This window comes from Rahnella sp. JUb53 (assembly GCF_004346065.1).
GTDB lineage: Bacteria > Pseudomonadota > Gammaproteobacteria > Enterobacterales > Enterobacteriaceae > Rahnella > Rahnella variigena.
Genome location: NZ_SLYT01000003.1, coordinates 287,228 through 402,570, shown reverse-complemented (window position 1 = coordinate 402,570; position 115,343 = coordinate 287,228). Strand labels below are relative to the sequence as shown.

Below are 115,343 nucleotides of genomic sequence, written 5' to 3'. Positions count from 1 at the left end.
CGCGATTTTCTGCTCGGCAGACGTTTCGCCCGCGACAGCCTGATGACGCTGCTGCCGGAGAAAAAAGTGCTCGAGCTGTACGGACGCCGCATCCTGATCCTGCACGGCGACACGCTGTGTACCGACGATGTCGCGTATCAAAACTTCCGCAAAAAAGTCCACAATCCGTTTATCCAGAAACTTTTCCTGATGCTGCCACTGAAATGGCGACTGGGCATTGCTGCCAGAATGCGCGCTAACAGTAAGGCGTCGAATCAGGGTAAATCACTGGAGATTATGGATGTGAACTCGCAGGCGGTGGTCAGCGAAATGCAGATGGCTGGCGTCGAGTGGATGATCCACGGCCATACCCATCGGCCAGCCATTCACGATGTCCCGCTCGGAAACAAAACCGGCCATCGTGTGGTACTCGGCGCATGGCACGAAGAAGGTTCGATGGTGAAAGTCACCGCCGATAACGTCGAGCTGATCAGCTTCCCGTTTTAAGTCCGCAGACGGGTACACCGCTGTGGAAGCGGAACTGCTCGTCCGGGGTTAAGATCAGTTCCGCTTCAATCCTGCCAAACTCCTCTACCCGCTCACTAATATCCGTTCCGGCATATTGCTCTGCCAGCGCCAGATAATCGGCAAAATGCCGTGATTCAGAACGCAGCAGCGAAGTGTAAAAACGCGACAAGGTTTCATCGAGATGCGGCGCTATTTTGGCAAAACGCTCGCAAGAGCGCGCTTCGATGTATGCGCCGATGATCAGCCGGTCGACCAGAATATTCAGATCATCGTGATGGCGGGTATGTTTAATCATGCCGCTGGCGTAGCGCGATGGTGAAAGCTGGGTGTAGGTGATATTGCGTTTTTGCATGATTTCCACCACTTGTTCAAAGTGATGAAGTTCTTCACGCGCCAGACGCGCCGCACAAAATAGCAGTTCGGTGCGGTCCAGATATTTCGTCATCAGGCTCATCGCCGTCGCCGCCGCTTTCTTTTCACAGTTAGCGTGGTCAATCAGCATGACTGTCTGATTTTCCAGCGCCACATCCACCCACAGAGCGGGCGTTTCACAGTGAAGAAAATCATAAATCGGTGCCAGTAAAGCCTGCGTCATAAATCAGTTTCCACTCAAGTTTGTCTTTAATATATTGGTTTGGATTATACAAATCTGCCGCCAACTTCTCATCAAAAATGCGCCGTTTTCCGGCCACGCAACCGTTTTCCTCCCTCTCGGAGCGTGTTATCATTTGCGCCCTCGCAGTTTCTATTTCCGAATCACAGGAGCTTTAAAGACATGTCATCCAACGTTACCCCGGCAAAAATCGCCATCGTTATGGGGTCTAAAAGTGACTGGGCGACCATGCAGTTCGCCGCCGAAGTTCTCACAACGCTGAATATTCCTTTCCATGTCGATATCGTCTCCGCTCACCGCACACCGGATAAATTGTTCACTTTCGCTGAGCAGGCTTCTGCCAATGGCTTTGATGTGATCATCGCGGGTGCCGGTGGCGCAGCACATTTACCAGGCATGCTGGCGGCAAAAACGCTGGTGCCGGTACTCGGTGTTCCGGTTCAGAGTGCTGCCCTGAGTGGCATCGACAGTCTGTATTCCATCGTACAAATGCCACGTGGTATTCCGGTCGGTACGCTGGCGATCGGAAAAGCCGGTGCTGCTAACGCCGCTTTGCTGGCCGCACAAATTCTGGCGCTTCACGATGCTGAGATTGCTAAAAATCTGGCTGCATGGCGCACTGCACAAACTGACGAAGTGCTGAATAATCCCGATCCGCGGGAGGAAGCATGAAGCCGGTTTGCGTCCTTGGAAACGGTCAGTTAGGCCGGATGCTGCGTCAGGCTGGTGAACCGCTGGGCATCGCCGTATATCCCGTCGGACTTGATGCCGAACCGGAAGCCGTGCCATATCAGCAAAGCGTGATCACCGCTGAAATCGAACGCTGGCCGGAAACTGCACTGACCCGCGAACTGGCAACGCACAACGCGTTTGTTAACCGCGAGACTTTCCCACGTCTGGCTGACCGCCTGACGCAAAAACAGTTGCTCGACCAGCTCGGTCTGGCAACTGCGCCGTGGCAGTTGCTGGCTGATGCCGCCGAATGGCCGCAGGTTTTCTCTCAGCTTGGCGAACTGGCGATTGTTAAACGTCGCGTCGGCGGGTACGACGGCCGTGGTCAGTGGCGCTTACGTTCTGGCGAAGAAAAGACTCTGCCACAGGATTGCTACGGCGAATGCATCGTTGAGCAGGGCATCAATTTTTCCGGCGAAGTTTCGCTGGTGGGCGCACGCGGTCACGACGGCAACACTGTGTTTTATCCGCTGACCCACAACCTGCATCAGGACGGCATTTTGCGCACCAGCGTCGCATTGCCGCAGCCGGACACAGCCCTGCAACAGCAGGCAGAAAGCATGCTGTCAGCCATTCTCAACGAACTGAATTATGTCGGCGTGATGGCGATGGAATGTTTCGTGGTCAGCGAAGGTTTGCTGATCAATGAGCTGGCTCCGCGCGTTCACAACAGCGGTCACTGGACGCAAAACGGCGCGTCCTACAGCCAGTTTGAGATGCATTTGCGCGCCATCCTTGGTCTGCCGCTGCCGAAACCGGTCGTCAGTACGCCGTCGGTGATGGTGAATCTGATTGGCACGGATGTGTCAGAAGAGTGGCTGAGCCTGCCGCTGGTCAATCTGCACTGGTACGAGAAAGACGTGCGTCCGGGTCGTAAAGTCGGACACCTGAATCTCAACGACGCCAGCGCCAGCCTGCTGAAAGACACTCTCAACGCACTGCTCCCGATGCTGCCGTCAGAATACGCCAGCGGCATTGAATGGGCAGTTGAAAAGCTTTGATTTGAGCACCTCCTTATTAAAAGGAGATGCTCTGGTAACCTAAATAATTCGAGTTACAGGAAGGCGGCAAGTCAAGGAATCCCGATGAGCTTACTCAGGTAAGTGATTCGGGTGACTAAACGCAGCCAACGCACCTGTGGCTCGAAGTATGACGGTTACGAGTCGTATTGCCGGAATAATGCCCGCCCCCGCAACAACCGCACACCCAGCCAGCCACCGCAGACGGACAACAACACCGCGCTAACCACCGGCACCGCAATCCACATCAGGTAATTCGGTTCCCACGGGAAATCGAACACTTTGCGTTGCAGCAGCCACAGTGCGGCTTCCGCGCCAATCGCGGCAGCGATACCCGCCACCAGACCAAGTACGGCAAACTCACACCACAGCGTCCGGTGCAGCATTTTTTTGCTGGCCCCCAGAGTGCGGTAAACGATCAGCTCCTGACGGCGCTGACGCATGCCGACCTGAATCTGTGCGAGTAATAACAATCCACCGCACAGCATCACCAGCAGAACCATCACTTCCAGCGCCCTGCTTACCTGCTGTAAGACCTGACCGACCTGCCGCAGGATAGAACCAATATCCAGCAAACTCAGCGTCGGGAACTGGCGGTTTAGCTGTGTAATGGTGCTGACATCCCCGTGATAACGGAAACTGGTCAGCCAGCTTTGCGGCTGGGCGTCCAGCGCTCCCGGCGGGAAGATGAAGTAGAAATTCGGCTTCAGGCTGTCCCAGTCCACTTTCCGCAGGCTGGTGATTTTGGCACTGAATTCCTGCGTATCGCCGCTAAACGTCACGGTATCGCCAGGCTTCAGCCCCAGGCGCCCCGCCAGCCCTTCATCTATCGACACTTCACCGGCCTTCGGTGGCCCGTTGCCCGCGACCAGCGGATTATGATCCGGCAGCCCCTCCATCCAGGTCAGATTCAGCTCACGGTTCACCGCTTCGCCGCCCGCATCGTCCGGTTTGATGATATCCGTGGCAACCTTGTCGTTAATCTTCGTCAGACGCACGCGCACAATCGGATAGAAGGTTTCCGGCTCCGCTTTATGCTGATGCAGGAAGTCCTTCACCTGCGGAATTTGCTCTTTGGTGATATTAAGCAGGAAGTAATTCGGGCTGTCCGGCGGCAGCTGTTGTTCCCAGCGATCCAGTAAATCCCCGCGCATCACCAGCAGCAACGCCAGTAACATAAACGACATCGAGAACGCCGCCAGCTGGCTGAGCGTCACCCACGGCTGGCGCAGCAGGCGGTTTACCGCCAGACGCAGCGGTAACTGACGAAACGTCAGCTTGCGTAGCAACAACAGCGCCCCCCAGCCAATCACACCGAGCAGCAGCGAAAGTACCAGCACGCCCGCCAGCAGTGACCAGAGCAGCGAACTGCCGCCCATCAGTGCCGCCAGCAGACCGACGACCACCAGCACCATCACCGGCAGGAAATACCGCAGCGGCCAGACATTCGCCACCACGTCATTGCGCAGCACACGCAGCGGCTGGGTTGCCAGTAACTGGCGATACGGGCGGATACCGATCAGCAGCGAGATCACCACCATCGCGCCCATCGACCACACCCACGGCCAGCCACCGGCAGGCGGTAACGCGGCAGGCAGAACCGGCGCCAGCACTTTCATCAGCACGGCTTCGAACAGCAGGCCGACCACGCTGCCGCAAATTCCCGCCAGCACCAGCACCGCCAGCCACTGACCGATGATCAGTTTTTGCAGCGCCTTTTTCCCGGCTCCCAGCGTTTTCAGCACCGCAACCAGATCGTAACGGCTGCGGCAGTAATGCCCCATCGACACGGCAATGGCAGCAATCGACAGCATCAGCGTCAGCAGCGCCGACAATGTGAGGAACTGCTGAGAACGTTGTAATGATTTGCCCAGCGCGCCCTCGGAGTCTTCCATGCCGCTCCAGCGCTGATCGGGCTTGAGCAGGCTTTTTATCGCCTCGCCGTAAGTCTGAATAGCCTGCGGAGAACCGGCAAACATATAACGATAAGTCAGGCGACTGCCCGGCTGAATGGCTCCGGTTTTCGGTACGTCAGCCAGATTCATGATCACGCGGGGCGCGGTCTGAAACGGGTTAAACCCCGAATCCGGTTCCTGAACAATCACTCCGGCAATTTTCAGCGTGGTATCGCCGACGTCCAGATTGTCACCGACTTTCACGTTCAGCAGCGCCAGTAAACGCGGCGCGACCAGAACGGTTCCCGGCTGAGGTTTCAGCCCTGCCGGTTCGGTTTGTAACGCGCCATAAAGCGGATACGCCAGATCGGTGGCTTTGACGGCCGCCAGCTGCGGCGTTTCACCGGCAAAGGTCATGGTCATAAACGAGAGCTGACGGCTGACTTTGAGCCCCTGCGTCTGCGCATCTTGCAACCAGGCTTCGGTAATCGGATGCGCGGAACGCAACACGCGATCGCCTGCGATAAATTCGCGGCTTTGCTGACTCAGCCCTTTGTCCATGCGGTCGCTGATGCTGCCGAGCGCCAGCACACAGGCGACCGCCAGCGTCAGCGCCAGCCAGACAATCAGCAGCGAAGGCGATCGCCATTCCCGCCAGAACCAGCGCCAGATCATGCTTCCTCCCACAATTTCCCGTCGCGCAGACGTAAGCGCCGCTGGCAACGCGCCGCCAGCTGTTCATCATGCGTGACCAGGATCAGCGTGGTCGCCGCGTCGCGGTTCAGTGAGAACAACAAGTCGACGATACGTTCGCCGGTTGCGCGATCCAGATTGCCGGTCGGCTCATCGGCAAACAGCAGTTTAGGTTTACCGATAAATGCCCGCGCCAGCGCCACACGCTGCTGTTCGCCGCCGGAAAGCTGCGCCGGAAGATGATGCAGACGCCCGCCCAGCCCGAGACTTTCCAGCAACTGCACCGCCTGCTGACGGCTGCTGCTGTCGCTTTCGCCGCGCAACAGCGCAGGAAGTTGCACATTTTCCAGCGCGTTGAGCGTCGGCACCAGCATGAACGACTGGAACACAAAGCCGACATTTTTTGCCCGCAACGCTGCGCGCCCTTCCTCATTAAGTTCGCCAAGAGATTTGCCCAGCAACTTCACGTCGCCGCTGGTGCCATCATCCAGCCCGGCAAGAATGCCGAGCAGAGTGGATTTACCGGAACCGGATTCGCCAATCAGGGCAATTGTCTGGGCAGGTTTGACAACCAGCTCCACACCGGACAGGATGGTGAGCTGACCTTCACCCTGACCGACGTGCTTACTTAAATGATGAACTTCAAGAACATTTTCCGCTGGCATCTCCCCTTCCTTATGTTGTTAGGATTATTGAGTTTTCGCGCCGTTGCTGCTGATAACTTGCTGATTATTGGCGATAGTTTGAGTGCTGTCTATCGCCTTCCGGTAGCCGAATCGTGGCCGACATTACTGAATAACAAATGGCAAAAAGAAGGTGACAAGCCCACCATTATTAACGCCAGCATCAGCGGCGATACCGCTGAACAAGGGCTGGCGCGTTTGCAAACGTTGCTGGAACAACACCATCCGCGCTGGGTGCTGATTGAACTGGGCGCTAACGACGGATTGCGCGGTTTCCCGCCGCAAACCATTTCGCAAACGCTGACGCAGATAATCAGTCAGGTCAAACAGGCCAATGCCCAACCGCTGCTGATGCAAATCCGCCTGCCCCCTAATTATGGCCGTCGCTACGGGGATGCGTTCTACGCTATTTATCCGGCGCTGGCGAAGCAGGAAAATATCCCGCTGGTGCCGTTCTTTATGGAACAGGTCGCCGTTAAACCTGAATGGATGCAGGACGACGGTTTGCATCCGGCACTGGCAGCCCAGTCGTTTATTGCCGGCTGGATGTCAGAAAAACTCACACCGCTGCTGACGCATTAAGTTTAAAATACGACGAATAAAATAATACCGGGACGTGAGTAAAACCAAGACGTTACCTTTTCATCCGACTCCCTAGTAAATCACAGTCATAAAAAATAGGGACATCCCACAGGTAAAGTTATGCAAAAAGCTGTATTAATCACCGGTTGTTCAAGCGGTATCGGGCTGGTTGCCGCACAGGATTTACGCGCTCGTGGCTACCGGGTACTGGCGGCATGCCGCAAAACGCAAGATATCGACACGCTGCAACAAATGGGTTTTGAAACTGTTCAGCTCGATCTTGATAACAAACAGAGTGTGGAACGCGCCGCCGCCGAGGTCATCGCGCTGACGGGAAACCGTCTGTACGCCCTGTTTAATAACGCGGGTTACGGCGTTTACGGGCCGCTTAATACCATCAGCCGTGAACAGTTCGAGCAACAATTCTCTACCAATCTGTTTGGCACGCATCAGCTGACGCAGCTTTTGCTGCCGGCCATGTTGCCGCACGGCGAAGGACGTATCATCCAGACCAGTTCGGTGATGGGGCTGATTACCACGCCGCGTCGTGGCGTTTATGCCGCCAGTAAATTTGCGCTGGAAGCCTGGTCCGACACGCTGCGTATGGAGCTGCACGGCACGGGAATTCAGGTCAGCCTGATTGAACCCGGCCCGCTGAGCAGTAATTTCACCGCCAATGTCAGTCAGTCACAAGCCGATCAGCCGGTAGAAAATCCGGGTATTGCGCGACGTTTTACCCTCAAGCCGGAGGCAGTCTTACCCAAACTGCACCATGCTTTAGAAAACCCGCGCGCGCGTTTTCGTTATCCGGTCACGCTGGTCGCCCATGCACTGACGGTGCTTAAACGCCTGTTGCCAGCCCGTTTGCTGGACAAAATATTACGCGGAAACAGCTAAGTAAAAACGATAAGGGGTTGAAGCGGCACGAGTCGCCCCCATTTGTTCTTAAATACTTTACATTTCTATACCCTAAATAATTCGGGTTGCGGGAAGGCGGCCAGTTCACGAGATACCGGGAGCTTAGATAACTCAGTGACCGGGATGAGTGAGCGCAGCCAACGCATCAGCAGCTCGAAGTATGACGGGTAGCGGAGAGACAGAATTCATGCTTGCACAACCTACAGTAATCGATATCAACGAATCCAACCTGCACCAGACGCTGGAACAATCCATGTCTGTGCCGGTGATGTTCTATTTCTGGTCTGAACGCAGCCAGCATTGCCTGCAACTGGGGCCGATTCTCGACAAACTGGCTGTGGAATACGCCGGTCAGCTGATCCTGGCTAAAGTAGACTGCGATGCCGAGCAGATGATTGCTCAGCAGTTTGGTCTGCGTTCAATTCCTGCCGTGTACCTGTTTAAAGACGGTCAGCCTGTCGATGGTTTCCAGGGACCACAGCCGGAAGAAGTCATCCGCGAACTGCTGCAAAAAGTGTTGCCGAAAGAAGAAGAGCTGAAGCTGGCTCAGGCGCAGGAAATGTTGCAGGCGGGCAATGTGGCGGAAGCCCTGCCGCTGCTGAAAGATGCCTGGCAGCTGAGCAATTACCGCAGTGATATCGGCTTGCTGCTGGCGGAAACGCAAATTCATCTGAACCGCACCGATGATGCCGAAGCCGTGCTGGCGACCATTCCGTTACAGGATAAAGATTCCCGTTATCAGGGGCTGATCGCGCAAATCGAGTTGCTGAAACAGGCCGCCGACACGCCGGAAATTCAGCTATTGCAACAGGAACTCCAGCAGGATCCTGAGAACGCTGAACTCATCGTCAAACTCAGCCTGCAATTGCATCAGGTCGGGCGCAACGAAGAAGCGCTTGAACTGCTGATGGCGCCGCTGAAAAAAGATTTAGGCGCAGCGAACGGTGCAGCGCGTAAAACGCTGATGGATATCATGGCCGCTCTCGGTACCGGCGATGCGCTGGCTGCCAAATATCGCCGCCAGTTATATTCTCTGCTGTATTAATTCATACGGCCCGGCTGTAAAATATCAGACGCACGTCACTGAACAGGACGTGCGTTTTTTTTGAGCTTTCCCCCGCCTTTTATCCCCTGAACTATCCTTTATTAATACGATGTAACGGTTATTTGTGCGACAATTCATCACACACTTTGCCGGTCGGCAAATGTGCCAGGGACATGTTTTTACTCGACTATTTCATCCGGAATAGTCAGGACACAGTTTTACAGGAGTTTCACACTATGTTTGATCTGATTCCCATTCCTATCCTTATTCTGATCGTGCTGGCGCTGCTGGTGGTTTACGCCGGGATCAAAATTGTGCCTCAGGGTTATCAGTGGACTGTCGAGCGCTTCGGCCGTTACACCAAAACGCTGATGCCGGGGCTGAATCTGGTGGTGCCATTTGTTGACCGCATCGGCCGTAAAATCAATATGATGGAACAGGTGCTGGATATTCCTTCTCAGGAAGTGATTTCTCGCGATAACGCCAACGTTGCCATTGACGCCGTGTGCTTTATTCAGGTGATTGACCCGGCGCGTGCCGCGTATGAAGTCAGCAATCTGGAACAGGCGATCGTTAACCTGACCATGACCAACTTCCGTACGGTTCTGGGTTCGATGGAACTTGACGAAATGCTGTCACAACGTGACAACATCAACGCACGTTTGCTGCATATCGTCGACGAAGCCACCAATCCGTGGGGCGTCAAAATCACCCGTATCGAAATCCGCGATGTGCGTCCGCCTGCTGAACTGATCTCCGCCATGAACGCGCAGATGAAGGCCGAACGTACAAAACGTGCCGATATTCTCGAAGCTGAAGGCGTGCGTCAGTCTGCCATTTTGCGTGCTGAAGGTGAAAAGCAGTCACAGATCCTGAAAGCGGAAGGTGAGCGTCAGTCAGCGTTCCTGCAGGCCGAAGCGCGTGAACGTGCGGCGGAAGCCGAAGCCCAGGCAACCAAAATGGTGTCTGAAGCGATTGAAGCCGGTAGCGTGCAGGCGATTAACTACTTCGTGGCACAAAAATATACCGATGCACTGACCAAGATCGGTTCTGCTAATAACAGCAAAATCATCATGATGCCGCTGGATGCCACCAGTCTGATGGGCTCCATTGGCGGGATTGCTGAGCTGCTGAAAGAAACCAAAGGCGGCAAATAATGCTGCACGATTTCATGGCAAATCCGCACGTATTCTGGCTGTCTCTGGGCGGCATGTTGCTGGCGGCTGAGCTGGTGGGTGCGAGTGGTTACTTGCTGTGGAGCGGCGTGGCGGCGGCCTTAGTGGGCGCTGTCACGTGGATCCTGCCGTTGCCGTGGGAATGGTCAGGCACGGCGTTTGCGCTGCTGACCATTCTGGCGGCGTGGCTGTGGTGGAAGTGGCTGAATCAGCGTGTCGACAAAAGTGCAGGCAATTCAGCGCTGAACCAGCGCGGTCAGCAGTTAGTAGGCACTCACGCCACCGTGCTGGAACCGGTCACTAACCAGTTTACGCGGGTCCAGATCGGAGACAGCAGTTGGCGGGCAATTTGCGCGTCGCCGCTGAACGTCGGTGACAAAGTGGTGATCACCGGCGTAGAAGGCGCGACGCTGCGCGTGGAACCTGAGGCTCGCTAAAACAAAATCTCAGTGCTTATGACAGCATCCGCTGAGGTTATCAATGATCGGGCAGTCTGCCCCCTCGTCACCCGGACAGGCATCCGCCAGCGTCAGTAAGCGCTCACGCATCACTTTCAGTTCTTCAATGTGCCGTGCAATTTCGGCGGCCTTTTCTAATGTCCGCGCTTTCACGTCCGCACTGTGGCGATCCGGGTTGTGGAATAACGCCACCAGTTCCTGACACTCTTCCAGCGTGAATCCGACCTGCCGCGCCTGACGCAATAACGTCAGCTCTTCGATATGTTTTTGCGCATAACTGCGGTAGCCGTTCTCACTGCGAGCCGGTGCGGTAACCAGCCCCTTCTCTTCATAAAATCGTATCGCTTTACTGGTGAGACCGGTTTTTTTCGCTACATCACTGATGTTCATTTCGCCTCCACGACAAGCTGATTGTTGCGCATGATACGAACATCATACGCCATGAAATTAAAATAACAGAGACTGCGGCTTGACCTTCCCCTTGCTGGAAGGTTTATCCTCTGTCCTGAGTGAAGTTAACCCAAGGAAAATGATCATGACAACCACCGTATTATCTTTGCAAGGCCTGTCCTGCGGGCACTGCGTGGCTTCAACGCGTAAAGCGCTGGAAGCCGTGGAAGGCACGACTGCCGTTGAAGTTTCTCTGGATAAAGCCATCGTCAAAGGCGATGCCAGCAGCCAGAGTCTGGTCGATGCCGTGATTAACGCCGGTTATGAAGCACAGGTGGTGGAGGACGCATCCCCAAAATCTGAGCCGCTGACCGATAAGGCGAAAGTTTTGCCGGAACCCCTGTCAGCGGCGGCGTCACCTGTTCCGGCAGAAACTCATGCACCACAAACCGCCGACGACAGCGTGCAGCTGTTGCTCAGCGGGATGAGCTGCGCCAGTTGTGTCAGTAAAGTGCAGCGGGCGCTGGAAGGCGTAAATGGCGTCGAACGGGCACGCGTCAATCTGGCGGAACGCAGTGCGCTGGTCAGCGGTAATGCCGACCAGAATGCGCTGATTGCCGCCGTTGAACAGGCCGGTTACGGCGCCGAAATCATTATCGACGAAACTAAACGCCGTGAGCGCCAGCAACAAACCTCACGCAAAAGTATGATTCGCTTCAGCTGGCAGGCGGCTCTTGGCTTAGCTGCGGGTATCCCGATGATGTTATGGGGATTACTCGGCGGTGACATGATGGTGACCGCCGGCAACCAGACCGGCTGGTTGATTGTCGGCCTGCTGACGTTGCTGATCATGATTGTCGCGGGCGGCCATTTTTACCGCAGTGCCTGGAAAAGCCTGATGCACGGCAGCGCCAATATGGACACGCTGGTGTCGCTCGGTACCGGCGCGGCCTGGATATTTTCCTTCGCCGTCAGCCTGTGGCCGGAGGCGTTCCCGATGCAGGCACGTCATCTTTATTATGAAGCCAGCGTGATGATTATTGGTCTGATTAACCTCGGCCACGCGCTGGAACAACGCGGACGTCAGCGTTCGTCTCAGGCACTTGAACGTTTGCTGGATCTGACCCCGCCGACCGCACGCGTGGTTACCGAAGAAGGCGAGAAAACTCTGCCGCTGGCTGACGTTCAGCAAGGAATGATGCTGCGCCTGACGACCGGTGACCGTGTGCCGGTGGACGGCGAAATTCAACGTGGTGAAGCCTGGATGGATGAGGCGATGCTGACCGGTGAGCCGATCCCTCAGCAAAAATCGCAGGGTGAAAAAGTGCATGCCGGTACGCTGGTGAAAGACGGCAGCGTGCTGTTCCGTGCAGATGCCATCGGCAGCCAGACCACCCTTTCACGCATTATTAATCTGGTGCGTGAAGCCCAAAGCAGTAAACCTGAAATCGGTAAGCTGGCGGATAAAATCTCTGCTGTCTTCGTACCGGTTGTGGTGCTGATTGCGTTATTCAGCGGTGCCATCTGGTACTTCTTTGGTCCGCAACCGCAACTGATGTATACGCTGGTGATTGTCACAACGGTACTGATTATCGCCTGTCCTTGTGCGCTCGGTCTGGCAACGCCGATGTCGATTACCGCCGGTGTCGGACGCGCCGCTGAGTTTGGTGTGCTGGTGCGCGATGCCGATGCACTGCAAAAAGCCAGTACGCTTTCCACGCTGGTGTTTGATAAAACCGGCACGCTGACCGAAGGCCAGCCAAAAGTGACAGACATTCATACGTTCAGCGGTTTCAGTGAACAACAGGTTTTACGGTTTGCAGCCGCACTGGAAAAAGGTTCACACCATCCTCTTGCTCAGGCCATTGTCGAAAAAGCGCAAGGGCTGGAAATCCCTGATATCGCGAATTTCCGTACCCTTGGCGGGCTGGGTTTGCGCGGTGACGTGGAAGAACAATCCCTGCTGCTGGGCAATCAGGCGCTGATGCATGAAAACGGGGTGGATACTCAGGCGGCTGACACGTTGCTGGATACGTTAGCCAGCGAAGGTGCCACGCCGGTATTGCTGGCTGCTAACGGTAAGATTGCGGCGCTGTTTGCCCTGCGGGATCCGCTGCGTGAAGACAGCGTCAGTGCGTTGCAACGCCTGCATCAGCTGGGTTATCAGCTGGTGATGCTGACCGGCGACAACCCGCGAACTGCGCAAGCTATTGCGGCGCAGGCGGGAATTGACACGGTGATTGCCGGCGTGCGTCCGGAAGGGAAAGCCGACGCCATCAAAGCGTTGCAGGCCAAAGGGCAGCAGGTCGCGATGATTGGCGACGGCATTAACGATGCTCCGGCGCTGGCTCAGGCGGATGTCGGTATTGCGATGGGTAGCGGCAGCGACGTGGCAATTGAAACCGCGGCGATTACGCTGATGCGCCCGGGCCTGAACGGTGTCGCCGATGCGCTGGCAATGTCTCAGGCGACACTGCGAAATATGAAGCAAAACCTGCTGGGTGCTTTTGTTTACAACGTGATTGGTATTCCGGTTGCCGCCGGTGTGCTTTATCCGCTGACCGGAACTCTGCTCAGCCCGATAGTGGCGGGTGCTGCGATGGCGCTGTCTTCCATCACGGTGGTCGCCAACGCAAACCGTCTGTTGCGCTTTTCACCTAAAAAAGGACAGTCTTGAAAAACACGCCGAAAAAACAAGACGTTTCCCCTATTCGCTAAACCGCAGGCGCGTTAGCATGGTCTCTCATTTTTCGGGAGACCCTGCATTATGGCGCCGTTTTTAAACCAGGCATTCAGCTGGCTTCGCCGGCTTTTTCCCGCTGAGTATTCCTATCCCGCCCTGGATATCCGGCTTCCCGGCAATCGCTATCTGCATCTGGTCGGCAGCATTCATATGGGCACGCAGGATATGCAACCGCTGCCTGCGCAACTGTTGCGCCGCCTGAAAAAAGCCGATGCGCTGATAGTCGAGGCAGATATCAGCGGCACCGATTCCCCTTTCAGTATGACCGGCGAATATCCTCCGCTGGCTGAACGCCTTTCTGAATCGCAATATCTGCACGTCGAGCGTTTATGCGAAGAACTGGGTGTGTCGATGTGGACGCTTAATCCTTTGCCGTCATGGCAGGTCGCGCTGATGTTGCAGGCCACGCAGGCGCAGCGTCTCGGACTGCGCGGAAATTACGGCATCGATTATCAGCTGTTGCACAACGCTAAAGAGCAGAACACGCCGGTCATTGAACTGGAAGGGCCGGAGGAGCAGTTTGCGCTGTTGCAGCAACTTCCTGACGACGGGCTCGGACTGCTGGAAGATACCCTGACGCACTGGCACACCAACGCGCGCCTGTTGCAAACCATGATCAGCTGGTGGCTGGACAGCAAACCGGGGCTGGCGGTCGAGCAGCTTCCGAATACTTTTAGCAGTGATTTATACGATGTGCTGATGAATCAGCGAAATGTGCGCTGGAAAAAACAGCTGCTGGACTTACCTGCAGGAAACTATGTGGTCGCAGTCGGTGCGCTGCATTTGTACGGCGAAGGGAATTTGCCGGAGCTGCTGAAAGGATAAAAAAATGGCCGGTTTTTAAGGCCGGCCAGTCAAAGAGGAATTTCATTTTATTAGTTATAGCTTCAGTACCGGCCTTTTCAGGCACAGCACCGGCGCGCACAGGGTATCAATCTGCGACGGGTCTTGGCAATAACCATTCATTGCTCTACTATTTCATCCTCGCTCAGTAATCATACTTTATTGTTTGTTTTCATCAGATTGAGCTGATGACTATTTTCCGAACAAAAAAGTAAATAAAATAGGCGGTAATCATGACACCCGCGGTCATCCTCCTGGAAAAAAACAACGTCAGCTTTACCCTTCACCCGTACGAACACAGCAGCGATGAAACCAATTTTGGCGATGAAGCCGTGAAAAAACTCGGGCTTGATGCGCGCCAGGTTTATAAAACGCTGCTCGTTTCGCTCAACGGCGATGCCAAAAATCTGGCCGTTGCCGTCACGCCGGTGGCGTCGAAGCTGGATTTAAAAAAGGTCGCCAAAGCCCTGAAAGCGAAAAAAGCCGATATGGCAGATCCGGCTATCGCCCAGCGCATCACCGGTTATCTGGTCGGCGGCATCAGCCCGCTGGGACAGAAAAAACTGCTGCCGACGGTGATCGACAGTCCGGCGCAGACGTTTTCCACGATTTATGTTTCAGGCGGTAAACGCGGACTTGATATTGAACTGGCGGCAGGCGATCTTTGCCGTTTACTCAAAGGCCAGTTTGCCGATATCGCTAAAGTCGACTGACAGGCAGGTACTCTGCACCTCTACAATAAGAAGGCTTCCCCCGCTATGACAGACACGACGTCAACGCCAGTCAGCCCGCAGAAAGACGCAGTCAAAAAGACTGCGTTTTCTATTCTGGCGGCGATCAGCGTTTCTCATCTGCTCAATGACATGATTCAGTCGCTGATACTGGCGATTTATCCGTTACTGCAAAACCAGTTTTCCCTGAGCTTTACGCAAATCGGCCTGATTACCCTGACGTACCAGATAACCGCCTCGCTGTTGCAACCGCTTATCGGCTATTACACTGACAAGCATCCGCAACCCTATTCTCTGCCGATCGGCATGGGCTTTACGCTCTCCGGCCTGCTGTTGCTGGCGGTCGCGCAGAGTTTCCCGGTGGTGTTGCTGGCGGCGGCGCTGGTTGGCACAGGCTCTTCGGTGTTCCATCCTGAATCGTCGCGCGTGGCACGTATGGCTTCCGGCGGACGTCACGGACTGGCGCAGTCGCTGTTCCAGGTCGGTGGCAATCTGGGTTCTTCACTTGGCCCGTTACTCGCGGCGCTGATCATCGCGCCTTACGGTAAAGGCAACGTCGCATGGTTCTCGCTGGCGGCGCTGCTGGGGATTGTCGTGCTGCTGCAAATCAGTAAATGGTATCGCCAGCAAAATCAGATCGCCAAAAAGCGTGGCCCGGTGAACAGCAATATCACCCTGCTGCCACGTAAAACCGTGGCGATGTCGATGGGTATTCTGCTGGTGCTGATTTTCTCAAAGTATTTCTACCTGACCAGCCTGAGCAGTTATTACACCTTTTACCTGATCCATAAATTTGGCGTCTCGGTACAAAGCGCGCAAATCCATTTGTTCGTCTTCCTGTTTGCCGTCGCAGCAGGCACCATTATCGGCGGGCCGGTGGGCGATAGGATTGGGCGCAAATACGTCATATGGGTCTCAATTCTGGGTGTCGCGCCATTTACGCTACTTTTGCCTCATGCCAATCTGATGTGGACCAGCGTGCTGAGCGTGATTATCGGTGTGATCCTGGCCTCGGCATTCTCAGCCATTCTGGTGTTCGCGCAGGAGCTGATGCCGGGCAAAGTCGGCATGGTTTCCGGCCTGTTCTTCGGTCTGGCCTTTGGTATGGGCGGGCTGGGCGCTGCGGTTCTCGGCTATGTGGCGGATAAAACCAGCATCGAACTGGTGTATCAGATTTGTGCCTTCCTGCCGTTGCTTGGGATCCTGACAGCATTCCTGCCAAATATTGAACGCAAATAGCCCTTAACCTTTCCTTCCCGGCTGCCGATAGTTAAATATCGGCAGCGTCTGAACCCCTATTCCCTTGATATCTGCCTGATAAAACCCATTTAAATCCCGCGTTGGAATTTTTTTTATCGTCTGCTGATGATTTTTAATAAAAAAGGCCAAAATTCCCCAACGCGAAAACGATTTTTACCATAAACTTAGAAACAATCAGCAACATATTTGCTTTATGCATAACCAGAAGGAGTCTGAATGCATCATTCTACGCCTCTCATCACTACCATCGTTGGCGGTCTGGTCCTGGCTTTCCTGTTAGGAATGCTTGCCAACCGCCTGCGTATTTCTCCTCTGGTTGGCTATCTCGCCGCTGGCGTGCTGGCCGGCCCTTTTACACCGGGCTTCGTTGCAGACACCTCACTGGCACCGGAACTGGCTGAAATCGGCGTCATTCTGCTGATGTTTGGCGTCGGTCTGCATTTTTCCCTGAAAGATCTCCTCGCCGTAAAGTCGATAGCCATTCCCGGCGCTGTAGCGCAAATCGCGGTAGCGACGCTGCTTGGGATGGGGTTATCAAGTCTGATGGGCTGGGATCTGGCGACCGGGCTGGTGTTCGGGCTGTGTTTGTCCACCGCCAGTACCGTGGTGCTGTTGCGTGCTCTGGAAGAGCGGCAACTGATTGACAGCCAGCGCGGGCAAATCGCCATCGGCTGGCTGATTGTTGAAGATCTGGTGATGGTGCTGACGCTGGTTCTGCTGCCTGCGTTCAGCGGCATGCTGGAAAGCCATCATTCCAGCCCGGTCGAACTGCTGACCGGACTGGCAGTGACCATTGGTAAAGTGATTGCGTTCATGGTGCTGATGATGGTGGTCGGCCGCCGCGTGGTACCGTGGATCCTCGCCAAAACCGCCAGTACCGGTTCACGCGAACTGTTTACGCTGTCTGTTCTGGCGCTGGCGCTGGGCATCGCGTACGGCGCCGTCGAATTCTTTGACGTGTCGTTCGCGCTGGGTGCGTTCTTCGCCGGTATGGTGCTCAATGAATCCGAACTCAGCCAGCGTGCGGCGCACGACACGTTACCGCTGCGCGATGCGTTTGCGGTACTGTTCTTCGTCTCGGTTGGCATGTTATTCGACCCGATGATTCTGGTGCGTGAACCGCTGACCGTGATCGCCACGCTGGCGATCATCGTGTTCGGTAAATCCATTGCCGCGTTCCTGCTGGTGAAAATGTTCGGGCACTCCAAACGCACCGCGCTGACGATTTCCGTCAGTCTGGCGCAGATTGGTGAATTCGCCTTTATTCTCGCAGGCCTTGGGATTTCACTGGGTTTACTGTCTGAACATGGCCGCAATCTGGTACTGGCGGGGGCCATTCTGTCGATTATGTTTAACCCGCTGCTGTTCACGTTGCTTGAAAAATATCTGGCGAAAACAGAAACCATCGAAGACCAGAGCGTTGAAGAAGCCGTTGAAGACGAGAAGCAAATCCCGTTCGATTTATGCAATCACGCACTGCTGGTCGGTTATGGACGTGTCGGCAGCCTGCTCGGTGAGAAACTTCAGGCCGCCGGAATTCCGCTGGTGGTGATTGAAAATTCGCGTCCGCGTGTCGAAGCGCTGCGCGATCAGGGCATCAGCACGGTGCTGGGCAATGCTGCCAATCAGGAAGTGATGGATCTGGCGCGGCTCGACTGCGCCCGCTGGCTGCTGGTGACCATTCCCAATGGTTATGAAGCCGGTGAAATCGTCGCCTCCGCCCGCTCCAAGCGACCAAATATTGAGATTATCGCCCGTGCGCATTATGACGATGAAGTCACCTACATCATGGAGCGCGGTGCCGATCGCGTGGTGATGGGCGAGCGGGAAATCGCCAACAGCATGCTGGGTATGTTGCAAATCGACACCCTGACCGAAGACGAAAAAAGGCCGTTTTGCCCGATCTGATTTGTTCCTGACGCCGGGCGCAGTACTTTTGCTGCGCCTGCGCCCTTTCCCGCAAAAAATTCCCTTTAACTTTCGCGACATAAAAAACACCTAATCAGATCATTTCGCGGTATTCTCTTTTTATGTCAAAAATTGACCGGTACTGCGATGTTGCTATCCCATCTGGAAACATTGAACATTTTGAGCACGCCGGTCTGGGTTGTCTCAGTACATAACCAGCAAATTATTTTCGCTAATACGGCGGCCCGAAAACTTGCGGGTAACAGTTTGCTGGGCCCCCTGCGCAACGGTCAGTTTTCGGTCCAGTCTTTGCAATCCCTCGAGTCCTATCTGCCTCATCTGCAAAAAGGCGATCAGGTCATTGAAATCTGGACCATCCACAAAGAAGGCCGCGCCTTTCCCCTGAGCTGTCGTCTTTCTCTGGCACAGTTTGGCTTGCAGGAACCGGTCATCGTGTTCGAAGGAACGCACACCTCCGCGGCCAACGTTCCGGCACCCGGTTCGTTCCTGAGCGAAGCCCGACCTTACCGCCGTGATCAGAGCGGTTTCTATGAGCGATTTTTCCAGACTAATACGGCGCCAATGCTGCTGATTGACCCTGCTAATAACGGGCAGATTGTCGATGCGAATCTGGCGGCGACACGTTTCTATGGCTATACACGCGACGAAATGTGCATGAGACACACCTGGGAAATCAATGCAATGGGCCAGGACGTGCTGCCGGTGATGCATGAAATCGCCCGTCTGCCCGGCGGACATAAACCGCTGACCTTTGTGCACAAACTGGCGGACGGTAATCTGCGCCATGTGCAGACTTACGCCGGCCCGGTGGACGTGGATGGCGTGCGGCTGATGCTGTGCATCATTCACGATATTACCGAGCAAAAGCGCCTTGAGCAGGAGCTGGAACACGCCGCACTCCGTGATCCGCTGACCGGACTGGGCAACCGCCGCCAGTTTATGCAACTGGTAGAAAACGCGCGGACGCAAAATCCGCAACGCACGCACAATTTCAGTCTGATGCTGGTCGATGCCGATCATTTCAAAGCAATTAACGATCAGCACGGGCATAACAAAGGCGATGATGCACTGGTGATGCTGGCGAGAACGCTGGAAACGGGGATCCGCGAAAGCGATACCGTATTCCGCTGGGGTGGCGAGGAGTTTCTGATTTTGCTGCCGCTGACCGGTCTGGAAGGCGCATTACATGTCGCGGAAACACTGCGTACGGCCGTAGAACGGTTTGCCCGCCCTGATCTGCCGTCGGTCACGGTCAGCGTCGGAGTGGTGCAATACGAAACCGGTGAAGATTTTACCAGCCTGTTTAAACGGGTGGATGACGCGTTATATCGCGCAAAAACGTCAGGCAGGAATCAGGTTCAGGCGGGCTGAGGGCAAACATAAGGGCGCAGTTCATCACTGCGCCTGTTTAAGCCCCATGCTAAACCAAATGTTTTTCTCTTACTGCCCTTCTGATTACCTTCCCACAATCATCAAAATAACGGCTCGGCCAGATGACCTCTGGCGCAACTCCCACAGCGTCAGCAATCAATATTTCACCTTTTGGCCACGGGCGTGACAACGCGTTTGATAGTGTCGAAGAGGATAAACCTGCCGCGCGTGAAGTTGCCGCAAGCGTAGTGCCTCTTTTACGCAAGGCAGCAATGATGTCAGCAGGATGCCAGTCATATTGGTGTTTCATTTGTCACCTCCGCGAGTAAGCAGCAGAAGGAACGGCAGGAAAGTGGGAGGATGTGAAATTCTTTTCATTTGCATCTCCAGGATCGTTAATGACCGCTACCACGAGAGGTGCAATGCTCTTGGGTGGTAGCTCAGACAGGGATTGCACTACCGGGATCCTGGAAAACCGGCCTGACCGAAGTCAGCCCCACCTGAGCCACCATTGAACGTCTCAAAATCGCAGAGTGCGAACATTTTGACGGATGTGACAAGGCGTAGACAAGAAACTGAGTGTTTCTAATCTCCAGAATATCCGGGGTGCAATTCCCGACTGCGGATGTGCCGCAGCGCACGGATCATACCGTAATGATTTCAAGGCTGCCAATATGTAAATCAGTTACCTGAGAGGCTGATTCAGAGAAAATTTAAGCTTTTGCAGGGGATTACATCGTGCGACGGGTTTTGATTTAAGAAGCCTGAGGCCGGTTCCAAAATATCGCCGGAGGAGAGGTGGAAAACCGCGTGTCTTTTTACGCGGGTTGTAACCCGAACGGAGGGCACCGCGCAGCGGCGGGATTTTGCGGCTATCGCTTCGCTGGCTGAAACATAGCCTCCAGCGACAGCGCGCAGTGAAAGAGCCGGAGATTCTAAAGAGCCGGAGATTCTTAAGAGGCGCGGCGACAGGCGCCTCTTATGGCCAGTTTGGGTGGCAACCCAAGGTCTTGACGTTGGCAGCCACCTGACTATTTATCGTTCCCAGTAACTCTCTTCCAGACTGTCTTCACGCTCCGGCAGACCACGCGTCAGACGTGGTGAATGCTGGTTCAGCACCTGATAACTCACGCGGTTGGCGTATTTACACACCTGCGCCAGTGAGGAGTACGTCAGATACTCGCGGGTATGTTTGCTGGAATTCGGCACGGAAGTGCGGTGAAAACCGTTAGCCGCGATGTCATGCAGCAGCGCAGAGAGCGCGCCATCCCCCGCCCCATTGGTATTCATGATTTTTTCCGGCCCGCCCATGTACGGCGCAATGTGGGAATAAATCTTCAGCGGCTCCTGACAGCATTCACGGCGCATCGCCCGGCTGAATTCATACTGATTAAATTCAGCAATCGCGCCCGGAAGCAACGGATGCTGAGTCGTGCGTTTGAATTCGTCTTCGGTATAACTCGCCATAAACAGACCGTTCGGTCCGGCGGTACACAACACCAGATCCACCCATTCCAGCGCTTTATCCGCCGCCATCAGCGGATCTTTCATGCCGGTCAGTGCAAACCCTTCATCTTCGTTCATCGCCAGAATCGACACGTTATCACGGATGAAATCGCGCCATGCCTGCGGATCCTCCGCGATGACGTATTGCGTCCCCAGCGTTAACACTACCGGCACATGGTATTTTTTAGCGTATTCAATGGCCTGCATGGTGGCTTCTGGCATCGGTTCGCCCGGCTTGCTGCGCAGCAGGTACGAGGTGAGCAGCAGCGCGGACGCGCCGGCAATCACATCTTCCGGCACGCTGCAGGCATGCAGTTCATTCATTTTGCCCGGACTGATGGCAAAGGTGCGCTCGCCGGTGTCACTGATCAGCGTGAAACAGCGGCCAATTGCGCCGTCCACGCCTTGCAGGAAATTAAGATCCACACGGCTTGAGGTGTTACACAAATAGCGGTAAGCGTAATCACCGATTTTGACGTTGTTACACATCACACCCAGCAGCACCGAACGGTCATCAGCCAGCACGGAATAATTGTGCAGCGTATTGCCGACGGTGCCACCGGCAAACTGATGGCTGATAAGCGCGTGGCTCATCAGTTCCTGATACAGCGCTTCCGACATCTCATCGTCAAGAATATTGGATTCACCCGGCGTCAGGCCGTAACGGGCCACAAAATTTTCATCCACGCGCGCTTCAATATCGACCATTGTCTGGTCGATGCCGACAATGTACGAGGCCCCGGCTTCAGATTCCGGCTGCATGGCCTGCAGCATGGAATCACGCAATAAAGGGTCACGCGCGCTGACCGGAAAATAGTGTTTAGACTTACGCTTACCAGGAAATTTCATTCATTATTCTCGGGAAATTCAAAAAACTCAGGCTTCATTCAGAAGTGCTGAGTGACCAGTTGTTGCAGCAGATCGATATGCTCCGGCTGGTCGTTTAAGGCGTCAATATATTCGAAGCGCTCGCCGCCTGCATGAATAAAAATCTCACGGTTCTCGCCTTTGATCTCTTCCAGCGTCTCCAGACAGTCTGCCGCAAAGCCAGGGCACAGGATCTGAATATGCTTAACACCCTGAGCCGGAAGACCTTTCAGCGTTTCGTCCGTGTACGGCGTCAGCCACGGTTCGCGACCAAAGCGCGACTGGAAGGTCAGCATTATTTTGCCCGACGGCAGTTGCAGCGCATCGGTCAGCGCCTGCACGGTATCGCGGCAACGCTGTTCATAATCATCGCCTTCAGCGACAAAACGCTTAGGAATACCGTGGAAGGAGAGCACCAGACGATCCGGTTCGCCATGCTGAGCAAAGGAACGTTCGATGCTGGCTTTGAGCGCGGAAATATAGGCCGGATGGGTGGCGTAGTCACGGATAAAGCTCATTGAAGGCAGGCGACGCTGAGATTTCAGCACGCGCGCCACACCGTCAAAAACCGCGGCGCTGGTTGAGCAGGAGTATTGCGGATACAGCGGCAGTACCACCATTTTAGTCACGCCCTGCGCCAGCAGTTTTTCAATGGGTTCTTTCATGCCCGGCTTGCCGTAACTCATCGCCAGTTCAACCGGCGTGCCCGGCAGGCGTTCTGCCAGCGCTTTCTGCTGACGGCGGCTGTACACCATCAGCGGCGAACCTTCTTCCATCCAGACCGCTTTATACAGTTTGGACACGCGCGGGGAACGCAGCGGCAGGATCACCAAATTCAGGATCGGCCACCACAACAGACGGGGCGTATCCACGACGCGGATATCACTCAAAAACTCAGCCAGATATTTTTTAACGGCCTGCGGAGTCGGTGCTTCCGGTGTTCCAAGATTGACCAGGAGAACACCGAATTTAGTCTGCGTCATGCTGAATATCCTAAATTAAAGGCATTGAAGCCGTGTGAAAAATGATGGGCGCCGCCGTTTTTGGTGCTGCAATTTGCAATGCTGAAAAGAGGCGCAGGTCATTGTAACGAAAACAAAGACGATGGGAACAACGGCATAAGCTATCAATGCGAATTGTTATTAATACCCTTCATACTTCAAGCTACAGAGGCGTTGGCGCAGAAAAACAAACGGGGCGACCGAAGTCACCCCGTGGTAGCGCGCAGTGCAGACGATTAGCTCAGGATTGCAGCCAGTTCGTCACGCACAGCAGAAACCTGCTGTGTGCCGTCAATTTTGACGTATTGAGTGTTGCCCGCTTCTGCTTCTTTGCTGTAGTAAGATACCAGCGGCTCAGTCAGCTCATGGTATTCCACCAGACGTTTACGCACGGTTTCTTCCTGATCATCTTTACGGGTGATCAGTTCTTCGCCAGTCACATCATCTTTACCTTCCACTTTTGGCGGATTGTATTGGATGTGGTACACGCGGCCAGAGCCCGGGTGTACGCGACGGCCAACGATGCGATCAACGATCAGTTCATCAGGCACATCAAATTCCAGCACGTAATCCACTTTGATGCCCGCGTCTTTCATAGCATCAGCCTGCGGAATGGTGCGTGGGAAACCGTCTAACAGGAAACCGTTACGGCAATCTTCCTGCTGAATACGTTCTTTCACCAGTGCGATAACCAGTTCATCGGTCACCAGTTTACCAGCATCCATAATCTCTTTTGCTTTCTTGCCGAGCTCACTTCCGGCCTTCACAGCGGCGCGCAACATATCACCGGTAGAAATCTGAGGAATACCAAATTTCTCCATGATGAATTGAGCCTGAGTACCCTTACCTGCGCCCGGAGCGCCCAGCAGAATGATACGCATTGCGTAAATCCCCTTGCATGTAATTATTATGAATCACGAAAACCGGTCAACCATACCATTCTGAGCACTTTTGCTCAAGGAACACACCCCGCTGAAATTGGGGTTAAGCCTGCGCTATCCGGCGTTTTACCCACCAGGTTTGCGACACCACCGCCAGCACGATGATCACACCACCGGCAACCGCCGATGGCGCAGGATCCTCATTTAAAAACAGTGAGATCCAAAGCGGTGCCAGCGCGGTTTCGAGCAGCAAAAACAGCCCCGCATTGACCGGAGAAACCAGCCGTGTCGACATCGTAATCAGCCCCATCGCCAGCGGCATAATTACCGCGCCTTCAAGTGCTATCCATAGCCATTGTTCACCGGCTAAGGCGGGTAAACCATGCAAAACGCTGCCACCGGAAAAAATCACTACACAAAAAGAGGCCAGAATACCGCCCAGTGAAGGCAGCCCGACGGTGCCGCTTTCGACTTTCGAAGCGAAGATAAACGCCAGCGCCATCGACACCGCCGTGGCCAGTGCAAAATAGTTGGCGACAGGGTCGTGGCCCGCGCTGCGTCCGCTCATCACCACGCCGACGCCCGCCATTCCGGCCAGTGCCGCCAGCATCAGCGGTTTATCAATGCGAACGCGGAAGAAAATCCGCGAAATCAATGCCGAGACAAACGGTGTTGAAGAGATGATCACCAGCACCGTGGCGATACTGCCGCGGTTGAGCGCATTGACGAAACAGGCTGACGCAATACAGAAGAACAACGTTGATAGCGCATTTTTACGGGTGATCCACGGCACGCCCAGCGTGGAACGCGATGCCGGCCAGAACAGGTACAACATCGCCACCAGTGCCCACATAAACAGACCGCGCAGTAGCACGATCAGCCATGAGTCTTCGACCGACATCAGGCGGATAAAAACGGAATCGGTACTGAGGATAACCCCGCCGAGAATGCCGATAAGAGTACCCGTAAAAGTGCCGTTTACCGGCGAAGACTGACGCATGTTTACCTCCTGTGATTCAACATGCGACAAGGTTAATGCGCTTTCAGCGGCAAAAAAAATGATATAAACAGACACGGAAGATGAAAAAAACTCACAAGGTATAAAATGAATGATCTCCCTTCGCTACGTGCCCTGCATTATTTCAAACAGGCTGCGCAGTTTGAAAGTTTCAGTACAGCGGCGGAATCCCTGAACGTGACACACAGCGCGATCAGCCATCAGATGAAAAATCTCGAAGGCTGGCTGGGGACGGTGTTATTTAATCGCACAGCTGGGCGCGTGTTTCTCACCGCTGACGGAATTAAACTGAAAACCTGCTGCGATCGGGTATTTGATGAGATAGCAAAAACCTGTCACGAGATCCGAAATGGCAGCGAACAGCATCTGATCATTGCCTGCTCACCCAGTTTTCTGGCGCAGTGGCTGCTGCCGCGCATCAACCGGTTTTCACAACTTTATCCGCAGATAACGCTTTCTTTTCAAACGCAGACCGCGCCCGGACAGCTGGAAAACCAGCGCACCGATGTGCTGATAAAAAGCGGTCCGCACATTGAAAACCCAGACACTGACGCTATGCAAATTGCCTCTGATTTTATCGGGCCGGTTTGTGCGCCTGGCTTGTGTCATGACCTGATGCCGCCGCCGGATTTCAGCGCCCAGCCCTTACTGCACGCCGATACGAAGATCAATGCCTGGCAGGAATGGGCAAAAGCGACGGGTGCGCCGGGCGATGTCAGTAGCGGTAAACATTTCGATAATCTGATTCTGGCAATCCAGGCGGCGAAAAACGGGCTGGGGGTATGTATCGCACCGAAAATGCTGGTGGAGAAAGAGCTGGAGGAAGGTTCACTGATTGCGCCGGCGGGCTTTTGCGAAGTAGATCGCGCTACGACGGTGCTGGTGAGTTCTCAGCGCCGTGACGAGCCGGAGATCCGCGCATTCAGGGAATGGATCCGGGAAGAAGCGAGGCAATAAAAAAGGGTGTCGCTTTCACGACACCCTTTCATTTTACGCCCGGCGATTACGCCTGTAACAGCGTGTTCATACGGCGGATGAACAGGTTTGGATCTTCCAGCGTGCCGCGTTCTGCGAACAGCGCCTGATCCAGCAACAGCTCAATCCACTCGCTGAACTGGTCTTCATCAGCCACATCAGAAGCACGTTTCACCAGCGCGTGTTCCGGGTTCAGCTCAAAGATGTATTTCACTTCCGGCGCTTCCTGACCGGCAGCGGCAAAGAGTTTTGCCATCTGCGTGGTCATTTCGTCGGCGCCGGTAGTAACGATGGCCGGCGTATCGGTCAGACGGTGCGTCAGACGCACTTCTTTCACACGGTCACCCAGCAGCGTTTTCACGCGCTCAACGAACGGCTCCAGCGCTTTTTCAGCTTCTTTCTGCTCTTCGCTTTCGTCAGCCAGTTTGTCCAGTGTATCGTCGGCCTTGCTGACGGACTGGAAGACTTTGCCATCAAACTCAGTCAGATAGCTCATCATCCATTCGTCGATGCGGTCAGACAACAGCAGAACTTCAATGCCTTTTTTGCGGAACAGTTCCAGATGCGGGCTGCTCTTCGCCGCGGCATAGCTGTCAGCAGTGATGTAATAAATTTTGTCCTGACCTTCCACCATGTTCGCCACATACTCTTCCAGCGACAAAGTCTGCTCGCTGCTGTCGTTGCGGGTGCTGGCGAAACGCAGCAGTTTGGCGATCGCTTCTTTGTTTGCGCCGTCTTCTGCCGGACCTTCTTTCAATACCAGACCAAACTGTTTCCAGAATTGCAGGTATTTTTCGTTGTCGTCTTTCGCCAGTTTTTCCAGCATTTGCAGAACACGTTTGGTCAGCGCACTGCGCAGGTTCTGAGTAATGCGGCTGTCCTGAAGGATCTCACGTGACACGTTCAGAGGCAGATCGTTGGAATCTATCAGACCACGAACAAAACGCAGGTAGTTCGGCATGAACTGCTCGGCTTCATCCATGATAAACACGCGCTGAACATAGAGTTTCAGGCCGTGTTTGTGATCGCGGTTCCACATATCCCACGGTGCCTGTGAAGGGATATACAGCAGGCTGGTGTATTCCTGCTTACCTTCAACGCGGTTATGGCTCCAGCTGAGCGGATCGCTGAAATCATGAGAAATGTGTTTGTAGAATTCTTTATATTCTTCGTCGGTCACTTCGGCTTTACCGCGGGTCCACAGAGCTTGCGCCTTGTTGATTTGTTCCCAGGTGACGGTGCCGTCTTCTTCGTTGCGGGTTTCGACTTCAACCGGCAGCGCAATGTGATCAGAGTATTTGCTGATGATGGAGCGCACGCGCCAGTCATCCAGGAATTCGTCCTGATCTTCACGCAGATGCAGGGTAATTTCAGTGCCGCGATCTGCTTTCTCGATGTCCGCCAGGGTGTACTCGCCTTCACCGGCAGATTCCCAGAATACCCCTTCGTCAGCGCTGGCACCGGCTGCGCGGGTGCGCACGGTGACTTTATCCGCCACGATGAATGCAGAATAGAAACCGACACCGAACTGACCAATCAGCTGGCTGTCTTTCGCCTGCTCAGAACCCACAGATTGCAGGAACGCTTTGGTGCCGGATTTGGCAATAGTCCCGAGGTTGTCGATCACTTCATCACGGCTCATACCGATGCCGTTATCGCTCAGTGTCAGGGTGCGTTTTTCTTTATCAAACGACAGACGGACATGCAGCTCACCATCACCTTCATAAAGCTCAGGTGCGGACAGTGCGCGGAAACGCAGTTTGTCGGCGGCATCCGAGGCGTTGGAGATCAGCTCGCGCAGGAAAATTTCTTTGTTTGAATACAGAGAATGGATCATCAGATGAAGCAGTTGTTTTACTTCAGACTGGAAGCCACGTGTCTCTTGTCCTTTCATACTCATCAAATTACCTCAATCCAGATACTGTTATTGACCAAATCAGACGTTGAGGAATAAGTGGGGTTATATGTCAGGCTTTTCAAGCGCAGGAGGAAATTTTTAAGAAGAAATGCAGAGGCATAGCAGAATAATACGAGGCGCAGAAGGCTGCGCCCGTATAACAGTCAGAACCGGAAGGGGTTACGCCCGGCGAGGGAATGTGACAGCGTGGTGCCATCGACCATATCCAGTTCGCCACCAACCGGCACACCGTGCGCGATACGGCTCGCCAGCACGCCAAACTGGCCGCACATTTCAGCGATATAGTTGGCGGTCGCTTCGCCCTCGACAGTCGGGTTGGTCGCCAGAATCACTTCCTGGATGTTTTCACTCTCCAGACGCTCTTCCAGACGGCCCAAACCAATGTCGTCAGGCCCGATGCCATCAAGGGGTGACAGGTGCCCCATCAGCACAAAATAGCGACCAGAAAACTGACCGGTTTGTTCTATCGCATGGATGTCCGCCGGACTTTCAACCACGCAAATCTGACCGTTTTCTTTACGCCGTGGATTGGCGCAAATGGTGCAGATTTCCTGTTCGGTAAAGGTACGGCAATCGGCACAGTGGCCGATCTCAGACATAGCACGCGTTAAAGACTGCGCCAGCCGCATTCCGCCGCTGCGATCACGTTGCAGCAGCTGGAATGCCATACGTTGCGCGGACTTCGGGCCAACGCCCGGCAGGCAACGCAACGCCTCCATTAAAGATTCAAGGAGAGGGCTGGTTTGCATCAGAACGGCATCTTAAAGCCTGGTGGCAACTGCATGCCGCCAGACACGGCTGCCATTTTTTCTTTCTGAGTTTCTTCGATACGACGTGCTGCATCGTTGAACGCCGCAGCGATCAGATCTTCCAGCATGTCTTTATCGTCTTCCAGCAGGCTCGGATCGATTTCAACGCGACGCACGTTGTGCGCACCATTGATGGTGATTTTCACCAGGCCAGCGCCTGACTCACCGGTCACTTCCAGCTGAGCGATTTCCGCCTGAGCCTGTTGCATTTTTTCCTGCATTTGCTGGGCCTGTTTCATCAGGTTACCAATGCCGCCTTTTCCAAACATAGTCTTCTCTCTCAGCAATGGCCGCGTCACAATCGCGGCGTTTAAATTGGGCGGATACTTTCTTCATCCAGCTCCGCGTCGAAGAAACGACGCAGCGTCTGAATGTTGTTATCCGCAATAATAGACTGACGCGCCTGCGCCAGTTTTTCTTCATAAATGGCCTGTCGCCATTCCAGCGGCGTCTTCACCGCCAGATTATCATCTTCCAGCACGGTCAGTTCAACCGGCGTCTGATGCAATGCCGATAAGGCATCCGTCAGCACTTTCTGCGCGGACGGCGAATTCAGGTGCTTTTGCGAGGAACGCAGGTGCAGGCAAATTTTACCCGGCTCCGGCTGCTCGCGATACGCATTCAGCGCCAGTTGCTGTACCAGTTTCGGAATGGTCATCCGGCTGATTTCAGCCGCCCATTCGTCTCGTTCAATCGCTTCTTCCGCCAGACGGGAAGCCAGTTCCGGCGATTTTTCATATTCCAGCGCGGTGCGCAGCGCTTTCGGTGTCGCTACCGGTTCCGGTGCGACTTCCGGTTCTATCGTCGCTTTCCAGCGATAAGCCTCTTCTTTTACCGGCGCGGCAGGTTCTTTCTTCACCGCCAGAGTCTGCGCACGTTCAGTCACCGAAGCGAGGCGCTCCAGTGCTGAGGTTGCCGGCCGCGCTTTTCCTGGCGCTGCCGGCTCAGCTTTTTTTGGGGTGGTACTCCCCTGCCTGAGCAATTGTGTTCGCGCCTGTAAAAGTTGCGCGGTGGAATCCGGCATCGCGGCCGGCTCGGCATTGCCCTGTGGCGGCGGCGCATTGTAGTTTTGTTGCGGCGACTGCTGCGATTGCGCTAAAGCAGGACGCGATGGCTGTGGCGCTACAGCCGCCGGAACCGCGACCGGCTGCGGAGCCGGTTCAGCAATAATCACTTTTGGATGGAAGGCCAGCGCACGCAACAGGGTCATTTCAACGCCCATGCGTTTGTCCGGCGCATACGCCAGCTCTTTGCGGCCTATCAGTAAGGTCTGGTAATAAAGCTGAACGTCAGCCGGCGGAATAACACGCGCCAGTTCGCGCAGACGTTGTTCGATAGCCGCGTAATGGTTATCGAGCACCGACGGCAACAGCTGAACCATCGCAATGCGGTGCAGCAGCGACAGTGTTTCCACCAGCAGGTTTTCCCAGTCCACGCCACGTGACGCGGCTTGTTCAACCTGCGCCATCATCTGACCGCCATCGGCGCTGACCAGCGCTTCCAGCATCGCCAGCGGTTGCTCGTCGTCCAGCGTACCGAGCATTTGCGCCACGGTTTCGGTGGTGACGGCGCCCTGCCCCATGGCGATTGCCTGATCGGTCAGGCTCAGCGCATCACGCATACTGCCGTCGGCAGCACGGGAAAGCAGCTGTAACGCACGCGGTTCAGTGGTGATGGCTTCTTCGGTTAATACATGCTCGAGCTGTTTGCGGATCTGTTCAGCGTCCAGCGCTTTCAGATGGAACTGCAAACAACGCGACAAAATGGTGACGGGTAATTTTTGCGGATCGGTTGTCGCCAGCAGGAATTTGACGTGCGAAGGCGGCTCTTCCAGCGTTTTCAACAGCGCATTGAAGCTGTGACGCGAGAGCATGTGCACTTCGTCAATCAGATAAACTTTGAAACGACCACGCGCCGGTGCGTATTGCACGTTATCGAGCAGTTCGCGGGTATCTTCGACTTTAGTACGGGAAGCGGCATCGATTTCAATTAAATCGACAAAACGGCCCTGCTCGATTTCACGGCAGTTATCGCACACGCCACAAGGCGTGGAGGTAATCCCGGTTTCGCAGTTAAGTCCTTTTGCCAGCAGACGGGCGATGGTGGTTTTCCCGACGCCACGGGTTCCGGAAAACAGGTAAGCGTGGTGGATGCGCCCGAGCGACAGGCCATTGGCCAGCGCGGTCAGCACATGTTCCTGTCCGACGACGTCGGCAAAAGTTTGGGGGCGCCACTTACGGGCAAGAACCTGATAGCTCATTAACACTTCATCGTTGATTTATAATGAATAATTTGACGATACACGAAAAAACATCGTTTAACCCGATTTTCTGCGCGGGTCGGCGAACCGGCGACTAAAGGCTAAGCATAATGATGCCCGCGCCAGACTGCCACTTCTTAGTGTACCAGCAGGGTCGCCATCATTCCTATTACTTTACTTTTTGCGTACCGCGCCGCAGTTTCTCCACCGTCGTCCTCCTCCTGACAATTCGCACAAGGGGATGAGGGCAAATTTTGCGCACTGATTACACTGAATTCACCTCTGTTCTGATAATGCTTCCTGCCCCGCGTAAGGAGAGCCATGAAATACCTGACATTGCCTTTATTACTGCTCGTTTCCCCCGCCGCACAGGCCAGCTGGGCGCTGGAAGGTTTTCCTGCGTTTGCCGAGCCGGTCAGCGGAATATTCACCAGCGATGCCACGTTATCCAAAGGACAGCGCGCACTGGAATTGCATCAGGATGATCAGTGCTGGCAACCTTCGGGCGCGGTAAAGCTTAACGAGATGCTGTCGCTGCACCCCTGTGAAAGTCATCCGCCGGTAAACTGGAAACAGTTTCGCACGGGCGATTATCAGGTACGCATTGATACCCGCAGCGGCACGCCCACGCTTCAGCTGAGCCTGAAAACGGCGCAGGAAGCCGTCGCAGCCGTGACAAAAACCTGTCCGCGTTGGGATGGCAAACCACTGACTGTGGAGGTATCCGGTACCTTCAGCGATGGCGAAACAGTGCGTGATTTTTATTCCGGCCAGAGTGCAGTGGTCGCTAATGGTCACATCACGATGACGCCCGATCCGGCCAGCGGCGGCCTGCTGTTGCTGGAATCTGCGACGCGTAAAACTCCCGCCACTTTCAGCTGGCAAAACGCCACAGTCTATTTCGTGCTGACCGACAGATTCGAAAACGGCAATCCGGATAACGATCACAGCTATGGCCGTCACAGTGACGGAATGCAGGAAATCGGCACTTTCCATGGTGGCGATCTGGCCGGACTGACCAGCAAGCTAGATTATCTGCAACAACTGGGCGTGAACGCATTGTGGATCAGTTCGCCGCTGGAGCAGATCCACGGCTGGGTCGGTGGCGGCACCAAAGGTGATTTCCCGCATTATGCCTATCATGGCTATTACACGCTCGACTGGACAAAACTCGATGCCAATATGGGCACCGGCGAAGAGTTACAAAAGCTGGTCAGCGAAGCGCACAAACGCGGGATCCGCATTCTCTTTGACGTGGTGGTCAATCACACCGGTTACGCCACGCTGGCGGATATGCAAACGTTCCATTTTGGCTCGCTGTATCTCAAAGGCGATGAAATCGAAAAAACGCTGCGCAAAAAATGGACCGACTGGAAACCCGGCCCCGGCCAAAACTGGCATAGTTTTAATGATTACATCAATTTCAGTGACAAAGACGGCTGGAGCACCTGGTGGGGCAAAAAATGGATCCGCACCGATATTGGCGATTATGCCCCGCCCGGTTATGACGACCTGACCATGTCGCTGGCGTTCCTGCCGGATATCAAAACCGGATCCACACAAGCCAGCGGCCTGCCTGTTTTCTATCGTCATAAACCTGATACCGCCGCCCGTGAAATCCCCGGCGCTGCGCCCCGCGATTATCTGGTGACGTGGCTCAGTCAGTGGGTACGCGATTACGGCATTGACGGTTTTCGCGTCGATACCGCCAAGCACGTGGAAAAACCAACACTGGCGTTGCTGAAAGCGCGTTCTGCCGAAGCACTGAAGCAGTGGAAGGCCGCCAATCCTTCACTAGCGCTGGATGACGCGCCGTTCTGGATGACCGGTGAAGCCTGGGGTCACGGCGTAATGAAAAGTGATTATTACGCCAATGGTTTTGACGCGATGATCAATTTTGATTTTCAGGATCAGGCAGCGGCGGCGCTGAACTGCTTTGCACATATCGACGCAACGTATCAGCAGATGGCGGAGAAAATGCAGGGTTTCAATGTGCTGAGTTATCTCTCATCACACGATACCCGGTTATTTTTCACTGACGATGCCAAAGGGTCAGTTCCCTTACAACAGCGTGCGGCAGACTTATTACTGCTGGCACCGGGCGCAGTGCAGATCTATTACGGCGACGAAAGCGGACGTCAGTTCGGCCCGACGGGATCGGATCCTTTACAGGGAACGCGATCAGACATGAACTGGAATGAGCTAAACGGTGCAAAACAGGCGTTGCTGAAGCACTGGCAAAAACTGGGGAAATTCCGGGAACAACATCCGGCGGTCGGTGCAGGTGTGCAGAAATCACAGCAGACAGCAGAATACTACGCCTTCAGCCGTCAGCACGGTGACGATAAGGTGATGGTAGTCTGGACGGGAGAAAGCGGGAAAGAGTAGCGCAGAAAGCAAAAGGCCTCGCGTTAACGGCGAGGCCTTTTTACATCACACTGCAGAATTTAAATCAGTGCCCGTCGAAACACACCAGGCTGTAGCAGGTGATATTGGCATCGTTCAGGCGTTTTTCACCGCCCAGTTCCGGCAGATTGATGATGAATGCCGCATCCGTTACTTCCCCACCAAGACGGCGGATCAGTTTCGCGGTAGCTTCAATGGTGCCACCCGTTGCCAGCAAGTCGTCGATCACCAGGATCTTCTCACCCGGCAGAATGGCATCCGTATGGATTTCAAGACTGTCAGTGCCGTATTCCAGATCGTAAGTTTCGCTGATGGTTTCACGCGGTAATTTGCCCGGTTTACGCACGGGAACAAAACCCACGCCCAGAGCCAGCGCAACCGGCGCGCCAAACAGGAAACCACGTGCTTCGGTGCCCACCACTTTGGTGACGCCGGCATCGCGGTAACGATCGGCCAGTAACTGAATGCTTGCAGCGTAAGCTTTTGGGTCTTCCAGCAAGCTGGTGACGTCACGGAACAGTATGCCTGGCTTCGGATAGTCAGGGATGGTCTTGATACTGTCTTTAATAAACTGTAGCTGCTGTGCGGTAGCGGTCATAATGTTAATTGCCTGATAAAGCTGCTGTTCATACTTAAACGCGGGCGGTCAAATGTCCCCCGTCATGCCCTTTTAAAGCATGTCGTTCAAGGAAGGAAATTGGGAGCGCACCGACGTACGAGATGCCCAAATCTATGCAAAGCTGCTTTAAAAAGCAACCCGCAGCCGGACATGATCGCCTGTTTTATTGCTCAAGGTCAACCACTGGTAATCGCCACATCATGATCAGTAACGCAAACATCATGCAAACCAATAAAATACGCACCCACAATAACGGCACAAAATAGATCGAAATCGCGAATGTCGTCACAATCAGCGCAACGGCTTTTGGCTTCGCCCCTTTCGGCAGCGCGCGATGCGCCTGCCAGTGACGTAAATAGCTGCCAAACCAGGAACGGTGCAGCAGCCAGTGATGAAAGCGTGGAGACGAACGGGCAAAACACCAGGCGGCCAGCAGTAAAAACGGCGTGGTGGGCAACAGCGGCAGCACAACGCCCAGCGTTGCCAGTACCACACACAGCCAGCCGACCATAATCAGTAATATGCGCTTCATGCAGTTCCTTTTGATTCGCACAAATTGCCAGAAATTAAGCCCCCAGTTTATACAAGTGCAACGAAGGTGTCATAACCGCCGGTTGCAGGTAAGCTATGAGCGTCATTAATGGAGATAACCTGTGAGCACTGAACGAATTTTACATGTCCTTGATCAGCAAATAGAAACTCTGGCGCGGGAAATCGAACCCATCGGCCATGTTTCCGCTTCGCAGGCCCGGTTTGATATCGCCCTTTTCTCAACCAAAGGCACCCGTCTGCGCGATTATCTGGCAGAAATTAAGATGAATTTACAGCAACTGAATCAGGAAGTGGTTGAGAAACGTTCCGCGCAGGTGGCGTTTATTGCCGAGCGACTGGTGGCACAAATCACCGCCATGCAGCGTGAACTCGCCACGCAAACACTGCGTAAAACGCACCAGACGCCGGAGCGAAAAAGTCATGATAATTATACCAAACTCGCGGAAACTCAGCAGTTCGAGCGTCGTCTGATTGCGATGATTGAAGACCGGGAAACTACGCTGGGACAACTCGCCACGTTCAGCGATCAGCAACGCGTGCAAAAAGAACTGGCTGCGCTGGAAGGACGTTTAATGCGGTGTCGTCAGGCACTGGCCAAAATTGAGAGGCAAATCGAGCGGCAGGAAAAAGGTTTTTGAATCTTTATCACATTTTTTTAATCCGGCGTTCAGACCCGCCATTTTCTTATCTATAATGGTAAGTCCAAAACCTGCTAATAATAATGTTGGCCAATATGTCCGTAGAAAATGCGCCTCCCGAACTTCAGCTTGCTGTTGATCTGATTTACCTGCTTGAGTGCAACGAAATTGCACCGGAAACCGCTCTCGCAGCACTGGAAATCGTACAACGCGATTATCAGGAAAAGCTGAAAAACAGCAAAAGCACGCTGTCAATTAGTTACCTTTAAGCCGTCCGGCTGACTGTATCAGGGGAACCTTTCGCATTCCCCTGAATTGCCCGCTTCCCATTAGCCCTGAGGCAACGCATCCGGTTCATCACCCGGTTGTCTCAACACGCGCTTAACTTCCTGAATCTCACTGCCGTCCTGATTGTGCAGATACACTTCCAGCTGATTGAAGGCGATATTGATGTCGTTCTCACGGCACAGTTTATCAATACTGCGGTTAAGTTCATCGACGGTATAACTGCGGTCGCCCAGTTCACGAACATAAACACGCAGTTCGTGATCGAGCGTGCTGGCACCAAAATTAAGGAAGAAGACCAGCGGTGCCGGATCACTCATCACACGGGCGTTTTCATGCGCCGCCTGCAACAAGATCTCTTTCACTTTATCCAGATCAGAACCGTACGCCACGCCAATTTTGATCAGCACGCGGGTGACGGTATCGCTCAGTGACCAGTTGATCAGCCGTTCCGTCACAAAGGCTTTGTTAGGGATGATCACTTCTTTGCGGTCAAAATCGATAATGGTTGTTGCGCGGATACGGATACGACTGACCGTGCCGGAAAATGTGCCAATGGTTACGGTATCGCCAATACGTACCGGGCGTTCGAACAGGATAATCAGACCCGAAACAAAGTTCGCAAAGATCTCCTGCAAACCAAAGCCCAGCCCGACCGACAGTGCCGCCACCAGCCATTGCAATTTATCCCACGAGACCCCGAGAGAACCGAGCGCCGTGATCGCCCCGATCACCGTGATCGAATACGTCAGGATGGTAGTGATAGCGTACGACGTCCCCTGCCGTAATTGCAGCCGCGACAGCACCACCACTTCCAGCAGGCCCGGCAGGTTTCTCGTCAAAACATACGCCACGATCACCGCCAGAAAACCGAGCAGCATATTACCCAGCGTCACGGTTTGCTGAGTGACCGCACCCGCCACCGTGCTGGAGTAATGCCATAACGTTATGCTGTCGAGATAGGAAATCACCGTCAATAAGTCCGACCAAATCCAGTAGAACACTGTCGCGAAGATGAAGAACAGTCCCATGGTGGTCAGGCGCAGCGATTGCTGGTTAATCTGATCCAGACCAATTTGCGGTTCTTCAACCGGCTCATTACCTTCCGCGCCCTCTTTCGCCAGGTTTGTCTGACGGCGGGCCAGCGCACGACGATACGCCAGACGCCGTGCTGCAACACTTAATCCCCTGAGCGCGGTGAGATAAATAATGTTCCAGAAAATCAGCAGGTAAAGACTGTCAATCCAGCGGCCCGCCAGACGCAGCGTGGTGTAAAAATATCCGGTGACCACCAGCCCGACCAGGAAAGCCGGCGCAATCGCAATCGCCGTGACCACCACCAGACGAATGCTGTGAGAATCTTTTTCACGCCAGCCATCGCGTGCGATCGGGAATACCAGAACCGTCAGCGCCAGCAGCGTCAGGAAAATCACCACCTGCCCGATGATGTCATCCACCAGACCGAGCGGTGCTTTCTCGCCGCGCACGGACCAGAAAATCAGCGGCAACATCACCAGGCTCAGACGAATGACGGAACGACGATAATGCGCGCAAGTGGCCGCAGGTGTAGTAAAGTGCCGCTCGTTGATGCCACCGGGTTTAAGAATGCGATAACAAAAGCCCATGACCAGCTGGAACACCGCCAGCCGCTGTGCCAGCGTCCATAAAAAGTCGCTCGGTTCGATATCACATTGCGAAAGCCAGTAGCCGACGCCCAGCATCAGTAACACGCCGGGTAAAACATTCAGAACCATCAATAACAGCGCCTGCGGCGTGTGCAGCTGGCTGTCGCGCTTGAGTTGTCCGACATCATTACTCAACATATCAATCCGCTGATCAATGTATTTCCTGCGCCATAACAGCAGCAAAATAACGATTAATAACGGGATGGTCACCGGCAGGGAATGCAACGCACCCAGCATCAGTTCGCCCGGTGGAATACTGACATGCAGGTCGCTTAGTTGACTTTTGACATCGCCCGGCAATGATTTGATGAACTCCCAGTTCATCGGCTTGTTACTGCTCACCCAGAAAATCTGCTGAGTCAGCGTTTCTGTAAGCGACTGGTTGATGCTCAGCAATTGTTGCTGGTTAATCTGTAAATTGATGGCCAGAGACAGCTGATTACCCAGTTGCTTATTCAGTTGATCAAGCAGTTCGCGGCGCATATCGACAATCTGATCCAGCGCATCGCTGATATCGTCATTAATCGTCTCTTTGCTGTTGGTCACCACCCCCTGAATGTAACTGTCGCCCTGAAATAAGGCATCACGCTGCTGATTAATTTTGAACTGCTCAAGCCGCAAATCAGCAATCCGCGTGCTCATATCGGTCATCAGACCGGAAGGTGGGATAGTATTTTGCTGCTGCTGATACAAAATGCGCGACAATAATAAGCTGCCTTTCAGCACCGTAATTTGCTCTTTAAGGTCATGCTCAGCCTGCGCCGAACGATCCAGCCAGTTTTTCACTGTAATATTTTTCTGAACCAGCTGGTTGCCTTCCTCGGTTGCGGCAATCAGACGTTCGCTGAGCTGGCGGTTAATTCCCAGTTCCTGCGCCACCAGCGGGTCATTTTGGATATTCGAGGCATCGTCCGGCGTTTGGGCTTCTTTCGCTGTCCGCTCGGACAAAATCAACCGTTTGCCGTTGACCACTTCCTGCAATAACTGCGCGGTGTGTTCAAGCTGATTGATGTGCGCGTTGGTGTAATCACGTTGTTTTTGCAGTAAATCCTGCAACGTGGTATTGGCTTCGAGGCTCTTACGTTGCAGGTCAATCTGCGCCCCAAGTAAAGCCTGTTGCGTGACCAGCATGTTTTGTTGCGTGTTACGTAAATCCTGCTGACCGGGCGACATGCCGTTGAGCTGATTACGGATTTTCTGAATCGCCAGCGAATAGGAGTACATTGCGTTCTGGACGCGCTCAGGCTGGGTTTGCAGGGAAATCAGCTGAGTGTTAAAAGTCGATAAATCTTCCTGCGAAGACTGCAAATCGTCGAGTGTGTCATTAAGACGGTTTTCCAGCTGACGCAGCGACAGCGCGGAAAGCTGAGCTTTATTCACATCATCTTTCGGATTGTTTTTGATCTGATCCAGACCGTCCATGGCGACCCGCAGTTTTTGCGGTGCGTCGGCGACCTGTTTTTGCAACTGATTTACTTCCTGCTTCACTCTTTCCAGCGCATCAAGATATTCCAGCGTGTGGATCAAATCCTGTTGCGAAAGCTTATCGACCGGCGTCAGGTTCTTCTGGCGATTTAATGCATCCAGCTGGTTCTGAACTTCATTCCTGCCGGGAATATCATTACTTGCCGCATGGCCGGAAAAGGAGATAAAAAGCAGTGCAACGCATATCACAAGCGTGAAAAAACCTGTCATTCCCCTTTTTTTCAGGGAAAGCCTTACGTCAGAAGGGGCGGCCAAAAACCGGATACACATACGTCAGCGTCAACTCATTTACTGAATGAATAATATGGAGATGACAATAGCAGCGTTGGCGATGAAAGGAAGGAGAAAAGCGTTTCTGAATACAACATCAGAGTGTGTATTTTATAAACAAAAAGGGATGTAAATTTGCAGGCTTATTAATTAACAGGAAAGTATTGAGGGGTTATTTTACCGCGGTGAGAAAGGACGAACGGCACAACATGTCAATATACGTATCCACGAATCTCCCGGCATTCCCTTCTAAATCAAAGCTTTCAGGAATAAATAACCAGTTTTCCATCAGCCCTGTGAGATAAGCACGAAGAATAATGGCGGCCTGGCGGGTATCAAGATCAACCGGGAGCTGCTTTTCTTCTATACAGCGCACGAGAATACGCTCGATTTTACCGTAACCTTCCATGTATAACGCTTTGCGCGCTTCGTGAACTGACGTCATCTCCCCAACAAATTCACATTTATGGAATATAATCTCCATCAATGCTTTACGTTGGCTATCGGTGACAGTGGCGACCAGAATGTAAATTAAGATTTCGCGTAAAATACGCAGTGGATTATTCGGATACTTTGTCTGATACTCTACTTCAAGCACTTTTATGCGGGATTCATAAGCTTCCCAAATCGCATTAAACAGCTCCACTTTGTTCCTGAAATGCCAATAAATTGCGCCCCGCGTCACACCGGCTGCATTCGCAATATCAGTCAGTGATGTCGACGATACCCCGCGGGCAGAAAACTCACGCACAGCAGCATCCAGAATCTGTTGTCTGGTTTCCAGCGCCTGTGATTTGGTTTTTCGTGCCATAGGTTTATCTTTAAGGGGAGTTTGATTTACATACATTCTTGAATGTATGTAACATAGCACGCACATACTAAAAGCGCAGCAATGGATTTGGAATGTTGTGATCCATTGGACAATTTGAAATCGGACACTTGAGGTTTATTTATGAACAAAAACAGAGGGTTAACGCCTCTGGCGGTAGTTCTGATGCTATCCGGAAGCTTAGCACTTACAGGATGTAACGATAAAGAAGCTCAACAAGGCGCACCTCATGCTCCGCAGGTTGGGGTCGTTACTCTCAAAACTGAACCGTTGAATGTGACTACCGAACTTCCTGGTCGTACTGCTGCTTTTCGCATCGCTGAGGTACGTCCGCAGGTTGGCGGCATTATTCTTAAACGCAATTTCGTTGAAGGCAGCGAAATTAAAGCCGGGACTTCGTTATATCAGATTGATCCAGCCACTTATCAGGCCGCGTATAACAGCGCTAAAGGCGATCTGGTAAAAGCTCAGGCGAATGCACAGATTTCACGTCTGACCGTAACTCGTTATAAACCTCTGCTTGGCACTAACTACATCAGCAAGCAAGATTACGATACCGCTGTGGCGACTGCCGCTCAGGCTGACGCCGCTGTTGTCAGCGCCAAAGCAGCCGTTGAAAATGCGCGTATCAATCTGGCTTATACCAAGGTCACCTCCCCTATTAGCGGACGTATCGGTATTTCGTCGGTAACTGAAGGTGCGCTGGTTTCAACCGGCCAGACCAATGCACTGGCAACTGTTCAGCAACTTGATCCTATCTACGTTGACGTCACTCAATCGAGCAACGATTTCCTGCGTCTGAAGCAGGAACTGGCAGATGGCTCACTCAAGCAAGTTAACGGCAAAGCACAAGTCAAGCTGCTGTTGGATAACGGTAAAGAATATTCACAGGCGGGTACATTAGAATTCTCTGATGTGACTGTTGATGAAACAACCGGTTCCATTACTTTGCGTGCCATCTTCCCTAATCCAAATGACGCCCTGCTGCCAGGTATGTTTGTGCGCGCACGTCTGGATGAAGGCGTAAACGACAACGCTCTGCTGGTTCCTCAGCAAGGTATTACCCGTAACCCACGTGGTGATGCCACGGCGATGGTGATTGGTGCGGACAATAAAGTTGAAATTCGTACAGTGACCACAACGCAGGCAATTGGCGACAAATGGGTCGTGACAGACGGCCTGAAAAGTGGCGATAAAGTTATCGTGACAGGTCTGCAAAAAATTAAGCCAGGCGTACAGGTTACTGCACAGGAAGTCGATCAAAACGCAGCAGCACCCGCTACAGCGACGAAGTCTTAATAGGAGCCGGTAATTCATGGCTAAGTTTTTTATAGATCGTCCCATCTTTGCATGGGTAATTGCGATCATCATCATGTTGGCAGGGGGATTGGCAATACTTAAATTGCCAATCGCACAGTATCCAACCGTTGCGCCACCGGCTATCCAGCTGACCGCAACTTATCCGGGTGCGGATGCGCAGACCGTACAGGATACCGTTACTCAGGTTATCGAACAGAACATGAACGGTATCGACAACATGATGTACATGTCGTCGACCAGTGATTCATCAGGTACTGTTCAGATTACCCTGACCTTCGCTTCCGGTACTGACGCAGATATCGCGCAGGTACAGGTTCAGAACAAACTGCAGCTGGCAACACCATTGCTGCCGCAGGAAGTTCAGCAACAGGGTATTTCGGTTGAGAAATCGAGCAGCAGCTTCCTGATGGTAGCGGGCTTTATTTCCAATAACGGTTCAATGACCCAGGATGATATCGCCGACTACGTCGGTTCCAACATCAAGGATCCTATCAGCCGTACTGCGGGTGTAGGTGACGTTCAGCTGTTTGGTGCTCAGTACGCGATGCGTATCTGGATGGATCCGAACAAACTGAACAACTTCCAGCTGACGCCGGTAGATGTCATCAACGCCATCAAAGTACAGAACAACCAGATCGCAGCAGGTCAGCTCGGTGGTACACCACCGGTTCCGGGCCAGCAATTGAACTCATCTATCGTGGCGCAGACCCGTCTGAAGTCACCTGATGAATTCGGTAAAATCATTCTGAAAGTAAATCAGGATGGTTCTCAGGTTCGCCTGAAAGATGTGGCTAAAATCGAACTCGGCGGTGAAAACTACGACGTTATTGCCCGTTTCAACGGACAACCTGCGTCAGGCTTGGGTATCAAACTGGCAACTGGTGCGAACGCCCTGAATACCGCGGCGTCTGTAAAAGCCACACTGACTAAGCTTGAGCCATTCTTCCCGGCTGGCTTAGAAATTGTTTACCCGTACGACACCACGCCGTTCGTAAAAATCTCGATTAAAGAAGTAGGTAAAACGCTGTTCGAGGCAATCGTCCTGGTATTCCTGGTCATGTTCTTGTTCCTGCAAAACTTCCGCGCAACGCTTATCCCGACCATTGCGGTTCCGGTGGTCCTGCTCGGTACCTTTGCAATTCTGGCAGCGTTTGGCTATTCGATAAACACCCTGACAATGTTCGGGATGGTGCTCGCGATAGGCCTGCTCGTCGATGACGCCATCGTCGTCGTCGAGAACGTCGAGCGTGTCATGGTCGAAGAAGGCCTGCCTCCGAAAGAGGCCACCAAAAAATCCATGGAGCAGATCCAGGGTGCATTGGTGGGGATCGCGATGGTGCTGTCCGCAGTATTCATCCCGATGGCCTTCTTCGGTGGTTCTACCGGTGTTATCTACCGTCAGTTCTCCATCACCATCGTTTCGGCCATGGTGCTGTCGGTTCTCGTGGCGATGATCCTGACACCTGCGCTTTGTGCGACCATGCTCAAGCCGGTTGCCAAAGGTGAGCATCACGATAAGAAAGGTTTCTTCGGCTGGTTTAACAAGAAATTTGACCAAAGCACGCACCACTACACCGACAGCGTAGGCAACATTCTGCGCAGCACCGGTCGTTATCTGGTGATTTATCTGCTGATCGTTGTCGGCATGGCATTCCTGTTTATCCGCCTGCCAACCTCCTTCCTGCCGGAAGAAGACCAGGGTGTATTCCTGACCATGGCGCAATTGCCAGCAGGTGCGACCCAGGAGCGTACACAGAAAGTGCTCGACGAAGTCAGCGATTACTATCTGACGAAAGAAAAAGCTAACGTGAAGTCCGTGTTTACGGTCAACGGCTTTGGCTTTGCTGGTCGTGGTCAGAACACCGGTATAGCGTTTATCAGTCTGAAAGACTGGTCTGAGCGTAGCGGCTCGGAGAATAAAGTTCCTGCCATTGCAGGCCGTGCGATGGGCGCATTCAGCACCATTAAAGATGCACTGGTGTTCCCGTTCAACTTGCCAGCGATTGTTGAGTTAGGTACGGCGACAGGCTTCGACTTCCAGTTGATTGACCAGGCTAACCTTGGGCATGACAAGCTGACTCAGGCACGTAACCAGTTGCTGGGCATGGTAGCTCAACATCCGGACTTGCTGACTCAGGTTCGTCCAAACGGTCTGGAAGATACACCACAGTTCAAAATCGAAATTGATCAGGAAAAAGCAACGGCACTTGGCGTTTCAATTTCCGACATCAACACCACTCTCGGTGCTTCGATTGGTGGTAGCTACGTCAACGACTTCATCGACCGTGGTCGCGTGAAGAAAGTGTACGTTCAGGCTGAAAATAAATACCGTATGTTGCCGTCTGACATCAATAACTTGTATGTCCGTGGCAGTGCTGGCCAGATGGTGCCGTTCTCTGCATTCTCCAGTGCGAAATGGGAATACGGTTCACCGCGTCTGGAACGTTATAACGGTCTGCCATCCATGGAAATTCTGGGTCAGCCAGCTCCGGGCAAAAGTTCGGGTGCTGCAATGGAGATGATGGAGTCTCTGGCTTCCAAACTTCCAAGCGGTATCGGCTATGACTGGACCGGTCTGTCCTATCAGGAACGCTTGTCAGGGAACCAGGCTCCGGCCTTGTACGCTATCTCCCTGATTGTCGTATTCCTGTGTCTGGCAGCATTGTATGAAAGCTGGTCAATACCGTTCTCGGTCATGCTGGTGGTTCCGCTCGGGGTTGTGGGTGCGCTTCTGGCAGCCACGATGCGCGGACTCAGTAACGACGTTTACTTCCAGGTAGGCCTGCTGACCACCATCGGGTTGTCGGCGAAGAACGCCATATTGATTGTTGAGTTCGCCAAAGACCTGATGGACAAAGAAGGTAAGGGTCTGATCGAATCCACACTTGAAGCGGTTCGTATGCGTCTTCGTCCGATTCTGATGACCTCACTGGCATTTATCCTCGGTGTAATGCCGCTGGTAATCAGCTCCGGTGCAGGTTCCGGTTCTCAGAACGCCGTAGGTACCGGCGTAATGGGCGGGATGATCACAGCAACGCTGCTGGCGATCTTCTTTGTTCCGGTCTTCTTCGTAGTGGTTCGTCGCCGCTTCGGTAAGAAGAACGAGGATATCGAACATACGCACAAAACAGAGCATCCGACGCTGTAACGGATCCTCATACTGAAGAAAGGCCGCTTATGCGGCCTTTTTTTTCGCCTGAGTCTTGAACCGGAAAACAGATGGGTGCATACTTATTGTTATAGTATAACATAACAACTTGAGGCATTATGAAACCCGCTATCCATCCTGCGTATCGCACCGTGGTTTTCCACGACACCAGTGCTAATGAATACTTCAAGGTCGGTTCAACCATCTCGACAGACCGCACCATTGAGCTGGAAGGGGCAACCTACCCTTACATCACGATTGAAGTTTCTTCCGCTTCCCATCCGTATTACACCGGTAAGCAGAAAGAGTATTCAAAAGAAGGCAGCACCGCGCGATTCAATCAACGCTTCGGCAGCTTCCTCGGTAAAAAGTAAACAACATCAGGGAAATTGTTATGCAGGTTCTGAGTTCATTACGTTCGGCAAAAAATCGTCATCCGGATTGTCGCGTGGTTCGCCGTAAAGGCCGGATTTATGTGATCTGTAAAAGCAATCCGCGTTTTAAAGCCGTTCAGGGCAGAAAGAAAAAGCGTTAACACTGCGCCTTTCCCTTATGCCCCTTATAAAAAAAATAAAAGCCCCGCCGCTTGCCCGACGGGGCTTTTTCTTATGTTAAGACATGATGTAAAACCTCCTCACAGCGAAACCGTGAGGAGGGGAAATCTTATTTCATGCTGGCAACGATCGTCTCAACGTTGTGCTTAAACGCTTTGATATACGTCGTGGCCGGGCCTTGCGGGCCTGAAAGTGCTTCAGGATACAGTTCACCACCAGGTTGCGCGCCGCTCGCCGCAGCAATTTGTTTCACCAGACGCGGATCGGTCTGATTTTCGATGAAGTACGTTTTCACCTTCTCCTCTTTGATCTGCTTAATCAGCGACGCGACACCGCTGGCGCTGGCCTCCGCTTCGGTAGAAAAGCCGACCGGTGCCATAAAGCTGACATGGTATTCCTGACCAAAATAACCGAAAGCATCATGACTGGTCAGCACTTTACGTTTTGACTGAGGAATGCCGGTGAATTCAGTTTTGGCCCACGCATCAAGCTTCTGTAACTGCTCAATATAGGCGGTTCCGCGCTGGCGGAAATAGTCAGCATCTTCCGGATCGGCTTTGATCAGCGCATTCATCACATTGGTCGCATAAATCACGCCGTTCGCCATGCTGTTCCAGGCGTGCGGATCGGTAATTTGTTTGCCGTCTTCTTCCATTTTACGGGAATTAACGCCTTCAGATGCCGTCACCACATGACCTTTGTAACCGGAAGCCGTCACCAGACGATCGATCCACCCCTCCAGACCTAAGCCACTGACGAAAACGACATCAGACGCATTAATCGCCTTACTGTCTTTCGGCGAAGGCTCAAAGCTGTGCGGATCACCGTCAGGTCCGACTAGCGTCGTCACTTTAACGTGCTCGCCGCCCACTTCCTGAACGATATCCCCGAGAATAGAAAAACTGGCCACCGCATCCACGGTTTTCGCCATAGCCAGCGGGCTCGACAGCAGGGCAGCTGCTGCGAGTGATACAGGTAATACTTTCATCATGTCCCCTTAATTGTGGTACTGCTTATTAACTTACTGCTGCTTAAGTTCGCGAAGCCGTTAACATCCCGCCCCGCTTTCCAAATAAAACTGAAATAAAGAAGATCACCGTCGCGCTGAGGACGATAGCCGGGCCTGCGGGCAGCGAAGCGTAATAAGACCAGATAAGCCCGACGATACTGGCGATCACACCGATAATCATGGCGCTCAGCAAGGTATGGGGTAAATCCTGCGCCCAGAAACGTGCGCTGGCCGCGGGTAACATCATCAAACCGACTGACATCAGCGTGCCGAGGATCTGGAAGCCGGCAACCAGGTTCACAACGACCAGCGCCAGGAAAATCCCATGTATCGCCGCCAGCCATTTCCCTGCGCTGACCCGTAAAAACAGTGAATCGAAGGATTCTATGACCAGGGCGCGATAAATGCAGGCCAGCACCAGCAATGACACACTGGTAATAATGCCGACCATAATCATTGCTGAGGAATCGATCGCGAGAATAGAGCCAAACAGAACGTGCAGAAGATCAACACTGGAACCGCGCAGGGAAACCAGCGTCACACCCAACGCGAGCGAACCCAGATAGAAACCGGCAAAACTGGCATCTTCCTTTAATTGTGTGCGGCGGCTCACCAGGCCTGACAGCATCGCCACTGCAAGTCCTGCAATAAAACCGCCAATTCCCATGGCGACCAGCGACATTCCTGAAATCAGATAACCGATAGCGGCACCCGGCAATACGGCGTGGGAAAGTGCGTCCCCCACCAGACTCATCCGACGTAATAGCAGGAAAACGCCCAGAGGCGTGGCGCTGATGGATAATGCGATACAGGCAATTAACGCGCGGCGCATGAAACCAAACTCAATAAAGGGATCGGCCAGTAAATGAAAAAGCATCATGAATTGGCAACTCCCGCCACGAGAGAAAAAGGTTCGGTCGAAATACAGGCATGCGCCTGATGCGGGAAGTGACCCAATACGTCATGCGCCGTTCCCCATAGATTCTTTTGCGCGCTGAGGTAAAGCACATGAGGAAAATGCCGGGCAACCATTGAGATATCATGTAAAACCGCAATGACGGTTTTGCCTTCCTGATGCCACTGCGCAATCACCTTGAGCAGCAGTTCTGTTGTCTGGGTATCGATGCCAGTAAAAGGTTCATCAAGCATGATGAGAGGCGCCTGTTGCACCAGTAAACGCGCGAATAAAGTGCGTTGCAGCTGACCACCGGAAAGCGAACCTACGGGCAAATGCGACATTTCAGTCATCCCGACCGTCTCAAGCGCCTGAGTTACTGCGGTGGCTGACTGCTGATTTATGCCGCCGAAAAGTCCGCTTTGCGGCCAGCACCCCATCGCGACCAGGTCGAATACGCTGATCGGAAAACCGCGATCCAATTCCGCCTGCTGCGGTAAATAGGCCAGACGCGGACGTTTTCCGCCGGTGAAGGTAATATTGCCCGCAACCGCCTGCTGAAGGCCAGCCAGCGTTTTGAGGAAAGTGGATTTACCCGCCCCGTTAGCCCCGATAACAGCCGTCAGTGAGCCCGAAAGAAATTGCCCGCTGACCGGCATCGCAACCGCCCGGCGGTCATAGCCGACTTCAACATTGTTAACAAAAATCATGGTAGCGATATTGCCCAGTAAATTGCGGCCCATAAAATAGCCAGTACAGCCAGCACAGCGAGACAGCGTACTGGCGAAGAAAGTGTAAAGAGTGTTTTGGTCATAGCCCCTCCATTCGTTACAATATAACATCACACACTCGGTTTTGTATCAACACGTGAACTGTTTCGATTTTTTACCAGATGTCCTTTCGGAACGGGGAATGCACACCCTGGGCCAGGCAAAATTGTTAGAAAAGGGTAAAAATTGATGAACAGAAACTAATTGTCATTACAATCAGAAAGTTATGTTTTTCCGCAGTGGAAATTTTTTTCTCTGCTCAAAACACATCCTGATAAAAGTATGCAATAATAGAAAGGTATGGAGTTCAAAGGCGAAAACCGGTGAAAAAATTTATCCCCTACCCTATTAATGGGGAAAATCTGACTCCTTCAGATTTGCTGCAGATTATTGAACGTTATTTATCTGAAATTGAAGAGTCATTAATTGGCGATTTAACTTACTTCTCAGAAAATGCACGTTATGAACCAAATTCTTTGCAAATCGTGTCAATCGTTGCAATTGGCGAAAATTGTTATTCGATGAATTACCAGTTCAGATGGACGATTTTCAACGGTTGTCTGGACATTAATGCACAAGAGTTCACGACGCAAAGTGTCACATTCCTTGTAAAGCCGGCAGGTCTGGAGTTTGATATTATTGATTTGTTCAAAGGTTCAACGGCTGAAGAATTGTAAGTTTGAGTAATACGTTTGCGCAGCTTTCTCAAAATGAATTATATTTAAATTATATGTTGTGTAATAAGACCGAGAAAGTTCATCTCAAAGACTGAGATTGTCTTTGATGTATAAGTCAGTTCATAGCGTTATCTGTTCATAGCGTTAGTAGTGAGAGCCGTTTTCTGTAAGCCATCAAGTTTTGTTGTTTACTCACAGAGTGTTATCAACACCGAATAAACCATTACGGAGGGGATGATATGGATGAGTACTCGCCTAAGCGGCACGATATCGCTCAGTTACGCTACCTGAATGAAATGTTGTATGATGAAGGCATCGCGACACTGGGTGACAGTCACCACGGTTGGGTCAACGACCCTACTTCTGCTGTTAACCTGCAACTCAACGAACTGATTGAGCACATTGCATCCTTTGTGATGAGCTTTAAAATTAAGTATCCGGACGATACCCATTTAAGTGATCTGGTTGAAGAGTATCTGGATGATACCTACACCCTGTTCAGCAATTATGGAATTAACGATTCTGATTTACGCCAATGGCAAAAGACCAAGAAGCGATTATTCAGAATGTTCTCAGGGGACTACATCTGTACCCTAATGAAGACTTGAGTAATAATTTATATGCAGTCATCAGATAAAAATGAAAAGGCTAAGATGAACAAAATCGACTATTTGATGCGTTTAAGAAAATGCACCACTATTGATACACTTGAACGTGTCATTGAAAAGAATAAGTATGAACTGTCCGACGACGAGCTGGAATTGTTTTACTCAGCAGCTGATCATCGTTTAGCGGAGCTAACGATGAACAAGCTGTACGATAAAATCCCGGTATCAGTCTGGAAATTTGTACGCTGACAGACAGAGTCAGGTCGAAATACCTTTCGGCCTGACGCTCATAATTCATACAATATAACTTAAGCAATTTTTAACTATTTCTTCAGATATTTCTTTCTGCTTTCTCTTTGATCTGCCGGTGGAATGTTTGTAAAAGAAACTGGAAACATTGTTCTGTTACAGGCGAGCGCAGAGGCGTTGGCTTACGCATCATCGCCACTGTACGACTTAATGTGGGTTGCTGCAGATGAACCACTGTTAATTCATCATCATTAAGTGTTGCTGTATATAATTCTGGCAATATCGCCAGGGCCAGACGCGAACGAACTAAACCATATAACGTCTCCTGAAAATCCACGCGATAACTCACCCGCAAATTCAGCCTGTGACTTTCAATTAATGAACTCACCAGCCTGCTGACATTTCCTTTTGAAAACAAAGCAATATCCCTTTTAGCCAGTTGTTTCCAGGGGATATTATGCCCTTCTGATAGGGGATCATCGCGCCGGATCACCGCCACAAAAGGATCTTCCAGCAACGGATATATCGCGACAGAATCAGGCACCGTGCTGTCGGTCGCACCGATACCAAAATCCACAGATCCGTTCTCCAGTTCCAGTAATAATGCATCGTTTGTCAGGTCATGAAATTCCACACGCATATCAGGGAAATATTCCGATAATAACTGCGGAACAGCCGGGAATAACAACGTACTGACTGAAGGGACCAATCCGATACGTAACGTTCCATCACCCCCCTGCCGCATGATTTGTTGCATATCATCGAAGGCACTATGCGCTGTATTCAGTAGCCTTTCTGCATAAGGTAAAACAGCTTCGCCCTGTTCGGTCAGGCTGACTCCCTGAGCGGTGCGGTTTAATAATTTCCCCCCCAGTACTGATTCAATTTGCCGCAGTGCGCTGCTTAAAGCTGGCTGACTGATCGCCAGACGGTTCGCCGTGTCGGTGAAACTGCGTAACTGCGCCAGCGTTACAAAGTATTGAATTTGCTTGAGGGAGAGCGCAGGCAACCGGCGCCAGGGTTCAGACATGATGGTCAGGGATCCCGCTAAAAATAGAAAACGTTTGCTCAGCATAACCGCATCTTATAAACGGATAAAATAATTCATCTGTGCAAAGGCATTCCCTCTCCCTACATTAGCCCAATCACTTTGTAAATCCGGATACTGACATGACCGAAAACATTGCTCCGTTACCCCTGCGCCAGCGCGCGGTTCAGGCTGCGTTAGGGAAAATTCCTTTTGATCGTCTGCTTATCAACGCAAACGTTATCGATATGGTGACGGGAGAGATTCGCGAAGCCGATGTCGGGATCACCGGCAATATGATTGCCAGCGTCCATCCGCGTGGAAAATTCTCTCAGGCAGAAAATGTCGATGACTTAACCGGTCGCTATCTTTCGCCGGGACTTATCGACACCCATGTGCATATCGAAAGCTCTCACCTTTCGCCGGAAAAATACGCCGGAATTGTCGTTGCTCAGGGAACGACCACCGTGTTCTGGGATCCGCACGAGCTGGCGAATGTGCTGGGCGTCGCCGGGGTGCAATATGCCGTTGAGTCGAGCCGTAATTTACCTCTGCGCGTGATTTGCGCAGCCCCTTCCAGCGTCCCTTCCACTCCCGGTTTAGAAATGTCCGGCGCTGACTTTCACGGTCAGGAAATGCAAACCATGCTGAGCTGGCCGGAAGTCGCCGGGGTTGCCGAAGTCATGGATATGCACGGCGTGATTAATGGCAGCGGGCGGATGCTGGAAGTTCTCGAGGCCGGTTTAAACAGCGGCAAACTGATCGAAGGCCATGCCCGCGGGCTGAAAGATGAACAGTTGCAAGCCTATCTGGCGGCTGGCGTCACCTCTGATCACGAACTGACTTCTGCGCAAGATGCACTGGAAAAACTGCGCGCCGGTCTGACGCTGCAAATCCGCGGCTCCCATCCTTATCTTCTGCCGGATATCGCTGCTGCGTTGCTGGCGCTGCCACATCTTTCCTCACAGATTACGCTGTGTACTGATGATGTTCCGCCCGATCATCTGCTGGAAAAAGGCGGGCTGATTGCGTTAGTCAAGTTGCTAATTTCACACGGGTTACGTGCAGAAGATGTATTGCGCATGGCGACTTTCAACGCCGCTATACGCATGCAACGTTCAGATTTAGGGCTGATAGCGCCAGGCCGTACGGCAGATATCATCGCGTTTGATTCACTGGAAAATCTGCATCCGCACACCGTATACGTGGCAGGGAAGTGTGTGGCAAAAGAGAGCAAACTTCTCTTCACGCCAGCGGCGGCCAGTGGTGTGACACCTCCTCGTGACACAATGCGGCTCAGTGCCCTCATTGCAGACGACTTCTGCATGAAAGTTCCGGGGCTGACAAACGGCAAAGCCCGCCTGCGTAATATTAAAGGCGCACGCTTTACACAGTGGAGCGAAGTGACCGTTGACGTCAAAGACGACGTTGTACAACTCCCGGAAGGCTTCAGCCTGATTTGGGTGCAGCACCGCCACGGGCGGCATGACGCCACCCCAAAAATGGCATTACTGGAAGGCTGGGGAGAACTGCGCGGAGCGATTGCCACCTCCTACTCGCACGATTCACATAATCTGGTGGTACTGGGACGTTCCCCCGCAGATATGGTTGTGGCGGCGAATCAGCTCATCTCCAGCGGCGGCGGAATGGCACTCAGCCAGAATGGCACATTGCTGGCAAAAGTAGATATGCCCATTGCCGGAATGCTCTCTGAATTGCCTGCGGAACAACTGGCTGAACAATTTAAAAATCTGCGTGAACTCAGCGCACAGATAGCCGACTGGAAACCCCCTTACCGCGTTTTCAAAGCCATCGAGGGCACGTGTCTGGCGTGTAATGCCGGGCCGCATCTGACTGACTTAGGCCTCACTGACGGCGGACTGCGTGAAATCGTCGACCCGGTTCTGGAAATCTGGCCGGAATAATTCTGAAATGCCCGGTGCCACGCCGGAGCAGAAATGATAGCAAACACAACATTATAAAAATTATTGTCAGGGGAATTTAAGCATGTCTGAAAGTTCTGTGAAAAACGTAGCAACCTCAACGCAGCAAAGCTGGTTGCAGCGACGCTTTCATTTACATCAGCGCCAGACCCGGGTGAAAACCGAATGTCTGGCAGGGATCACCGGATTCCTCGCCGCTGCTTATTTGCTGGTGGTGATCCCCGGTTTGCTGGCGGTGAGCGGGATGGACAAAGGCGCGGCGACAACCGGCGTGATCCTGGTATTTGTGCTGGGCTCATTATTAATGGCGTTCTACGCTAATCTGCCGTTTATGGTCGGCCCGGGCATCGGTGGTTCCGTGCTGGTCGGCGTCACGCTGGCCGGTGACGGCATCAGCTGGCCCATCGCATTAGGGATAGCCTGCTGGTCGGGTATTTTATTCTTCGTGATGACAGTTTTTGGTCTGCGGGAAGTCGTCACACGTTCTGTGCCGCAGTCCATCAAACTCGGTCTGACGGCATCGATTGGTATTTTCGTTGCCCTGCTCGGTTTTCGTAACGCCGGACTGGTGATGGCTAATGCAAAGACACATGCACTGGCGTTAGGCGATTTCACCGCGCCGGGTGCGCTGATTGCGCTGCTCGGTTTGCTGCTTGCCGTGGGATTGCAGGCGCGCAAAGTACCTGGAGCAATCCTCTGGGCTATTTTACTGGCGACCGTGGCCGGTATTCCGTTTGGTGTGACGCATCTGCCTGAACAATGGATTTCCCTGCCCCACTCAGTGGCTCCGCTTTTTGGCAAAGTCGATTTGATCGGCGCGATTAATATCGCTTTCCTGCCTTTCCTGTTCATCTTCTTTGCATCAGAATTCTTCTCAACGATGGGTACGACGCTGGCGGTAGGCGGGGAAGCCGGGTTGCTTGATGAACATGGCAATATGAAACACATCAACCGGCCATTCATGGTGGACTCTGTTGCCGCAGCGCTCGGCCCGATTGTAGGGATCCCAGCCGCAACCGCGCTGATAGAATCGTCTGCTGCTGCAGAAGCGGGGGGGAAAACAGGCCTGACGGCGCTGTCTGCCGCAGTGATGTTCCTGCTGATGCTATTGTTCACACCTGTTGCACTGATGATCCCGAAAGAAGCGACCGCACCTGCGCTGATCCTGATTGGCCTGAACATGTTCAGTAATCTGCGCAAGGTCGATTTGGCTAACTTCACTGATGCGCTGCCGGTGCTGATGATGGTGATGATTACCCTGATTTCCAACAGCTTCGGTACCGGGATTGCCGGTGGCCTGCTGTTTTACATCATCATTAAAGTGGTGGCCGGTAAGGTGCGCGAAGTGCCTTTGGGACTGTATATACTCGCCATCCCGCTGGTGTATTACTTTGCGACGCTGGTTCATCACTAAAAAAAACCAGTAAACAGTCAGCAAACCAGGGCGCGGATAACGTGCCCTTTTTTATGGGCGCAGTTTGGCTAAGAGGGAGTTATGAATCGGAAAAATAAGGGGATTGATAAAACGGGAAGGCCTGAAATTGGTGGAGGCCCTGCCAGCTACATCCCGGCACACACGACACCTGCTATGGCTGCTTCCTTCCGGACCTGACCGAGTTAACAAGTTAGCGTTGCGGGAGAACCAACAGGGCCCCCATTGACGTTGTCGGCTTCATTTCTCCTGAGAGAATCGAAGCGGTGGGCATTATCTGTGATGCCCGAGGCAAAAGCAAGTTAACCGCCGACAACCGTTGTTTTCTTAAACAATACGCCTGAATCTGGACGGACAGAAGGACATTTTTTGCGTCATACTGTTCGCCAAACACTGAGGAGGATGTCATGTCAGAGCCCGATAGCTTTCGCCAGCGCGTATTCCAGATAATCGCTGCCATTCCCCCGGGTCAGGTCACGACTTATGGCAACGTCGCTCAGCTGGCTGGTTCTCCGCGGGCGGCACGTCAGGTGGGCGGTGTGCTCAAAAAGTTACCCGAAGGCAGCACGCTTCCCTGGCATCGGGTGATTAATCGCCACGGTGAAATTTCCCTGCAGGGTGAGGACTTTAAACGTCAGCGTCAGGCGCTTCTGGCCGAAGGGATAATCTTTACGAAAGGTAAAGTTGATTTAGAAAAGTATGGCTGGAAGTGGTAGTTCTGCGCACATCATTACGCAAATAAAAAAGCACCGCCGGAGCGGTGCCTGAATCATCACGAGTCACGAATAAATAAGTGAGTAACGAATTAGTACGTTGCTGACTGTGTCGGAACTGCACTTACCGGTGCCGGTGCCGTGCCCAGCCCCGAATTTGACGGGTTAGTCATTGGCGCCAGAGCATTCGGTTTAGTCGCCACAGGGACGGCTACGACCGGAACAAGTTGCAGGTCGGCACGCGTGCCCTGACCGTTATTGATGACTTCTTTGATGCTGTCAGTAACAAAGGTTACCTGACCATTAATGGTCACCGCCGCACTTAACAGAACACGCGCATTAGGCGCAATTTCCTGTGGGTTATACGGCAGGATAAAGGTAAACGGTGACTGTTTGCCCTGGGTTCTCGCGACTTTCTGCGAGATGACACGCGACGGCGCATCAGCAACCGAAGCATCAGACAAGGTCACGGTCAGAACCGCATCTGGCGGCAAGGCCACACGCTGATTAATGAACACGCTACCCGATACGTTCGGGCCGGTGATCGCAGGTGCAGTGGCCGGGCTGGCCGCGGTATTCACTGGAGGTTGCTGCGCTGGAGCCTCGTGATGCTGTGCGCATCCGGCAAGAGTCAGAGACAGCGCGGTTCCACCTACTATCTGCCAAAGTTTCATTGATCCTTCTCCCTTTTATTATTCGATTGTCGACAAGTTGTAACAAACGTAACCAACGCCGACGATGAACTTAGTGACTTAAACCAGCTTACCCATTAATCATGGCACAAAAAACCAGAGTTCGCCGCCCCGAGGATAAAACAAGACTTCTGAGGTTTCAAAAGATCCACTATGATTAACAGGTTAGACCTGTCAGCGAAGGTGTATTTCAGAACATTCCTGCCTGCGGTATCCCGAACAACTTAGGTCAATATCACCGGTAACTTTCATGAGGCCACTATGAGTCAGGCATTAAAAAATCTGCTGGATCTGTTAGATCTGGAAAAAATCGAAGAAGGACTGTTTCGTGGTCAAAGTGAAGATCTGGGTTTGCGTCAGGTCTTTGGTGGTCAGGTTGTCGGTCAGGCGTTGTACGCGGCCAAACAAACCGTACCTGTCGACCGCGGTATTCACTCTTTTCATAGCTACTTTCTGCGTCCCGGTGACAGCAGCAAACCCATCATTTATGACGTGGAAATTCTGCGAGACGGCAACAGTTTTAGCGCACGACGCGTAAAAGCCGTTCAGCATGGCAAACCGATTTTTTATATGACCGCGTCGTTCCAGAGCCAGGAAACCGGCTTCGAACATCAGAACACCATGCCTGATGTCCCGGCACCAGAAACGCTGGTTTCTGAATCAGATATTGCCAAAAATCTGGCGCATCTGATCCCTGAAAAATTCCGTGAAAAATTCATTGGTCACAAGCCGATTGAAATGCGTCCGGTGAAATTCCATAACCCGTTGAAGGGAAGTGTAGAAGAACCTCACCGCGCGGTCTGGTTCAGGGCTAACGGAGAAATGCCGGATGATTTGCGCATCCATCAGTATCTGCTGGGTTATGCCTCGGACTTCAATTTCCTGCCGACTGCACTGCAACCGCATGGTATCGGGTTCCTTGAGCCAGGAATGCAGGTCGCCACCATCGACCATTCGATGTGGTTCCACCGCCCTTTCCGTATGGATGACTGGCTGCTATACGCCGTTGAAAGCACATCTGCGTCGGGCGCTCGTGGTTTTGTACGCGGACAATTTTATACCCGTGATGGCGTTCTGGTTGCCTCTACGGTACAGGAAGGCGTGATCCGCCAGCGGACGCCTGAATAAACATTATCCGATCGCGGTTGGCAAAAACTGTGCATTAAAAAGGGGCGATATCGTTATCGCCCCTTTTGCATATCATCATTATTTTATTGTTTTGTACTGCTTAATGAGAGAGTTAGCGCACTACTTTCTCTGAAATCCTGTTACTGAGCCATTACTGGTTATAGGCGTTTTCGCCGTGGCTGTTCACATCCAGACCTTCACGTTCCTGCTCTTCAGGAACACGCAGGCCTACAATCATGTCAGCCACTTTGTAACCGATGAAGGCCACAACACCAGACCACACCAGTGTGACGCAAACGCTGAAGAACTGAACCCAAACCTGATGGCCCATGGTCACGCCTTCTGCATAACCCACGCCGCCCAGAGAGCTGGAAGTGAATACGCCGGTCAGCAGGCAACCTACGATACCGCAGACGCCGTGAACACCGAACACGTCACAGGTATCATCAACGCGCAGCCATTTTTTCAGGGTAACGACACCCCACAGGCCAGTCACACCACCGACCAGACCGATAATCAACGCACCGCCCACGCCGACCGTACCACACGCCGGAGTGATGGCAACCAGACCTGCGATAGCACCGGAGCTTGCGCCCAGCAGAGAAGGCTTGCCGCGAACCATCCACTCAACCAGAGTCCAGGACAGGATTGCGCCAGCCGTTGCAATCACAGTATTCAGGAACGCCAGCGCGGCAATGGAACTTGCTGCACTTGCAGAGCCGGCGTTAAAGCCGAACCAGCCGACATACAGGATTGCAGCGCCAGTGAACACCATTGGCAGGTTGTGAGGTTTGAACGCTTCTTTACCGAAACCGGCACGTTTGCCCAGCAGATAAGCACCGACCAGACCCGCGATAGCGGCGTTGATGTGAACAACGGTACCACCAGCGAAGTCCAGCGCGCCATCAGCAGCCAGGAAACCGCCCGCCCATACCATGTGTGCCATTGGAATGTAGGAGAAGGTCAGCCAGATCACGGTGAAAATCAGCACCGCAGAGAAACGCACACGTTCAGCGATACCACCGACGATCAGTGCCACGGTGATGCAGGCGAATGAACACTGGAATGCCACATGGATCATCTGAGAGAAGGTGCCGGTAACAGAATCCAGGCCAATGCCTTTCATCATTACGTTGCCGAAACCACCGAAGAAGGCGTTACCTTCGCTGAATGCCAGACTGTAACCGTAAAGGATCCACAAAACGCAGACCAATGCGAAGGTCACAATAACCTGAGTCAGCATGGATAAAACGTTTTTGGAACGCAGTAAACCGCCGTAGAACAAAGCTACGCCAGGTACGGTCATAAACAATACCAGCGCAGTACAAATCATCATAAAGGCGTTATCAGCGCCGTTGGCGGCGGCTGGTGCCGCGGCCATGGCAAGCGAAGGCAATAATGCCACTGCGCCCAGCCCCATCATGGATAAAAGTTTTTTCATTATTAACCCACCCCTGTTTCTCAAAACTGTTTTTTCTAATCTGATTTATCTCAAACCGGTTGGCATGAGAGATAAAAACCGGAAATTACAGTGCTGCTTCGTCGGTTTCACCAGTACGAATACGGATAACACGTTGCAATTCAGCAACGAAAATTTTGCCATCACCGATCTTGCCGGTGTAGGCCGCTTTGCTGATCACGTCGATCACTTCATCGAGCTGATCGTCAGCGATAGCAATGTCGATTTTTACTTTTGGAAGGAAGTTCACACTGTATTCCGCGCCACGGTAAAGTTCGGCATGACCTTTCTGACGGCCAAAACCTTTAACTTCCGTTACGGTCAGCCCCTGAATTCCAACAGCAGACAGCGCTTCACGCACGTCTTCCAGCTTAAAAGGTTTGATCACCACAGTAACCAGCTTCATTGTGCCACTCCTCGAATTAAGGGCTTACCGCGAGAGGATTCGCGCCCGATACGCAAGGGATAAAGCAAAGGGTGTGCCAGAGTTGAAACTGATGAAAGATTCCTGCAATTCCCGCGCAAACCGGCATTTTCAGAATAATCGTGACCGGGCGCACAGTTGTTTCGCCACACAGCACACTGCTGAGTACGCACCATTTAAGTGCTCATCGCTGCTTTATAGTGCAATGTGTAAACCGCAGGTATTTTGCCTGCATGAATACGGTGCGCGGGATGGGATGGCGGGAGGATAAGACGTTGAGGAGAGAATGCTGGCGTAACGAACGCGTTACGCCAGCTGACAGTTTATGCGTTTTCTGTGGAAGGAATTCCCTGCTCAGCTGACGCCAGTTCTTGCCCGGCAAGTTGCAACTGATACATCTGATAATACCGGCCTTTTTCTGCCAGCAGCTGTAAGTGGTTGCCCTGCTCAACGGCTTGCCCGCGGTGCAATACCAAAATATTATCTGCATCCACAATCGTCGACAGCCGGTGTGCAATTACAACCAGAGTTGTTTGCTGACGAATGGCACGTAAAGCACGCTGAATTGCCTGCTCGGTTCCTGAGTCGATATTGGCCGTTGCCTCGTCAAGGATCAGAATTTCTGGTGCCTGCACCAAAACGCGCGCCATCGCCAGTAATTGCTTCTGTCCGACAGAGAGATTATTACCCTGTTCTCCCAGACGCGTATTCAACCCTTCCGGCATTCCCCGTACCAGCGGAGAAAGCTGCACAATATCCAGTGCGTGCCAGACCTGAGCTTCATCAATATCGCGACCTAAAGTCACGTTAGAGAATACCGATTCCGCCAGCACCACCGGATCCTGCTGAACCATAGCAATTCCCTTTCGCAGACTGGAATGCGAGAGATCAGCAAGGTTACGCCCGTCGACGCGGATCTCACCTTTATTCAGCGGATAATAGCCCATCAGGAGATTCGCCAGCGTACTTTTGCCACTGCCTGTGTGCCCGACCAGCGCCACAAATCCACGTGAAGGGACATGCAGGGTAATATTCTCCAGCACCCATTTGTCCGGGCGGTAGGCAAAACTGACGTCGCGAATATCAATCTCGCCGCTGGTCAGCAACTTATCGTCCGGTCCGTACTGCTGCTGAGTCCGGTCCATCAAATCAAAGATACGTTCACCTGCGACTACAGCCTGCTGGAGAATGGATTGCTGCGACGTCAGCTCAATCAGAGGTTCGTTTAGACGCCCGAGGTAGTTGATGAAAGCATACAAAACCCCCACGCCAATCGAGCCTTCGGCACTGAAACCGAACAAGATTAACAGGCCGCACAAAATCAGGGATGAAAATAAGCTGAGTAACGGCCGCAGCAAAAATCCTTCGAGCCTGAGCGTCTGCATGCGGGCCATATAATGTGACTGACTGGCGCGGGACAGTCGTTCACCAAACCGTTTTTGCTGACGGAATTGCTGAATAACGTTCATGCCATTAATGACTTCGTTGAAGCCATCATTAATGTCCGCCAGATAAGCACGCACTTTACGAACGACCGGCGTACTGTAAATCTGGTACAGCCCCATCACCACAAACACAGCCGGGAAGATGCAGATAGCCACCGAGGCAAGTCGCCAGTCAAGGCTGAACATCGCCACCAGCATTGCGCCAATCAGCGCAATGCTGCGCAAAACCGTCGATACAACAGTGACATAAAGGTCACGGATCACTTCAGTATCATTGGTCACACGCGAAATCAGTTGCCCGACCGGCTGGGTATCAAAGGCGCTCAAAGGCTGACGCAATGCCGCATCCATGACGTCGGTGCGCAGACGCTGAACCACGCCAACCGCAGCACGGTTAAACAGAAGTGCCTGAAAATAGTGCAAGCTTGCTGCCAGAAATTGCAGGAAGATGAAACTCAGCGCCAGCAAACTGACTTTCCCCCAGGGCATTTCACCTTTCGCCACATAGTGATCAATAAAGAAACTGATCAGGATCGGGCCGGTGACTTCCGCTGCGGCGGCAATCCACAGCATCAGCACCGCATAAGACAGAGGCTTACTGTATGGTTTGCCATATCCCAGAAGACGTTTAAGCGTAGGCCAGAGCTTCTGGATTTTACTCACTTTTTGTTCAGCCATGTTGTTCCGCCTCCTTTTCCGGCACATCATCCAGCGCAGCTTCAAGCTGCTGATAGCGGAACATATCGCGATACCAGCCCGGCTTCGCAGCCAGTTCGTCATGATCGCCGCGCTGTGAAATGCTTCCGTGACTGAACACCAGAATCTCACTGGCTTCGGTCAGCGCAGAAAGCCGGTGAGCACTGATAATCACCGTTCTGTCACTGCCCCACTGACGCAGATTTTGCAGGATCTGATGCTCCGTGCGGCCATCAACGGCTGACAGGGCGTCATCCAGGATCAGGATTTCAGCTTTCAGCAACAGCGCTCTGGCAATCGAAATACGTTGTTTCTGGCCGCCCGAAAGCATAACACCACGTTCACCGACTTCTGTTTCATACCCCTGAGGCATACGCAAAATGTCATCGTGAACGCTGGCAAGCCGTGCCACTTCCTCAATGTCTTGCTGCGTGGCATCCGGCCGGCCGAGGGCAATGTTCTGCGCGACGGTATCTGAAAACAGGAAAGGCGTCTGGCTGACTACCGCAAGCCGCGCGCGCCAGTCATCAAGCCGGATCTCTTTGAGTGATAGACCGTGGTAACGCACATCGCCTTCAGTCACATCGAACTGGCGCTGAAGCAGTGCCAGCAAGGTACTTTTTCCAGAACCCGTCGGGCCACATAAACCGAGCATTTGCCCCGGTTTCAGGGAAAACGCCACAGACGTTAAGGCAGCGTGTTGGTGTTCGGGATAATGGAAATTGTTGATCTGCGCTTCAAGTACTGCGCGACCCGCCGGTAAAGGCGTTGCGCCATCGGCCACCGCTGGCGCTTCCTGTAACAGGCTGCGGATACGGCTGTAGGCGGCACTGCCACGCTCTACGATATTGAACATCCACGCCAGCGCCAGCATCGGCCAGATCATCAGCCCCAGATACATCACAAAACTGGTCAGTTCACCGAGTGTCAGATGCCCGTTGACCACCATCCAGCTGCCGCCGCCAATGGCCAGAAGATTTGCCATGCCGATGGAGACGTAAATCGTCGGATCAAAACGTGCATCGACCCGGGCTACGCGCAGGTTTTTAGCACCGGTATCCGCGGCAACATCAGCAAATTGTGATGACTGATGGTTTTCCAGACCAAAAGCTTTGATCATGCGGATGCTGGTCAGGCTTTCCTGTGCCTGATCGTTAAGAGAGGAAAATGCCGCCTGTGCGGTTTTAAAGCGGGAATGCAACTGGTCGCCGTAACGCTTGATGATGATCGCCATCACCGGCATCGGCACCAGCGAAAGCAGCGTCAGTTCCCAGCTGATCTGGGTTGCCATGACAATCAGCACGGCAAGTCCCATAACCAGTGAATCCACCAGTGTCAAAACGCCCTCGCCTGCGGCAAACACCACGCGGTCGACGTCGTTGGTGGCACGGGCAATCAAATCGCCGGTGCGATGACGCAGATAAAAAGCCGGATGCTGACGACTAAGCTGGCGGAAGAAATCCTGGCGTAACTCGACGGCCAACTTATAGGACGCACCGAATAACAGTACGCGCCAGACATAGCGCAGCAGGTACACGACTATCGCTGTGCCGAGCATCAGACCCAGCCATGCGAAAAGCACGTTGTAAGACATTTGTTTTGACGTTACGCCATCAATGATTATGCCCACCAGTTTTGGCGGCAGTAATTGCAGGACAGCAATAATGATCAGCAAGGCAACGGCACCCAGATACCGGCGCCATTCGCGACGGAAATACCAGCCTAATTGTGCAAACAGTCTCACGCAGAGTTTTCCATACAAATAATAATGATTTTATTGAGTTAACAGATATCACAAATACCCGTTTGCTCTTCAGGCTGACAAGGATACCAGAGTTAACATGCGTTTCTGATGAAACTTTTTACTGCAACTTTTGCATTAAATGGGCAATGCGGTGGTCGATTTTATGCGCTCCATCGCAAAACTTGAGGTCACATCGTTCAGTCCCGGAATGCCGTTCACAAGTCGCTTGTAAAAGTTATCGTAGCTTTTCATATCGGAAACCTGCACCTGCAATAAATAATCATATTCTCCGGCCATCCGGTAGAAGCCAAGTACTTCCGGAAATGCTTCAACCTGTTGTACAAACCGCTGATACCATTCGCTGTTGTGATGCTGAGTTTTGATCAGCACAAATGCCGTCAGGCTCAGTCCCAGCTTATCGCCATCCAGCAACGCCACTTTGCCGCGAATAATCCCGTCATCTTCAAGGCGCCTGATTCGTTTCCAGCAGGGAGTGGAAGTGAGATTAACGGCATCCGCCAGTTCGTTCAGGGAAAGGGTGCAATCTTTTTGCAGCAGGGATAAAAGCTTGAGGTCAATTTTATCTACCATAAGGCACTCCGGGAGAAAATACTTCTACAAATACGGCAAACCGTGGGTCAAAGAGTAACTTATTTCTCTGGTGATTACGTTATTCTTATCCCATCCAAACACTTTTATGAGTCTGCAACATGCGTAATTCCTGGGTCACTCACGCCATTAAAGAAATCGACGCCGATTTTCAACGTTCAGCCGACACACACTTAATTCGTCTCACACTGAATGACTTACCCGGAATTTCGATGTATCTGAAGGATGAGAGCACCCACCCTTCCGGCAGCCTGAAACATCGCCTGGCACGCTCACTGTTTTTATATGGTCTTTGCAACGGCTGGATCCGCGAAAATACGCCCATCATTGAAGCTTCTTCGGGCAGCACCGCCATTTCCGAAGCCTACTTCGCCCGACTGTTGGGTCTGCCTTTTATTGCCGTGATGCCTTCCTGTACGGCTCCGCGCAAGATTCAGCAAATTGAGTTTTACGGCGGCCGCTGTCATTTCGTCGAAAATTCCAGCCAGATTTATGCGGCTTCCGAGCAACTCGCCAGAGAACTGAACGGTCATTATATGGATCAGTTCACCTACGCGGAACGCGCGACTGACTGGCGCGGGAACAACAATATTGCCGACAGTATTTTCCGTCAGATGTCCCGCGAGCCGCATCCGGTGCCGCGTTATCTGGTGATGAGCGCCGGTACCGGTGGAACCTCTGCGACGCTCGGACGCTATATCCGTTATCAGGGGCACGACACCGAACTGGTGGTGGTAGATCCTGAAAACTCGGTATTTTACGATTATTATCAGCAACGTGACGCCAGCGTCACTGCGCAATGCAGCAGCCGCATTGAGGGCATTGGCCGCCCGCGCGCCGAACCGTCATTTATCCCGGACGTCATCGACAACATGATGCAGGTGCCCGATGCCGCAAGCGTGGCGACCGTCCGCTGGTTAGAAAAGGTGCTGGGACGAAAAGTCGGTGGCTCAACGGGCACCAATATGTGGGGCGCTTTGCAGCTGGCAAAACAAATGCATGAGAAAGGTGAAACCGGTTCGATCGTCACGCTGCTTTGCGACAGCGGCGAACGCTATCTGAATACCTATTTTGACGACAACTGGGTGGCAAAGAATATCGGGGATATTTCCGTTTACGCTGCACAACTGGAAGGACTTAACTAATATTTTTCCAAAATAATTCGTGCTGCAGGCAGGCGGCAAGTTTGTGAATCCCGATGAGCTTACATGAGTAAGTGATTCGGGTGAAAGAATGCGGCTAACACAGCTAGAGTTTGAAAGATGAAGAGGAAAAAAGCCGGGACAGAATGGCCCGGCTTGCTGCAATACCTTTTATTCGGGGGAATAGGTGAGGTGTGGAGTGTGCAGCCAGTGTTGCAAAAAGTGAGACACCGCCTGATTGCGGCAATGCCCGATGATTTGTAAGTGAGGAGATTGCTCTTTCAGCACCGGTAATGCGTTGCCCATTATCAGCCCCATCCCGACGCCTTCCAGCATTTCTTTGTCGTTCATAGCATCGCCAAAGGCCATGCATTCAGACATTTCAATCCCCAGTCCCGCCGTCAGAAGTGCCAGGGCGCTGCCTTTATTGCTGCCCGCAGGCTGCACATCCAGACAATCTGCCGCTGAGAAACACAAATCTAAGCGCGGTCCGAAGTGCGCTTTCAGCTGAGGAACCAGCGCCAGCAGGGTTTCGTGAGGCGCGCAGAAACACACTTTACTGTTACCCGAATCCGGCAATAAACGCAGATCCTGCAACTGGTAACGGAAACCGCTGAACTGGTGCGGGATCAGTAAGTCAGGATCATCGAGCGACGTAAACCAGCCTTCATCGCGGAACACGTGCAGACTGGCCGGAGTATCCCATTGCGTGTGCAGAAGCTCATGCGCACAATCTTCGGACAAATCGCTTGCGTGCAACCGGTGGCCGGCTAAGTCATGAATACGCGTGCCGTTACCAGTGATCAGGAAACCGTCCAGCCCGATATTTGCCAGAATATCTTTCATTTCAAGATAATGACGACCGGTCGCAAACGTCAGTTTTACCGGTTTTTCAGCCAGCTGACGCAGCGTTGCCAGTGTTTTTTCGCCCAGGGTGTGATCGGGTAAAAGCAGCGTGCCATCCATATCAAATGCAGCTAAACGGTACATGTTTCCTCTCTGAGCGGGAATAATTTTCACTTTCAAAGTATGTACCCGGATTTGCGGAACTAATAGTGAACAGTTTATGAATACTGTTCCGGTTTTAGCTCACACTTTCTTTCTTCGCGGCAAGCCAGCGCGCCGTGCGTGGGATATCCTGAACAAACGATATGCTGAACAAACAAGTTAACCTGAAAAATAAGGTTCCGTATTTATCATGCGCCTGCAAAACCGCCTTAATCAATTCCAGCGTCTGCATCTCAAAACCGGATCGTTTCCGGTTCAGCTTACTGTGGCAGAACTGGCAGACATTTTTTGCTGTAGCGAACGCCATACGCGAACTTTACTTACTCATTTTCAAGATGCGGGCTGGATTGAATGGAAATCACAGGCTGGCCGCGGTAAACGCGCCTCGCTCTGCTGCCTGAGAACACCCGAAGATCTGCGCGGCTCCTATTTACAGGAATTACTGATTAACGGTGAACATTCTGCGGCACTGCAATTAAGCCAGCTGGATCCCACACACCTCAATGCCCTGCTGGCACCGCATCTTGGCGGACAATGGCAGGAAGACGCCCCCACATTACGCATACCTTATTACCGCCCTCTCCAGCCTTTGGATCCTCTGACCCTGACCGGGCGGGCGGAGCAGCATCTCGCCCACACCATTCATGCGGGTCTGACGCGTTATATTCCGGGAAACTCTGCGCCACAGCCTGATCTGGCACATCACTGGCAGGTCAGTAACAATGGCAAAACCTGGCAGTTTTTTCTGCGCAGTCAGTTGTTCTGGCATAACGGCGAGCCGCTTAAAACAGCACAACTGATGGCGCGGTTCCAGCAGCTAAAAAATTCGTCACGCGGCAAACACAATCTGGCGTCCGTCACCCGACTGTCGCAGCCTCACGCGCTATGCCTGCAATTTGATCTCGATAAACCCGATTACTGGCTGGCACATCGTTTTGCCGATCTCAATTGCCTGCTTTCGCACCCTGAAGATCCGCACATTGGTGCCGGACCTTTCCGCCTGACCACGTTTTCCCCTGAGCTGGTCCGGCTGGAGCAACACACGTTGTATACGCTGCAACATCCTTATCTGGCGGCGATTGAGTTTTGGATCACGCCACAACTGTTTGCTCAGAAGAACAATGTCAGCTGTCAGCATCCGGTCAGGATCATTCTTGGCGAGCAAGAAGAATTATCGCGGGTAAAACCGGTAAGACGCAGCACCAGCCTGGGGTTTTGCTATATCGCCGCCAATCTCCGGCGCGGTGTGTTAAATGAGGCGCAGGCGCGGAAAATTGTTAGTCTGATCCAGCGCAGCGGCATGTTAAATAATTTGCCTATCGATCATGACCTGGTGAAATCCAGCAAAGAAATGCTGCCGGGCTGGCCAATTCCTTTGCATGATGATGCGGATGTTCTGCTGCCGGAAAAACTGACATTGCTGTTTCATCCGCCGGTTGAATTTGAGCTGGTAGCACAGGCGCTAAAAGAACGGCTGGCGGAAGAAGGTTGTCGGCTTGAGATTGGTTACCATGCTGGCAGGCTCTGGGAGGACGATGCGTTGCTCCGCTCAGCCGATCTTCTGCTCGGGGACCGCCTGATTGGTGAATCGCCCGAAGCATCGCTTGAAAACTGGCTACAGCAAGACCCGCTCTGGCCGGGGATCCTGCGCGATGAAGATTATGCGTGTCAGCAACAGCGCCTGGAAGTGATTCAGCAAATCCCGCAGGAAAACCGTCGTTCGGATGAGCTTCGCGATCATTTCTTTAAATGGATGAAATCAGGCATCGTGACACCCTTGTTTAATTATCAATATCAGGTCAGTGCGCCACCGCGTATCAGCGGAGTTCAGCTTACGGCCTGGGGCTGGTTCGATTTTAGTCAGGCCTGGGTTCCGCCGCCCCTGCAGGATGAAAATGCGTGAAGGAGCTGTTTCACTACACTCTTTCACTACACTCTGGCACTAAAGAAAAGTAACATTAGGGCAGTTTTACTGTCCGGCGGGCAGTGAATTCAGATAATGGTTTCAACAACAGGTAATCAGAATGAAAAGAGCAGTGGTAGTTTTTAGCGGCGGACAAGATTCAACAACCTGTCTGATTCAGGCTCTGAAGCAATATGACGAAGTCCACTGCGTCACGTTCGATTATGGTCAGCGCCATCGTGCTGAAATTGAAATCGCACAGAAATTATCAGTGGAACTTGGCGCCCGTGCGCACAAGGTGCTGGATGTTGGCTTGTTAAATGAACTGGCCGTCAGCAGCCTGACCCGCGATAACATTCCGGTGCCTAACTTTGGGGATGAAAATAACGGCGGCCTGCCAAGCACTTTCGTTCCAGGTCGTAATATTTTATTCCTGACACTGGCAGCAATTTACGCTTATCAGATCCAGGCTGAAGCGGTGATCACCGGGGTTTGTGAAACAGATTTCTCCGGTTATCCGGATTGCCGTGATGAGTTCGTGAAGGCGCTGAACACGGCCGTTTCGCTCGGTCTGGCACGCGATGTCCGTTTTGAAACGCCGCTGATGTGGCTGAATAAAGCCGAAACCTGGGCGCTGGCTGATTATTATCAGCAACTGGATCTGGTCCGCCATAAAACGCTGACCTGTTATAACGGCATTGCCGGTGATGGCTGTGGCGAATGTGCGGCCTGTCATTTGCGCGCCAACGGTTTGCAGCAATTTCAGCAGGATAAAACAGGCGTGATGAACAGCCTGAAGCAGAAAACCGGTCTGCGCTGATTAAGCAGACGTCAGAAGCAAAGCGGGTGGCCATCAGACCACCCGTTTTCTATTAATCAGCATGTTTATCAGTACTTAGCCGAATCAGTCGTTTTCCAGCTCCAGTTCACGTAATCGCTCCAGCAACTCACCTTCCAGCGGCAACGCCTTTTGCGTACGCAAGTCGATACAGACAAACGTCAGCGTCGCATCGGCAACCACTTCGCCCTCACAGGTCACAACCTGTTCCAGCACACCACTGCGTCCGTTTAATTGCTGCATGCTGCTGTCAATGCGCAACACATCGCCAAGCACTGCGGGTTTGCGATAATTGATGTTGATATTTACCACGATAAACGCGATTTTATTTTTGCTCATCCACTGGAAACCCGACTGATTATCGAGCCATTCCCAGCGGGCAGTTTCGAGGAATTCAAGATAGCGCGCATTGTTGACGTGCTGATAGACGTCGATATGAAAGCCGCGAACTTTGATAAAGGTGTGCATAGTGGTTAAAAAACTCCTGATAGTCGTCTGAGGCATACAACCAAACTGGTCAGATGTCTTTAGAGATTAGCAGAAGAAAACGGCGGCAACCGTTGAGGGTTTACCGCCGCGACATCCGTCACAATTTCAGACGGTCCTTGTTACGTTCAAATAATGCAGCACCAATTCCCGGTACTTCGCGCAGTTGTTCCACATCGGTAAACTGCCCAAGTTCTTCGCGATAGCTGATGATGGCCTGCGCCTTCTTCATCCCTACCCCGTTCATCACCTTGGCAAATTCCTCTGCTGTCGCAGTGTTGATACTGACAGTACTTTCATCTGTAACCGCAACCTGCTCCTTTTTCACTTGCGGGCCTGAGACTTTACCTGCAGCCGTTACCGGCGCTGCCGTGGTAGTCGCCACAGGGCTGGTGGCATTGGGTGCCGCGTGTAACATAACGGGCAGAGTAGAAAGCCCCAGTGCCAGAGCCAACGAAAGTGATGTAATGCCTAATTTTTTCATGCTGTATCCTCCATGTGTTTGACAGCACGGAGAGAGTGCATCAGGCAGGAAAATCGAACAACGGGCAAGTTTCAAATATGGAAAAGGCCGCGAAAGCGGCCTTTGTTTGTTGCAACGCGTTGCAAAACTTTGCGGCGTTTACTGGTTTTGTGCAGCTGAACCGTATTTGATTTTCGCTTCCTGACGCAGATTAGTCAGCAAGGCATCAAAGGTTACGTTCGAGGAGGTTTGTTGCATCTCCTGATTGAAACGCGCGATATCCGCTTCAGGAACGACACCCGGCGTCACAGTATTCAGTTTAACCAGCACGCTGTTGCCTTTATTGTCCTGAGTCAGACCATAAACTGGCTGGTCTTTCTGAGGATGTGGCAACGCGTAGACGTTAGATTCAAACGCAGAAGGCTGCTGACTGCGCTGGACTTTCTGCACAGCACCGAAGCTCAGACCTGCCGCTTTCATCGCGTCATCGCCTTTGCCGTCTTTCAGAGCGGTCAGAAGTTTTTCGCCATCCATCCGTGCCTGATCTTGTGCTTTCTGGCGTTTAACCAGCGTCGTCACCTGATCTTTCACTTCAGCAAAAGGTTTCACGCCTTCCGCTTTATGCGCTTCTACACGAACCACAAAGGCGCGATCGCCATCGACAGTAATGATATCGGAGTTACTGCCCGGAGAACCGTCCTGACCAATCAGACCGCCATCAAAGATCGCCTGAACGACAGGTTTGAAGTTGATGCCAGCAGGAATTTGGTTTTGGGTAAACCAGTCGGTATGCACCGCTTTAGTTCCTGCAACTTCTTCGGCTGAAGTCAGAGATTCATTGTCATTAGTTGCGGCTTCGCTGACTTTCTGTTGCAGCGCGTAGTAAGCATCCAGTGATTTTTCCTGCTTAAGCTTGTCAGTGATCGCGTTACGGACAGCCGCTAACGGTTTGACCTGCTCAGGCGTCACGTCATCAAGGCGCAGGATGAAGAAACCGCTGTCAGATTTAATCACGCCGGAAACCTGACCTTTAGCCGTCAGATTAGCGTTCTTAAATTCTGGCAATGTGGTTTCAGGTTCCATCCAGCCCAAATCACCACCCTGTTTAGCGCTCAGGGCATCGGTAGATTTAGTCTTAGCCAGTTCGGCAAAGTCAGTCCCTTTTTTCAGCTCGGCGGCAACCGCGTCGGCATCAGCCTGTGATTTAAGGACAATGACGCTGTAACGGCGACGTTCAGGCTGACCAAACTCACTTTTGTGCTGATCGTAATAGGCGCTGATATCAGCATCTGTCACTTCAGTTTTGCCCTGCATGGCCGCGGCATCCATTTCGATGTAGCTGACTTTTACCTGCTCAGGGGAAATAAAGCTGTTTTTGTTCTGGTCGTAGAAAGCCTGTAACTCTGCGTCAGTGACCTGCTGTTTAGCAGCCAGCGCATCGGTATCAAGAGTGGCGGTTTGTACTTCACGAACCTGCAGAAGCAGTGCAGCCAATGATTTGCTTTCTACCGGCAAAACGAAATCTGACTGGCCGTAAGCCTGCTCAAGTTGCTGACTGATAAGCTGCTGTTTCATCAACTGCGCAAAATTATCCGCGCTGTATCCCATGCTCTGGATACTTTGCAGATATTTGGCGTTATCAAAACGGCCATCAGTCTGGAATTGTGGGGTGGCAAAAATCGCGTCTTTGATCTGCTGATCGCTGACGGCAATACCCAATTTTTTGGAATACTGATCCAGCAAAGTGACGTCAATCAGATTGCTCAGGGATTCCTGACGCAGTTGCTGCATGTAACCGTCACTGCCCGCCAGTTCAGAGAACTGATCGCCAAGTTGCTGCTGCAACCGGTTACGCTGGTTCTGCACAGCCTGCTCTAACTGAGCCCGACCGATTTCCTGACCATTCACTTTCGCTGCATAGTCGCCTGAACCGCCGACCAGGTAGTTGCCCACCCCTGTCAAAATAAAGGACAGAATAATCAGGGCCAGAATGATTTTGAGCACGACGTTGTTGGAAGCCGCGCGTAAATTGTCCATCATAGTGAGGCAACACTCCGCTGTAATAAAAAAAGCGCATCGTTCTCGATGCGCCTTGTATCTTACCTTACCAGCCCGATGACGTCAGGTTATTGTTTAACAACCAGACCTGAATGAAAAAGCATCAGTGATGCGCCTCACACGGTTATAACGTCAGCTTGCAGATAATTAGCCGTTAACGGCATCTTTCAGCGCTTTACCTGCACGGAAGCCAGGTACTTTGGCTGCTGCAATGCTGATTTCTTTACCGGTCTGTGGGTTACGACCAGTACGTGCTGAACGTTCACGCACGGAGAAAGTACCGAAGCCTACCAGAGCTACTTCATCCCCCGCTTTCAGGGTGTCAGTGACAGATGCAAGAACAGCATCTAAAACACGTCCCGCTGCGGCTTTAGAAATATCAGCACCGGCAGCAATTTTGTCGATCAATTGTGACTTATTCACTCTTATCATCCCCTCTTAATTTCGTTCATCACGCCGCATTTTCCCTGCAGACGTGACCGCGCTGCTGTTATATCAATCTTGTCAGAGCGATGCAAGCGACTGAAAGCAGCCTGAAACCCTTTGACCGTTGACTACGTTAACGGCACAAAAAAAAGCTGGCAAGTGAGATTTCACCTGCCAGCCTGAGTTTTATTCAACTGTGTAAGCTGATGTCACTATTTTGCTGCCACCGGCAGTGCGCCGTAAGCCGGATTTTGCAATGCGATGTTCAGAACATCATCAATGCGTTTTACCGGGTGGATCTCAAGATCTGCCAGCACGTTTGCCGGAATTTCTTCCAGATCGCGTTTGTTGTCATCCGGGATCAGAACCACTTTGATGCCACCACGATGGGCTGCGAGCAGTTTTTCTTTCAGACCGCCAATTGGCAGAACCAGACCACGCAAAGTGATTTCACCTGTCATCGCAACATCCGCACGAACCGGGTTACCCGTCAGACAAGACACCAGCGCAGTACACATTGCGATACCGGCACTCGGACCATCTTTCGGCGTTGCCCCTTCTGGTACGTGAACGTGAATATCGCGTTTTTCGTAGAAGTCAGGGTTGATACCCAGTTTGTCAGCACGTGAACGCACAACGGTCAGCGCGGCCTGAATGGATTCCTGCATCACTTCACCCAGAGAACCGGTGTAAGTCAGCTTACCTTTGCCCGGTACGCAGGCCGTTTCGATGGTCAGCAATTCGCCGCCCACTTCGGTCCACGCCAGACCAGTGACCTGGCCCACACGGTTTTCGGTATCAGCACGGCCATAATCGACCTTCTGCACGCCGAGGAAATCTTTCAGGTTGTCGCCGTTGATTTCAATGTGCTTGATGTTTTTATCCATCAGCAATTGTTTAACTGCTTTTCGGCAAAGTTTAGACAACTCACGTTCTAAACTACGCACACCCGCTTCACGGGTATAGAAACGGATAATGCCGATAATTGCACTGTCATCTACCGTCAGTTCGTTCTTCTTAAGCGCGTTACGCTCAAGCTGCTTCGGCAGCAAATGCTGTTTGGCGATGTTCAGTTTTTCATCTTCGGTATAGCCCGAAAGACGGATCACTTCCATACGGTCAAGCAGCGGAGCCGGGATATTCATCGAGTTCGAGGTCGCCACAAACATCACATCTGACAGGTCGTAATCGACTTCCAGATAGTGATCGTTAAACGCCACGTTCTGTTCCGGATCCAACACTTCCAGAAGAGCAGAAGCGGGATCACCACGCATGTCCGATGACATCTTGTCGATTTCATCAAGCAGGAACAGCGGGTTTTTAACCCCGACTTTCGCCATTTTCTGGATCAGTTTGCCTGGCATGGAACCGATATAGGTACGACGGTGACCGCGGATTTCCGCTTCATCACGGACGCCACCCAGCGCCATACGTACATACTGACGGCCAGTCGCACGTGCGATTGACTGACCCAGTGAGGTTTTACCCACACCCGGAGGCCCGACCAGACACAGGATTGGCCCTTTAATTTTGCTGACACGACTCTGTACTGCGAGGTATTCCAGAATGCGGTCTTTGACACGCTCCAGACCATAGTGGTCAGTATCCAGAACTTCCTGCGCTTTGAGCAGGTCTTTTTTCACTTTGCTGCGGGCATTCCATGGCACCTGAAGCATCCAGTCGATATATCCACGGACAACCGTGGCTTCGGCGGACATTGGCGACATCATTTTCAGCTTTTGCAGCTCAGCTTCGGTTTTTTCACGCGCATCTTTCGGCATTTTGGCCGCTTCGATTTTGCGTTTCAGCGCCTCATGCTCGTCAGGCGTATCGTCCATTTCGCCAAGTTCTTTCTGAATCGCTTTCATTTGCTCATTCAGATAGTACTCGCGCTGGCTTTTTTCCATCTGTTTTTTGACACGGTTACGGATGCGTTTCTCAACCTGTAACAGGTCGATTTCCGATTCCATCATCGCCATCAGATATTCAAGACGCTCGGTGATATCAAACATTTCCAGCACGGATTGTTTGTCAGCGAGTTTCAATGGCATATGCGCAGCGATGGTGTCAGCCAGACGTGCAGCATCTTCAATACTGTTCAGCGAAGTCAGCACTTCCGGCGGGATCTTTTTGTTCAGCTTGATGTAGCCTTCAAACTGATTAATCGCAGTACGCACCAGAACTTCCTGCTCGCGTTCATCCACGGCCGGAGATTCAAGATATTCCGCCTGGGCAGCAAAATGCTCGCCACTGTCAGAAAGTGTCGTAATACGCGCACGTTGTAACCCTTCCACCAGCACTTTGACCGTGCCGTCCGGGAGCTTCAGCATTTGTAATATTGAGGCAACCGTACCCACGGAGAAGAGGTCATTAACGCCCGGCTCATCTGTTGAAGCTTCTTTCTGCGCCACCAGCATGATTTTTTTGTCGTGATCCATCGCAGCTTCGAGGCACCGAATCGATTTTTCCCTGCCAACAAACAACGGGATCACCATGTGCGGATAAACCACCACATCGCGCAAAGGCAATACGGGGATTTCTATGCGTTCAGAACGCTCAGGGTTCATAGAGCTCTCTCTTAGTTTAGCTTCCGCCAGGTTAAGGAAATCTCGTGAAACACGAGTCAGACGGGTTTCAGCAAGTCGTTAACTGAGTATATGGGGATGAATGTCTGACATTCAACGATAAGAATGTGCGAAAAAAAAATGGGGGACAAAATCCCCCATTTCATGGCTAACTCTCTGGATAGATTGGCTAATTATTCGCCAGATGCCTGTTGTGCTTCTGGTTTGCCATAAATCATCAGAGGTTCTGACTGGCCCGCAATCACGGACTCATCAATCACCACTTTTTCGACATCTTCGAGAGACGGCAGATCATACATAGTGTCCAGCAATGCGGCTTCTACGATGGAACGCAGACCACGGGCACCGGTTTTACGGACCATGGCTTTTTTCGCAATCGCAACCAGCGCTTCATCGCGGAATTCCAGTTCAACGCCTTCCAGATTGAACAATGCCTGATATTGCTTAGTCAGGGCATTTTTCGGCTCTTTCAGAATCTGAATCAGAGCTTCTTCGTTCAGCTCGCTCAGGGTCGCTACCACGGGCAGACGGCCGATGAACTCAGGGATCAGACCAAATTTGATCAAATCTTCTGGTTCAGCCTGCGCCAGCAACTGACCTTCGGTCGCTTTCTGTTCTTTGCCTTTCACTTCTGCACCAAAACCGATACCGGTATTGGTGTTGATACGCTGACCAATCACTTTATCCAGACCGGCAAATGCGCCGCCACAGATAAAGAGGATTTTCGATGTATCAACTTGCAGGAATTCTTGCTGTGGATGCTTACGTCCGCCTTGCGGTGGAACGGCAGCCACTGTGCCTTCAATCAGTTTCAGCAGCGCTTGCTGAACACCTTCGCCCGACACGTCACGCGTGATAGACGGGTTGTCAGATTTGCGGGAAATCTTATCGATTTCATCAATGTAAACAATGCCGCGTTGCGCTTTCTGTACGTCGTAGTCACATTTCTGCAACAGCTTCTGGATAATATTTTCGACGTCTTCACCAACGTAACCCGCTTCGGTCAGCGTGGTAGCATCAGCCATCGTAAATGGCACATCCAGGAAACGCGCCAGGGTTTCAGCCAGCAGCGTTTTACCGCTACCGGTTGGCCCGATCAGCAGAATGTTGCTCTTGCCTAATTCGATACCGTTGCTGGTATCGCCATTACGCAGGCGCTTGTAGTGGTTGTACACAGCCACAGCCAGCACTTTTTTCGCAGGTTCCTGGCCGATGACATAATCGTCAAGGTGCTGACGGATTTCATGCGGCGTCGGTAATGCACTGCGTTCACGGTGTGGCGCGACTTCTTTGATCTCTTCGCGAATAATGTCATTACATAAATCGACACATTCATCGCAGATATACACTGACGGCCCGGCAATCAGCTTACGCACTTCATGCTGGCTTTTGCCGCAAAAAGAGCAGTACAGCAGCTTTCCTGAACCGTCTTTGCGCTTATCTGTCATCAGTAAACCTCTTCTCTAGTATCAGTCCCGCAGCGTAACAAGAACACCACGGCACGACCATATTACACAACAGCCGCATGATTGGCTGATGTCTGTTCATTCCTGTTATGACTCATGGCAGGCAGGTTTTGCTTAATACAAAACCTGCCGTTGAGACATCCGTATGAGTATAACTATAGACCATCAGCCCGGCAGAAATAAGCCGTCAGGCGCGATGGGTAAATACGGAATCCACTAACCCGTACTGTACAGCCTCATCAGCAGACAGGAAACGGTCACGCTCAGTGTCACGCTCTATTTCTTCAAGAGTTTTACCCGTATGTTTCGCCATCAGCTCATTCATACGTGATTTCACTTTGAGAATTTCTTTTGCGTGGATTTCGATGTCCGTCGCCTGGCCCTGGAAACCGCCCAGTGGCTGGTGGATCATCACGCGTGAGTTTGGCAGACAGAAACGTTTGCCCTCTGCACCGGCGGTCAACAGGAATGCCCCCATTGAACAAGCCTGCCCCATACAAATGGTGCTGACGTCCGGTTTGATAAACTGCATGGTGTCATAAATCGACATACCGGCAGTGATCACACCACCCGGTGAGTTGATATAAAGATAAATGTCTTTTTCCGGACTTTCTGCTTCCAGAAACAGCATCTGGGCAACAATCAGGTTAGCCATATGGTCTTCAACCTGACCTGTCAGGAAGATGATGCGTTCCTTAAGCAGACGGGAGAAGATGTCGTATGAACGTTCGCCCCGTGAAGTTTGCTCAACCACCATGGGTACCAACGCCATGTTTGGTGCAAATTGCTCTCTTTCACCACTGTATGACATAACCGTCTCCTAATAGATTCTGTTTGGCGCTCTTTAAAACCGATTCTACTTGAGATAGGCACACATGACTATGCTCAAGCGGCCAAGTCGCCATTTACACGCCTGACGGTCGTTATCAGTCAGATTTTAACTACAAATTTACCTGGGTTCGTTCTTATCAATTGGGGGATTTAGCCCCTTTTTTCAAGCCTGCAGGAATATTTCTTTTTCTCACGCTGTCCTGAACCGGTGAAAGCCATTCTGGATGAGGCCAGTGTGAGGTTTCTACGTGGGCTGTGCCTTATAGTGATAAATATAGTGCAAAAACAACAGTCAAAAACAAAAAACACCTGATTTTCAGCAAATAAAAAGCCCGCAGTAAAAACTGCGGGCCTGAGAAGCGAACCTGTAAACAGGTTCAGCAACGTGCAATTAACTTATGCAGGTTGAGTCTGGTTCATCAGCTCAGTAAAGGTAGTGGCTTTTTCAGTCACTTTCGCTTTAGACAACAGAGTTTCGACCGCTTGTTCTTCCAGAGCGACGTTACGCATGTTGTTCATCAGCTCTTTGTTTTTGCTGTAGAACTCAACAACTTCTTGTGGATCTTCGTACGCAGAAGCCATTTCTTCGATCAGCGCTTTAACGCGATCTTCGTCAGCTTTCAGTTCGTGCTGGCTGATCACTTCACCCAGCAGCAGACCAACAACGACGCGACGTTTAGCTTGCTCTTCGAACAACTCACGTGGCAGTTCCAGCGCTTGTTTTTCGTTGCCGCCGAAACGTTGTGCAGCCTGACGACGCAGAACATCTACTTCGCCGTCGATCAGTGCAGCTGGCACGTCGATTTCGTTAGCGCTGACCAGACCGTCGATTGCCTGAGTTTTGATGCGGTTACGAACAGCACCTTTCAGCTCGCGTTCCATGTTTTTACGCACTTCAGCGCGCAGACCTTCAACAGAACCATCAGCCACGCCGAAACGTTTGATGAATTCTGGCGTCAGTTCTGGCAGTTCACGCTCTTCAACTTTCTTCAGAGTGATCGCGAACTTAGCTGCTTTACCTTTCAGGTTTTCAGCGTGGTAGTCTTCCGGGAAGTTCACGTCGATTGTGAATTCTTCACCCGCTTTGTGACCGACCAGACCTTCTTCGAAGCCTGGGATCATGCGGCCCTGGCCCATAGCCAGTACGAAATCAGAGGCTTTGCCGCCTTCGAAATCTTCACCGTCGATAGAACCGGAGAAATCAACGGTTACGCGGTCTTCAGCAGTGGCTGCAGCGTCAGTTTCTTTCCAGTCAGCTTGTTGCTTACGCAGAGTTTCCAGCATGGTATCAACATCAGCGTCGTTAACTTCAACAACAGGTTTTTCAACTTCGATGTTTTCCAGATCTTTCAGCTCAACTTCCGGGTACACTTCGAATTCTACGGAGAAATTGAAGTCTTCACCTTGCTTGTACTCACCCGGGATATAGTTAGGTGCGCCAGCCGGATTGATTTTTTCTTTGATGATCGCATCAACGAAATTGCGTTGCATCAGATCACCCAGCACGTCCTGACGTACTGACGCGCCGTAACGCTGTTCGATGATGTGGCTTGGTACTTTGCCTTTACGGAAGCCGTCAATACGTACTTTTTTAGAGACGTTGATCAGTTCACTGCTCACTGCTTTTTCAATGCTTTCAGCAGGAACAGTAATCGTTACGCGGCGCCCAAGGCCTTGAGTGGTTTCAACAGAAACTTGCATCTTGTTACCTCAAAAAAAAATCACAGTGCTCGGTCAACTCCAGAAGTCGTTCTCAAGATGAGAAGCAGCATCGAGTGCGCGAACTTACCTTGAAAACGACTTCTAAGAACCGGGACAGTTCTGTATCAGAACGTAGCCCTGTATTCGAGAGCGTCCGAAACCATTCCGGAAAAATTAGACGCGACATTATAGCGACGCAGACGCATTGAGTCGAGGACGGTATCTGTTACGCGGGAGGAAACTCACACGGGAATCGATCCATCGAAAAAAGCGGTCATTGCAAAGGCATTTCGCCTTGCCGTCTGTCCGTCAGAAGAAAAACAAAAACGGCCCGCGGGCCGTTTCTTGAAATTCGCATCTACTAATACCGCATCTGACAAGGAAAGTTCCAGTTTTACCGTCTCAAATGCCGATATTTATGCCTTTTTTGAATCAAATCGTGACGATTACGCCATTGTGCCCGCGCCGCGACAAGGCGGAGAGGCCGGAACCGTATCCTGCAAACCTTCCCATTCTTTCAGGGTGTAAGTATGCAGTGCCAGTGCATGAACGCTGCCCGCCAGCTCTTCGGTTAATCTTCCATAAATTGCACGATGACGCGCCAGGAAACGCTCGCCGATAAACTTATCGGACACCATGACGACTTTAAAATGGCTCTCGGAGCCTGCCGGGACATTATGACGATAGCTTTCGTCAGTCACTTCCAGAAACGCAGGTTCGAATGCTTCAACTAATTTTGCTTCTATTTGCTCACGAATCATAGCAATCTCCTTACACCGCATCAGCTGAGAACTGCGTCTGTCTGGTACTTCTATCTCTCTATAATGATAGGCTGTTTTCCGGACTCTATGCATGTCAGAACAATAAATTTCTGCTGCAGATTGATAAAAACGCCGCTCAGCCTGTCAAAGCTGATTCTGTCAAAGAAAGTGCTGTTCCGCCACGGATGATGAATGTCATCCGCAGGTTAACGACTTCTTTGCTGAAAAAAAGCGCAAAAAAGACGTTTTCCGGATTTTTGGGACTTCCCCCGGAAAATGGCAATGTTATGATGTCGGCAAAATTTTGAGCACTATTCCCTTATTAATATTGAGAAAATACACATGCTAAAGAAAATTATTTTCCCGGTTCTGGCGATGTTGATGCTGGCAGGCTGTGCCACCAGCACTAACACGCTGGACGTTTCTCCGAAAATTGTATTGCCTTCACAGGATCCTACCCTCCAGGGCATCACCATCAGCATCAACGGTGCTGACCAGCGTCAGGATCAGGCACTGGCAAAAGTTAACCGTGACGGCCAGCTGATTTCCCTTACGCCTTCCCGTGACCTGCGTTTCCTGCTGCAGGAATCTCTGGAGAAACAAATGACCGCCCGTGGTTACATGGTCGGTGCTGACGGCGCTGTGGATCTGCAAATCGTGGTGAACAATCTGTATGCAGATGTTCAGGAAGGTAACCTGCGTTATAACATCACCACTAAAGCCGATATCTCTATCATTGCAACGGCTAAAAATGGCAGCAAACAGGTGAAAAACTACCGCTCGACGTACAACGTTCAGGGCGCACTGTCTGCGACTAACGCGAAAATCACCAATGCGGTTAACACCACTCTGGGTGATGTCATCAGCGACATGGCCTCAGATACCAGCATCAGCGACTTCATCAAAGCTAACGCGCGATAAGTTTCTGCTGTAAGAGTGAACACTTCTGCCCGGCTTGTCCGGGCAGAATGCTTTCTGAGGCAAGTGATTGTCTTTCCCGATAAGCATCCCTTCCTTTATTATGCGTATGCGCCACTCTCTCACCGGTACGCAGGAACACAATTTTAATGAAAGGTCAGTATTTCAAGATTTTCACGCAGCGTAATACCGTCATTTTACTGCTTCTGGGCTTTGCTTCCGGCTTACCGCTGGCGCTGACATCCGGCACATTGCAGGCATGGATGACAGTGGAAAACGTCGATCTGAAAACCATCGGGATTTTCTCGCTGGTCGGTCAGGCTTACGTTTTTAAATTCCTGTGGTCACCAATGATGGACCGCTATACGCCCTCTTTCCTCGGGCGCAGACGCGGCTGGCTGATACTGACGCAACTCCTGCTGGTGGTGGCGATTTTCGCGATGGGATTTATGGATCCCTCCAAAGATTTATTTTGGCTGGCGTCGCTGGCAGTGCTGATAGCCTTCGCTTCTGCGTCGCAGGACATCGTTTTCGACGCCTACAAAACTGATTTATTGCCACCGGAAGAGCGCGGGAACGGCGCGGCGGTTTCCGTACTGGGCTACCGGCTGGCGATGCTGGTATCCGGCGGACTGGCCTTATGGCTGGCAGACCGTTATCTCGGCTGGCAGCACATGTACTGGCTGATGTCAGGTCTGATGCTGACTGGCGTTATCGCCACCCTGCTGTCGCCGGAACCTGAAAACTCGCAACCGGCTCCGCGTACCCTAGAAATGGCGGTCGTCGCACCGCTGAAAGACTTCTTTGGCCGTAATAATGCCTGGCTGATTTTACTACTTATCGTGATGTACAAAATGGGCGATGCATTCGCAGGCAGCCTGAGCACCACATTTTTGATCCGCGGCGTCGGATTTGATGCCGGAGAAGTCGGACTGGTAAATAAAACGCTCGGTCTGGCGGCCACAATTTTTGGCGCCCTGCTGGGCGGGATGCTGATGCAACGTCTGAGCCTGTTCCGCGCACTGATGCTGTTCGGGATTTTGCAGGCTGTATCCAATGCGGGTTACTGGATCCTTGCCGTTACAGATAAAGATTTGATCACCATGGGCACGGCGATTTTCTTCGAAAATCTTTGCGGGGGGATGGGGACGGCGGCCTTTGTCGCATTGCTGATGACGTTGTGTAACCGCTCGTTTTCTGCCACGCAGTTTGCGTTGCTTTCTGCGCTATCAGCCGTGGGCCGTGTATATGTCGGGCCGATTGCAGGCTGGTTTGTGGAAGCCTATGGCTGGCCGTGGTTTTATCTTTTCTCGATTGTGGCGGCGGTCCCCGGTTTACTGCTGCTGGCGGTTTGCAGACAGACGCTGGAATACACTCAAAGCACCGACAGCTTCCTGCCACGCGTTCACTTTGCAAAATCCTACAGGTGGGCGCTGCGTTTTCTGCTGACAGGAAGCGTGCTGCTGATCCTGTGGCTGGTCACACTGATTGCCGACAGTATGGGCTGGGCTTCCTGGCAAGCTCTGGCGACAGTTTTGCTGGAAACCGGCGCATTTATATGTCTGACTGGTGTTATTTTAGGCAGTCTGCTCGACTTTTTATCTCTGCGCCGTACCGCACGTTCATGATTTGCCGCCATTCATTTGAAATGAGTGGCGCATTCATTTAACAACTGATCAATAAATATCACTCAACAATTTAAATTCAGAAAAAATAATATTCGCGGGGATAATTTTTCTCCGCCGCTTTTTGTTGATTTTATTTCACTCGTTTTAAACATTAATTTAACATTAATTAAACCTATCGATCGGATATCGGCCGGCAATAATATTGAGAAAATCTGTCACCCCTTGTTTTTCATCACTATAGAAAAAAATCTATACGCAACATATTGTTGCCCACTGTAAATTGTCACGATCCGTGACATGTGTGACTGCGTTAACATAAAGTGTCAACAGCGGCTTGACACTTGTTTAAGCGTGTTTACAGTCCTGCAACCTTCCCGTAAAATGCCCGCACACCTGAAGCGACAATAGAGCCCTAGTTATTGAGGTCGTTAGATGAGACTTAAGAAATACAATAAAAGTATTGGGATGTTGTCCTTATTTGCTTCCGCGTTATTGTTGAGCGGTTGCAATACGGCATTGATGGATCCCAAGGGAGCAATTGGACTCGAGCAGAGAACGCTGATTTTAACCGCTATCGGTTTAATGCTGATCGTTGTTATACCAGTTATTATCATGGCGTTTGCCTTTGCGTGGAAGTATCGTGCTTCCAACACAAAAGCAAAATACAGTCCTGATTGGTCCCACTCCAACAAGATTGAAGCCGTCGTCTGGACAGTTCCAATTATTATCATTGCCATCCTGGCAACGATAACCTGGAAAACCACCCACTCGCTTGACCCGTTCAAGCCTATCGTGACTGACGAAAAACCGATGACGGTTGAAGTCGTTTCTCTGGACTGGAAATGGTTGTTCATTTATCCGGAACAGGGGATCGCTACCGTTAACGAACTCGTCATTCCTAAAGATGTGCCGGTTCAGTTCAAAGTCACTTCTGACTCTGTGATGAACTCGTTCTTTATTCCTCAGTTAGGCGGGCAGATTTATGCGATGGCCGGTATGCAGACTCAGTTGCATTTGATTGCAAATGAAGCCGGTACCTACAAGGGCATCTCAGCAAGCTTCAGCGGCCGCGGTTTCTCTGGCATGAAGTTCAACACGATTGCGACTCCAACCCGTGCCGATTTCGACACCTGGGTAGCGAAAGTGAAAAGCGCACCGAACCAACTGGCAACCACTGATGACTTCAACAAACTGGCTGCACAGAGTATCGACAACCCGGTCGAATACTTCTCTGTTGCAAAACCTGGTTTGTTCAAAGAAATCATTGGCAAATACTCCATGCATGACATGAAGGCAGCGCCAGAAGGTCACACCATGCCAATGCCAGCAGGCAGCGACATGAAAGGCATGGATATGGGTGGACAGTCTCACGCAGCCGGAGCCGAGGAATAAACGATGTTCGGAAAATTAACGCTTGATTCGGTTCCGTATCATGAACCGATTATCATGGTCACAGTTGCCGCGATTATCATTGGTGGTCTGGCAGTCCTTGCCGGCATCACCTATTTCGGTAAGTGGAAGTATCTGTGGACCGAGTGGCTGACGTCTGTCGACCACAAAAAATTAGGTATCATGTATATCATTCTGGCCTTCGTCATGCTTCTGCGTGGCTTTGCCGATGCCATCATGATGCGTAGCCAGCAGGTTCTTGCTTCTGCAGGTGAACCGGGCTTCCTGCCGCCTCATCACTACGACCAAATCTTCACCGCGCACGGCGTAATCATGATCTTCTTCATGGCGATGCCTTTCGTAATCGGTCTGATGAACGTGGTTGTTCCTTTGCAAATCGGTGCGCGCGACGTTGCGTTCCCGTTCCTGAACAACGTGAGCTTCTGGTTTACCGCCGCTGCTGTTGTGTTGATCAACATCTCTCTGGGTGTGGGTGAATTCGCACAGACCGGCTGGTTGGCCTATCCGCCACTGTCAGGTAAGGAATACAGTCCGGGGGTCGGGGTAGATTACTGGATCTGGAGTCTCCAGATATCCGGTGTCGGTACCTTGCTGACCGGTGTTAACTTCTTTGCGACCATCCTGAAGATGCGCGCTCCTGGTATGCCGCTGATGAAAATGCCGGTATTTACCTGGGCCGCACTGTGCACCAACGTGTTGATTATCGTGTCCTTCCCGATCCTGACCGTGACTGTTGCACTGCTGACTTTAGACCGTTATCTGGGCACCCATTTCTTCACGAATGATATGGGCGGCAACATGATGATGTACATCAACCTGATTTGGGCCTGGGGCCATCCGGAAGTGTACATTTTGGTTCTGCCAGTATTTGGTGTGTTCTCAGAAGTTACCGCAACGTTCTCCAAAAAACGTCTGTTCGGTTACACCTCGCTGGTATGGGCAACCATCGCCATCACCGTGTTGTCGTTCATCGTTTGGCTGCACCACTTCTTCACCATGGGTTCAGGCGCAAACGTCAATGCCTTCTTCGGCATCATGACGATGATCATTTCTATCCCGACCGGGGTAAAAATCTTCAACTGGCTGTTCACCATGTATCAGGGCCGTATCACGCTGAATGCAGCGATGCTGTGGACCGTTGGCTTCATCATCACCTTCTCTGTGGGTGGTATGACCGGCGTTCTGCTGGCGGTTCCGGGTGCTGACTTCGTGCTGCACAACAGCCTGTTCCTGATTGCCCACTTCCATAACGTAATCATCGGTGGTGTGGTCTTCGGTTGCTTCGCAGGTCTGACTTACTGGTTCCCTAAATCCTTCGGCTTCACGCTGAACGAAAAATGGGGTGTGCGTTCATTCTGGTTCTGGATCATCGGTTTCTTCGTTGCGTTCATGCCACTGTACGTACTGGGCTTCATGGGTATGACCCGTCGTGTCAGCCAGAACATCGATCCTGAGTTCCACCCGCTGCTGGTTGTTGCGGCATGCGGTGCTGCACTGATTGCCTGCGGTATCCTCTGCCAGCTGATCATGATCTTCGTTTCCGTTCGCGACCGCGACCAGAACCGTGATCTGACCGGTGACCCATGGGGCGCACGTACTCTGGAGTGGTCAACCTCTTCTCCTCCTCCGTTCTACAACTTCGCTATCGTGCCGCAAATTCACGACCGCGATGAGTTCTGGGACATGAAAGAGAAAGGTACCGCTTACAAGCAGCCTGCTAAATATGAACCGATTCATATGCCACGTAACAGCGGCGCCGGTTTCATCATCGCTATGCTGAGTCTGGTTTGTGGTTTCGCTTTAATCTGGGATATCTGGTGGCTGGCAGCAGTGAGCTTCATTGCGCTGGTTGTGACCTGGATTGCGAAAAGCTTCGACGAAGATGTTGATTACTACGTGCCAGTTGAAGAAGTGGAACGTATTGAAAACCAACATTATGAACAAATCCGTAAAGCAGGTGTGAAACATGGCAACTGATACTCTGACTCACCACGATGAGGCCCATGCTGAGCATGGGCACCACGACGCAGGTGCAACCAAAGTCTTCGGCTTCTGGATCTACCTGATGAGTGACTGCATCTTGTTTGCGAGCCTGTTCGCAACGTATGCAGTACTGGTAAACGGGACCGCTGGCGGTCCCTCTGGTAAAGACATTTTTGAACTGCCGTTCGTGCTGGTAGAAACCTTCTGCCTGCTGTTCAGTAGTATCACTTACGGCTTTGCGATGCTGGGCATGAACAAAGGCAACAAAGCGGCTGTTAACGGCTGGTTGTTCCTGACTTTCCTGTTCGGTTTAGGCTTCATCGGGATGGAACTCTATGAATTCCATCACCTGATTGCTGAAGGCTATGGCCCGCAACGCAGTGGTTTCCTGTCTGGCTTCTTTGCGCTGGTCGCCACCCACGGTCTGCACGTGACCTGTGGTCTGATTTGGATCCTGACTATGATGGTTCAGGTTTCACGTCGCGGTCTGACTGAAGTCAACAAAACCCGTCTGATGTGTCTGAGCCTGTTCTGGCACTTCCTGGACGTGGTGTGGATCTGCGTGTTTACCGTTGTTTATCTGATGGGAGCGATGTAATGAGTCATTCTGCTACTTCCCATGGTGGCGCAAGCCACGGCAGCCTGAAGTCATACGCTATTGGCTTCATCTTGTCGGTTATCCTGACGGTGATCCCGTTTGCCATGGTCATGACCGACACGGCATCACATTCACTGATCCTGGGTACCGTGGTTGCGTCCGCAATCATCCAGATCGTTGTCCATCTGGTGTTCTTCCTGCACATGAATACGTCGTCGGAAGAGCGCTGGAACCTGGTGGCACTTCTGTTCACCGCTGTGATTATCTTTATCGTCGTTGTGGGCTCATTGTGGATTATGTATAACCTCAACCTCAATATGATGGTCAGTTAAAGAGCCGAGCTGCACGTGATGATTAAGCAATACCTGCAAGTAACGAAACCAGGAATTATTTTCGGCAACTTAATTTCTGTCATCGGGGGATTCCTCCTTGCTGCCAAAGGCAGCATCGACTTCCCACTCTTTCTCGCCACGCTGGTGGGTGTTTCGCTGGTTGTCGCATCGGGTTGTGTATTTAACAACTTTATCGACCGCGACATCGACCGGATCATGGAAAGAACGAAGAACCGGGTCCTGGTGAAAGGGCTTATTCCGCCGAAAACAAGCCTGGTTTACGCGACCATTCTGGGTATTGCGGGCTTTGCGTTGTTGTATATCGGAGCAAATCCGCTGGCGATGTGGCTGGCAGTGATGGGCTTTGTGGTTTATGTCGGCGTTTACAGCCTGTACATGAAGCGCAACTCGGTATACGGCACGTTGATCGGCAGCTTGTCTGGCGCAGCGCCACCGGTTATCGGTTACTGCGCCGTTTCAGGCCAGTTCGATACCGGTGCCCTGATCCTGCTTCTGATCTTCAGCCTGTGGCAGATGCCGCATTCGTACGCGATTGCCATCTTCCGCTTTAAAGATTATCAGGCAGCAGGCATCCCGGTTCTGCCAGTGGTGAAAGGCATCTCCGTCGCCAAGCATCATATTATCGTCTACATTCTGGCGTTTATGATTGCGACGCTGATGCTGACCCTGAGCGGGTACGCAGGTTATAAATACCTGGTTGTGGCCGCCGCTGTCAGTATCTGGTGGCTGGGCATGGCACTGAAAGGTTACAAAACGGAAAACGACGTGGTGTGGGCAAGAAAACTGTTTGGTTTCTCCATCATCACTATCATGTCGCTGAGCTTCATGATGTCCGTGGATTTTAATTCTGCACCGACATCGTTGCTGACCTACGTTTGGTAACATTCAATTTCAGTGTAACGCTCTGAAATCATAGCGAAAGGCCAGTAGCAATACTGGCCTTTTCTTTTGCTCTTTCAGTCAGACCACTCCCGTAATATCTGCTAAAGATCCATCGTTTTACCCAGGCCGGCTTAATCATTAAAATGTCGGATTGTTATTTTGAGGTAGTAATGTGAACGATAACCAGATGACCCCGCAGGAAAGTCGGGCTACATGGGGACTAGGGACAGTATTTTCTTTACGCATGCTCGGCATGTTCATGGTTCTGCCGGTGCTGACCACCTATGGCATGAAACTCTCCGGCGCCAGCGAAACGCTTATCGGCATCGCTATCGGTATTTACGGACTGGCACAGGCCGTTTTCCAGATCCCATTTGGACTGCTTTCTGATCGCGTTGGCCGCAAACCCCTGATCGTCTTTGGTCTGGTCATCTTCTGTATCGGCAGCATTGTGGCTGCTTCAACCGAATCTATCTGGGGCGTGATCATTGGTCGTGCCCTGCAAGGCTCCGGCGCGATTGCCGCCGCCGTGATGGCCCTGCTTTCTGACCTGACCCGCGAACAAAACCGCACCAAAGCGATGGCTTTCATCGGCATCAGCTTCGGCATTACCTTTGCGATTGCGATGGTACTCGGCCCGATCATCACCCACGCCTGGGGTTTACACGCCCTGTTCTGGGCGATCGCGGTACTGACTATTCTCGGCATCATTATTACCGTTGCCGTGGTGCCCTCCCCTGCCACTCACATTCTCAATCGTGAATCGAGCATGGTGAAAGGCAGCTTTGGCAAAGTGCTGAGCAACGCCAAACTGCTCAAACTCAACTTCGGCATTCTGTGTTTGCACGTTTTGCTGATGTCGAGTTTTGTGGTGTTACCGCAAGTCATGGAACACGCCGGATTCCCGCCTAGTGAACACTGGCGTGTGTATCTGGTGACCATGCTGACCTCATTCGTCGCCGTCATTCCGGTGATTATCTATGCCGAGAAAAAACGCCACATGAAACAGGTATTCATGGGCTGCGTCGCGGTACTGCTGCTGGCGGAAATCGTGCTGTGGTCGGCGGGTCTGCATTTATGGGCGGTCATTGCAGGTATCCAGCTGTTCTTCCTGGCGTTCAACGTCATGGAAGCGATTCTGCCGTCGCTTATCAGTAAAGAATCACCGGCAGGCTACAAAGGCACCGCAATGGGACTTTACTCCACCAGCCAGTTTATCGGCGTGGCGATTGGCGGCAGTTTAGGCGGTTATGTTTACGGACACGCCGGTGCTGGTGCGGTATTCCTGGTCTGTGCAGCGATTGCCGTTGTCTGGTTGGTGGTCAGTTCCACCATGACCGAACCGCCGTATGTCAGCAGCCTGCGCATTACCTTGTCTGAACTGGCGGTGAAAGATTCCGCCCTGCAGGCACGCATTCTCGCCCAGCCAGGCGTGGCAGAAGCCGTTGTCGTACCGGAAGAATTCAGTGCATACGTGAAGGTCGATACCAAACAGACCAACCGCAAAGCCCTTGAGCAACTGGTCAGCGCTGCCTGACGCGCTATGACGTAATAAACGCTGTGCCTGCAAACTGGCACAGCGTTTCAATTTTATCCCCACCGCGTGACTCCCCTCACTTAAAAAACCTCAGTAATCATTATCCTCAAGAATTCCTTAACAAAAATTTTTGTCAGTGATGACGGCTTTCGGGCCTATTGAGGATCTCATGAAAACATATGCTCTCGTTGGCACCGGCGGACGCTCAGGTTTATACATTGAAGCGATCACCGGCAAATACCGCCACAACGCAAAATTTGTGGCCTTCTGTGATACAAACCAGACGCGAATGGATTATGCGAATCGCCAGCTTGAGCAAAGCGGCATCGCCCGGGTATCGACCTGGAAAGCCGCTGATTTCTCTGCGATGCTCGACGAGACTAAACCGGACATTGTGATCGTCACCAGCATGGATCGTACGCACGACGATTACATCGTCCGCGCCCTGCACGCGGGGTGCGACGTCATAACTGAGAAGCCGATGACCATTGATGAGCCGCGCGCGCTGCGTATTCTTGATGCCGTCGATGCCACCGGCTATCAGGTGCGCGTGGCGTTTAACTATCGCTACGCACCGCATCACAGCAAAATGCGCGAACTGCTGATGCAGGACACCATTGGTGAAGTGCTGTCTGTGCATTTTGAATGGCTGCTCAATACCGAACACGGTGCAGATTATTTTCGCCGCTGGCACCGTGAGAAACGCAATTCCGGCGGCCTGCTGGTACACAAATCCACTCACCATTTCGACCTGATGAACTTCTGGCTGAACAGCACGCCGGAGAAAGTTTATGCTCAGGGCGACCTGCGGTTTTACGGCAAAGAGAATGCGGAGAAACGCGGCGTTACTCAGTTTTATCCACGCGCGCAGGGTTATCCGCAGGCGCAGAACGATCCGTTTGCGCTGCATATGGAAGACAACGCCCAGCTCAAAGCGCTGTATCTGGATGCCGAGCATGAGGATAACTATTTCCGCGACCAGAGCGTGTTCAGCGACGGGATCAACATTGAAGATACGCTGTCGGTGTTGGTGAAATATCAGAACAAAGTCCAGCTGACTTACTCGCTGAATGCGTATCTGCCGTGGGAAGGACTGAATGTGGTATTTAACGGCACCCAGGGCCGCATTGAAATGAAAATCGTCGAAATGTCTTACGTGAATGCCGGTGGCAAACGCGAAAATGAAGGCAGTATCGAGAAAGCAGAAATCACGGTTTTCCCGTTATTTGCAGAGCCCTGGAAAGCTGAATTCCAGATGGGAGAAGGCGGTCACGGCGGCGGCGATAATGCCATGCTGGAAGACCTGTTCGGCGAGCGCAAAGACGATCCGTTAAAACGCGCTGCCGATCACCGCGCAGGTGCGATGTCGATCCTGACGGGGATCGCCGGAAACCTCTCTATGCAGCACGACAAACCGATCTATTTTAAAGACTTCGAACTGGTGAAAAGACTGCGCCAGCGGAAGTAAAGGCTATAAAAAAGGGACGCACAGCGTCCCTTTAAAAACCGCTAGCCAACGCATCTGCAGCGCGAAGTACGAAGGCTATTAGTCGCGGAAGTTTTTGAACTGGAAGGGCTGGCCCAAATCGCCATTACGGATCAACGCCATTACGGCCTGCAAATCATCACGTGCTTTGCCGGTGACGCGCACTTCGTCACCCTGCACCTGCGCCTGAACTTTGATTTTACTGTCTTTAATCAGCTTGACGATTTTCTTCGCCAGCGCAGATTCAATACCAGAATGCAGTTTAGCTTCAACGCTGTATGTTTTACCGCTGTGATCCATCTGCTCAGGAATTTCCAGCGCACCACCTTCGATACCACGTTTGGCTAGCTTCTCACGCAGAATATCGACCAGCTGGTTTACCTGGAAATCAGATTCACTGGCGACTTTGATACTCTCGTTTTTCTCGTTGAGATCGAAGCTGGCAGGAATGTTGCGGAAATCCCAGCGGGTTTGCAGTTCACGGCTGGCATTTTCCACGGCATTGCGCACTTCCTGCATGTCGATTTCGGAAACAATGTCAAAAGACGGCATAATCGCTTCTCCCTGTAGTTTTTGTATTGCACGTTATATGGCGTGCATAATACCGCCTTCAACCGTCGATGCCAAACAACACCAAAACACCGAACATAAAATGCCCCGATGGTCAAAAAGTGCAGGTGAAAATGTGATCTACAGCACGAATGTCTATACTAATAAGATAACCGGACAGCAGAATATTCTTTCTACAGCCGATTTAGCGGGCGTGATTCGCCCAACATCCCTGGAGGCACAATGAAAATAACAGTATTGGGTTGCGGTGCACTGGGACAACTTTGGCTTTCAACCCTTTATCAGCAAGGCCACGATGTTCAGGGATGGATCCGTATTCCTCAGCCTTTCTGTGCCGTCAATGTCATCTCGCCGGAAGGCATTGCTTTTAACCGCAATATGCCAACAAATGACCCGGAACATCTGGCGCAGAGCGAATTGCTGCTGGTCACGCTGAAAGCGTGGCAGGTTTCCGGCGCGGTCAGCACGCTGATGCCGATACTCAATGACAATTGCGCGATATTATTGCTGCATAACGGCATGGGTACAGTCGATGAATTACCGGCTAACCGCCTGGCAATTTTACAGGGCGCGACAACCCACGCGGCGCGACATGAAGGCAATGCGATTGTCCATGTGGCTGCCGGAGCGACGCACATCGGCCCGGTGACACCCCGAGGTGCGGCGCTGAGTTCTCTGGCGGATACACTGCATAACGCCTTACCGGACGTCGCCTGGCATGACAACATTAAGCCATCACTGTGGAATAAACTGGCAGTGAACTGTGTGATTAATCCGCTGACAGCTTTGTATGATTGTACCAACGGCGACCTGGTAGCGTATGCCGATCAGATTGAACAAATTTGTCAGGAAGTTGCGCAGGTGATGGCGATTGAAGGCGTCGAAATCCACAGAGAATCGTTGCTAAGCTTTGTCTATCAGGTGATTGAATCGACCTCCGCCAACCATTCATCGATGTTGCAGGATATCCGCAACCAGCGTCATACCGAAATTGATTACATCACCGGCTATCTTCTGCGTCGCGGGCGCAAATTCGGTCTGACCCTGCCGGTCAATACCCGCTTATTTGAACAGATTAAGAGAAAGGAAAACGATTATGAGCGCGTCAGTTCTGGTCTGCCTGGCACCTGGTAGCGAAGAAATAGAAGCCGTTACTGCGATTGATTTGCTGGTGCGGGCGGGCATTAACGTTACCACCGCCAGCGTCGCCGGTGATGGAAATCTTGAGATCCGCTGCTCGCGTGGCGTGCGCATTCTGGCCGACGTCGCGCTGGTGGATGTCGCGGATGAAGATCATGATGTGATTGTATTGCCCGGCGGTCTCGGCGGTGCGACCTGTTTCAGCGAAAGTCCGCTGCTGGTAGAGAAAGTCCGCCAGATGCACGTCAGCGGTAAAATTGTTGCCGCTATCTGCGCCGCACCCGCGCTGGTACTGGAATATCATGATTTATTCCCGGTCGGCAATATGACCGGTTTTCCGGGCTTAAAAGATAAAATCGACCCGAACAAATGGTCCGATCGCCGGGTAATTTTTGATCCACGCGTGAATCTGCTCACCAGCCAGGGACCGGGAACATCGATGGAATTCGCCCTGAAGATTATCGATCTGCTGCTGGGAAAAACAAAAGCCGCGGAGATTGCCGCTCAGCTGGTTCTCGCACCGGGGATCTATAATTATACCGATGAAGGCGCACGGGAATCCTGAGCCACAAGATACCGGGAATAATTTGAGCAAACAAAAAAGGGACTCAGCATGGCTGAACCCCTTTTTTATAGAAGGTACGCTTGTTAAGGACGATATACCTTAACGTTATCGAAACCTTGCTCTTTCAGATACAGCGCCTGCAAACGACTCATCACGCCACGATCGCAATACAGCAGATAGGTTTTGCTCTGGTCCAGATCGCCAAACTGTGTCGCCAGCTTGTAGAACGCTAATGGCTTCACTTCAACGTTTTCCAGCGCCAGCGGCTGCGCTTCTACTTCATCCGGTGCGCGTACATCCAGCACGATATCCGTTGAAGTAAACTCGGCCACGGTTTCTACTTCCGGCACCACTTCTGCGGCCTGCGCGGCAATTTCGCGAATATCGACGTTTCGCGCTTCACTGACCACTTTATCCAGTACATCGAAATCGAACATCGCTTCTTCGGCTTCAATTTTGGCTTTCACGGCTTTCACCGTCGGACTTTTCGAAATCACACCGCAATATTCCGGCATGGTTTTCGCAAAATCTTCGGTACCGATTTCACGGGCAATCTTGATGATGTGCTCTTTATCGTGAGAAATCAGCGGACGCAGGATCAGCGTGTCAGAAACGTTGTCGATCAGACGCAGGTTAGTCAGCGTCTGGCTGGATACCTGGCCCAGCGCTTCGCCGGTCACCAGCGCCTGCACGCCATAGCGCTCAGCAATGGAAGATGCCGCGCGTACCATCATACGTTTCAGGACGACGCCCATCTGGCCGTCTTCGACTTTTTCGAGGATTTCACCCACTACCGGTTCGAAATCGACGGAGATAAAGCGGACGCGGTGTGAGCTGCCGAAACGGTTCCACAGATAATGCGCCACCTGCTTCACGCCGATTTCGTGCGCTGCACCGCCGAGATTAAAGAAGCAGTAATGCACACGACAACCGCGACGCATCAGCATATAACTGGATACGCCGGAATCGAAACCGCCGGAAATCAGCGAGATCACATCTTCCTGCGTGCCAATCGGGTAACCGCCCTGACCTTCGAGGCGACTTTTCACCAGCACCAGTTGATCGTCGTTGATTTCCAGTTTCACCGTCACTTGCGGATCTTTCAGGCTGACTTTTGCCGATTCGATGTGCTGATTCAGACCGCCGCCGACATAACGTTCTACTTCGGTCGACGTGAAGTCATGTTTACCACGACGTTTAACGCGCACGCAGAAGGTTTTGCCTTCTACTTCAGAACGATAAGCTTCCAGCGTTTGCTCGAAGATATTGTGAACGTCGGTATAAGGACGGTCTTCGACTTCTTCAACATAACGGATACCCGGAATGCGGCAGAGCAATTCCTGGATCAGGTCGTGTTTGCTTTCGTCTTTGCTGCGAACTTCGATATGATCCCAGTGGCGAACCACCGCCAGCGTCTCATCATGCGGTCGCACGATATTGCGAATGCTGCTTGAGAGGATCTTAATGAAGCGCAAACGCACAGATTGGCTCTTGATGGTGATTTCAGGGAACAATTTAATGATAAACTTCATGGCAGTCTTTTGTTAGCGGGTGAAAAAACGGGGTAGTAAGTCGCTGAATAAGGATCTAGGATCCTATTATTGCTAAGCCAAATGGTCGATATGTGTCACATTGGGCTTAGCAATAATATCTGCGGCGCAGAGTATATCACTTAAAATGGGTACTCTGTGCACAAAACCCTGCAGCAGATGTCATGCTGAACAGGAATGTCTCTTGAGGCCGAGCGCTGACTCTGCCGCCTCAGTACTTCGATCATCCAGTCTGATCAACGATATTAAAAGAGAATTATGCCAAAAAAATCTGCACCACCTGCCAATTTTGAAACGGCTCTGGCCGAACTTGAACAGATCGTTTCCCGCCTCGAATCAGGCGAGCTGCCTCTGGAAGACGCACTTAACGAATTTGAGCAAGGCGTCCAGCTGGCGCGTCAGGGACAGCAAAAGCTGCAACAGGCAGAACAACGTGTTCAGATCCTGCTCGACAGCGACAACGATGCTCCGCTGACCCCGTTCACCCCAGAAGCCGAGTAACTGGTCATGTCTGAAGCGATTTCCTTTTCCGGTGCTGACGGGTTTACGCATGAGCTGCGCGCGAAGCAAAAGCGTGTGGATGAAGTCTTAACGGCGTATGTCAGCGCACAGCCACTGGCAGATTTACCGCTGGTTGAGGCGATGCGTTACGGCGCGCTGCTGGGCGGTAAACGTCTGCGCCCGTATCTGGTTTACGCCAGCGGTCAGTTGTTCAGCCTTGATTTAAAGAATCTTGATGCACCCGCGGCGGCCGTGGAATGTATCCACGCGTATTCCCTGATCCACGATGATTTACCGGCGATGGACGACGACGATTTACGTCGCGGCCAGCCGACCTGCCACATTAAATTTGGCGAAGCCAATGCGATTCTGGCCGGTGATGCGCTGCAGACGCTCGCATTCTCAATTCTGGCTGACAGTGAAATGCCAGACGTCGCGGTAAAAGATCGTCTGGCGATGATTTCCGAACTGGCCAGCGCCAGCGGTGCCAGCGGCATGTGTGGCGGCCAGGCTCTGGATTTGGCCGCTGAAGGTCAGCAGGTCGGTCTTGAAGCGTTAGAAAAAATTCACCGTCATAAAACCGGTGCGCTGATCCGCGCCGCGGTACGCATGGGTGCGCTGGCTGCCGGTGAAACCGGACGCGCCGTTTTGCCTATACTGGATAACTACGCGCAAGCCATTGGCTTGGCGTTTCAGGTCCAGGACGATATTTTGGACGTGGTTGGCGATACCGCCACACTTGGTAAACGCCAGGGCGCTGATCAGCAGCTGGGAAAAAGTACCTACCCTGCCCTGCTGGGGCTGGACGGCGCCAAGGCCAAGGCCATGGACCTGTATCAGGAAGCCGTTTCAGCACTGGATCAGCTGGCAGCACTTTCTTACAACACCGCGCCACTTCTCGCGTTAGCCAGCTTTATCATTGAACGCGATAATTAAACTTACTATGAGCAACTGATGAGTCTTGAATTAGCCAAATACCCGACACTGGCGCTGGCGGAGGATCCTGAAGATCTCCGCTCACTCCCTAAAGAGAATCTGCCTAAGCTCTGCGATGAACTGCGCCAATATTTATTGGCCAGCGTCAGCCAGTCCAGCGGACACTTTGCGTCCGGTCTGGGAACGGTGGAACTGACCGTTGCGATGCATTATGTCTACAACACGCCATTCGACCACGTTGTCTGGGATGTCGGCCATCAGGCCTATCCGCACAAAATTCTGACCGGCCGCCGTGACCGTATTTCTACCATCCGCCAGAAAGGCGGTCTGCACCCGTTCCCGTGGCGCGGTGAAAGCGAATACGACACGTTGTCCGTGGGTCACTCATCGACGTCCATCAGTGCAGGTCTGGGAATGGCTGTGGCTGCCGAGCGTGAAGGCAAAGGCCGCCGCACTGTGTGCGTGATTGGCGACGGCGCGATCACCGCGGGTATGGCGTTTGAAGCGATGAACCATGCGGGCGATATCAAACCCGACATGCTGGTTATCCTCAACGACAACGAAATGTCGATTTCTGAAAACGTCGGTGCGCTGAATAATCATCTGGCACAGCTCTTGTCCGGCAAACTGTATTCACGCCTGCGTGAAGGCGGTAAGAAAGTCCTTTCCGGCTTGCCACCGATTAAAGAACTGGTGCGCCGTACCGAAGAACATCTGAAAGGCATGATGGTGCCGGGCACGCTGTTTGAAGAACTCGGCTTTAACTATATCGGACCAGTGGATGGTCACGACGTGGTGGCGCTGGTGCAGACGCTGAAAAATATGCGCGACCTGAAAGGGCCGCAGTTGCTGCATATCATGACCAAAAAAGGCAAAGGCTACGAGCCCGCCGAAAAAGATCCGATCAGTTTCCATGCGGTGCCGAAATTCGATCCGGCTTCCGGCACACTGCCGAAAAGCAAAGAAGGTCTGCCAACGTATTCGAGGATTTTCGGTGACTGGTTGTGCGAAACCGCTGCCAAAGACAGCAAGCTGATGGCAGTCACGCCAGCGATGCGTGAAGGCTCGGGCATGGTGCGTTTCTCGCGTGAATACCCGCAACAGTATTTCGATGTGGCGATTGCCGAGCAGCACGCGGTGACATTTGCCGCCGGTCTGGCAATTGGCGGATACAAACCGATCGTCGCAATCTACTCGACATTCCTGCAACGGGCTTACGATCAGGTGATCCACGATGTGGCGATCCAGAATCTGCCGGTGCTGTTTGCCATCGATCGCGGCGGTATCGTCGGTGCCGACGGACAAACGCATCAAGGCGCATTCGATCTCTCTTTCCTGCGCTGCATCCCGAACATGACCATCATGACGCCGAGCGACGAGAACGAATGTCGTCAGATGCTGCATACCGGTTATCACCATAACAGCGGGCCGGTTGCCGTGCGTTATCCGCGTGGTAACGGGACGGGTGCCACCTGTGAACCGCTGGCGTCATTGCCCATCGGTAAAGGCGTGGTGCGCCGTGAAGGCGAGAAAGTCGCGATCCTCAACTTTGGTACATTGCTGCCGGAAGCGCTGGCTGCGGCAGAAAAACGTAACGCCACCGTGGTGGATATGCGCTTTGTGAAACCGCTGGATGACGCGTTAATTCAGGAACTGGCCGCCAGCCATGAAGTGCTGGTCACGCTTGAAGAAAACGCCATCATGGGCGGCGCAGGCAGCGGCGTGAACGAACTGCTGATGTCTAAGCGTATCCTGGTGCCGGTGCTGAATATCGGTCTGGCGGACAGCTTTGTCCCGCAGGGCACGCAGGACGAAATCCGTCATGATGTAGGGCTGGATGCCGAAGGCATCGACCGTCAGATCACCAACTGGCTGGCCTGATTATCCTCCCCTCTTTTAGTCTGAAAGAGGGGAATTTCCTTCCCCACTCCCTTCTTTGTCACACGTTCATCTCGTTCTGTGAGCTACAGTTATAGCAAGCTAATCATTTTCCACGGCTTCTGAAATAAACTTGTGTTTACCAGGAGATGTCATGCAATACACCACCTTAGGAAAAACCGGTCTGAACGTCTCACGCCTGTGTCTGGGCTGTATGACGTTTGGCGAACCCGATCGCGGAACTCATGCCTGGACGCTGCCCGAAGAAAGCAGCCGCCCGATCATTAAGCAGGCACTCGACGCGGGTATCAATTTCTTTGATACCGCCAACAGTTATTCCGACGGCAGCAGTGAAGAAATCGTCGGTCGCGCCCTGAAAGACTTCGCAAAACGCGATGAGATTGTCGTCGCCACCAAAGTCTATAACGCGGTCACTGGCCTGAAGCCGGGACTGTCGCGCGCCTCGATTATGCAATCTATTGATGACAGCCTGCGCCGCCTTGGCATGGAATATGTCGACCTGCTGCAAATCCATCGCTGGGATTACGAAACGCCGATTGAGGAAACGCTGGAAGCGCTGAACGACGTCGTGAAAGCCGGTAAGGCACGCTTTATCGGTGCGTCATCCATGCATGCGCATCAGTTTAAACAGGCGCTGGATGTCTCAGCGCAAAATGGCTGGGCGAGCTTTGTGTCGATGCAGGATCAATACAATCTGATCCAGCGTGAAGAAGAAAACGAAATGTATCCGCTGTGTCTGGAAAGGAATATCGCGGTGTTGCCGTGGAGTCCGCTGGCACGCGGCAAACTGACCCGTCCGTGGGGAGAAACCACTGCACGTTCAGTTTCCGACAATTTTGCCAAAACGTTGTACGACGCTACCGATGAAGCTGACGGTAAAATCGCTGAACGTGTGGGTAAAATTGCCGAAGATCACGGCGTACCGCGCGCGCAGATCGCACTGGCGTGGATCCTGAGTAAGCACGTGGTAACGGCCCCGATTATCGGCGCTTCACGCGCAGCTCATCTGGAAGATGCTGTCGCCGCACTGGAGATAAAACTCTCCATTGAAGAAATCGCTGAACTGGAAATGGCCTATGTGCCGCACGAAGCCACCGGTTTCAAATGATCCGAAGTGATTTGAACAAATGTGAAGTCATAAAAAAGGCGTTGTCAGGGCAAACCTGGCAACGCCATTTTACTGCTCTTTAATGCAGATCAGAACAAACCAAGCGGCCAGTGATGCCCGATCAGATAGATGATCGCCGCACCCAATACACCGGCGACGACATCATCGATCATGATGCCCATTCCGCCCTGCACGTTGCGGTCAAACCAGCGGATCGGCCAGGGTTTCCAGATATCCAGTACGCGGAAAACGATAAAGCCGATCAACACCCAGCGCCAGTCATTCACAGGGATCGCCATCAGCGTGATCCACATGCCAACAAATTCATCCCACACGATGCTGCCGTGGTCATGAACCCGCATGTCGCGCGCGGTCTGACGGCAGAGATACACGCCGATACAGATACTGAACATGACGATCATGGAATAGACCTGCCACGGCAGGTACGTCATAACAATCCAGAATGGGATCGCGGCGATGGAACCTGCGGTGCCCGGCCCGACCGGGAATAATCCGCTGCCAAAACCGGTCGCCAGCAAATGCCAGGGATTACGCAGATTTAAACGTTTTTTGGCCGCAGCCATGTCCTGAACCGGATCACCGGTTTTGCCTTTATACCCGGCTGGGCGTTTTTTACGGCCAATATTCACAGCAATTCCTCTGCGGCAAAGTGATCAAAACCCTGCCATTCAAGTTCTACCGGTGCGCCTGAACGCAAAAATTTAATCCCTTCAGACAGCGGCGCAATCTGACCGATACAGGTGAAATCAACACCCAGATGGCTCAGCGCTACATCCAGCGCGCCACGGTTGATTTCCGGGACGGTAAAGCAAAGCTCGTAATCTTCGCCACCAGTCAGTGCCCATTTCAGCGCCTGCTCAGGATCCGTGACATTCTTTAATGCGGCAGATAACGGGATGGCATCGAGATCGAGGCGAGCACCGCATTCACTGGCATTCAGTATATGTTTAAGATCCGAAATCAGCCCGTCAGAGAGATCGATAGCGGAGGTTGCCAAATCACGCAATGCCTGCCCCTGCAACACGCGCGGCGACGGCCGAAGATGACGTTTGAGCAGGAATTCACGGGTATCGGACTCCGTCACATTCAGCTGTTCCAGCAGAATGGCGAGCCCCGCTGCGCTGTCACCCAGCGTTCCGGTCACGAAAATCCAGTCACCAATACCGGCGCCGGAACGGGTTAATGCGCGCCCTGCGGGTACCAGCCCCTGAATGGTTAACGTCATGCTCAGCGGACCGCGGGTGGTGTCGCCGCCAATCAGCTGCATGCCGTAATAATTAAGTTGATCAAACAGACTGTCGCTGAATGCCTGCAGCCAGTCGGCGTTGACTTCCGGTAACGTCAGTGCAAGGGAAACCCAGGCAGGATCAGCGCCCATCGCGGCCAGATCACTGAGGTTTACCGCCAGCGCTTTATAGCCCAAATCGGCCGGTGAAATCGTTTTTAGAAAATGAATGCCTTCAACCAGAGTGTCGGTACTGACTGCTAACAGCTGCTTCTCGCCAACCGTCAGTAAGGCACAATCATCACCAATGCCTAAATGAACGTCCTGTCGGGCGGTTCTGTAACGGTTAAAGTAGCGAGTGATTACATCAAATTCGCCGCATGACATAGTACATTTCCAAATCGTTAGAATGACTTAAGGCCGGAAATCCGGCCTTAAGAGGGGTGTCACACAAAAGATAAACCAGGTGACATCACCAGATTATCAACAGAGGCGGTATTCAGGCGAAAATGACTGTCGCCATTTGTGACTGAAGCCGGCACTTTTTTGATGATCATTTTTTACGAATATGCGGGCCTGCTTTATCCAGCACACCGTTGACGAACTTATGGCTGTCTTCCGCACCAAAAGTTTTCGCCAGTTCAATGGCTTCGTTGATCGCCACTTTGTAAGGGACGTCCTGGCGTTTGCTCAGCTCAAACAGAGCCAGACGCAAAATCGCTCTTTCCACCTGGCCCAGTTCATCCAGCTGGCGGGACAGGTATGGCGCCATCAGTGCATCGAGTTTCTCAGCACTGTTTGCTACACCAGCCAGCAGTTCGCGGAAATAGGCAATGTCTACGTCTTTGACATCCTGCTCGGTCAGGAATTCTAATTCAACATCGGCGATGTCATTTTTCGACAACTGCCAGGAGTAAAGCGCCTGAACGGCACATTCACGGGCGCGGCGACGAGCAGCAGGTTTCACGGATTTCCCCTTAACTAGATTCAGGCCTTAATAGCCTTGATAACATTAATCATTTCAAGCGCGGTCAGTGCAGCTTCTGCACCTTTGTTACCGGCTTTTGTCCCTGCGCGTTCGATGGCTTGTTCAATGCTTTCTGTGGTCAGCACGCCAAAGGCAACCGGGATTTCGCTGTTCATGGCAACGCTGGACAGGCCAGAGCTGCATTCGCCCGCTACAAATTCAAAGTGGGCAGTGCCCCCGCGGATCACGGTGCCAAGTGCAACAACCGCGTCAAATTTACCGCTTTCAGCCAGTGCACGAGTTGCCAGAGGCAATTCGTATGCGCCCGGGACCCAGACTACGGTGATGTTGTCATCGCTGACCTGACCGATACGCTTTAACGCATCAACAGCGCCGGAAAGCAGGCTGTCGTTGATAAAGTTGTTAAAACGAGCAATCGCGATCGCTACGCGCGCGTTAGGCGTGGCTACAACACCTTCGATAACGTTCATAGTTTTCCTTAAAGTGGGTTCAGGAGTTTCTCAACCCCAGCCGCAGGGGGGCGGATTCTATCATAAAATTACCCTGTCTGGACATGCGCTTTTAACGTCATTCCATCAGGGGGGAGTAAAATTCTCAGTACACCGGTTTCAGGCGTAAACGTAAGTCAGGGCCAATCTGGCGGATATCGCTGAAAGCAAACTCCGGCGCATCAGTCAGATGTTGTAAACCGGGCAACTCGCAAAGTGCTCGCCCATTATTACCCAATAACTTAGGCGCCATATAAACGATTAATTCATCAACCAGACCCGCTTGTAATAAGGCGCCGGCCAGCTGCGCGCCCGCTTCCACCCAGATGGCGTTTATCTGGCGTTTTGCCAGCTGCATCATCAGCAGAACCAGATCAATACGGTTATCGCGCCCGGCCACGCGCCATTGTTCGACGGACTCCGGCCAGACCTGCGAATCGGCTTCAAGGCGCGCCAGCAAGACATCACCGGGAATATTCACCAGCTGATGCTGCGGTGTAACACGATTCTGACTGTCGAGAATGATACGCAGCGGCTGGCGCAGATTTCCCTCGGGATAGATTGCCTGCACTTCGCTGCCCAGCTCGCTCCAGCGTACATTCAGCGAAGGATTATCGGCCAGCACGGTGGCGCTGGTGCTCAGAATGGCCGAGCTTTCAGCACGAAAACGCTGAACATCCGCACGGGCTGCCGGAGACGTGATCCACTGGCTTTCGCCGGAAGCCATCGCCGTCCTCCCATCCAGAGACGCGCCCATTTTCAGCTGCACGTAAGGAAAACCTGTACGCATGCGTTTGAGAAAACCGAGGTTTACGGCTTCTGCCTGGGAATGCATCAGCCCGTGGCTGACGTCAATACCATTCTGTTTAAGGCGGTATAAACCGCGACCGGCGACTTCCGGATTCGGATCCTGCATCGCGGCGACCACGCGGCTGACACCGGCGGCCAGCAAGGCATCGGCACAAGGCGGTGTGCGCCCGTGATGGCTGCAAGGTTCGAGGGTTACGTAGGCAGTCGCGCCGCGGGCTTTCTCACCGGCCATGCGCAAAGCATGGACTTCGGCGTGCGGTTCACCGGCACGCAAATGATAGCCTTCGCCGACAATTTCGCCATTTAATACAATGACGCATCCCACATTAGGATTGGGCGTGGTGGTAAAACGTCCGAGACGCGCCAGTTCGAAAGCGCGCGCCATATAGCGTTCATCAGCAGATGATTCATCAGAAAGATTTTGAACAGAAGACGGTTGGTCAGGCAGCATCAGCTTTCCTTAGTCCTGAAGACGGGCGATCTCTTCACCAAATTCACGGATATCTTCGAAGCTGCGATACACCGATGCGAAGCGAATATAAGCGACTTTATCCAGCCCTTTCAGGGCGTCCATCACCAGATTGCCGATCATCTTGGCCGGGATTTCACGTTCGCCGGTTGCGCGCAGTTGCGACTTAATGTGACTGATGGCCGTTTCGACATCATCAGAGCTGACCGGGCGTTTTTCCAGCGCTTTGAGAAAACCGCCGCGAAGTTTGTCTTCGTTGAAAGGTTCGCGAACTTCATTGCTTTTAATGACGCGTGGCATCACCAGTTCAGCCACTTCAAAGGTGGTGAAACGCTCATGGCACACCAGACACTGACGGCGGCGGCGAACCTGCGATCCATCGCCTACCAGACGGGAATCGATGACTTTAGTATCAACAGCGGCACAAAATGGGCAATGCATAGCACTTCCTGATCGCGAACTCAATTGGACATTAGTTTAACCCGAAGTGTGCCGACAACAAAGGCTGTCGCTACTTTCATCGACATCGGGTTAAACTTAGCTATCTATATTGGTGCCCGGACGGAATGTTTCAACGGGCAGATGAAAGGAAGTCTCTGATATGACGAAACACCCGCGATTTTTACTGGCCTGTGCCGCGTTATTCAGTCTGGCGGGCTGCGCGAAGCAAAATCCTCAAATGCCGGAACTTAAAACGGAAGTGGGTCAGCTCAATCAAAAACTGCAACGCCTGACAGATCTGGCCATCGCGCTGGAGCAGCAGACCACGCTTAACCGCCAGTCATCGAATGGCGTGTATTTATTGCCGGCAGCGAAAAGCGCCGCGCTGCTGAAAAGTGATATCGGCCAGCTGGAAGTTCAGCTGACCCGCGTCGCACCCGATGCCACCGGCATTCAGGCCGTGCTTGAAATCAAAAACACCTCCGGTCAGCCATTGCCGCCGTTTACGGCTTCTTTAAGCTGGGGACAGCTGGATCCGGTCACCGGCAAACCGCTGACCGTCGATATGCAAACCCAGACGATTACCGTCGAGCCAGATTTATTACCGGGGCCGGTGAAAACCGTCGAGGTGAAGTTTAATCAGGTGACTGTCGACACGCTGGGATTTGTACACCTGCATAATATCTTGGCGACACAGCCGGTCGTAGCGACTGCCACAACGCCTGTCGTGGCTAAATAGCAGCAGCGAATTACAAACCAAAAAAAACCCCGCATCGCGGGGTTTTTGTTTTCAGGTCGGTAGCTGAACCATCGGCAAATTACGGAAGAATCGAAGGCTGATCTGCGCCCTCTTTTTCCACTTTCTGCTGCAACATGTGTTCACGCTTCATGCCCAGTTTCAGAGCCAGCGCAGACGCCACGTAGATTGACGAAACAGTACCAATTGACACACCAATCAACATGGTCAGAGAGAAGCCTTCCAGCAACGCACCGCCAAAGATATAGAGCATCAGTACCACCATCAGCGTGGTTGCTGAGGTCATAATGGTACGGCTTAACGTCTGGGTCAGGGACACGTTCATGATTTCGTAAGAGTTACCGCGACGAATTTTGCGGAAGTTTTCACGAATACGGTCCGACACCACGATGGAGTCATTCAGCGAGTAGCCGATAACCGACATCAGGGACGCGATAATGGTCAGGTCAATTTCGATCCTGAACAGCGACAATACGCCCATGGTGATGATCACGTCGTGCGCCAGTGCGATTACTGCACCCAGCGCCAGTCGCCATTCAAAACGGAACCCGACGTAAATCAGGATACAAATCAGCGCCATCAGCAGCGCCATGCCGCCAGCCTGCGCCAGATCGTTACCCACGCTCGGACCCACAAACTCGACACGTTTTACGGTGGCGTCTTTGTCGATATCAGCGTTTACCAGGCTAAGGACTTTATTCCCCAGTTCCTGACCGGCATTACCGGAAACAGGCGGAAGGCGAACCATCACGTCACGGCTGCTGCCAAAGTTCTGAACAACAGGATCCTTGAATCCTGCTTTTTCCAGATCGGCGCGCATGTCGTCGAGGTTAGCGGGCTGACTGAGGCTGATTTCAATGACGGTACCGCCAGTGAAGTCCAGACCCCAGTTGAATCCGCGAACACCCATAATCGCGACGGAAGCGATAAACAACAGGCCTGAAATACAGAAGGCCACGTTGTCCCAGCGCATAAAGTCGATGACTTTACGGCCGTAGTTCAGTTGTTCAACAGTATATGGTTGTTGCTGTGCCACAACGCACTCCTCAGATAGACAGCTTTTTAATGCGTTTGCCGCCGTAAACCAGGTTCACGATTGCACGGGTTCCCACGATCGACGTAAACATCGAGGTTGCCACACCGATAGCGGTGGTGATAGCAAAGCCTTTGATCGAACCGGTACCCACTGCATAAAGAATAATTGCCGTGATCAGGGTAGTAATGTTGGCATCGACGATACTGGAGAACGCGCCTTTATAGCCTTCATGAATCGCCTGCTGAACGGAACGACCGTTCTTCAGCTCTTCCTTGATACGTTCGTTTATCAGTACGTTGGCGTCGACGGCTACCGCCAGCGTCAGCACGATACCGGCAATACCCGGCATGGTCAGCGTTGCACCCGGCAGCAGCGACATGATCCCAACAATCAGAATCAGGTTAGCCACCAGCGCAGTCGTGGCAATAATGCCGAACTTACGGTACCAAACCACCATGAACAGAATGGATGCCACCAGACCCCACAAGCACGCTTCCAGACCCTGAGTGATGTTTTGCATCCCTAAGGTCGGGCCGATAGTACGTTCTTCAACAATCTGAATTGGCGCGATCAACGCACCGGCGCGCAGCAGCAGAGACAGCTGACGGGCTTCATTCGGATCGTTCACCCCGGTGATACGGAAGCTGTTACCCAGACGTGACTGAATCGTCGCCACGTTGATGACTTCTTCCTGTTTCGCCAGAATCGAACGGCCATTCGCATCTTTCTTACCGCTGTCTTTATATTCCACGAACAGGGTAGCCATCGGTTTGCCGATGTTATCCTTCGTGAAGTTAGACATGGCGTTACCGCCAGCGCTGTCGAGAGAGATGTTAACCTGCGGCTGATTGTACTCATCCATGCTGGATGTAGAATCAGTGATGTGGTCACCGGTCAGGATCACGCGTTTGTACAGAACTACCGGACGGCCATCACGCATGTTTTTCACTTCGCTGTCGCCCGGTACACGACCGGTTGAAGCAGCAGAAGCATCCACATTGGTGTTTACCAGACGGAATTCCAGAGTCGCGGTCGCGCCTAAAATTTCTTTAGCACGCGCAGTATCCTGAATACCCGGCAACTCAACCACGATACGGTCAGCACCCTGACGCTGTACCAGCGGCTCGGCGACACCCAGTTGGTTGACACGGTTACGCAGGATAGTGATGTTTTGCTGAACGGCATACTCGCGCGCTTCACTCAGGCGAGCATCAGTCATCACCACGCGAGCTGCATTATCGCCGCTGTTGGTGATCACTAAATCGCGGTGACGTGGGCTCAGGTAGCTGACCGCAGAATCACGGGTAGCAGCATCGCGGAAACGCACTTCAACGCCATAGTTGTCGAGCTTACGCACCGTGGCATAAGGAATATTCTTGTCGCGCAGGTCGCTGCGCATGTTGTCCATCGTTTGCTCTTGCAGCTTACTCAGCGCGGTATCCATATCCACTTCCATCAGGAAGTGAACACCACCACGCAAGTCGAGGCCCAGCTTCATCGGCTCAGCGCCCAGCATGCTCAACCAGCGCGGCGTTGCCGGCGCGAGGTTCAGTGCAATAACAAACTTGTCGCCCAGCGCTTCAGTCAGCGCTTCACGTGCACGGAGCTGTACATCCGTGTCTTTGAAACGGGCAAGAATAGCGCCATTCTCCAGAGCAACTGATTTGATCTGGATTTTGCTTTGATCTAATACGTTACGGACTTGGTCCAGCGTTGCTTCACTGGCGTCGGAACCCCGAGCACCAGTGATTTGAACAGCCGGATCCTCACCATAAAGGTTGGGAAGTGCATAAAGCAAACCGACGATGACCACAACGATCAACATCAGATACTTCCACGCAGGATAACGGTTTAACACGGCAGTTCCCTTCGGGAAAATCGAAAATTAGATAGACTTCATCGTGCCTTTTGGCAGAACTGCTGCCACGAAGTCACGTTTGATCATCACTTCGTTGGTGTCGTTCAGTGCGATAACCACATAACCGGTTTCGGCTACTTTAGTTACGCGACCGATCAGACCACCGGTGGTCATGACTTCGTCACCTTTACCGATAGAGTCCATCAGTTTTTTGTGTTCTTTAGAACGTTTCTGCTGCGGGCGCAGGATCATGAAATAGAAGATTAGACCAAAAACCACCAGCATGATAACCAGAGAGTAAGGACTTCCCTGTGACGGTGCGCCGGTCGCTGCGACTGCATCGGAAATGAAAAGACTCATTTAAATTCCCTCATTGTTGTTGTGAAGCAAATTGATGTAATACAAACCGAGAATCCGACCCGGAGTCTGGCGATGAAACGTCTCGCACAATACCCCATAATGCCGGTTCAAGAAATTATAAAATCGGCACCCCCTTTCGAAGATGCCGATACGAAAAAGAAATCAGAAGTTTAAAGGCGGAACAGGCTTGCCTTTACGCTCGTAGAAGTCTGTCACAAACGCTTCTAATTTACCCTCTTCAATAGCCTGGCGTAAACCGGCCATCAGACGCTGGTAATAGCGCAGATTATGGATCGTATTTAACCGCGCACCGAGAATTTCGTTGCAACGGTCAAGATGATGCAAGTAAGCGCGGCTGTAATTGCGACATGTGTAGCAATCACAGTGTTCGTCGAGCGTTGACGTGTCATCTTTATGCTTCGCATTTCGGATTTTCACGATGCCATCGGTCACGAAAAGATGACCATTTCGCGCATTACGCGTTGGCATCACGCAGTCAAACATATCGATACCGCGACGCACGCCTTCCACCAAATCTTCCGGTTTACCGACACCCATCAGATAACGAGGTTTGTCTTCCGGGATTTGCGGGCAAACGTGTTCGAGGATACGGTGCATATCTTCTTTTGGCTCACCTACCGCCAGGCCGCCCACAGCGTAACCATCAAAGCCGATATCTACCAGCCCTTTTAATGATACATCTCGTAAATCTTCGTAAACGCTGCCCTGAATAATACCGAACAAAGCATTCTTATTATTCAATTCGTTGAAGCGATCGCGGCTACGTTTTGCCCAGCGCAAAGACATCTCCATAGAACGTTTTGCGTAATCCCAGTCAGCAGGATAAGGCGTACATTCGTCGAAGATCATCACGATGTCCGAACCCAGATCGTTTTGGATTTCCATCGATTTTTCAGGGCTCAGGAAGACAGGATCCCCGTTGATCGGATTGCGGAAATGCACACCTTCTTCTTTGATTTTACGCATCGCGCCCAGGCTGAATACCTGGAAACCGCCGGAATCGGTGAGGATCGGGCCGTGCCAGTTCATGAAATCATGCAGGTCGCCGTGCAGCTTCATGATTTCCTGCCCCGGACGCAGCCACAGGTGGAAAGTGTTACCCAGCAAAATCTGTGCGCCAGTTTCCTTTACTTCTTCCGGGGTCATGCCTTTTACGGTGCCGTAAGTACCCACTGGCATAAAGGCCGGGGTTTCGACTACGCCACGTTCAAAGACCAGACGTCCGCGACGTGCGCGGCCATCGGTAGTGCTTAATTCGTACTTCACATTGCCTCCAGCATCAGAGAAACAGTCTGATGAGGTTAAGTCCGTGGCATGATGCCCGGAAAAGAAAGCCCGAATGCACCGAGTGCGTCCGGACCGGTAATTACAAAAAGGCTACTGGCCGACCACTTCCTGCGGCGCCAGCGGGTTACGGTTGATGAACATCGCATCCCCATAACTAAAGAAACGGTACTGCTCTGCGACGGCCTGATGATAGGCATTCATCGTATTTTTATAGCCGGCAAACGCCGACACCAGCATGATCAGCGTCGATTCAGGCAGGTGGAAATTGGTAATCAGGGAATCAATCACCTGATAGTGATAACCCGGATAGATGAAGATTTTGGTATCGCCGAAGAATGGCGCAATCAATGCATCTTCACTGGCCTTCGCCGCACTTTCCAGCGAACGCACAGACGTTGTGCCCACGGCCACCACTTTATTGCCGCGCGCTTTACACGCCAGCACCGCATCCACGACTTCCTGAGGCACTTCGGCATACTCGGCGTGCATGATGTGGTCTTCAATGGTGTCCACGCGAACCGGCTGGAAAGTCCCTGCGCCCACGTGCAGTGTGACGAAAGCAAACTCCACACCTTTGGCTTTCAGCGCATCCATCAGCGGCTCATCGAAATGCAAGCCAGCGGTTGGCGCAGCTACCGCGCCCGGACGTTCGCTGTAGACGGTCTGATACAGTTCACGGTCAGCATCTTCATCAGGGCGGTCGATATAAGGCGGCAGCGGCATATGGCCGATTTCGTTGAGCAGAGTAAAGACATCACGATCTTCATTAAATTCCAGCTCGAACAACGTATCGTGGCGCGCCACCATCGTCGCTTTAATATCTTCTTTATCACCAAGCAGCAGTTCTGCACCCGGTTTTGGCGATTTGGACGCACGCACATGCGCCAGAACGCGGTGCGAATCGAGCACACGCTCAACCAGCACTTCAATTTTTCCGCCGCTGACCTTACGGCCAAACACCCGGGCCGGGATCACGCGGGTATTGTTAAATACCAGCAAATCGCCGGGATGGATTTTATCGAGAATATCGGTGAACACGCCGTGCGTTAACTCACCGCTCGGCCCGTCCAGAGACAACAAACGACAGCCGCTGCGCTGGGTCTGCGGATAGCGCGCAATCAGGGATTCAGGGAGTTCAAAAGAAAAATCGGCAACACGCATGGCTTTTCACTTCACTTAACGACAAAAACAGGCGGCTTAGTCTAGAGGGACGGGGCATCCCCTGCAAGCATCTGCGTCAATAAAGGCACCCGCTGCCCTGTCAGAGATCAACTTTCCTGCGTTATACTGCCGTCATGAATTTTCTCGCTCACCTCCATCTGGCCTCACTGGCTCAAAGTTCCCTGACCGGCAACCTGCTGGCTGACTTCGTTCGCGGCAATCCTGACGGACAATATTCAGCTGAAATTGTCAGCGGGATCCGCATGCATCGCCGCGTAGATACCATGACCGATTCGCTGCCGGAAGTGAAAATTGCCCGCAGCTATTTTCGTGAAGATTTTCGCCGCGTCGCGCCCATCACGCTCGATGTGGTCTGGGATCATTTTCTCTCACGTCACTGGGCCACAATTCATCCGCAACAGTCGCTGGAAGATTTTCTTGACGACTGCCAGCAGGAAATCGAGCCGCAGTTGCCTGAAATGCCGGAACGTTTCCAGAATCTGAATGCGTATTTATGGCCGGAACGCTGGATGGAACGTTATGCCGTGCTGCCTTTTATTGGCGACGTATTGCGCGGCATGGCTAACCGGCGGCCAAAACTCGGCGCGCTGACCGGTTCTTTCCATGATATCGAGCTCAATTACGATGCTCTCGAACAGCTTTTTTGGCAGTTTTATCCGGTCATGATGCAACAGGCGAAAGACCGGAAAATCTGACAAACACCGCGAATTTTGTGATTCCATCCGCAATTCCCTGCAATACAAAAGGTTGTTGTTAAAAAAGTATGGGACTTACATCAAAGACTGATAGCCGGATGCTATCTGATTGATTGGTGCGATGGGGTTTATTCACCCGAGGGTTGCCCCTATACTGGCAGTCGTTTTGTTCACCCTTCCTTCTCACCTACGACGCCCGTAAGGGTTTCATAAGGAGTAATATTATGGTTCTGGTAACTCGTCCAGCCCCTGACTTCACCGCAGCAGCAGTTCTCGGTAGCGGCGAAGTAGTTGAAAACTTCAACTTCAAAAAACACACTGCAGGCAAACCTACTGTTATCTTCTTCTGGCCAATGGACTTCACTTTCGTTTGTCCTTCTGAGCTGATCGCTTTCGATCACCGTTACGAAGAATTCCAGAAACGTGGCGTAGAAGTGGTAGGCGTGTCCTTCGACTCCGAGTTCGTTCACAACGCATGGCGTAACACCCCTGTTGAGAAAGGCGGTATCGGTCCTGTTAAATACGCGATGGTTGCTGACATCAAACGCGAAATTCAGAAAGCCTACGGTATCGAACATCCGGACGCTGGCGTTGCACTGCGCGGCTCTTTCCTGATCGACAAAGAAGGCGTTGTACGTCACCAGGTAGTGAATGATCTGCCACTGGGTCGTAACATCGACGAAATGCTGCGTATGGTTGACGCACTGCAATTCCACGAAGAGCACGGCGAAGTGTGCCCGGCTCAGTGGGAAAAAGGCAAAAAAGGTATGGGCGCTTCTCCGGACGGCGTGGCTAAATACCTGACAGAAAACGCGTCAAACCTGTAATCCCTTCACGGATTTCAAGGTCAATAACGGTCAGCTAAGCTGGCCGTTTTTTTTGCCTGCCATCCGACACGATCACAATTTCCCCTTCCCCCTCCCCGTTTTGCCTGTTTTACGTCTACGCTGAAAATGTTCCACTCCGGTCATTATGGCGTGCAGTTTGCATAGTTCTGATCGGATAAAACACCCAAAAAAAGCGTTATCACACAATAACCTGAAGGTTATGACTCATTAGACAGGGTAATAAACAGGAGCCCCTATGTTACGGAAATCACTCATCGCGCTGACCTTGCTGACCAGCTTTCCGTTGTACGCCGCGTCCAGCCCTGCGGTTGAAGCCAAAAACGGCATGGTTGTCACTTCGCAATATCTGGCCTCTCAGGTCGGGGTCGATATTCTAAAAATGGGCGGAAACGCCATTGATGCCGCTGTGGCCGTTGGCTACGCGCAGGCCGTCGTGAACCCATGTTGTGGCAATATCGGCGGCGGAGGCTTCATGACGGTGCATCTTGCTGATGGTAAAGACACTTTCATTAACTTCCGCGAAACCGCACCTGCCGCCGCCAGCGCCAATATGTATCTGGACGCAGACGGGAATGTGAAAAAAGGCGCCAGCCTGTACGGATATCTCGCGGCGGGTGTACCGGGCACAGTACTGGGCCTGGATACGGTGCAGAAGGAATACGGCAAACTGACGCGCCAGCAGGTGATGGCACCGGCGATTGAACTTGCCCGTCAGGGCTTTGTGCTGACCCGCGCCGATACCGATATTCTTGATACCAAGGTTGACCGCTTCAAAGAAGATCCTGAGGCAGCGCGCATTTTCCTGCGTAAAGACGGCAGCGCACTACAGCCGGGCGATAAACTGGTTCAAACCGATTTAGCCAATACGCTGGAATTTATTTCAAAACACGGGCCGGATGCTTTCTATAAAGGCAAAATCCCGGCAGCGGTGGAAGCGGCCTCGAAAAAAGGCGGCGGTATCCTGACAGCGGCAGATTTCGCGAACTATAAAGTCACTGAGGACGCGCCGATCACCTGCAGCTATCGCGGCTATAAATTCGTGTCCGCACCGCCGCCAAGCTCCGGTGGAGTGACAATGTGTGAAATTCTCAACATCGTTGAGGGCTACGACATCAAGAGCATGGGCTTCAACTCAGCGGCGTCGATTCACGTGCTCACCGAAGCCATGCGCCATGCTTACATGGACCGCAATACCTATCTTGGCGATCCGGAATTTGTGAAAAACCCGATCGACCGCCTGATCAGTAAAAGCTACGCCGAAGAAATTCGTAAGAAAATAGAAGCAGATAAAGCCACGCCTTCCACAGCCGTTCAGCCGGGGATGGAACCGCACGAGAAACCGGAAACCACCCATTACTCTATCGTCGATAAAATGGGTAACGCCGTCTCAACCACTTACACCATTAATGGCTTGTTTGGCTCTGTGGTCATCGCGCCAGGAACCGGTTTCTTCCTTAATGATGAAATGGATGACTTCACCACCAAAGTCGGTGAGAAAAACCTCTTCGGCCTGGTGCAGGGCGTTAAAAACGCAATCGCCCCCGGTAAGCGCCCACTATCGTCTATGAGTCCGAGTTTAGTGACCAAAGACGGCAAAACCTTCATGGTTCTCGGCTCGCCTGGCGGTTCGCGCATCATCACCATCACTCTGCAAACGGCGCTGAATGTTATCGACCACGGTATGCCACCGCAGGAAGCGGTGAATGCGCCACGTATTCATCATCAGTGGTTGCCGGATGAAGTCTATTACGAGCAGCGCGGCGTTTCACAGGACAGCCTGAACATCCTGCAGAAGATGGGTTACAAAATGGTGGAACAAACGCCGTGGGGTGCCGCAGAGCTGATTATGGTGGGATTACCGGGTGCCGCTGGCGTGACATCCGCGACCTCAGGTAATGACTCGGCAGTTTCAGGCAAGGTGCGCGAAGGTTATCTGTACGGCGCGAATGATGTGCGACGCCCCGCAGGTGCGGCCATCGGCTATTAACCGGCATCCTTCACGCTATTTCTGCGTTGGCTGCCTTCATTCACCCCGGTCACTTACCTGTGTAAGCTCCCGAGTATGTACTCAGTTGCCGCCTTGATATAGCCAGAATGATTTCGTTAATAAAATTTATAAACAGTAAAAAGCCCCCGGGATCATCAGATCCCGGGGGCTTTTCTTTACCGGAAGGTAAGTGCTTGCTTACGCTTTGTTGTTCAGCGCCAGCGCTTGTTTTTTGCGGTCATTGCGCAGTTTAAAGGCATAACCGACCAGCAGCGCCACAACCCAAATCATCCCGACATACAGCGAAATACGGGTATCCGGGAAGTAACCAATCAGGCCAATGATGAACACCAGGAAAATGATACCGAACACGGAGGTGTAAACACCGCCACGCAGCGGAAACTCCAGTTCTTTAACCTGCTGTTTGCTCAGCTTGCGACGGAAACCAATCTGGGAGAACAGGATCATAATCCACACCCAGACAGTTGCGAACGTCGCCAGAGACGCGATCACCAGGAACACGTTTGACGGCATGATGTAGTTCAGGTAAACCGCCACCAGCAGCGCCGCCATCATCACCAGGACAGTGACCCACGGCGTCCCCAGACGCGAAACCTTGCTGAACATTTTCGGTGCCTGTCCCTGCTCTGCCATACCGTGCAGCATGCGGCCCACGCCGAACACGTCACTGTTAATGGCAGAAAGCGACGCGGTGATCACCACGAAATTGAGAATAGCCGCTGCCGCCGTAATGCCCATATGCTGGAAGGTCAGAACGAACGGACTGCCCTGCGTACCCACCTGATTCCATGGGAAAATGGACATAATCACAAACAGCGTACCCACGTAAAACACCAGAATACGCAGCGGAACAGAGTTGATGGCTTTCGGAATGGATTGCTTTGGATTCTCAGCTTCACCGGCTGTGATGCCGATGATCTCAATGCCGCCGTAAGCAAACATCACCAGCTGGAGCGACAGAATCGTCCCCATGATACCCTGGCTGAAGAAGCCGCCGTTGCTCCACAGATTGTGGATACCGGTCGCCTGTCCGCCGTTACCAATGCCCCAGAAAATAATGCCAAAGCCTGCCACGATCATGATGATGATGGTCAGTACTTTGAAGAAGGAGAACCAGAACTCCAGCTCGCCGAAGACTTTCACGCTGACCAGATTGATTGCGCCGATAATCAGCACCACGCTGAGCACCCAGGTCCATTGCGGCACATCCGGGAACCAGACGCCCATATAAATGCCGAATGCCGTCACATCAGCAATGGCAACGATCAGGATTTCGAAACAATACGTCCAGCCGGTGATGTAACCCGCCATCGGCCCGAGATAATCCTGCGCATAACGGGAGAATGAACCGCTCTGCGGGTTGTGAACGGACATCTCACCGAGGGCGCGCATGATGATAAACGCGATGATCCCACCGACCAGATACGCCAGCAATACACTCGGCCCCGCCATTTTGATGGCATCTGCCGAGCCATAAAACAGTCCGGTTCCGATGGCTGATCCCAGTGCCATAAAGCGAATATGGCGCGTTGTCAGGCCACGTTTTAACTTCGTGCCCGGCGCTTCGTTCTGCGCTGTTGGTTGTTCAGCTTCTTGCTGCATGTGCATTAACCCGTGTTGTTTTTTAACTATCAAAAATCGTATTCTAAAAAATGACTTTTAGCCTGCCAATGAAAAAGCCACGGAAGGGTTCTCCGTGGCCTGATTGGCTAAATATTCTTCAGACGATCATTCTTTCTGGTCTTCGAACATTCACCCGATAATCATTGGTGCGCGGTGACGCTGCGCGGGCCGCTGATTTTGTCATAAATCCCGACCAGTACCAGCATTAATAATGACGGTGGTAACCAGGCAAGACCTTGCGCAGCCAGTGGCAGGTTCGCGGTCCAGGCTGGCATCAGATCAGCAAAAGCAGAAGCCTTAATACCGTCAATAATGCCGAACACCAGGCTCACTACCATGACCGGCGCCACAATGCGTGTGGTGCTGTTCCACCAGCGCAAGGTAAAGCTCAGCACAACCAGTGCGATACATGGCGGATAAATCGCGGTCAGTACCGGCACTGAAATTGCAATCAGATGGCTCAACCCGAGGTTGGACACCAGCATGGAGAACAGACCCAGAATGAATACCAGCGTTTTGTAAGACAGCGGCAGATATTGGGCAAAAAATTCCGCACAGGCGCAGGTCAGGCCAACCGCTGTCACCATACAGGCGATGAAAATCAGCGCACCTAAGAAGAAGCTGCCAACACTACCAAAAGTATGAGCGACGTAAGCATGCAGGATAACCGCACCGTTGGTCGCATCCGGCACCAGCGAGGCGCTGTTTTCGCCGAGTTTGAACAGGCTCAGATAAACCAGCATCAGTCCCAGACCAGCGATCAGACCGGCAAGAACGGTATAACGGGTCAGCAATTTCGCATCAGATACACCACGGGAACGCGCGGCATTAACAATAACGATACCGAACACCAGCGCACCCAGCGTATCCATGGTCAGATAGCCATTTACAAAGCCACTGGAGAAAGGAACGGTCTGGTAAGCACCGACAGCAGGCATTGGCTGACCGGCAGGCCACAGCAGTGCAGCGATACCCAGCGCAGCCAGAGCCACCATTTTCAGCGGTGCCAGGAAATGTCCGACAGTATCAAGCAAACGGCCCGGATACAGGGAAATACCGATAACCAGGCTGAAATAAATCACGCTGTAAATCAGCAGTGGCAGCGGGCCATCACCGGTCATCGGCGCGATACCCACTTCAAACGAAACCGTTGCGGTACGCGGCGTGGCAAACAGCGGCCCTACCGCCAGATAACAGACGGTGGCCAGAAGAATACCGGCACCACGACCAATTGGCGTACTCAGGGCATCCACACCGCCGCCAACGCGCGCAAGTGCAATTACCGTCATCACCGGGAGTCCGACCGCGGTGATCATAAATCCGGCGGCAGCCCACCAGACGTCATGACCTGCCTGCAGGCCAACCATTGGCGGGAAAATAATATTCCCGGCCCCGACGAATAAGGCGAAGGTCATGAAACCCAGCGCCATAATATCTTTATTTGTTAAACGAGTACTCATGATTGGTGTCGTGTTGCCTGTTCAAATGAATAAAGTGTCCGTTGCCGTCGCCGTGCCACGTCGTCAGAAGGATGAATGGCATAAAAGAGCCAGAGAGCACCCGATGAGGAACGAAGTAAGCTAAAAACGCCTGATGATATGCAGATAATTACGTTGTTATGCAGGGAGTATCGAGCGACAGCGGACGCTAAGGTAAACGTTTATAGCGTATAAAGGCAAGCCGAGATCCAAAAAGCAGAGTGTTTAACCAGATTAACAATATAAGACAGGCATATTCACTAAATACAACGAAAAACACGCCATATGATATGTATGATTTTTGAACTAATGAAGCACAAGATATGCTCCGGTAAGACGAAAAATGCGTGAAATCACCACTCTCAGGTTATTTCACGCACAGTTTACAGCATTTTTACAAGGTCAAAATTCGACCATGCCCTGGCATTACCAGACGCGGGCGGCGATATCGACGACCAGCTTCAGCTTTTCCCACTGCTGCGCTTCGGTCAGGCTGTTGCCCTCTTCCGTTGAAGCGAAACCACATTGCGGGCTGAGGCAAATCTGGTTGATATCCAGATATTCTGCTGCTTCGGCCAGACGTGCCTCCACCGTTTTCGCCAGTTCAAGCTCACCGGATTTGGTCGTGATCAGACCCAAAACCGCCTGCTGATGGCCTTTTTTGATAAAACGCAGCGGCTCAAAGCCTCCGGAACGCTCGTTGTCATATTCCAGGAAGAAGGCATCGATGTTCACGCCACCAAACAGAATCTCTGCCACCGGCTCATAGCCGCCTTCTGAAATCCAGGTGGAACGGAAGTTGCCCCGACAGACATGCAGACCAATCACCAGATCATCCGGTTTACCGGCAATCGCTTTGTTCAGCACATCGGCGTAAGTGCGC

General features: G+C 52.3%; 104 protein-coding genes, 1 other RNA gene and 1 other annotated feature (2 of these 106 running past the window's edge). Of the genes, 51 read left to right on the top strand and 54 right to left on the bottom strand.

Features of this window, described 5'->3' with window-relative positions; genetic code table 11:
• Nucleotides 1–486, top strand: the 3' portion of a protein-coding gene (gene lpxH, locus EC840_RS09600; RefSeq protein WP_132965093.1) for a UDP-2,3-diacylglucosamine diphosphatase. The gene continues 237 nt to the left of window position 1, outside the view; 486 of the gene's 723 nt are visible here — the last part of the coding sequence; its start codon lies off the left edge, out of view; it ends in the stop codon at nucleotides 484–486.
• Here the strand turns inward: lpxH and miaE are convergent.
• Nucleotides 470–1,102, bottom strand: coding sequence for a tRNA isopentenyl-2-thiomethyl-A-37 hydroxylase MiaE (miaE, locus tag EC840_RS09595; RefSeq protein ID WP_112287561.1), 633 nt, complete (start codon nucleotides 1,100–1,102; stop codon nucleotides 470–472). The genes lpxH and miaE overlap by 17 nt on opposite strands.
• 180 nt (nucleotides 1,103–1,282) lie before the next feature.
• Here miaE and purE point away from each other — a divergent pair, with 180 nt between their 5' ends.
• On the top strand, nucleotides 1,283–1,792 hold the full coding sequence (purE, locus tag EC840_RS09590) for a 5-(carboxyamino)imidazole ribonucleotide mutase (protein WP_112287560.1): 510 nt from the start codon (nucleotides 1,283–1,285) through the stop codon (nucleotides 1,790–1,792).
• A complete protein-coding gene (purK, locus tag EC840_RS09585) occupies nucleotides 1,789–2,853 on the top strand; it encodes a 5-(carboxyamino)imidazole ribonucleotide synthase (protein ID WP_132965091.1) in 1,065 nt (354 codons plus the stop codon). The genes purE and purK overlap by 4 nt, the downstream gene beginning before the upstream one ends.
• 155 nt (nucleotides 2,854–3,008) lie before the next feature.
• Here the strand turns inward: purK and ybbP are convergent, their stop codons facing one another.
• Entirely contained in the window at nucleotides 3,009–5,441 is a 2,433-nt protein-coding gene (ybbP, locus tag EC840_RS09580; RefSeq protein WP_132965089.1) for a putative ABC transporter permease subunit YbbP, read from the bottom strand.
• On the bottom strand, nucleotides 5,438–6,124 hold the full coding sequence (gene ybbA / locus EC840_RS09575; RefSeq protein ID WP_112287557.1) for a putative ABC transporter ATP-binding protein YbbA: 687 nt from the start codon (nucleotides 6,122–6,124) through the stop codon (nucleotides 5,438–5,440). Before ybbA ends, ybbP begins: the two co-directional genes overlap by 4 nt.
• Here ybbA and tesA point away from each other — a divergent pair.
• The 5 genes from tesA to EC840_RS09550 all read left to right on the top strand — a co-directional run bounded on the left by tesA (nucleotide 6,095) and on the right by EC840_RS09550 (nucleotide 10,299).
• Nucleotides 6,095–6,724: a multifunctional acyl-CoA thioesterase I/protease I/lysophospholipase L1 gene (gene tesA, locus EC840_RS09570; protein ID WP_113876252.1), complete on the top strand. Its 630-nt coding sequence runs from the start codon at nucleotides 6,095–6,097 to the stop codon at nucleotides 6,722–6,724. The genes ybbA and tesA overlap by 30 nt on opposite strands.
• A gap of 120 nt (nucleotides 6,725–6,844) precedes the next feature.
• Nucleotides 6,845–7,621 (top strand): SDR family oxidoreductase, encoded by a 777-nt coding sequence (locus EC840_RS09565; protein WP_132965087.1) that lies wholly within the window; start codon nucleotides 6,845–6,847, stop codon nucleotides 7,619–7,621.
• A 208-nt stretch (nucleotides 7,622–7,829) separates the two neighbouring features.
• Nucleotides 7,830–8,687: a co-chaperone YbbN gene (locus EC840_RS09560; protein WP_112287555.1), complete on the top strand. Its 858-nt coding sequence runs from the start codon at nucleotides 7,830–7,832 to the stop codon at nucleotides 8,685–8,687.
• Nucleotides 8,688–8,923: 236 nt separating this feature from the next.
• A complete protein-coding gene (locus tag EC840_RS09555; RefSeq protein ID WP_095925004.1) occupies nucleotides 8,924–9,844 on the top strand; it encodes an SPFH domain-containing protein in 921 nt (306 codons plus the stop codon).
• Nucleotides 9,844–10,299 (top strand): NfeD family protein, encoded by a 456-nt coding sequence (locus EC840_RS09550; RefSeq protein ID WP_132965085.1) that lies wholly within the window; start codon nucleotides 9,844–9,846, stop codon nucleotides 10,297–10,299. Before EC840_RS09555 ends, EC840_RS09550 begins: the two co-directional genes overlap by 1 nt.
• Nucleotides 10,300–10,308: 9 nt before the next feature.
• Here EC840_RS09550 and cueR read toward each other — a convergent pair whose 3' ends face one another.
• Complete coding sequence (cueR, locus tag EC840_RS09545; protein WP_112287553.1) at nucleotides 10,309–10,710, bottom strand: Cu(I)-responsive transcriptional regulator; 402 nt, start codon at nucleotides 10,708–10,710, stop codon at nucleotides 10,309–10,311.
• A 145-nt stretch (nucleotides 10,711–10,855) separates the two neighbouring features.
• Between cueR and copA the strand changes: the two genes are divergently transcribed.
• The 6 genes from copA (at nucleotide 10,856) to EC840_RS09515 (ending at nucleotide 19,587) form a co-directional block, all read left to right on the top strand.
• Entirely contained in the window at nucleotides 10,856–13,387 is a 2,532-nt protein-coding gene (copA, locus tag EC840_RS09540) for a copper-exporting P-type ATPase CopA (protein WP_132965083.1), read from the top strand.
• A gap of 90 nt (nucleotides 13,388–13,477) precedes the next feature.
• A complete protein-coding gene (locus EC840_RS09535; protein WP_113876117.1) occupies nucleotides 13,478–14,278 on the top strand; it encodes a TraB/GumN family protein in 801 nt (266 codons plus the stop codon).
• A 251-nt stretch (nucleotides 14,279–14,529) separates the two neighbouring features.
• Nucleotides 14,530–15,009 (top strand): Cys-tRNA(Pro)/Cys-tRNA(Cys) deacylase YbaK, encoded by a 480-nt coding sequence (ybaK, locus tag EC840_RS09530; RefSeq protein ID WP_120160751.1) that lies wholly within the window; start codon nucleotides 14,530–14,532, stop codon nucleotides 15,007–15,009.
• A 45-nt stretch (nucleotides 15,010–15,054) separates the two neighbouring features.
• Complete coding sequence (locus tag EC840_RS09525; RefSeq protein WP_120160753.1) at nucleotides 15,055–16,266, top strand: MFS transporter; 1,212 nt, start codon at nucleotides 15,055–15,057, stop codon at nucleotides 16,264–16,266.
• A gap of 237 nt (nucleotides 16,267–16,503) precedes the next feature.
• Nucleotides 16,504–18,195 carry a YbaL family putative K(+) efflux transporter gene (gene ybaL, locus EC840_RS09520; RefSeq protein ID WP_113876120.1) on the top strand — a complete coding sequence of 564 codons (1,692 nt, stop codon included), beginning with the start codon at nucleotides 16,504–16,506 and terminating at the stop codon, nucleotides 18,193–18,195.
• A gap of 147 nt (nucleotides 18,196–18,342) precedes the next feature.
• Nucleotides 18,343–19,587 (top strand): sensor domain-containing diguanylate cyclase, encoded by a 1,245-nt coding sequence (locus tag EC840_RS09515; protein ID WP_132965081.1) that lies wholly within the window; start codon nucleotides 18,343–18,345, stop codon nucleotides 19,585–19,587.
• A 49-nt stretch (nucleotides 19,588–19,636) separates the two neighbouring features.
• Here the strand turns inward: EC840_RS09515 and EC840_RS09510 are convergent, their stop codons facing one another.
• The 5 genes from EC840_RS09510 to EC840_RS09490 all read right to left on the bottom strand — a co-directional run bounded on the left by EC840_RS09510 (nucleotide 19,637) and on the right by EC840_RS09490 (nucleotide 24,842).
• A complete protein-coding gene (locus EC840_RS09510) occupies nucleotides 19,637–19,897 on the bottom strand; it encodes a helix-turn-helix transcriptional regulator (protein ID WP_132965079.1) in 261 nt (86 codons plus the stop codon).
• A 725-nt stretch (nucleotides 19,898–20,622) separates the two neighbouring features.
• Nucleotides 20,623–21,942, bottom strand: coding sequence for an inosine/guanosine kinase (locus EC840_RS09505; protein ID WP_132965077.1), 1,320 nt, complete (start codon nucleotides 21,940–21,942; stop codon nucleotides 20,623–20,625).
• 38 nt (nucleotides 21,943–21,980) lie between these two features.
• On the bottom strand, nucleotides 21,981–22,943 hold the full coding sequence (hemH, locus tag EC840_RS09500; protein WP_112287545.1) for a ferrochelatase: 963 nt from the start codon (nucleotides 22,941–22,943) through the stop codon (nucleotides 21,981–21,983).
• A 254-nt stretch (nucleotides 22,944–23,197) separates the two neighbouring features.
• Nucleotides 23,198–23,842: an adenylate kinase gene (gene adk / locus EC840_RS09495; protein WP_112287544.1), complete on the bottom strand. Its 645-nt coding sequence runs from the start codon at nucleotides 23,840–23,842 to the stop codon at nucleotides 23,198–23,200.
• Nucleotides 23,843–23,945: 103 nt separating this feature from the next.
• On the bottom strand, nucleotides 23,946–24,842 hold the full coding sequence (locus tag EC840_RS09490; RefSeq protein ID WP_132965075.1) for a DMT family transporter: 897 nt from the start codon (nucleotides 24,840–24,842) through the stop codon (nucleotides 23,946–23,948).
• Nucleotides 24,843–24,947: 105 nt separating this feature from the next.
• Between EC840_RS09490 and EC840_RS09485 the strand changes: the two genes are divergently transcribed.
• On the top strand, nucleotides 24,948–25,817 hold the full coding sequence (locus EC840_RS09485; protein ID WP_132965073.1) for a LysR substrate-binding domain-containing protein: 870 nt from the start codon (nucleotides 24,948–24,950) through the stop codon (nucleotides 25,815–25,817).
• A gap of 46 nt (nucleotides 25,818–25,863) precedes the next feature.
• Here EC840_RS09485 and htpG read toward each other — a convergent pair whose 3' ends face one another.
• From htpG to dnaX, 4 genes are all read right to left on the bottom strand, one after another.
• Nucleotides 25,864–27,729 carry a molecular chaperone HtpG gene (htpG, locus tag EC840_RS09480; protein WP_165353166.1) on the bottom strand — a complete coding sequence of 622 codons (1,866 nt, stop codon included), beginning with the start codon at nucleotides 27,727–27,729 and terminating at the stop codon, nucleotides 25,864–25,866.
• 167 nt (nucleotides 27,730–27,896) lie between these two features.
• Complete coding sequence (gene recR, locus EC840_RS09475; RefSeq protein ID WP_112287540.1) at nucleotides 27,897–28,502, bottom strand: recombination mediator RecR; 606 nt, start codon at nucleotides 28,500–28,502, stop codon at nucleotides 27,897–27,899.
• Nucleotides 28,502–28,831, bottom strand: a complete 330-nt coding sequence (locus EC840_RS09470; protein ID WP_112287539.1) for a YbaB/EbfC family nucleoid-associated protein — start codon at nucleotides 28,829–28,831, stop codon at nucleotides 28,502–28,504. Before EC840_RS09470 ends, recR begins: the two co-directional genes overlap by 1 nt.
• Nucleotides 28,832–28,872: 41 nt before the next feature.
• Nucleotides 28,873–30,822: a DNA polymerase III subunit gamma/tau gene (gene dnaX / locus EC840_RS09465; protein ID WP_132965071.1), complete on the bottom strand. Its 1,950-nt coding sequence runs from the start codon at nucleotides 30,820–30,822 to the stop codon at nucleotides 28,873–28,875.
• Nucleotides 29,473–29,537, bottom strand: a sequence feature (DnaX frameshifting element). (Overlaps the previous gene by 65 nt.)
• A 321-nt stretch (nucleotides 30,823–31,143) precedes the next feature.
• On the opposite strand from dnaX, the gene EC840_RS09460 reads away from it, so the two are divergent.
• Nucleotides 31,144–33,210 carry an alpha-amylase gene (locus EC840_RS09460; protein ID WP_132965069.1) on the top strand — a complete coding sequence of 689 codons (2,067 nt, stop codon included), beginning with the start codon at nucleotides 31,144–31,146 and terminating at the stop codon, nucleotides 33,208–33,210.
• A gap of 64 nt (nucleotides 33,211–33,274) precedes the next feature.
• Here the strand turns inward: EC840_RS09460 and apt are convergent, their stop codons facing one another.
• Both apt and EC840_RS09450 read right to left on the bottom strand, forming a co-directional pair.
• On the bottom strand, nucleotides 33,275–33,826 hold the full coding sequence (gene apt, locus EC840_RS09455; protein WP_112287535.1) for an adenine phosphoribosyltransferase: 552 nt from the start codon (nucleotides 33,824–33,826) through the stop codon (nucleotides 33,275–33,277).
• Between the two features lie 184 nt (nucleotides 33,827–34,010).
• Entirely contained in the window at nucleotides 34,011–34,379 is a 369-nt protein-coding gene (locus EC840_RS09450; protein ID WP_113876128.1) for a DUF454 family protein, read from the bottom strand.
• Between the two features lie 121 nt (nucleotides 34,380–34,500).
• Between EC840_RS09450 and EC840_RS09445 the strand changes: the two genes are divergently transcribed.
• Together EC840_RS09445 and rsmS are read left to right on the top strand one after the other, a co-directional pair.
• Nucleotides 34,501–35,037, top strand: coding sequence for a primosomal replication protein (locus EC840_RS09445; RefSeq protein ID WP_112287533.1), 537 nt, complete (start codon nucleotides 34,501–34,503; stop codon nucleotides 35,035–35,037).
• Between the two features lie 95 nt (nucleotides 35,038–35,132).
• A complete protein-coding gene (gene rsmS / locus EC840_RS09440; RefSeq protein WP_015690305.1) occupies nucleotides 35,133–35,306 on the top strand; it encodes a pleiotropic regulatory protein RsmS in 174 nt (57 codons plus the stop codon).
• Nucleotides 35,307–35,366: 60 nt separating this feature from the next.
• On the opposite strand, the gene mscK is transcribed toward rsmS, so the two are convergent.
• Nucleotides 35,367–38,702 (bottom strand): mechanosensitive channel MscK, encoded by a 3,336-nt coding sequence (mscK, locus tag EC840_RS09435; protein ID WP_240783289.1) that lies wholly within the window; start codon nucleotides 38,700–38,702, stop codon nucleotides 35,367–35,369.
• A gap of 232 nt (nucleotides 38,703–38,934) precedes the next feature.
• Nucleotides 38,935–39,573 (bottom strand): multidrug efflux transporter transcriptional repressor AcrR, encoded by a 639-nt coding sequence (gene acrR, locus EC840_RS09430; RefSeq protein WP_129638324.1) that lies wholly within the window; start codon nucleotides 39,571–39,573, stop codon nucleotides 38,935–38,937.
• Nucleotides 39,574–39,714: 141 nt separating this feature from the next.
• Between acrR and EC840_RS09425 the strand changes: the two genes are divergently transcribed.
• The 4 genes from EC840_RS09425 (at nucleotide 39,715) to ykgO (ending at nucleotide 44,594) form a co-directional block, all read left to right on the top strand.
• A complete protein-coding gene (locus EC840_RS09425; protein ID WP_112287530.1) occupies nucleotides 39,715–40,890 on the top strand; it encodes an efflux RND transporter periplasmic adaptor subunit in 1,176 nt (391 codons plus the stop codon).
• A 16-nt stretch (nucleotides 40,891–40,906) separates the two neighbouring features.
• Nucleotides 40,907–44,059, top strand: coding sequence for a multidrug efflux RND transporter permease subunit AcrB (gene acrB / locus EC840_RS09420; RefSeq protein WP_113876130.1), 3,153 nt, complete (start codon nucleotides 40,907–40,909; stop codon nucleotides 44,057–44,059).
• 119 nt (nucleotides 44,060–44,178) lie between these two features.
• Nucleotides 44,179–44,433, top strand: a complete 255-nt coding sequence (locus tag EC840_RS09415; RefSeq protein ID WP_112287528.1) for a type B 50S ribosomal protein L31 — start codon at nucleotides 44,179–44,181, stop codon at nucleotides 44,431–44,433.
• 20 nt (nucleotides 44,434–44,453) lie between these two features.
• On the top strand, nucleotides 44,454–44,594 hold the full coding sequence (gene ykgO / locus EC840_RS09410) for a type B 50S ribosomal protein L36 (protein ID WP_004954542.1): 141 nt from the start codon (nucleotides 44,454–44,456) through the stop codon (nucleotides 44,592–44,594).
• 128 nt (nucleotides 44,595–44,722) lie between these two features.
• On the opposite strand, the gene EC840_RS09405 is transcribed toward ykgO, so the two are convergent.
• From EC840_RS09405 to EC840_RS09395, 3 genes are read right to left on the bottom strand one after another with little or no spacing between them, the layout of a single operon-like run.
• Nucleotides 44,723–45,601 (bottom strand): metal ABC transporter substrate-binding protein, encoded by an 879-nt coding sequence (locus tag EC840_RS09405; RefSeq protein WP_112287527.1) that lies wholly within the window; start codon nucleotides 45,599–45,601, stop codon nucleotides 44,723–44,725.
• 43 nt (nucleotides 45,602–45,644) lie between these two features.
• The gene (locus EC840_RS09400) at nucleotides 45,645–46,502 is read right to left on the bottom strand and encodes a metal ABC transporter permease (RefSeq protein WP_112287526.1); all 858 of its coding nucleotides are present in this window, start codon (nucleotides 46,500–46,502) and stop codon (nucleotides 45,645–45,647) included.
• Nucleotides 46,499–47,260, bottom strand: a complete 762-nt coding sequence (locus EC840_RS09395; protein WP_132965067.1) for an ABC transporter ATP-binding protein — start codon at nucleotides 47,258–47,260, stop codon at nucleotides 46,499–46,501. Before EC840_RS09395 ends, EC840_RS09400 begins: the two co-directional genes overlap by 4 nt.
• A 350-nt stretch (nucleotides 47,261–47,610) precedes the next feature.
• On the opposite strand from EC840_RS09395, the gene EC840_RS09390 reads away from it, so the two are divergent.
• From EC840_RS09390 to EC840_RS09380, 3 genes are all read left to right on the top strand, one after another.
• The gene (locus EC840_RS09390) at nucleotides 47,611–47,964 is read left to right on the top strand and encodes a hypothetical protein (RefSeq protein WP_129638322.1); all 354 of its coding nucleotides are present in this window, start codon (nucleotides 47,611–47,613) and stop codon (nucleotides 47,962–47,964) included.
• A 239-nt stretch (nucleotides 47,965–48,203) separates the two neighbouring features.
• Nucleotides 48,204–48,572, top strand: a complete 369-nt coding sequence (tomB, locus tag EC840_RS09385; protein WP_104923047.1) for an Hha toxicity modulator TomB — start codon at nucleotides 48,204–48,206, stop codon at nucleotides 48,570–48,572.
• 45 nt (nucleotides 48,573–48,617) lie between these two features.
• Nucleotides 48,618–48,821 carry an HHA domain-containing protein gene (locus EC840_RS09380; RefSeq protein ID WP_013576617.1) on the top strand — a complete coding sequence of 68 codons (204 nt, stop codon included), beginning with the start codon at nucleotides 48,618–48,620 and terminating at the stop codon, nucleotides 48,819–48,821.
• Between the two features lie 82 nt (nucleotides 48,822–48,903).
• On the opposite strand, the gene EC840_RS09375 is transcribed toward EC840_RS09380, so the two are convergent.
• On the bottom strand, nucleotides 48,904–49,854 hold the full coding sequence (locus EC840_RS09375) for a LysR family transcriptional regulator (protein WP_207914752.1): 951 nt from the start codon (nucleotides 49,852–49,854) through the stop codon (nucleotides 48,904–48,906).
• A 137-nt stretch (nucleotides 49,855–49,991) separates the two neighbouring features.
• Between EC840_RS09375 and EC840_RS09370 the strand changes: the two genes are divergently transcribed.
• On the top strand, nucleotides 49,992–51,773 hold the full coding sequence (locus tag EC840_RS09370; protein WP_132965065.1) for an adenine deaminase C-terminal domain-containing protein: 1,782 nt from the start codon (nucleotides 49,992–49,994) through the stop codon (nucleotides 51,771–51,773).
• 82 nt (nucleotides 51,774–51,855) lie between these two features.
• Entirely contained in the window at nucleotides 51,856–53,205 is a 1,350-nt protein-coding gene (locus tag EC840_RS09365) for an NCS2 family permease (protein ID WP_132965063.1), read from the top strand.
• 137 nt (nucleotides 53,206–53,342) lie between these two features.
• Here the strand turns inward: EC840_RS09365 and ffs are convergent.
• An RNA gene (gene ffs, locus EC840_RS09360) (signal recognition particle sRNA small type) lies at nucleotides 53,343–53,439 on the bottom strand.
• Between the two features lie 191 nt (nucleotides 53,440–53,630).
• Between ffs and EC840_RS09355 the strand changes: the two genes are divergently transcribed.
• Entirely contained in the window at nucleotides 53,631–53,939 is a 309-nt protein-coding gene (locus tag EC840_RS09355) for an MGMT family protein (RefSeq protein ID WP_132965061.1), read from the top strand.
• An 89-nt stretch (nucleotides 53,940–54,028) separates the two neighbouring features.
• Here EC840_RS09355 and EC840_RS09350 read toward each other — a convergent pair whose 3' ends face one another.
• Nucleotides 54,029–54,610: a YbaY family lipoprotein gene (locus EC840_RS09350; RefSeq protein WP_112287520.1), complete on the bottom strand. Its 582-nt coding sequence runs from the start codon at nucleotides 54,608–54,610 to the stop codon at nucleotides 54,029–54,031.
• Nucleotides 54,611–54,889: 279 nt separating this feature from the next.
• On the opposite strand from EC840_RS09350, the gene tesB reads away from it, so the two are divergent.
• On the top strand, nucleotides 54,890–55,756 hold the full coding sequence (tesB, locus tag EC840_RS09345) for an acyl-CoA thioesterase II (RefSeq protein WP_113876136.1): 867 nt from the start codon (nucleotides 54,890–54,892) through the stop codon (nucleotides 55,754–55,756).
• A gap of 151 nt (nucleotides 55,757–55,907) precedes the next feature.
• Here tesB and amtB read toward each other — a convergent pair whose 3' ends face one another.
• The 5 genes from amtB to EC840_RS09320 all read right to left on the bottom strand — a co-directional run bounded on the left by amtB (nucleotide 55,908) and on the right by EC840_RS09320 (nucleotide 62,115).
• Nucleotides 55,908–57,197 (bottom strand): ammonium transporter AmtB, encoded by a 1,290-nt coding sequence (gene amtB, locus EC840_RS09340; protein WP_095924964.1) that lies wholly within the window; start codon nucleotides 57,195–57,197, stop codon nucleotides 55,908–55,910.
• A gap of 85 nt (nucleotides 57,198–57,282) precedes the next feature.
• Nucleotides 57,283–57,621 carry a P-II family nitrogen regulator gene (gene glnK, locus EC840_RS09335; protein WP_009639071.1) on the bottom strand — a complete coding sequence of 113 codons (339 nt, stop codon included), beginning with the start codon at nucleotides 57,619–57,621 and terminating at the stop codon, nucleotides 57,283–57,285.
• A 341-nt stretch (nucleotides 57,622–57,962) separates the two neighbouring features.
• Complete coding sequence (locus tag EC840_RS09330) at nucleotides 57,963–59,747, bottom strand: SmdB family multidrug efflux ABC transporter permease/ATP-binding protein (protein WP_181955510.1); 1,785 nt, start codon at nucleotides 59,745–59,747, stop codon at nucleotides 57,963–57,965.
• Nucleotides 59,748–59,754: 7 nt separating this feature from the next.
• Nucleotides 59,755–61,524 carry a SmdA family multidrug ABC transporter permease/ATP-binding protein gene (locus tag EC840_RS09325; RefSeq protein WP_132965059.1) on the bottom strand — a complete coding sequence of 590 codons (1,770 nt, stop codon included), beginning with the start codon at nucleotides 61,522–61,524 and terminating at the stop codon, nucleotides 59,755–59,757.
• A gap of 135 nt (nucleotides 61,525–61,659) precedes the next feature.
• Nucleotides 61,660–62,115 (bottom strand): Lrp/AsnC family transcriptional regulator, encoded by a 456-nt coding sequence (locus EC840_RS09320; protein ID WP_112287516.1) that lies wholly within the window; start codon nucleotides 62,113–62,115, stop codon nucleotides 61,660–61,662.
• A 119-nt stretch (nucleotides 62,116–62,234) separates the two neighbouring features.
• On the opposite strand from EC840_RS09320, the gene EC840_RS09315 reads away from it, so the two are divergent.
• The gene (locus EC840_RS09315) at nucleotides 62,235–63,278 is read left to right on the top strand and encodes a PLP-dependent cysteine synthase family protein (protein ID WP_112287515.1); all 1,044 of its coding nucleotides are present in this window, start codon (nucleotides 62,235–62,237) and stop codon (nucleotides 63,276–63,278) included.
• 168 nt (nucleotides 63,279–63,446) lie between these two features.
• Here the strand turns inward: EC840_RS09315 and cof are convergent, their stop codons facing one another.
• Nucleotides 63,447–64,265: an HMP-PP phosphatase gene (gene cof / locus EC840_RS09310; protein ID WP_113876140.1), complete on the bottom strand. Its 819-nt coding sequence runs from the start codon at nucleotides 64,263–64,265 to the stop codon at nucleotides 63,447–63,449.
• A 208-nt stretch (nucleotides 64,266–64,473) separates the two neighbouring features.
• On the opposite strand from cof, the gene EC840_RS09305 reads away from it, so the two are divergent.
• On the top strand, nucleotides 64,474–66,186 hold the full coding sequence (locus EC840_RS09305; RefSeq protein WP_129638317.1) for an SgrR family transcriptional regulator: 1,713 nt from the start codon (nucleotides 64,474–64,476) through the stop codon (nucleotides 66,184–66,186).
• Between the two features lie 121 nt (nucleotides 66,187–66,307).
• A complete protein-coding gene (gene queC, locus EC840_RS09300; RefSeq protein WP_112287512.1) occupies nucleotides 66,308–67,006 on the top strand; it encodes a 7-cyano-7-deazaguanine synthase QueC in 699 nt (232 codons plus the stop codon).
• 84 nt (nucleotides 67,007–67,090) lie between these two features.
• Here the strand turns inward: queC and EC840_RS09295 are convergent, their stop codons facing one another.
• The 9 genes from EC840_RS09295 to bolA form a co-directional block, all read right to left on the bottom strand.
• The gene (locus tag EC840_RS09295; RefSeq protein ID WP_132965057.1) at nucleotides 67,091–67,492 is read right to left on the bottom strand and encodes a YbgC/FadM family acyl-CoA thioesterase; all 402 of its coding nucleotides are present in this window, start codon (nucleotides 67,490–67,492) and stop codon (nucleotides 67,091–67,093) included.
• A gap of 118 nt (nucleotides 67,493–67,610) precedes the next feature.
• The gene (locus EC840_RS09290) at nucleotides 67,611–67,994 is read right to left on the bottom strand and encodes a helix-hairpin-helix domain-containing protein (protein WP_113876142.1); all 384 of its coding nucleotides are present in this window, start codon (nucleotides 67,992–67,994) and stop codon (nucleotides 67,611–67,613) included.
• Nucleotides 67,995–68,132: 138 nt separating this feature from the next.
• Nucleotides 68,133–70,013 carry a peptidylprolyl isomerase gene (gene ppiD, locus EC840_RS09285; RefSeq protein ID WP_132965055.1) on the bottom strand — a complete coding sequence of 627 codons (1,881 nt, stop codon included), beginning with the start codon at nucleotides 70,011–70,013 and terminating at the stop codon, nucleotides 68,133–68,135.
• A 165-nt stretch (nucleotides 70,014–70,178) separates the two neighbouring features.
• Nucleotides 70,179–70,454 (bottom strand): nucleoid-associated protein HU-beta, encoded by a 276-nt coding sequence (gene hupB / locus EC840_RS09280; RefSeq protein ID WP_013576637.1) that lies wholly within the window; start codon nucleotides 70,452–70,454, stop codon nucleotides 70,179–70,181.
• Between the two features lie 215 nt (nucleotides 70,455–70,669).
• Complete coding sequence (gene lon, locus EC840_RS09275; RefSeq protein ID WP_015698322.1) at nucleotides 70,670–73,024, bottom strand: endopeptidase La; 2,355 nt, start codon at nucleotides 73,022–73,024, stop codon at nucleotides 70,670–70,672.
• A 191-nt stretch (nucleotides 73,025–73,215) separates the two neighbouring features.
• The gene (gene clpX, locus EC840_RS09270) at nucleotides 73,216–74,490 is read right to left on the bottom strand and encodes an ATP-dependent protease ATP-binding subunit ClpX (protein ID WP_112287508.1); all 1,275 of its coding nucleotides are present in this window, start codon (nucleotides 74,488–74,490) and stop codon (nucleotides 73,216–73,218) included.
• 205 nt (nucleotides 74,491–74,695) lie between these two features.
• Nucleotides 74,696–75,319 (bottom strand): ATP-dependent Clp endopeptidase proteolytic subunit ClpP, encoded by a 624-nt coding sequence (clpP, locus tag EC840_RS09265; protein ID WP_056771081.1) that lies wholly within the window; start codon nucleotides 75,317–75,319, stop codon nucleotides 74,696–74,698.
• 416 nt (nucleotides 75,320–75,735) lie between these two features.
• The gene (gene tig / locus EC840_RS09260) at nucleotides 75,736–77,040 is read right to left on the bottom strand and encodes a trigger factor (protein ID WP_112287507.1); all 1,305 of its coding nucleotides are present in this window, start codon (nucleotides 77,038–77,040) and stop codon (nucleotides 75,736–75,738) included.
• Nucleotides 77,041–77,486: 446 nt separating this feature from the next.
• Nucleotides 77,487–77,801, bottom strand: a complete 315-nt coding sequence (gene bolA / locus EC840_RS09250; RefSeq protein ID WP_013576642.1) for a transcriptional regulator BolA — start codon at nucleotides 77,799–77,801, stop codon at nucleotides 77,487–77,489.
• Nucleotides 77,802–78,143: 342 nt separating this feature from the next.
• On the opposite strand from bolA, the gene EC840_RS09245 reads away from it, so the two are divergent.
• From EC840_RS09245 to EC840_RS09205, 9 genes are all read left to right on the top strand, one after another.
• Complete coding sequence (locus EC840_RS09245) at nucleotides 78,144–78,722, top strand: lipoprotein (protein WP_113876144.1); 579 nt, start codon at nucleotides 78,144–78,146, stop codon at nucleotides 78,720–78,722.
• Nucleotides 78,723–78,868: 146 nt separating this feature from the next.
• A complete protein-coding gene (gene ampG / locus EC840_RS09240) occupies nucleotides 78,869–80,347 on the top strand; it encodes a muropeptide MFS transporter AmpG (protein WP_113876145.1) in 1,479 nt (492 codons plus the stop codon).
• 432 nt (nucleotides 80,348–80,779) lie between these two features.
• On the top strand, nucleotides 80,780–81,739 hold the full coding sequence (gene cyoA / locus EC840_RS09235; protein ID WP_112287504.1) for a cytochrome o ubiquinol oxidase subunit II: 960 nt from the start codon (nucleotides 80,780–80,782) through the stop codon (nucleotides 81,737–81,739).
• Between the two features lie 3 nt (nucleotides 81,740–81,742).
• Nucleotides 81,743–83,734: a cytochrome o ubiquinol oxidase subunit I gene (gene cyoB / locus EC840_RS09230; protein WP_113876146.1), complete on the top strand. Its 1,992-nt coding sequence runs from the start codon at nucleotides 81,743–81,745 to the stop codon at nucleotides 83,732–83,734.
• The gene (locus tag EC840_RS09225; RefSeq protein WP_013576647.1) at nucleotides 83,724–84,338 is read left to right on the top strand and encodes a cytochrome o ubiquinol oxidase subunit III; all 615 of its coding nucleotides are present in this window, start codon (nucleotides 83,724–83,726) and stop codon (nucleotides 84,336–84,338) included. Before cyoB ends, EC840_RS09225 begins: the two co-directional genes overlap by 11 nt.
• The gene (locus tag EC840_RS09220; RefSeq protein WP_013576648.1) at nucleotides 84,338–84,670 is read left to right on the top strand and encodes a cytochrome o ubiquinol oxidase subunit IV; all 333 of its coding nucleotides are present in this window, start codon (nucleotides 84,338–84,340) and stop codon (nucleotides 84,668–84,670) included. The genes EC840_RS09225 and EC840_RS09220 overlap by 1 nt, the downstream gene beginning before the upstream one ends.
• An 18-nt stretch (nucleotides 84,671–84,688) precedes the next feature.
• Nucleotides 84,689–85,573, top strand: coding sequence for a heme o synthase (cyoE, locus tag EC840_RS09215; RefSeq protein WP_112287502.1), 885 nt, complete (start codon nucleotides 84,689–84,691; stop codon nucleotides 85,571–85,573).
• Nucleotides 85,574–85,745: 172 nt separating this feature from the next.
• Nucleotides 85,746–87,110, top strand: a complete 1,365-nt coding sequence (locus EC840_RS09210) for an MFS transporter (protein ID WP_113876147.1) — start codon at nucleotides 85,746–85,748, stop codon at nucleotides 87,108–87,110.
• A gap of 169 nt (nucleotides 87,111–87,279) precedes the next feature.
• A complete protein-coding gene (locus EC840_RS09205; protein ID WP_132965053.1) occupies nucleotides 87,280–88,578 on the top strand; it encodes a Gfo/Idh/MocA family oxidoreductase in 1,299 nt (432 codons plus the stop codon).
• Nucleotides 88,579–88,656: 78 nt separating this feature from the next.
• Here the strand turns inward: EC840_RS09205 and EC840_RS09200 are convergent, their stop codons facing one another.
• Nucleotides 88,657–89,148, bottom strand: coding sequence for a YajQ family cyclic di-GMP-binding protein (locus EC840_RS09200; protein WP_132965051.1), 492 nt, complete (start codon nucleotides 89,146–89,148; stop codon nucleotides 88,657–88,659).
• Between the two features lie 240 nt (nucleotides 89,149–89,388).
• Between EC840_RS09200 and panE the strand changes: the two genes are divergently transcribed.
• A complete protein-coding gene (panE, locus tag EC840_RS09195) occupies nucleotides 89,389–90,300 on the top strand; it encodes a 2-dehydropantoate 2-reductase (RefSeq protein WP_113876149.1) in 912 nt (303 codons plus the stop codon).
• Nucleotides 90,263–90,871, top strand: coding sequence for a protein deglycase YajL (yajL, locus tag EC840_RS09190; protein WP_112287498.1), 609 nt, complete (start codon nucleotides 90,263–90,265; stop codon nucleotides 90,869–90,871). Before panE ends, yajL begins: the two co-directional genes overlap by 38 nt.
• Before the next feature lie 83 nt (nucleotides 90,872–90,954).
• Here yajL and thiI read toward each other — a convergent pair whose 3' ends face one another.
• Nucleotides 90,955–92,403 (bottom strand): tRNA uracil 4-sulfurtransferase ThiI, encoded by a 1,449-nt coding sequence (gene thiI / locus EC840_RS09185; protein ID WP_113876150.1) that lies wholly within the window; start codon nucleotides 92,401–92,403, stop codon nucleotides 90,955–90,957.
• A 276-nt stretch (nucleotides 92,404–92,679) separates the two neighbouring features.
• Between thiI and xseB the strand changes: the two genes are divergently transcribed.
• The 4 genes from xseB (at nucleotide 92,680) to EC840_RS09165 (ending at nucleotide 96,865) form a co-directional block, all read left to right on the top strand.
• The gene (xseB, locus tag EC840_RS09180) at nucleotides 92,680–92,922 is read left to right on the top strand and encodes an exodeoxyribonuclease VII small subunit (protein ID WP_013576657.1); all 243 of its coding nucleotides are present in this window, start codon (nucleotides 92,680–92,682) and stop codon (nucleotides 92,920–92,922) included.
• Nucleotides 92,923–92,928: 6 nt separating this feature from the next.
• Entirely contained in the window at nucleotides 92,929–93,858 is a 930-nt protein-coding gene (gene ispA / locus EC840_RS09175) for a (2E,6E)-farnesyl diphosphate synthase (protein WP_112287496.1), read from the top strand.
• A gap of 18 nt (nucleotides 93,859–93,876) precedes the next feature.
• Nucleotides 93,877–95,739 carry a 1-deoxy-D-xylulose-5-phosphate synthase gene (gene dxs / locus EC840_RS09170; RefSeq protein ID WP_132965049.1) on the top strand — a complete coding sequence of 621 codons (1,863 nt, stop codon included), beginning with the start codon at nucleotides 93,877–93,879 and terminating at the stop codon, nucleotides 95,737–95,739.
• Between the two features lie 151 nt (nucleotides 95,740–95,890).
• On the top strand, nucleotides 95,891–96,865 hold the full coding sequence (locus EC840_RS09165; RefSeq protein WP_132965047.1) for an aldo/keto reductase: 975 nt from the start codon (nucleotides 95,891–95,893) through the stop codon (nucleotides 96,863–96,865).
• An 89-nt stretch (nucleotides 96,866–96,954) separates the two neighbouring features.
• Here EC840_RS09165 and pgpA read toward each other — a convergent pair whose 3' ends face one another.
• The 6 genes from pgpA to nrdR all read right to left on the bottom strand — a co-directional run bounded on the left by pgpA (nucleotide 96,955) and on the right by nrdR (nucleotide 101,307).
• Nucleotides 96,955–97,449, bottom strand: a complete 495-nt coding sequence (pgpA, locus tag EC840_RS09160) for a phosphatidylglycerophosphatase A (protein ID WP_113876254.1) — start codon at nucleotides 97,447–97,449, stop codon at nucleotides 96,955–96,957.
• A 62-nt stretch (nucleotides 97,450–97,511) separates the two neighbouring features.
• Complete coding sequence (gene thiL / locus EC840_RS09155) at nucleotides 97,512–98,498, bottom strand: thiamine-phosphate kinase (RefSeq protein ID WP_120160810.1); 987 nt, start codon at nucleotides 98,496–98,498, stop codon at nucleotides 97,512–97,514.
• Between the two features lie 166 nt (nucleotides 98,499–98,664).
• Nucleotides 98,665–99,078, bottom strand: a complete 414-nt coding sequence (gene nusB / locus EC840_RS09150; protein WP_013576663.1) for a transcription antitermination factor NusB — start codon at nucleotides 99,076–99,078, stop codon at nucleotides 98,665–98,667.
• A 20-nt stretch (nucleotides 99,079–99,098) separates the two neighbouring features.
• Nucleotides 99,099–99,569: a 6,7-dimethyl-8-ribityllumazine synthase gene (gene ribE / locus EC840_RS09145; RefSeq protein WP_095924936.1), complete on the bottom strand. Its 471-nt coding sequence runs from the start codon at nucleotides 99,567–99,569 to the stop codon at nucleotides 99,099–99,101.
• Between the two features lie 124 nt (nucleotides 99,570–99,693).
• On the bottom strand, nucleotides 99,694–100,848 hold the full coding sequence (ribD, locus tag EC840_RS09140) for a bifunctional diaminohydroxyphosphoribosylaminopyrimidine deaminase/5-amino-6-(5-phosphoribosylamino)uracil reductase RibD (protein ID WP_132965045.1): 1,155 nt from the start codon (nucleotides 100,846–100,848) through the stop codon (nucleotides 99,694–99,696).
• 9 nt (nucleotides 100,849–100,857) lie between these two features.
• The gene (gene nrdR / locus EC840_RS09135; protein WP_015698341.1) at nucleotides 100,858–101,307 is read right to left on the bottom strand and encodes a transcriptional regulator NrdR; all 450 of its coding nucleotides are present in this window, start codon (nucleotides 101,305–101,307) and stop codon (nucleotides 100,858–100,860) included.
• Nucleotides 101,308–101,467: 160 nt separating this feature from the next.
• On the opposite strand from nrdR, the gene EC840_RS09130 reads away from it, so the two are divergent.
• Entirely contained in the window at nucleotides 101,468–102,046 is a 579-nt protein-coding gene (locus EC840_RS09130) for a DUF3251 domain-containing protein (protein ID WP_129638310.1), read from the top strand.
• Nucleotides 102,047–102,125: 79 nt separating this feature from the next.
• Here the strand turns inward: EC840_RS09130 and secF are convergent, their stop codons facing one another.
• The 5 genes from secF to queA form a co-directional block, all read right to left on the bottom strand.
• On the bottom strand, nucleotides 102,126–103,037 hold the full coding sequence (gene secF, locus EC840_RS09125; RefSeq protein ID WP_211334002.1) for a protein translocase subunit SecF: 912 nt from the start codon (nucleotides 103,035–103,037) through the stop codon (nucleotides 102,126–102,128).
• Between the two features lie 73 nt (nucleotides 103,038–103,110).
• Entirely contained in the window at nucleotides 103,111–104,958 is a 1,848-nt protein-coding gene (secD, locus tag EC840_RS09120; RefSeq protein ID WP_112287489.1) for a protein translocase subunit SecD, read from the bottom strand.
• A gap of 27 nt (nucleotides 104,959–104,985) precedes the next feature.
• Nucleotides 104,986–105,318, bottom strand: a complete 333-nt coding sequence (gene yajC / locus EC840_RS09115; protein ID WP_013576670.1) for a preprotein translocase subunit YajC — start codon at nucleotides 105,316–105,318, stop codon at nucleotides 104,986–104,988.
• Between the two features lie 162 nt (nucleotides 105,319–105,480).
• Nucleotides 105,481–106,605, bottom strand: coding sequence for a tRNA guanosine(34) transglycosylase Tgt (gene tgt / locus EC840_RS09110; RefSeq protein WP_015698345.1), 1,125 nt, complete (start codon nucleotides 106,603–106,605; stop codon nucleotides 105,481–105,483).
• 111 nt (nucleotides 106,606–106,716) lie between these two features.
• Nucleotides 106,717–107,787 carry a tRNA preQ1(34) S-adenosylmethionine ribosyltransferase-isomerase QueA gene (gene queA, locus EC840_RS09105; protein ID WP_113876156.1) on the bottom strand — a complete coding sequence of 357 codons (1,071 nt, stop codon included), beginning with the start codon at nucleotides 107,785–107,787 and terminating at the stop codon, nucleotides 106,717–106,719.
• 134 nt (nucleotides 107,788–107,921) lie between these two features.
• Here queA and EC840_RS09100 point away from each other — a divergent pair, with 134 nt between their 5' ends.
• From EC840_RS09100 to ggt, 3 genes are all read left to right on the top strand, one after another.
• Complete coding sequence (locus EC840_RS09100; RefSeq protein ID WP_132965043.1) at nucleotides 107,922–108,503, top strand: ACP phosphodiesterase; 582 nt, start codon at nucleotides 107,922–107,924, stop codon at nucleotides 108,501–108,503.
• Between the two features lie 224 nt (nucleotides 108,504–108,727).
• Nucleotides 108,728–109,330, top strand: a complete 603-nt coding sequence (locus tag EC840_RS09095; RefSeq protein ID WP_095924927.1) for a peroxiredoxin C — start codon at nucleotides 108,728–108,730, stop codon at nucleotides 109,328–109,330.
• 256 nt (nucleotides 109,331–109,586) lie between these two features.
• A complete protein-coding gene (ggt, locus tag EC840_RS09090) occupies nucleotides 109,587–111,338 on the top strand; it encodes a gamma-glutamyltransferase (protein ID WP_132965041.1) in 1,752 nt (583 codons plus the stop codon).
• 198 nt (nucleotides 111,339–111,536) lie between these two features.
• On the opposite strand, the gene proY is transcribed toward ggt, so the two are convergent.
• The 3 genes from proY to EC840_RS09075 form a co-directional block, all read right to left on the bottom strand.
• Nucleotides 111,537–112,961, bottom strand: a complete 1,425-nt coding sequence (gene proY, locus EC840_RS09085; RefSeq protein ID WP_181955499.1) for a proline-specific permease ProY — start codon at nucleotides 112,959–112,961, stop codon at nucleotides 111,537–111,539.
• A gap of 161 nt (nucleotides 112,962–113,122) precedes the next feature.
• A complete protein-coding gene (gene brnQ, locus EC840_RS09080) occupies nucleotides 113,123–114,442 on the bottom strand; it encodes a branched-chain amino acid transport system II carrier protein (RefSeq protein ID WP_132965039.1) in 1,320 nt (439 codons plus the stop codon).
• A 444-nt stretch (nucleotides 114,443–114,886) separates the two neighbouring features.
• Nucleotides 114,887–115,343, bottom strand: partial view of a cobalamin-independent methionine synthase II family protein gene (locus EC840_RS09075; protein WP_132965036.1) — the end only. Its footprint extends 647 nt past the window's final position; the window shows 457 of its 1,104 coding nt (coding positions 648–1,104); the start codon falls outside the window, past its right edge — the gene reads right to left on this strand; its stop codon occupies nucleotides 114,887–114,889.

What these genes read in the sequence shown, in the direction of transcription:
- miaE (WP_112287561.1), bottom strand. Translation starts at nt 1,102, where the DNA reads ATGACGCAGGCTTTACTGGCACCGATTTATGATTTTCTTCACTGTGAA.
- purE (WP_112287560.1), top strand. Translation starts at nt 1,283, where the DNA reads ATGTCATCCAACGTTACCCCGGCAAAAATCGCCATCGTTATGGGGTCT.
- purK (WP_132965091.1), top strand. Translation starts at nt 1,789, where the DNA reads ATGAAGCCGGTTTGCGTCCTTGGAAACGGTCAGTTAGGCCGGATGCTG.
- ybbP (WP_132965089.1), bottom strand. Translation starts at nt 5,441, where the DNA reads ATGATCTGGCGCTGGTTCTGGCGGGAATGGCGATCGCCTTCGCTGCTG.
- tesA (WP_113876252.1), top strand. Translation starts at nt 6,095, where the DNA reads ATGAACTTCAAGAACATTTTCCGCTGGCATCTCCCCTTCCTTATGTTG.
- ybbA (WP_112287557.1), bottom strand. Translation starts at nt 6,124, where the DNA reads ATGCCAGCGGAAAATGTTCTTGAAGTTCATCATTTAAGTAAGCACGTC.
- EC840_RS09565 (WP_132965087.1), top strand. Translation starts at nt 6,845, where the DNA reads ATGCAAAAAGCTGTATTAATCACCGGTTGTTCAAGCGGTATCGGGCTG.
- EC840_RS09560 (WP_112287555.1), top strand. Translation starts at nt 7,830, where the DNA reads ATGCTTGCACAACCTACAGTAATCGATATCAACGAATCCAACCTGCAC.
- EC840_RS09555 (WP_095925004.1), top strand. Translation starts at nt 8,924, where the DNA reads ATGTTTGATCTGATTCCCATTCCTATCCTTATTCTGATCGTGCTGGCG.
- EC840_RS09550 (WP_132965085.1), top strand. Translation starts at nt 9,844, where the DNA reads ATGCTGCACGATTTCATGGCAAATCCGCACGTATTCTGGCTGTCTCTG.
- cueR (WP_112287553.1), bottom strand. Translation starts at nt 10,710, where the DNA reads ATGAACATCAGTGATGTAGCGAAAAAAACCGGTCTCACCAGTAAAGCG.
- copA (WP_132965083.1), top strand. Translation starts at nt 10,856, where the DNA reads ATGACAACCACCGTATTATCTTTGCAAGGCCTGTCCTGCGGGCACTGC.
- EC840_RS09535 (WP_113876117.1), top strand. Translation starts at nt 13,478, where the DNA reads ATGGCGCCGTTTTTAAACCAGGCATTCAGCTGGCTTCGCCGGCTTTTT.
- ybaK (WP_120160751.1), top strand. Translation starts at nt 14,530, where the DNA reads ATGACACCCGCGGTCATCCTCCTGGAAAAAAACAACGTCAGCTTTACC.
- EC840_RS09525 (WP_120160753.1), top strand. Translation starts at nt 15,055, where the DNA reads ATGACAGACACGACGTCAACGCCAGTCAGCCCGCAGAAAGACGCAGTC.
- ybaL (WP_113876120.1), top strand. Translation starts at nt 16,504, where the DNA reads ATGCATCATTCTACGCCTCTCATCACTACCATCGTTGGCGGTCTGGTC.
- EC840_RS09515 (WP_132965081.1), top strand. Translation starts at nt 18,343, where the DNA reads ATGTTGCTATCCCATCTGGAAACATTGAACATTTTGAGCACGCCGGTC.
- EC840_RS09510 (WP_132965079.1), bottom strand. Translation starts at nt 19,897, where the DNA reads ATGAAACACCAATATGACTGGCATCCTGCTGACATCATTGCTGCCTTG.
- EC840_RS09505 (WP_132965077.1), bottom strand. Translation starts at nt 21,942, where the DNA reads ATGAAATTTCCTGGTAAGCGTAAGTCTAAACACTATTTTCCGGTCAGC.
- hemH (WP_112287545.1), bottom strand. Translation starts at nt 22,943, where the DNA reads ATGACGCAGACTAAATTCGGTGTTCTCCTGGTCAATCTTGGAACACCG.
- adk (WP_112287544.1), bottom strand. Translation starts at nt 23,842, where the DNA reads ATGCGTATCATTCTGCTGGGCGCTCCGGGCGCAGGTAAGGGTACTCAG.
- EC840_RS09490 (WP_132965075.1), bottom strand. Translation starts at nt 24,842, where the DNA reads ATGCGTCAGTCTTCGCCGGTAAACGGCACTTTTACGGGTACTCTTATC.
- EC840_RS09485 (WP_132965073.1), top strand. Translation starts at nt 24,948, where the DNA reads ATGAATGATCTCCCTTCGCTACGTGCCCTGCATTATTTCAAACAGGCT.
- htpG (WP_165353166.1), bottom strand. Translation starts at nt 27,729, where the DNA reads ATGAAAGGACAAGAGACACGTGGCTTCCAGTCTGAAGTAAAACAACTG.
- recR (WP_112287540.1), bottom strand. Translation starts at nt 28,502, where the DNA reads ATGCAAACCAGCCCTCTCCTTGAATCTTTAATGGAGGCGTTGCGTTGC.
- EC840_RS09470 (WP_112287539.1), bottom strand. Translation starts at nt 28,831, where the DNA reads ATGTTTGGAAAAGGCGGCATTGGTAACCTGATGAAACAGGCCCAGCAA.
- dnaX (WP_132965071.1), bottom strand. Translation starts at nt 30,822, where the DNA reads ATGAGCTATCAGGTTCTTGCCCGTAAGTGGCGCCCCCAAACTTTTGCC.
- EC840_RS09460 (WP_132965069.1), top strand. Translation starts at nt 31,144, where the DNA reads ATGAAATACCTGACATTGCCTTTATTACTGCTCGTTTCCCCCGCCGCA.
- apt (WP_112287535.1), bottom strand. Translation starts at nt 33,826, where the DNA reads ATGACCGCTACCGCACAGCAGCTACAGTTTATTAAAGACAGTATCAAG.
- EC840_RS09450 (WP_113876128.1), bottom strand. Translation starts at nt 34,379, where the DNA reads ATGAAGCGCATATTACTGATTATGGTCGGCTGGCTGTGTGTGGTACTG.
- rsmS (WP_015690305.1), top strand. Translation starts at nt 35,133, where the DNA reads ATGTCCGTAGAAAATGCGCCTCCCGAACTTCAGCTTGCTGTTGATCTG.
- mscK (WP_240783289.1), bottom strand. Translation starts at nt 38,702, where the DNA reads ATGACAGGTTTTTTCACGCTTGTGATATGCGTTGCACTGCTTTTTATC.
- acrR (WP_129638324.1), bottom strand. Translation starts at nt 39,573, where the DNA reads ATGGCACGAAAAACCAAATCACAGGCGCTGGAAACCAGACAACAGATT.
- EC840_RS09425 (WP_112287530.1), top strand. Translation starts at nt 39,715, where the DNA reads ATGAACAAAAACAGAGGGTTAACGCCTCTGGCGGTAGTTCTGATGCTA.
- acrB (WP_113876130.1), top strand. Translation starts at nt 40,907, where the DNA reads ATGGCTAAGTTTTTTATAGATCGTCCCATCTTTGCATGGGTAATTGCG.
- EC840_RS09415 (WP_112287528.1), top strand. Translation starts at nt 44,179, where the DNA reads ATGAAACCCGCTATCCATCCTGCGTATCGCACCGTGGTTTTCCACGAC.
- ykgO (WP_004954542.1), top strand. Translation starts at nt 44,454, where the DNA reads ATGCAGGTTCTGAGTTCATTACGTTCGGCAAAAAATCGTCATCCGGAT.
- EC840_RS09405 (WP_112287527.1), bottom strand. Translation starts at nt 45,601, where the DNA reads ATGAAAGTATTACCTGTATCACTCGCAGCAGCTGCCCTGCTGTCGAGC.
- EC840_RS09400 (WP_112287526.1), bottom strand. Translation starts at nt 46,502, where the DNA reads ATGATGCTTTTTCATTTACTGGCCGATCCCTTTATTGAGTTTGGTTTC.
- EC840_RS09395 (WP_132965067.1), bottom strand. Translation starts at nt 47,260, where the DNA reads ATGGGCCGCAATTTACTGGGCAATATCGCTACCATGATTTTTGTTAAC.
- tomB (WP_104923047.1), top strand. Translation starts at nt 48,204, where the DNA reads ATGGATGAGTACTCGCCTAAGCGGCACGATATCGCTCAGTTACGCTAC.
- EC840_RS09380 (WP_013576617.1), top strand. Translation starts at nt 48,618, where the DNA reads ATGAACAAAATCGACTATTTGATGCGTTTAAGAAAATGCACCACTATT.
- EC840_RS09370 (WP_132965065.1), top strand. Translation starts at nt 49,992, where the DNA reads ATGACCGAAAACATTGCTCCGTTACCCCTGCGCCAGCGCGCGGTTCAG.
- EC840_RS09365 (WP_132965063.1), top strand. Translation starts at nt 51,856, where the DNA reads ATGTCTGAAAGTTCTGTGAAAAACGTAGCAACCTCAACGCAGCAAAGC.
- EC840_RS09355 (WP_132965061.1), top strand. Translation starts at nt 53,631, where the DNA reads ATGTCAGAGCCCGATAGCTTTCGCCAGCGCGTATTCCAGATAATCGCT.
- EC840_RS09350 (WP_112287520.1), bottom strand. Translation starts at nt 54,610, where the DNA reads ATGAAACTTTGGCAGATAGTAGGTGGAACCGCGCTGTCTCTGACTCTT.
- tesB (WP_113876136.1), top strand. Translation starts at nt 54,890, where the DNA reads ATGAGTCAGGCATTAAAAAATCTGCTGGATCTGTTAGATCTGGAAAAA.
- amtB (WP_095924964.1), bottom strand. Translation starts at nt 57,197, where the DNA reads ATGAAAAAACTTTTATCCATGATGGGGCTGGGCGCAGTGGCATTATTG.
- glnK (WP_009639071.1), bottom strand. Translation starts at nt 57,621, where the DNA reads ATGAAGCTGGTTACTGTGGTGATCAAACCTTTTAAGCTGGAAGACGTG.
- EC840_RS09320 (WP_112287516.1), bottom strand. Translation starts at nt 62,115, where the DNA reads ATGGTAGATAAAATTGACCTCAAGCTTTTATCCCTGCTGCAAAAAGAT.
- EC840_RS09315 (WP_112287515.1), top strand. Translation starts at nt 62,235, where the DNA reads ATGCGTAATTCCTGGGTCACTCACGCCATTAAAGAAATCGACGCCGAT.
- cof (WP_113876140.1), bottom strand. Translation starts at nt 64,265, where the DNA reads ATGTACCGTTTAGCTGCATTTGATATGGATGGCACGCTGCTTTTACCC.
- EC840_RS09305 (WP_129638317.1), top strand. Translation starts at nt 64,474, where the DNA reads ATGCGCCTGCAAAACCGCCTTAATCAATTCCAGCGTCTGCATCTCAAA.
- queC (WP_112287512.1), top strand. Translation starts at nt 66,308, where the DNA reads ATGAAAAGAGCAGTGGTAGTTTTTAGCGGCGGACAAGATTCAACAACC.
- EC840_RS09295 (WP_132965057.1), bottom strand. Translation starts at nt 67,492, where the DNA reads ATGCACACCTTTATCAAAGTTCGCGGCTTTCATATCGACGTCTATCAG.
- EC840_RS09290 (WP_113876142.1), bottom strand. Translation starts at nt 67,994, where the DNA reads ATGAAAAAATTAGGCATTACATCACTTTCGTTGGCTCTGGCACTGGGG.
- ppiD (WP_132965055.1), bottom strand. Translation starts at nt 70,013, where the DNA reads ATGATGGACAATTTACGCGCGGCTTCCAACAACGTCGTGCTCAAAATC.
- lon (WP_015698322.1), bottom strand. Translation starts at nt 73,024, where the DNA reads ATGAACCCTGAGCGTTCTGAACGCATAGAAATCCCCGTATTGCCTTTG.
- clpX (WP_112287508.1), bottom strand. Translation starts at nt 74,490, where the DNA reads ATGACAGATAAGCGCAAAGACGGTTCAGGAAAGCTGCTGTACTGCTCT.
- clpP (WP_056771081.1), bottom strand. Translation starts at nt 75,319, where the DNA reads ATGTCATACAGTGGTGAAAGAGAGCAATTTGCACCAAACATGGCGTTG.
- tig (WP_112287507.1), bottom strand. Translation starts at nt 77,040, where the DNA reads ATGCAAGTTTCTGTTGAAACCACTCAAGGCCTTGGGCGCCGCGTAACG.
- bolA (WP_013576642.1), bottom strand. Translation starts at nt 77,801, where the DNA reads ATGATTCGTGAGCAAATAGAAGCAAAATTAGTTGAAGCATTCGAACCT.
- EC840_RS09245 (WP_113876144.1), top strand. Translation starts at nt 78,144, where the DNA reads ATGCTAAAGAAAATTATTTTCCCGGTTCTGGCGATGTTGATGCTGGCA.
- ampG (WP_113876145.1), top strand. Translation starts at nt 78,869, where the DNA reads ATGAAAGGTCAGTATTTCAAGATTTTCACGCAGCGTAATACCGTCATT.
- cyoA (WP_112287504.1), top strand. Translation starts at nt 80,780, where the DNA reads ATGAGACTTAAGAAATACAATAAAAGTATTGGGATGTTGTCCTTATTT.
- cyoB (WP_113876146.1), top strand. Translation starts at nt 81,743, where the DNA reads ATGTTCGGAAAATTAACGCTTGATTCGGTTCCGTATCATGAACCGATT.
- EC840_RS09225 (WP_013576647.1), top strand. Translation starts at nt 83,724, where the DNA reads ATGGCAACTGATACTCTGACTCACCACGATGAGGCCCATGCTGAGCAT.
- EC840_RS09220 (WP_013576648.1), top strand. Translation starts at nt 84,338, where the DNA reads ATGAGTCATTCTGCTACTTCCCATGGTGGCGCAAGCCACGGCAGCCTG.
- cyoE (WP_112287502.1), top strand. Translation starts at nt 84,689, where the DNA reads ATGATTAAGCAATACCTGCAAGTAACGAAACCAGGAATTATTTTCGGC.
- EC840_RS09205 (WP_132965053.1), top strand. Translation starts at nt 87,280, where the DNA reads ATGAAAACATATGCTCTCGTTGGCACCGGCGGACGCTCAGGTTTATAC.
- EC840_RS09200 (WP_132965051.1), bottom strand. Translation starts at nt 89,148, where the DNA reads ATGCCGTCTTTTGACATTGTTTCCGAAATCGACATGCAGGAAGTGCGC.
- panE (WP_113876149.1), top strand. Translation starts at nt 89,389, where the DNA reads ATGAAAATAACAGTATTGGGTTGCGGTGCACTGGGACAACTTTGGCTT.
- yajL (WP_112287498.1), top strand. Translation starts at nt 90,263, where the DNA reads ATGAGCGCGTCAGTTCTGGTCTGCCTGGCACCTGGTAGCGAAGAAATA.
- thiI (WP_113876150.1), bottom strand. Translation starts at nt 92,403, where the DNA reads ATGAAGTTTATCATTAAATTGTTCCCTGAAATCACCATCAAGAGCCAA.
- xseB (WP_013576657.1), top strand. Translation starts at nt 92,680, where the DNA reads ATGCCAAAAAAATCTGCACCACCTGCCAATTTTGAAACGGCTCTGGCC.
- ispA (WP_112287496.1), top strand. Translation starts at nt 92,929, where the DNA reads ATGTCTGAAGCGATTTCCTTTTCCGGTGCTGACGGGTTTACGCATGAG.
- dxs (WP_132965049.1), top strand. Translation starts at nt 93,877, where the DNA reads ATGAGTCTTGAATTAGCCAAATACCCGACACTGGCGCTGGCGGAGGAT.
- EC840_RS09165 (WP_132965047.1), top strand. Translation starts at nt 95,891, where the DNA reads ATGCAATACACCACCTTAGGAAAAACCGGTCTGAACGTCTCACGCCTG.
- pgpA (WP_113876254.1), bottom strand. Translation starts at nt 97,449, where the DNA reads ATGGCTGCGGCCAAAAAACGTTTAAATCTGCGTAATCCCTGGCATTTG.
- thiL (WP_120160810.1), bottom strand. Translation starts at nt 98,498, where the DNA reads ATGTCATGCGGCGAATTTGATGTAATCACTCGCTACTTTAACCGTTAC.
- ribE (WP_095924936.1), bottom strand. Translation starts at nt 99,569, where the DNA reads ATGAACGTTATCGAAGGTGTTGTAGCCACGCCTAACGCGCGCGTAGCG.
- ribD (WP_132965045.1), bottom strand. Translation starts at nt 100,848, where the DNA reads ATGCTGCCTGACCAACCGTCTTCTGTTCAAAATCTTTCTGATGAATCA.
- nrdR (WP_015698341.1), bottom strand. Translation starts at nt 101,307, where the DNA reads ATGCATTGCCCATTTTGTGCCGCTGTTGATACTAAAGTCATCGATTCC.
- EC840_RS09130 (WP_129638310.1), top strand. Translation starts at nt 101,468, where the DNA reads ATGACGAAACACCCGCGATTTTTACTGGCCTGTGCCGCGTTATTCAGT.
- secF (WP_211334002.1), bottom strand. Translation starts at nt 103,037, where the DNA reads ATGCGCTGGGACAACGTGGCCTTCTGTATTTCAGGCCTGTTGTTTATC.
- yajC (WP_013576670.1), bottom strand. Translation starts at nt 105,318, where the DNA reads ATGAGTCTTTTCATTTCCGATGCAGTCGCAGCGACCGGCGCACCGTCA.
- queA (WP_113876156.1), bottom strand. Translation starts at nt 107,787, where the DNA reads ATGCGTGTTGCCGATTTTTCTTTTGAACTCCCTGAATCCCTGATTGCG.
- EC840_RS09100 (WP_132965043.1), top strand. Translation starts at nt 107,922, where the DNA reads ATGAATTTTCTCGCTCACCTCCATCTGGCCTCACTGGCTCAAAGTTCC.
- EC840_RS09095 (WP_095924927.1), top strand. Translation starts at nt 108,728, where the DNA reads ATGGTTCTGGTAACTCGTCCAGCCCCTGACTTCACCGCAGCAGCAGTT.
- ggt (WP_132965041.1), top strand. Translation starts at nt 109,587, where the DNA reads ATGTTACGGAAATCACTCATCGCGCTGACCTTGCTGACCAGCTTTCCG.
- proY (WP_181955499.1), bottom strand. Translation starts at nt 112,961, where the DNA reads ATGCAGCAAGAAGCTGAACAACCAACAGCGCAGAACGAAGCGCCGGGC.
- brnQ (WP_132965039.1), bottom strand. Translation starts at nt 114,442, where the DNA reads ATGAGTACTCGTTTAACAAATAAAGATATTATGGCGCTGGGTTTCATG.